Annotated in this window: 95 protein-coding genes and 7 pseudogenes (2 of these 102 running past the window's edge); 41 read left to right on the top strand and 61 right to left on the bottom strand. The window is 63.7% G+C overall.

Annotated features, from left to right (window positions below):
* From AU252_RS13420 to AU252_RS13375, 10 genes are all read left to right on the top strand, one after another.
* Window positions 1–1392, top strand: partial view of an aldehyde dehydrogenase (NADP(+)) gene (locus AU252_RS13420; protein WP_058931158.1) — the 3' portion only. Its footprint begins 108 nt before the window's first position; the window shows 1392 of its 1500 coding nt (coding positions 109–1500); the start codon falls outside the window, past its left edge; the stop codon is at window positions 1390–1392.
* On the top strand, window positions 1389–2594 hold the full coding sequence (locus AU252_RS13415) for a fumarylacetoacetate hydrolase family protein (protein ID WP_058931157.1): 1206 nt from the start codon (window positions 1389–1391) through the stop codon (window positions 2592–2594). The genes AU252_RS13420 and AU252_RS13415 overlap by 4 nt, the downstream gene beginning before the upstream one ends.
* Window positions 2591–3433, top strand: coding sequence for a fumarylacetoacetate hydrolase family protein (locus AU252_RS13410; RefSeq protein WP_058931156.1), 843 nt, complete (start codon window positions 2591–2593; stop codon window positions 3431–3433). The genes AU252_RS13415 and AU252_RS13410 overlap by 4 nt, the downstream gene beginning before the upstream one ends.
* A 14-nt stretch (window positions 3434–3447) precedes the next feature.
* Entirely contained in the window at window positions 3448–4197 is a 750-nt protein-coding gene (locus tag AU252_RS13405) for an SDR family NAD(P)-dependent oxidoreductase (RefSeq protein WP_058931155.1), read from the top strand.
* A gap of 294 nt (window positions 4198–4491) precedes the next feature.
* Window positions 4492–5331, top strand: coding sequence for a transporter substrate-binding domain-containing protein (locus tag AU252_RS13400; protein WP_058931154.1), 840 nt, complete (start codon window positions 4492–4494; stop codon window positions 5329–5331).
* 85 nt (window positions 5332–5416) lie between these two features.
* On the top strand, window positions 5417–6088 hold the full coding sequence (locus AU252_RS13395) for an amino acid ABC transporter permease (protein WP_058931153.1): 672 nt from the start codon (window positions 5417–5419) through the stop codon (window positions 6086–6088).
* The gene (locus tag AU252_RS13390) at window positions 6081–6770 is read left to right on the top strand and encodes an amino acid ABC transporter permease (protein WP_058931152.1); all 690 of its coding nucleotides are present in this window, start codon (window positions 6081–6083) and stop codon (window positions 6768–6770) included. The genes AU252_RS13395 and AU252_RS13390 overlap by 8 nt, the downstream gene beginning before the upstream one ends.
* 8 nt (window positions 6771–6778) lie before the next feature.
* On the top strand, window positions 6779–7507 hold the full coding sequence (locus AU252_RS13385; RefSeq protein ID WP_276203716.1) for an amino acid ABC transporter ATP-binding protein: 729 nt from the start codon (window positions 6779–6781) through the stop codon (window positions 7505–7507).
* A 165-nt stretch (window positions 7508–7672) separates the two neighbouring features.
* Window positions 7673–8278: a TetR/AcrR family transcriptional regulator gene (locus AU252_RS13380; RefSeq protein WP_058931151.1), complete on the top strand. Its 606-nt coding sequence runs from the start codon at window positions 7673–7675 to the stop codon at window positions 8276–8278.
* Window positions 8275–9291, top strand: coding sequence for a DMT family transporter (locus AU252_RS13375; RefSeq protein ID WP_240484177.1), 1017 nt, complete (start codon window positions 8275–8277; stop codon window positions 9289–9291). Before AU252_RS13380 ends, AU252_RS13375 begins: the two co-directional genes overlap by 4 nt.
* On the opposite strand, the gene AU252_RS13370 is transcribed toward AU252_RS13375, so the two are convergent.
* Together AU252_RS13370 and AU252_RS24805 are read right to left on the bottom strand one after the other, a co-directional pair.
* Complete coding sequence (locus AU252_RS13370; RefSeq protein ID WP_058931150.1) at window positions 9292–9636, bottom strand: DUF3846 domain-containing protein; 345 nt, start codon at window positions 9634–9636, stop codon at window positions 9292–9294.
* 109 nt (window positions 9637–9745) lie between these two features.
* Complete coding sequence (locus AU252_RS24805) at window positions 9746–9880, bottom strand: hypothetical protein (protein ID WP_276203715.1); 135 nt, start codon at window positions 9878–9880, stop codon at window positions 9746–9748.
* 220 nt (window positions 9881–10100) lie between these two features.
* Here AU252_RS24805 and AU252_RS13365 point away from each other — a divergent pair, with 220 nt between their 5' ends.
* Window positions 10101–11336, top strand: a complete 1236-nt coding sequence (locus AU252_RS13365; protein ID WP_058931149.1) for an NYN domain-containing protein — start codon at window positions 10101–10103, stop codon at window positions 11334–11336.
* Window positions 11337–11398: 62 nt separating this feature from the next.
* Here AU252_RS13365 and AU252_RS13360 read toward each other — a convergent pair whose 3' ends face one another.
* From AU252_RS13360 to AU252_RS13330, 7 genes are all read right to left on the bottom strand, one after another.
* Window positions 11399–12436: an amidohydrolase family protein gene (locus AU252_RS13360; protein WP_205630575.1), complete on the bottom strand. Its 1038-nt coding sequence runs from the start codon at window positions 12434–12436 to the stop codon at window positions 11399–11401.
* An 11-nt stretch (window positions 12437–12447) separates the two neighbouring features.
* The gene (locus AU252_RS13355) at window positions 12448–13374 is read right to left on the bottom strand and encodes a carbohydrate kinase family protein (protein ID WP_058931148.1); all 927 of its coding nucleotides are present in this window, start codon (window positions 13372–13374) and stop codon (window positions 12448–12450) included.
* The gene (locus tag AU252_RS13350; protein ID WP_205630574.1) at window positions 13371–14885 is read right to left on the bottom strand and encodes a lyase family protein; all 1515 of its coding nucleotides are present in this window, start codon (window positions 14883–14885) and stop codon (window positions 13371–13373) included. Before AU252_RS13350 ends, AU252_RS13355 begins: the two co-directional genes overlap by 4 nt.
* Window positions 14886–14906: 21 nt before the next feature.
* On the bottom strand, window positions 14907–16673 hold the full coding sequence (locus AU252_RS13345) for an ABC transporter permease (RefSeq protein ID WP_058931147.1): 1767 nt from the start codon (window positions 16671–16673) through the stop codon (window positions 14907–14909).
* Window positions 16655–17752 carry an ABC transporter ATP-binding protein gene (locus AU252_RS13340; RefSeq protein WP_058931146.1) on the bottom strand — a complete coding sequence of 366 codons (1098 nt, stop codon included), beginning with the start codon at window positions 17750–17752 and terminating at the stop codon, window positions 16655–16657. The genes AU252_RS13345 and AU252_RS13340 overlap by 19 nt, the downstream gene beginning before the upstream one ends.
* Window positions 17753–17837: 85 nt before the next feature.
* Window positions 17838–18914 carry a substrate-binding domain-containing protein gene (locus tag AU252_RS13335; protein WP_058931145.1) on the bottom strand — a complete coding sequence of 359 codons (1077 nt, stop codon included), beginning with the start codon at window positions 18912–18914 and terminating at the stop codon, window positions 17838–17840.
* Between the two features lie 59 nt (window positions 18915–18973).
* Entirely contained in the window at window positions 18974–20128 is a 1155-nt protein-coding gene (locus tag AU252_RS13330) for an ROK family transcriptional regulator (RefSeq protein WP_058931144.1), read from the bottom strand.
* 391 nt (window positions 20129–20519) lie between these two features.
* Between AU252_RS13330 and AU252_RS13325 the strand changes: the two genes are divergently transcribed.
* The 4 genes from AU252_RS13325 to AU252_RS13305 all read left to right on the top strand — a co-directional run bounded on the left by AU252_RS13325 (window position 20520) and on the right by AU252_RS13305 (window position 23923).
* Window positions 20520–21005: a DUF2127 domain-containing protein gene (locus AU252_RS13325; RefSeq protein WP_058931143.1), complete on the top strand. Its 486-nt coding sequence runs from the start codon at window positions 20520–20522 to the stop codon at window positions 21003–21005.
* 275 nt (window positions 21006–21280) lie between these two features.
* The gene (locus AU252_RS13315; RefSeq protein ID WP_058931141.1) at window positions 21281–21718 is read left to right on the top strand and encodes a DUF1003 domain-containing protein; all 438 of its coding nucleotides are present in this window, start codon (window positions 21281–21283) and stop codon (window positions 21716–21718) included.
* A gap of 177 nt (window positions 21719–21895) precedes the next feature.
* Entirely contained in the window at window positions 21896–22192 is a 297-nt protein-coding gene (locus tag AU252_RS13310; protein ID WP_058931140.1) for a hypothetical protein, read from the top strand.
* Window positions 22193–22492: 300 nt separating this feature from the next.
* A complete protein-coding gene (locus AU252_RS13305) occupies window positions 22493–23923 on the top strand; it encodes an MFS transporter (protein ID WP_058931139.1) in 1431 nt (476 codons plus the stop codon).
* A gap of 88 nt (window positions 23924–24011) precedes the next feature.
* Here AU252_RS13305 and AU252_RS13300 read toward each other — a convergent pair whose 3' ends face one another.
* From AU252_RS13300 to AU252_RS13280, 5 genes are all read right to left on the bottom strand, one after another.
* The gene (locus AU252_RS13300) at window positions 24012–24773 is read right to left on the bottom strand and encodes a GntR family transcriptional regulator (protein WP_058931138.1); all 762 of its coding nucleotides are present in this window, start codon (window positions 24771–24773) and stop codon (window positions 24012–24014) included.
* Between the two features lie 107 nt (window positions 24774–24880).
* The gene (locus AU252_RS13295; protein WP_099093392.1) at window positions 24881–25666 is read right to left on the bottom strand and encodes an ATP-binding cassette domain-containing protein; all 786 of its coding nucleotides are present in this window, start codon (window positions 25664–25666) and stop codon (window positions 24881–24883) included.
* Window positions 25663–26751 carry an ABC transporter permease gene (locus tag AU252_RS13290; RefSeq protein WP_058931137.1) on the bottom strand — a complete coding sequence of 363 codons (1089 nt, stop codon included), beginning with the start codon at window positions 26749–26751 and terminating at the stop codon, window positions 25663–25665. The genes AU252_RS13295 and AU252_RS13290 overlap by 4 nt, the downstream gene beginning before the upstream one ends.
* Window positions 26752–26868: 117 nt before the next feature.
* Window positions 26869–27891, bottom strand: coding sequence for a substrate-binding domain-containing protein (locus AU252_RS13285; RefSeq protein WP_157768982.1), 1023 nt, complete (start codon window positions 27889–27891; stop codon window positions 26869–26871).
* Window positions 27892–28135: 244 nt separating this feature from the next.
* The gene (locus AU252_RS13280) at window positions 28136–29158 is read right to left on the bottom strand and encodes a LacI family DNA-binding transcriptional regulator (RefSeq protein WP_205630573.1); all 1023 of its coding nucleotides are present in this window, start codon (window positions 29156–29158) and stop codon (window positions 28136–28138) included.
* Window positions 29159–29332: 174 nt separating this feature from the next.
* Between AU252_RS13280 and AU252_RS13275 the strand changes: the two genes are divergently transcribed.
* The 5 genes and pseudogenes from AU252_RS13275 to AU252_RS23225 all read left to right on the top strand — a co-directional run.
* A complete protein-coding gene (locus AU252_RS13275) occupies window positions 29333–30667 on the top strand; it encodes a cytochrome P450 (protein ID WP_058931134.1) in 1335 nt (444 codons plus the stop codon).
* Complete coding sequence (locus AU252_RS13270) at window positions 30660–31634, top strand: hypothetical protein (RefSeq protein ID WP_058931133.1); 975 nt, start codon at window positions 30660–30662, stop codon at window positions 31632–31634. Before AU252_RS13275 ends, AU252_RS13270 begins: the two co-directional genes overlap by 8 nt.
* A gap of 56 nt (window positions 31635–31690) precedes the next feature.
* Window positions 31691–32683, top strand: a complete 993-nt coding sequence (locus tag AU252_RS13265) for a PDR/VanB family oxidoreductase (protein ID WP_058931132.1) — start codon at window positions 31691–31693, stop codon at window positions 32681–32683.
* Window positions 32684–32868: 185 nt separating this feature from the next.
* Window positions 32869–33780 carry an alpha/beta fold hydrolase gene (locus AU252_RS13260; RefSeq protein WP_058931131.1) on the top strand — a complete coding sequence of 304 codons (912 nt, stop codon included), beginning with the start codon at window positions 32869–32871 and terminating at the stop codon, window positions 33778–33780.
* Window positions 33781–33939: 159 nt separating this feature from the next.
* Window positions 33940–34068 (top strand): annotated as a pseudogene (locus AU252_RS23225) (tryptophan-rich sensory protein); the annotation flags it as partial.
* Window positions 34069–34263: 195 nt separating this feature from the next.
* Here the strand turns inward: AU252_RS23225 and AU252_RS13250 are convergent.
* The 6 genes from AU252_RS13250 to AU252_RS13225 form a co-directional block, all read right to left on the bottom strand.
* Window positions 34264–35553 (bottom strand): MFS transporter, encoded by a 1290-nt coding sequence (locus AU252_RS13250; protein WP_058932928.1) that lies wholly within the window; start codon window positions 35551–35553, stop codon window positions 34264–34266.
* A 5-nt stretch (window positions 35554–35558) separates the two neighbouring features.
* Entirely contained in the window at window positions 35559–36644 is a 1086-nt protein-coding gene (locus tag AU252_RS13245; protein ID WP_058931129.1) for a sugar phosphate isomerase/epimerase family protein, read from the bottom strand.
* Window positions 36645–36755: 111 nt separating this feature from the next.
* On the bottom strand, window positions 36756–38252 hold the full coding sequence (locus AU252_RS13240; RefSeq protein ID WP_058931128.1) for a PLP-dependent aminotransferase family protein: 1497 nt from the start codon (window positions 38250–38252) through the stop codon (window positions 36756–36758).
* A 126-nt stretch (window positions 38253–38378) separates the two neighbouring features.
* On the bottom strand, window positions 38379–39161 hold the full coding sequence (locus tag AU252_RS13235) for a GOLPH3/VPS74 family protein (protein WP_058931127.1): 783 nt from the start codon (window positions 39159–39161) through the stop codon (window positions 38379–38381).
* A 135-nt stretch (window positions 39162–39296) separates the two neighbouring features.
* A complete protein-coding gene (locus AU252_RS13230) occupies window positions 39297–40943 on the bottom strand; it encodes a serine hydrolase (protein ID WP_058931126.1) in 1647 nt (548 codons plus the stop codon).
* 217 nt (window positions 40944–41160) lie between these two features.
* Window positions 41161–41922 (bottom strand): FadR/GntR family transcriptional regulator, encoded by a 762-nt coding sequence (locus AU252_RS13225; protein WP_058931125.1) that lies wholly within the window; start codon window positions 41920–41922, stop codon window positions 41161–41163.
* 208 nt (window positions 41923–42130) lie between these two features.
* On the opposite strand from AU252_RS13225, the gene eat reads away from it, so the two are divergent.
* The 5 genes from eat to AU252_RS13200 all read left to right on the top strand — a co-directional run bounded on the left by eat (window position 42131) and on the right by AU252_RS13200 (window position 47908).
* Window positions 42131–43567: an ethanolamine permease gene (gene eat, locus AU252_RS13220; RefSeq protein WP_058931124.1), complete on the top strand. Its 1437-nt coding sequence runs from the start codon at window positions 42131–42133 to the stop codon at window positions 43565–43567.
* A gap of 62 nt (window positions 43568–43629) precedes the next feature.
* The gene (locus tag AU252_RS13215) at window positions 43630–45012 is read left to right on the top strand and encodes a glutamine synthetase family protein (RefSeq protein WP_058931123.1); all 1383 of its coding nucleotides are present in this window, start codon (window positions 43630–43632) and stop codon (window positions 45010–45012) included.
* Window positions 44993–45754, top strand: coding sequence for a gamma-glutamyl-gamma-aminobutyrate hydrolase family protein (locus AU252_RS13210; RefSeq protein WP_240484176.1), 762 nt, complete (start codon window positions 44993–44995; stop codon window positions 45752–45754). Before AU252_RS13215 ends, AU252_RS13210 begins: the two co-directional genes overlap by 20 nt.
* On the top strand, window positions 45735–47102 hold the full coding sequence (locus AU252_RS13205) for an aldehyde dehydrogenase family protein (protein WP_058931122.1): 1368 nt from the start codon (window positions 45735–45737) through the stop codon (window positions 47100–47102). The genes AU252_RS13210 and AU252_RS13205 overlap by 20 nt, the downstream gene beginning before the upstream one ends.
* 26 nt (window positions 47103–47128) lie before the next feature.
* Window positions 47129–47908 (top strand): 3-oxoacyl-ACP reductase, encoded by a 780-nt coding sequence (locus AU252_RS13200; protein ID WP_058931121.1) that lies wholly within the window; start codon window positions 47129–47131, stop codon window positions 47906–47908.
* A 127-nt stretch (window positions 47909–48035) separates the two neighbouring features.
* On the opposite strand, the pseudogene AU252_RS25015 reads toward AU252_RS13200, so the two are convergent.
* Window positions 48036–48116, bottom strand: a pseudogene (locus AU252_RS25015) (short-chain dehydrogenase); the annotation flags it as partial.
* A 545-nt stretch (window positions 48117–48661) separates the two neighbouring features.
* Between AU252_RS25015 and AU252_RS23220 the strand changes: the two are divergent.
* Complete coding sequence (locus AU252_RS23220) at window positions 48662–49882, top strand: DUF7594 domain-containing protein (protein WP_083510586.1); 1221 nt, start codon at window positions 48662–48664, stop codon at window positions 49880–49882.
* A 36-nt stretch (window positions 49883–49918) separates the two neighbouring features.
* On the opposite strand, the pseudogene AU252_RS23215 reads toward AU252_RS23220, so the two are convergent.
* From AU252_RS23215 to AU252_RS13165, 7 genes and pseudogenes are all read right to left on the bottom strand, one after another.
* Window positions 49919–50093, bottom strand: a pseudogene (locus tag AU252_RS23215) (M18 family aminopeptidase); the annotation flags it as partial.
* 230 nt (window positions 50094–50323) lie between these two features.
* The gene (locus tag AU252_RS23620; protein WP_157768981.1) at window positions 50324–50587 is read right to left on the bottom strand and encodes a hypothetical protein; all 264 of its coding nucleotides are present in this window, start codon (window positions 50585–50587) and stop codon (window positions 50324–50326) included.
* A complete protein-coding gene (locus AU252_RS13185) occupies window positions 50584–51387 on the bottom strand; it encodes a putative hydro-lyase (RefSeq protein ID WP_205630572.1) in 804 nt (267 codons plus the stop codon). The genes AU252_RS23620 and AU252_RS13185 overlap by 4 nt, the downstream gene beginning before the upstream one ends.
* Window positions 51384–52748: an MFS transporter gene (locus tag AU252_RS13180; RefSeq protein WP_058931119.1), complete on the bottom strand. Its 1365-nt coding sequence runs from the start codon at window positions 52746–52748 to the stop codon at window positions 51384–51386. Before AU252_RS13180 ends, AU252_RS13185 begins: the two co-directional genes overlap by 4 nt.
* A 364-nt stretch (window positions 52749–53112) precedes the next feature.
* Entirely contained in the window at window positions 53113–54156 is a 1044-nt protein-coding gene (locus AU252_RS13175; protein ID WP_058931118.1) for a hypothetical protein, read from the bottom strand.
* Between the two features lie 34 nt (window positions 54157–54190).
* The gene (locus AU252_RS13170; protein WP_058931117.1) at window positions 54191–55048 is read right to left on the bottom strand and encodes a phosphatidylinositol-specific phospholipase C/glycerophosphodiester phosphodiesterase family protein; all 858 of its coding nucleotides are present in this window, start codon (window positions 55046–55048) and stop codon (window positions 54191–54193) included.
* 171 nt (window positions 55049–55219) lie between these two features.
* Complete coding sequence (locus AU252_RS13165) at window positions 55220–56395, bottom strand: sensor histidine kinase (protein WP_058931116.1); 1176 nt, start codon at window positions 56393–56395, stop codon at window positions 55220–55222.
* 163 nt (window positions 56396–56558) lie between these two features.
* Here AU252_RS13165 and AU252_RS13160 point away from each other — a divergent pair, with 163 nt between their 5' ends.
* From AU252_RS13160 to AU252_RS13150, 3 genes are all read left to right on the top strand, one after another.
* Window positions 56559–56918: a hypothetical protein gene (locus AU252_RS13160; RefSeq protein ID WP_240484175.1), complete on the top strand. Its 360-nt coding sequence runs from the start codon at window positions 56559–56561 to the stop codon at window positions 56916–56918.
* Between the two features lie 70 nt (window positions 56919–56988).
* A complete protein-coding gene (locus AU252_RS13155; protein WP_058931115.1) occupies window positions 56989–58353 on the top strand; it encodes a glutamine synthetase family protein in 1365 nt (454 codons plus the stop codon).
* Entirely contained in the window at window positions 58353–59495 is a 1143-nt protein-coding gene (locus AU252_RS13150; RefSeq protein ID WP_058931114.1) for an amidohydrolase family protein, read from the top strand. The genes AU252_RS13155 and AU252_RS13150 overlap by 1 nt, the downstream gene beginning before the upstream one ends.
* 90 nt (window positions 59496–59585) lie before the next feature.
* On the opposite strand, the gene AU252_RS13145 is transcribed toward AU252_RS13150, so the two are convergent.
* From AU252_RS13145 to AU252_RS13125, 5 genes are all read right to left on the bottom strand, one after another.
* The gene (locus tag AU252_RS13145; protein WP_058931113.1) at window positions 59586–61124 is read right to left on the bottom strand and encodes an alpha-N-arabinofuranosidase; all 1539 of its coding nucleotides are present in this window, start codon (window positions 61122–61124) and stop codon (window positions 59586–59588) included.
* Window positions 61125–61184: 60 nt separating this feature from the next.
* The gene (locus tag AU252_RS13140) at window positions 61185–62081 is read right to left on the bottom strand and encodes a carbohydrate ABC transporter permease (protein WP_058931112.1); all 897 of its coding nucleotides are present in this window, start codon (window positions 62079–62081) and stop codon (window positions 61185–61187) included.
* Window positions 62082–62083: 2 nt separating this feature from the next.
* Window positions 62084–63040 (bottom strand): carbohydrate ABC transporter permease, encoded by a 957-nt coding sequence (locus tag AU252_RS13135; protein ID WP_083510379.1) that lies wholly within the window; start codon window positions 63038–63040, stop codon window positions 62084–62086.
* Window positions 63041–63067: 27 nt separating this feature from the next.
* Complete coding sequence (locus tag AU252_RS13130) at window positions 63068–64399, bottom strand: extracellular solute-binding protein (protein ID WP_058931111.1); 1332 nt, start codon at window positions 64397–64399, stop codon at window positions 63068–63070.
* Window positions 64400–64582: 183 nt separating this feature from the next.
* A complete protein-coding gene (locus tag AU252_RS13125; RefSeq protein ID WP_058931110.1) occupies window positions 64583–65584 on the bottom strand; it encodes a LacI family DNA-binding transcriptional regulator in 1002 nt (333 codons plus the stop codon).
* 178 nt (window positions 65585–65762) lie between these two features.
* Here AU252_RS13125 and AU252_RS13120 point away from each other — a divergent pair, with 178 nt between their 5' ends.
* Complete coding sequence (locus AU252_RS13120; protein ID WP_058931109.1) at window positions 65763–67019, top strand: D-arabinono-1,4-lactone oxidase; 1257 nt, start codon at window positions 65763–65765, stop codon at window positions 67017–67019.
* Between the two features lie 393 nt (window positions 67020–67412).
* Here the strand turns inward: AU252_RS13120 and AU252_RS13115 are convergent, their stop codons facing one another.
* From AU252_RS13115 to AU252_RS13070, 10 genes are all read right to left on the bottom strand, one after another.
* Window positions 67413–68432, bottom strand: a complete 1020-nt coding sequence (locus AU252_RS13115; protein ID WP_058931108.1) for an agmatine deiminase family protein — start codon at window positions 68430–68432, stop codon at window positions 67413–67415.
* A complete protein-coding gene (locus AU252_RS13110) occupies window positions 68429–69418 on the bottom strand; it encodes a nitrilase-related carbon-nitrogen hydrolase (protein ID WP_058931107.1) in 990 nt (329 codons plus the stop codon). The genes AU252_RS13115 and AU252_RS13110 overlap by 4 nt, the downstream gene beginning before the upstream one ends.
* Before the next feature lie 99 nt (window positions 69419–69517).
* Window positions 69518–70129, bottom strand: a complete 612-nt coding sequence (locus AU252_RS13105; RefSeq protein ID WP_058931106.1) for a TetR/AcrR family transcriptional regulator — start codon at window positions 70127–70129, stop codon at window positions 69518–69520.
* Complete coding sequence (locus AU252_RS13100; protein WP_058931105.1) at window positions 70122–71636, bottom strand: purine-cytosine permease family protein; 1515 nt, start codon at window positions 71634–71636, stop codon at window positions 70122–70124. The genes AU252_RS13105 and AU252_RS13100 overlap by 8 nt, the downstream gene beginning before the upstream one ends.
* Before the next feature lie 287 nt (window positions 71637–71923).
* Entirely contained in the window at window positions 71924–72688 is a 765-nt protein-coding gene (locus AU252_RS13095; protein WP_058931104.1) for an SDR family NAD(P)-dependent oxidoreductase, read from the bottom strand.
* A 141-nt stretch (window positions 72689–72829) separates the two neighbouring features.
* On the bottom strand, window positions 72830–73711 hold the full coding sequence (locus AU252_RS13090; RefSeq protein ID WP_058931103.1) for an SDR family oxidoreductase: 882 nt from the start codon (window positions 73709–73711) through the stop codon (window positions 72830–72832).
* Complete coding sequence (locus AU252_RS13085) at window positions 73704–74693, bottom strand: helix-turn-helix transcriptional regulator (protein ID WP_058931102.1); 990 nt, start codon at window positions 74691–74693, stop codon at window positions 73704–73706. Before AU252_RS13085 ends, AU252_RS13090 begins: the two co-directional genes overlap by 8 nt.
* Before the next feature lie 150 nt (window positions 74694–74843).
* Window positions 74844–75149 carry a hypothetical protein gene (locus tag AU252_RS13080; RefSeq protein WP_058931101.1) on the bottom strand — a complete coding sequence of 102 codons (306 nt, stop codon included), beginning with the start codon at window positions 75147–75149 and terminating at the stop codon, window positions 74844–74846.
* A gap of 172 nt (window positions 75150–75321) precedes the next feature.
* Entirely contained in the window at window positions 75322–75840 is a 519-nt protein-coding gene (locus AU252_RS13075; RefSeq protein WP_083510378.1) for a homocysteine S-methyltransferase family protein, read from the bottom strand.
* Window positions 75841–75970: 130 nt separating this feature from the next.
* Window positions 75971–77548, bottom strand: a complete 1578-nt coding sequence (locus tag AU252_RS13070) for an ATP-dependent nuclease (protein ID WP_157768980.1) — start codon at window positions 77546–77548, stop codon at window positions 75971–75973.
* Window positions 77549–78225: 677 nt separating this feature from the next.
* Between AU252_RS13070 and AU252_RS13060 the strand changes: the two genes are divergently transcribed.
* Complete coding sequence (locus tag AU252_RS13060) at window positions 78226–78999, top strand: hypothetical protein (RefSeq protein WP_058931097.1); 774 nt, start codon at window positions 78226–78228, stop codon at window positions 78997–78999.
* On the top strand, window positions 78989–82537 hold the full coding sequence (locus AU252_RS13055) for a DEAD/DEAH box helicase (RefSeq protein WP_058931096.1): 3549 nt from the start codon (window positions 78989–78991) through the stop codon (window positions 82535–82537). Before AU252_RS13060 ends, AU252_RS13055 begins: the two co-directional genes overlap by 11 nt.
* Window positions 82538–82698: 161 nt before the next feature.
* Here AU252_RS13055 and AU252_RS13050 read toward each other — a convergent pair.
* The 5 genes and pseudogenes from AU252_RS13050 to AU252_RS13025 all read right to left on the bottom strand — a co-directional run.
* Window positions 82699–83745 (bottom strand): annotated as a pseudogene (locus AU252_RS13050) (ABC transporter ATP-binding protein); the annotation flags it as partial.
* Window positions 83746–83767: 22 nt separating this feature from the next.
* Window positions 83768–84088 (bottom strand): annotated as a pseudogene (locus AU252_RS23205) (homocysteine S-methyltransferase family protein); the annotation flags it as partial.
* A 131-nt stretch (window positions 84089–84219) separates the two neighbouring features.
* Entirely contained in the window at window positions 84220–84807 is a 588-nt protein-coding gene (locus tag AU252_RS13040) for a TetR/AcrR family transcriptional regulator (protein WP_083510376.1), read from the bottom strand.
* Between the two features lie 492 nt (window positions 84808–85299).
* Window positions 85300–86700: an NAD(P)-binding domain-containing protein gene (locus AU252_RS13030; RefSeq protein WP_058931093.1), complete on the bottom strand. Its 1401-nt coding sequence runs from the start codon at window positions 86698–86700 to the stop codon at window positions 85300–85302.
* A gap of 162 nt (window positions 86701–86862) precedes the next feature.
* On the bottom strand, window positions 86863–87243 hold the full coding sequence (locus AU252_RS13025) for a cupin domain-containing protein (protein ID WP_058931092.1): 381 nt from the start codon (window positions 87241–87243) through the stop codon (window positions 86863–86865).
* A gap of 456 nt (window positions 87244–87699) precedes the next feature.
* On the opposite strand from AU252_RS13025, the gene AU252_RS13020 reads away from it, so the two are divergent.
* Complete coding sequence (locus AU252_RS13020; RefSeq protein WP_240484173.1) at window positions 87700–88107, top strand: cupin domain-containing protein; 408 nt, start codon at window positions 87700–87702, stop codon at window positions 88105–88107.
* Between the two features lie 88 nt (window positions 88108–88195).
* Window positions 88196–89833: an APC family permease gene (locus AU252_RS13015; protein WP_240484172.1), complete on the top strand. Its 1638-nt coding sequence runs from the start codon at window positions 88196–88198 to the stop codon at window positions 89831–89833.
* Window positions 89834–89981: 148 nt separating this feature from the next.
* On the opposite strand, the pseudogene AU252_RS13010 reads toward AU252_RS13015, so the two are convergent.
* A pseudogene (locus AU252_RS13010) lies at window positions 89982–90310 on the bottom strand (ABC transporter ATP-binding protein); the annotation flags it as partial.
* A 487-nt stretch (window positions 90311–90797) separates the two neighbouring features.
* On the opposite strand from AU252_RS13010, the gene AU252_RS13005 reads away from it, so the two are divergent.
* Entirely contained in the window at window positions 90798–92201 is a 1404-nt protein-coding gene (locus AU252_RS13005; RefSeq protein WP_167349831.1) for a GntR family transcriptional regulator, read from the top strand.
* A 21-nt stretch (window positions 92202–92222) separates the two neighbouring features.
* On the opposite strand, the gene AU252_RS13000 is transcribed toward AU252_RS13005, so the two are convergent.
* The 5 genes from AU252_RS13000 to AU252_RS12980 all read right to left on the bottom strand — a co-directional run bounded on the left by AU252_RS13000 (window position 92223) and on the right by AU252_RS12980 (window position 100611).
* Window positions 92223–94043 (bottom strand): glycoside hydrolase family 15 protein, encoded by a 1821-nt coding sequence (locus AU252_RS13000; RefSeq protein WP_058932920.1) that lies wholly within the window; start codon window positions 94041–94043, stop codon window positions 92223–92225.
* A gap of 416 nt (window positions 94044–94459) precedes the next feature.
* Window positions 94460–96517 (bottom strand): ABC transporter ATP-binding protein, encoded by a 2058-nt coding sequence (locus AU252_RS12995; RefSeq protein WP_058931088.1) that lies wholly within the window; start codon window positions 96515–96517, stop codon window positions 94460–94462.
* Complete coding sequence (locus AU252_RS12990; protein WP_058931087.1) at window positions 96514–98262, bottom strand: ABC transporter ATP-binding protein; 1749 nt, start codon at window positions 98260–98262, stop codon at window positions 96514–96516. Before AU252_RS12990 ends, AU252_RS12995 begins: the two co-directional genes overlap by 4 nt.
* Before the next feature lie 136 nt (window positions 98263–98398).
* Window positions 98399–99142, bottom strand: a complete 744-nt coding sequence (locus AU252_RS12985; RefSeq protein WP_058931086.1) for an IclR family transcriptional regulator — start codon at window positions 99140–99142, stop codon at window positions 98399–98401.
* Window positions 99139–100611, bottom strand: coding sequence for an APC family permease (locus AU252_RS12980; protein ID WP_240484171.1), 1473 nt, complete (start codon window positions 100609–100611; stop codon window positions 99139–99141). The genes AU252_RS12985 and AU252_RS12980 overlap by 4 nt, the downstream gene beginning before the upstream one ends.
* 539 nt (window positions 100612–101150) lie before the next feature.
* Between AU252_RS12980 and AU252_RS25010 the strand changes: the two are divergent.
* The 4 genes and pseudogenes from AU252_RS25010 to AU252_RS12960 all read left to right on the top strand — a co-directional run bounded on the left by AU252_RS25010 (window position 101151) and on the right by AU252_RS12960 (window position 106838).
* A pseudogene (locus AU252_RS25010) lies at window positions 101151–103162 on the top strand (primary-amine oxidase).
* 200 nt (window positions 103163–103362) lie between these two features.
* Complete coding sequence (locus AU252_RS12970; protein WP_058931085.1) at window positions 103363–104844, top strand: APC family permease; 1482 nt, start codon at window positions 103363–103365, stop codon at window positions 104842–104844.
* A gap of 92 nt (window positions 104845–104936) precedes the next feature.
* Complete coding sequence (locus AU252_RS12965; RefSeq protein ID WP_157768979.1) at window positions 104937–105596, top strand: DUF5134 domain-containing protein; 660 nt, start codon at window positions 104937–104939, stop codon at window positions 105594–105596.
* Between the two features lie 60 nt (window positions 105597–105656).
* Entirely contained in the window at window positions 105657–106838 is a 1182-nt protein-coding gene (locus tag AU252_RS12960) for a cation:proton antiporter (RefSeq protein ID WP_058931083.1), read from the top strand.
* Window positions 106839–106948: 110 nt separating this feature from the next.
* Here the strand turns inward: AU252_RS12960 and AU252_RS12955 are convergent, their stop codons facing one another.
* From AU252_RS12955 to AU252_RS12945, 3 genes are all read right to left on the bottom strand, one after another.
* Window positions 106949–107980: a Gfo/Idh/MocA family protein gene (locus AU252_RS12955; protein WP_058931082.1), complete on the bottom strand. Its 1032-nt coding sequence runs from the start codon at window positions 107978–107980 to the stop codon at window positions 106949–106951.
* 80 nt (window positions 107981–108060) lie between these two features.
* Window positions 108061–109050: an HAD-IIA family hydrolase gene (locus tag AU252_RS12950; RefSeq protein WP_058931081.1), complete on the bottom strand. Its 990-nt coding sequence runs from the start codon at window positions 109048–109050 to the stop codon at window positions 108061–108063.
* A 196-nt stretch (window positions 109051–109246) separates the two neighbouring features.
* Complete coding sequence (locus tag AU252_RS12945) at window positions 109247–109609, bottom strand: cupin domain-containing protein (protein ID WP_058931080.1); 363 nt, start codon at window positions 109607–109609, stop codon at window positions 109247–109249.
* 250 nt (window positions 109610–109859) lie between these two features.
* Here AU252_RS12945 and AU252_RS12940 point away from each other — a divergent pair, with 250 nt between their 5' ends.
* Together AU252_RS12940 and AU252_RS12935 are read left to right on the top strand one after the other, a co-directional pair.
* Window positions 109860–111353, top strand: coding sequence for a glyceraldehyde-3-phosphate dehydrogenase (locus tag AU252_RS12940; RefSeq protein ID WP_083510375.1), 1494 nt, complete (start codon window positions 109860–109862; stop codon window positions 111351–111353).
* Between the two features lie 312 nt (window positions 111354–111665).
* Window positions 111666–112691: an ATP-dependent 6-phosphofructokinase gene (locus tag AU252_RS12935; RefSeq protein WP_058931078.1), complete on the top strand. Its 1026-nt coding sequence runs from the start codon at window positions 111666–111668 to the stop codon at window positions 112689–112691.
* Between the two features lie 6 nt (window positions 112692–112697).
* On the opposite strand, the gene fbaA is transcribed toward AU252_RS12935, so the two are convergent.
* The 4 genes from fbaA to tal all read right to left on the bottom strand — a co-directional run.
* Window positions 112698–113717: a class II fructose-bisphosphate aldolase gene (gene fbaA, locus AU252_RS12930; RefSeq protein ID WP_058931077.1), complete on the bottom strand. Its 1020-nt coding sequence runs from the start codon at window positions 113715–113717 to the stop codon at window positions 112698–112700.
* An 82-nt stretch (window positions 113718–113799) separates the two neighbouring features.
* On the bottom strand, window positions 113800–114273 hold the full coding sequence (locus AU252_RS12925; RefSeq protein WP_058931076.1) for a ribose-5-phosphate isomerase: 474 nt from the start codon (window positions 114271–114273) through the stop codon (window positions 113800–113802).
* A 10-nt stretch (window positions 114274–114283) separates the two neighbouring features.
* Complete coding sequence (gene rpe, locus AU252_RS12920) at window positions 114284–115003, bottom strand: ribulose-phosphate 3-epimerase (RefSeq protein ID WP_058931075.1); 720 nt, start codon at window positions 115001–115003, stop codon at window positions 114284–114286.
* A 34-nt stretch (window positions 115004–115037) separates the two neighbouring features.
* Window positions 115038–115343, bottom strand: partial view of a transaldolase gene (gene tal / locus AU252_RS12915; protein WP_058931074.1) — the 3' portion only. The gene runs 816 nt beyond the window's last position; 306 of the gene's 1122 nt are visible here — the last part of the coding sequence; its start codon lies off the right edge, out of view — the gene reads right to left on this strand; the stop codon is at window positions 115038–115040.

The following is a 115343-nucleotide window of genomic DNA, read 5'->3' as shown; positions in this document are numbered from 1 at the left end:
ATAGCCGCCGCACTGGAGAACGACGCCGATGCGCTGGTGGAGATCGCTGCCCAGGAAACCCATCTGGGCGAGCCGCGGCTCCGGGGCGAACTCAAGCGCACGGTCTTCCAGCTCAGGCTCTTCGCCACGGAAGTCCGCGACGGTGAGCACTTCGACGCCACCATCGATCACGTGGACGCGGACTGGGGCATGGGCCCGCGGCCGGACCTGCGCCGGCTCAACGTGCCCATCGGCGTTGTGGGCGTTTTCGGTGCCTCCAACTTCCCGTTCGCCTTCAGCGTGATGGGCGGCGACAGCGCTTCGGCGCTGGCCGCCGGGTGCGCCGTGGTGCACAAGGCCCACGACGGGCACCGGAACCTCGCGCTCCGCACCGCCGAGACCGTCATCGCCGCACTGGATGCCGCCGGGGCACCGTCCGGGCTGTTCTCGCTCGTCACCGGCCGGTCTGCCGCGGAGGCCCTGGTGGACCATCCTGCCGTGAAGGCCATCGGGTTCACGGGTTCGACGGCGGGCGGCCGGGCACTGTTCAACCGTGCCGCCGCCCGGCCCGAACCCATTCCCTTCTTCGGTGAACTGGGCGGCATCAACGCCGTGTTCGTCACCGAGAACGCCTGGGCGGTGCGGCGCGACGAAATCCTCAGCGGATACGCCGCCTCATTCACGATGGGAATGGGCCAGTTCTGCACCAAGCCGGGGCTGCTGTTTGTTCCGGCTGGACAGGCCGACGGCGTCCGGCAGGTTCTGAGCGGCGCGCTGGCGGACTTTGCCGCAGCACGGCTGCTGAGCCCGCGGTTGCACGAGGGCTACCGGCAGTCCGTGCAGGACTTGCGGGGCACCACCGGCGTGGAGGTTCTTGTGGAAGGAGACTTCGACGAGGCACCGGCGCCAACCGTGCTCCACACGACTTCCGCGGCTGTCCGCAGTGATCCGTCAATCCTGCGGCAGGAAATGTTCGGGCCCGCCAGCCTGGTGGTGGAGTACGGCGACGAATCGGAACTCCTGGAACTCACCGGACTGCTGGAGGGACAGCTGACCACCACGCTCCAGGCGGAGCCGGAGGATGACGTGTCAGAACTGGCCGCACGGCTGACGGACATCAGCGGCCGGGTCCTCTGGAACGGCTGGCCCACGGGGGTCACGGTCAGCTACGCCCAGCACCACGGCGGACCGTACCCCGCCACAACATCGGCCACCACCTCGGTAGGAACGGCCGCGATCCGGCGCTTCCTCCGGCCTGTCGCCTACCAGTCGTTCCCGGAAGGTCGCCTGCCCGAACCTCTGCAGGACGCCAATCCCTGGCGCGTTCCGCAGCGAGTGGATGGGGTGTGGCAGCGGCCCACCCGGCAGGGACAGACTGCAGTCCAGACTGCAGGAACCGAGGTCCGGCCATGAGCGCCGCACTGGACCTCGGCGGGGCCTCGGTACTCCCGGATGACGCGGCACGGGCACTCCTGATCGGCCGCGTCTGGGACGTCGAAACCGGCGGACCACGCGTGGTCGCCGTCCAGGAGCAGGACGTCTTCGACCTCCAGCATCTGGCCGAAACCGTCTCCGAGCTCCTGGAACGGCCGGATCTCGTGGCCGCCGTCCGCGCCGCCATGACGCTGCCCCGGTGGAAGACCAGCGAGATCATCCACGCGTCGCTGACGCAGGACGCGGCCCGTCCGCATTTCCTGGCTCCCGTGGATCTCCAGGTCATCAAGGCCTGCGGCGTGACGTTTGTGGACAGCATGATCGAACGGGTCATCGAGGAGCGCTGCGGCGGCGACGCCAGCCGCGCGGCCGAGATGCGGGAACTGGTGGGCCGTGCCCTCGGCGGCAGCATCAGCTCCATCCGACCCGGCTCCCCCGCGGCTGCCGAAGCCAAGAAGGTGCTCATCGCCGAAGGCCTCTGGTCGCAGTACCTGGAGGTCGGGATCGGGCCGGATCCCGAGGTCTTCACGAAGGCCCCGGTTCTCTCCTCGGTGGGGCTGGGCGCGGGGGTCGGGATCCCTGCGTTCTCCTCCTGGAACAACCCGGAACCGGAACTGGTGCTAATTGCCACCTCGGCCGGCACAGTTGTGGGGGCGACCCTGGGCAACGACGTGAACCTCCGCGACGTGGAGGGCCGGAGTGCCCTGTTGCTGGGGAAGGCGAAGGACAACAACGCCTCCAGCGCCCTAGGTCCATTGATCCGGTTGTTCGACGACGGCTTCACCCTGGAAACGCTGCGCCAGGAGGAAATCCTGCTCCGCGTCGAAGGCGAGGACGGCTACTCGCTGGAGGGACGCAATTCCGTGTCCCGGATCAGCCGTCCGTTCGAAGAGCTCGTCGCCGCGACGGTTGGGAAGCACCACCAGTACCCGGACGGCTTTGCACTGTTCACCGGCACGCTGTTCGCGCCGACCCAGGACAGGGACCATCCGGGACAGGGGTTCACGCACCACATGGGCGATACGGTGACCATTCGCAGCCGCCACCTCGGCGCCCTCGTGAACGTCGTCGGGGCAGCGGAGGAGCTGCCGGCATGGTCGTTTGGCCTGCGGCAGCTGTTCGGCTATCTTCAGGCCCAACGCGAAGTCCGCGCATCAAGCAGTAAGGAATATGCCTCATGAAGTTCGCCCAGATTGGCGCCCCGGGCGCCGAACAGCCCGTCCTGGTCCACGGGGACCGGCACTACTCGCTCCAGAGCATCACCCCGGCCATCAACGGTGACTTTCTGTCCAACGGTGGCCCCGCGGCTGCCGCCGCCGCACTGGCCGCAGGCACGCTGCCGGACGTCAGCTCCGACGCCGTACGGTACGGCGCCCCGGTGGTGCGCCCGTCCGCCGTCGTCTGCGTTGGCCTGAACTACGCTGCCCACGCAGCGGAATCAGGTGCCGAGCCGCCTGAGCATCCGGTCATCTTCCTCAAGACACCCAATACGGTGGGCGGGCCTGACGATGCCGTGGCCATCCCCCGGGGATCGACGAAGACTGATTGGGAGGTGGAGCTCGGGATCATCATCGGCAAACGCGCCTCCTACCTGGACTCCCCCGAGGCCGCCCGGGACCACATCGGCGGGTTTGTGGTGGTGGACGATCTCTCCGAGCGCGACTTCCAGCTGAACGTTTCCGGCGGCCAGTGGTCCAAGGGCAAGAGCTCACCGGGGTTCTGCCCCACGGGTCCCTACCTGGTCACCCCCGACGAGATCGACGCCGGCAAGCTGCGGCTGCGCAGCTGGGTCAACGGCGAAATCCGCCAGGATTCCTCCACGGCGGACATGATCTTCGACGTCGAGACCATCGTCTGGAACCTGAGCCAGTACATGGTCCTCGAGCCCGGCGATCTCATCTGCACGGGCACCCCCGAGGGCGTCGCGCTGTCCGGGCGGTTCCCGTACCTGAAGGCCGGCGACGTTGTGGAAATCGAAATTGACGGGCTGGGGCGGCAGCGCCATGAATTCATCGCATGAACGGAGACCCAGCAATGGAGTTTGAAGGCATCCGTGCCATCGTCACCGGCGGGGCTTCCGGCATCGGAGCGGCCACAACGGCGCATCTGACCCGGCGCGGGGCGAAGGTGGCGGTGCTGGATCTGAATCCCGAGGCAGCGTCCGAAGCGGCGCTGTCGATCCGATGCGACGTGGCCGATGACGCTTCGGTGCGTGCCGCCGTCGAACGCGTTGCCCGGGAATTCGGGGGGATCGACGTCGTGGTCAACAACGCAGGCATTGGAGCCCAGGGAACCGTTGCGGACAATGACGACGCCGAGTGGCAGCGCGTTCTGGACGTCAACGTGATCGGCGCGGTGCGGGTGAGCCGTGCCGCCTTGCCCCATCTCCGGCAGTCCCCCGCGGCCGCGATCGTCAACACGTCCTCCATCGCCGCCACGGCCGGGCTGCCCGCCCGCGCACTCTACGCGGCCACCAAGGGTGCCATCCGGGCGCTGACGCTCAGCATGGCGGCCGATCACGTCCGTGAAGGCATCCGGGTCAACTGCGTCAATCCGGGCACGGCTGACACGCCCTGGATCAACCGGCTGCTGAGCCAGGCGGATGATCCGGTCGCGGAACGCGCGGCGCTGGAGGCGCGGCAGCCGCACGGCCGGCTGGTGACGCCGGAGGAGGTTGCAGCGGCGGTGGCGTATCTGGCCAGTCCGCTGGCCGGTTCGACGACGGGAACTGAACTGGCGGTCGACGGCGGCATGCAGGCCGTGCGTCTGCGTCCCGTCGAGTAACGTCCCGGCGAGTAGCGTCCCGCCGGGGTAACTCCCCGTCGGAGTAGGAAGCTGCGAGGCGCCCTCGTGTCCTGATTTACCGGGGCACGGCGGCGCCTCTGGCGTTTCAGGAGGGAGGCGCGGTCCCCTTCCGGCGAGCGTAGGCAAGCGGTTTTGAGGAGGGGCTTGACCTGTGTCACATCCCCTATATGATAGTGCGTATTCCTATATGATCCCCGACGGTGAGCGACCGGGATCCCCGGACTCCGTCACCCCCGCATCCGATCCGCATCAACAATCTCCAGGAGAGCACCCATGTTCAAAGCAACACCGAAGTTGCTTCTTGTCCCGGCTATCGCGTTGGCCCTCACGCTGGGAGGCTGCTCCTCCGGCGGCGCCTCGGCCGGCGCTGCAAGCGCAACAGGAGCCGTGGCGGACAGCCACCTCACACAGATCCTCAAGACGAAAACGATCAAGATCGCCGTCAGTGCCGACTCTCCGGGATACGGCGTGATGACGTCATCCGGTGAGCACGAGGGCTTCGACATTGACGTCGCGAACGCGCTCGGCGCCTCGCTGGGCGCCAAGGTTGAGTTCGTCACGGCCACGAACGAAAGCCGCATCCCGCTGCTGCAGACCGACAAGGCGGACGCCGTCATTGCCACCTTCACGGCCTCGGACGCGCGCGCCCAGGTGGTGGACATGTCCGAGCCGTACGCCGCCAGCTCCACCGTCTTTATGGTGCCCGCGGGAAGCCCGATCGCCAGCTACTCGGATCTGGACGGGAAATCCGTGGCCACGTCCCGCGGAAGTGTGGGCGAGCAAATCCTCAAGGCCACCTTCCCGAACGCCAAGATCGCCGGCTTCAACACCACGGCCGATTCCATCCAGGCCCTCAAGAGCGGCAAGGTGGACGCGCTGATTGAAAACAACGCGATCATCGGTGGGCTCGTGAAGAGTGATCCGTCCGCATTCCAGGTGCTCAAGGGCGACCCGATCAAGCCGGCGCTGTTCTCCATCGGCGTCAAGCAGGGCGACCAGACGTGGGTTAACTACATCAACAACTTCATCCGGAACTACACCATCTCCGGACAGAACGAGGCCTCCCTGCAGAAGTGGTTCGGGCTGGAACTTCCGCCCTTCCTCGCCCACTAACAGTATTCGGACGCACTCTCCGGTGTGGGTGAAGGACAGGCAGTCATTCACCCACACCGCCGTTCAGGGATAGGACCCATTGCTCATGGCTTTATATTTCGGAGACCTTCTCCCGTTCAGCTCGCTATTGCTTGAGGGGCTCTGGACAGCTCTGTACATCACGCTCGTGGCCATGGTGGCGGGAAGCGCACTCGGCGTCTTCCTGTACCTGGGGAAGGTCGGGCCCGGAAAAGCAGTCAGCATCTTCTGCACGTGCTACATCGAGGCCATCCGCAACACGCCTCTGCTGGTGCAGCTGTACCTGATCTACTTTGCCCTTCCCGCGCTGGGCATCAACCTCGAACCCATCTGGGCCGCCGTCATTGGTCTGACCCTCAACAACGCGGCATACACTGCGGAAATTTACCGGGCCGGCTTCGAGTCGGTGCCACACGGCCTGCGTGAGGCCGGCAAGGCGCTGGGCATGAAGAACGCCCAGATCGTGCGCTACATCGTCCTGCTGCCGGCCACCCGGAACGTTTTCCCTGCACTGACCAACCAGCTGATTCTGCTGTTCCTGGCTTCGTCGATTGGATCCATCATCTCGCTTCCTGAACTGACCAACGCGATCATGAGCGTCAGCAACACCACGTACCGGACCATCGAGGTGCTCGCAGTGGGCGGGCTGCTCTACCTTTGCGTTTCCGCCCTGCTCTCCCTGGCCTCGAAACGGGCCGAAACGACGCTGTTCCGGTGGGCGGTGGGCGCACGTGTTTAGGGCCTTTGATTGGCAGGACCTCATTCCGCTGGCCAAGGGGGCCTGGCTGACCATTCAGCTCTGCGCCATGTCCGGCATTCTCGGCATCATTTTCGGACTGATCCTCGGCATCGCCAGAACGTCCCCCAGCAGGATCGCCCGGTGGATCAGCACCATCTACATCAGCTGCGTACGCGGCATCCCGATTCTGGTCATCATCTTCTTTATCTTCTTCGGGATCCCGCTGCTGTTCCCCGGCCTGGAACTGGACAAGTTCGCCTCGGCCGTCATCGCGCTGACCTGTTTCGCCGCCGCCTATGTGGCAGAAATTGTGCGGGGCAGCATCGAAGCAGTGCCCAGGGGACAAAGCGAAGCGGCGGACGCCCTCGGCCTCAACTACTGGGCGAAACTCCGGTATGTGGTCATGCCGCAGGCCAGGAAGATCATGGTTCCGCCCGGCGTCGGCTTCATCATTGGCCTGGTGAAGGATTCCTCCCTGGTAACGGTGACCGGGCTGGTGGAGCTGACGCACGCGGGCAACATTGTCACCAACCTCACCGGTGACCCCATCATGACGTTCCTGACGGTCGCCGCCATGTACTTCGTCATTTGCTACAGCATCTCCCTGCTGGGGCGCCTGTACGAGAAACGGACCGGCATCCAGGTGGACCCCCTCAAACTTCCCGAGCCCGCGAGCGTTTAGATCGGAATATGACTGTGATTTTTGTTGAGAATTTGAATAAGAAGTTCGGCCCGAACCATGTGCTCAAAGGCGTTGACTGCCACATCCGTGAGCGCGAGGTGGTGTGCGTCATCGGCCCCTCGGGTTCAGGCAAGAGCACGTTCCTGAGGTGCATGAACGGCCTGGAGTCGATCACGTCCGGCAGCATCGTGATCAACAAGCACCGGTTGGACGATTCGAAAACGAACATCAACCTGGTCCGGCAGGAAGCGGGAATGGTCTTCCAGCATTTCAACCTGTTCCCGCACCTGAAGGTCATCGACAACGTTATGCTGGCCCCGCTCAAGGTGGCCAAGGTCAACAGGGACGAAGCCCGCGCCAAAGCCGAAATGCTGCTGGCAAAGGTGGGTCTGGCCGAAAAGATGGAGGCCTTCCCGGGGAGCCTGTCCGGCGGTCAGATGCAGCGTGTGGCCATAGCCCGCGCGCTGGCCATGGATCCAAAGATCATGCTCTTCGACGAGCCCACCTCAGCCCTGGACCCGGAAATTGTCGGCGAGGTGCTCACCGTCATGAAGGACCTGGCCAATGAGGGCATGACCATGGTGGTGGTTACCCACGAAATGGGCTTCGCCCGGGAAGTGGCCGACCGGGTGCTGTTTATGGACCAGGGACTGATCGTCGAGGAAGGCTCCCCCGATGAGATCTTCTCCTCGCCGCGGAACGCCAGAACTCAGGGGTTCCTCAGCAAGGTTCTGTAACCGGGGCAGGCAGTGAGCGGACGACGGCGGGACTTCCCGCCGTCGTCCGCTTTGCGTCTGGGTGCCGTGCCCGGCTTGGTCAGGATGGATTCGACGTTTTCCTGTAACCGGAATTAGTAGGTAGACTGGTCTACCTACTAATGTTCCAGTGAGTGAGGACCGGCCATGACGGCGAAGCAGACTGCAGCGGTAACCCGACCCTCCCGGAGGCCTGCCCGGGAAGCGCTCCTCGAGGCGGCCGCCAGGCGTTTCTATGCCCATGGCCTGACCGGGACGGGCATTGACACCATCACGGCCGAGGCCGGCGTGGCCAAGAAGAGCCTCTACAACAATTTCGCGTCAAAGGCCGATCTGGTCACGGCCTACCTGTACGCCCGCCACGAGGAATGGCTCGCACTTTACCGAGCGCGGCTCGAGAAGGCGGCCACTCCACAGGACCGCGTGCTGGCCGTCTTCGATGCCTATGCCGACCACGCCGACCTGGCCTACGAGCATGGCTTCCGCGGCTGCGGGCTGCTCAATGCGGCAGCCGAACTGCCTGCCGGGGACCCCGGACGCGCAGTGGTCCGGCGGCACAAGGAAGAGGTGGAGGCGTTGCTGGCTGAGCACCTGGCCGAGCTTCTGCCGGACGCTGCCGGGCACACCGCTCCCCTTGCGCAGCACTTGGCATTCCTCCTCGAAGGATCCATGGTCCGCGCCGGCCTTGAGGGTGACCACCGCTGCGTCCTGGAGGCACGGCGGATCGCGGCCACTATGATCGGCACCCTGTGAAGACGCCGGGTTTTCGCGGGACCACGTGGGGTGCGCTGTTTGTGCTCACAGCGTCCGTCCTGTGGGGCACCACCGGGACGGCGGCCACGTTCGCCCCGGATGTGAGTCCGCTGGCGATCGGCGCAGCGGCCATGGGCTTCGGCGGCCTGCTGCAGGCGGCGATTGCGGCGCAGCCCATGATGGCGTTCGGCGCTGCCCTGCGCAGCCACTGGCGCTCGGTGGCCTTGGGTTCGCTGGCCGTCGCCACGTATCCCCTCGCCTTCTACTCGTCCATGCACCTGGCCGGCGTGGCGGTGGGGACGGTCGTGTCCATCGGCTCGGCTCCCTTGGCGTCCGCGGTTATTGAACGCATCGTGGACAAGCGGCCGTTCACGGGCCGTTGGATTGCCGGCGCGGTTCTCGGTGTCACCGGTGCCGTGCTCTTGTGTATCGCCGATGCCGGTCACGCGGATGCAGCTCCTGCATCCGGCACTGGGTGGTCCACACCTGCGGGCATCGGACTGGGGCTCATGGCCGGGCTGACGTACGCTCTCTACTCCTGGGCCGCGCACCGCCTCATTAGCACAGGCGTGCCGTCACGGGCGGTGATGGGCACGGTCTTCGGGACCGGCGGTCTGCTGCTGATGCCTGTACTTGTGGCCACGGGAGCTCCCTTGGTTGCGTCCTGGCAGAACCTTGCGGTGGGTGCGTACATGGCGCTCGTCCCCATGTTCGCCGGGTACGTTCTGTTTGGCTGGGGCCTGGCCCGCATCCGCGCCAGCACGGCCACCACACTGTCCCTCTCCGAGACAGTGGTTGCGGCTGTCCTCGCAGTGGTGGTAGTGGGCGAACGCCTGCCGGCACTCGGCTGGGCCGGCGCCGCGATGATCGCCGGCAGCCTGTTCGTGCTGACACTGCCAGCGCCGAGGAGTCGCGCCCAACCGGCTGTGGCTACCGAGGTGACGCACGACGGCGGCCCCACCTCCCAGCCTCAGCCCGCCTCTGTTGCGGCCCCGTCGGCGACGCCGGAGTAGTCAGGCCGCCAGCGGCAAGTCGAAAAGCTGCTCGGCAAGCCGGATGAGGTGCCCGGGTGCATCGGATTCATCTCCGCGGCTTCCATTCCCGAGGAACACTGCCGTCCCGTTGAGGGTGTCAACGAGATAGACGCCTGCTTCGCGGATGAGCACTTCGGCCCGGTCGTTCTGGGGCAGGCGGTAGCCCTCGTCGTTCAAGTACACATGCCAGTCCCTGCTGGTGATGGATTCAATGTTTCCAGCAACGAGTTTCTGCAGTGCCGGCATGCCCGTGTTCACGGTTGCGATGCGCACCGGTTGGGTGAGGTGCGCCGGGACGATCAGGGCGTTGTAGGTGGTGTTCATGGTCTTGTCCTTGTGACTCAAACGAATGGCGTGCGGTCCCAGCGGCGGCGGGAGTGGTGGCGGGCAGCCGAATGGGGCTAGGAGTCTCGCATTCGGCTGCCCGAGTTTATTAGCGCTGGTTTTTGCGCGGCTTTGCGAACAGAGTTTCGCTGGATTCGTTTTTAGCTCTTTTATCAGCTCTTTTTTCGAGAATTGATTTTCCCGTTTTTTTGGCGCTGACGCTCTTGGGCGATTTTCCTGACATTGGAATCACACCTTTCTATTCTTTGTGTCTACCCGATACCATACACACTTATATTTTTAATGCCAGTTTCCAGAAAAAGCACGACAAAGCGGAATATTAATCTCCGTTAGATAAATTGCACGCCGCATAAATGCGGCATGGACAGGGCATCGACAACAGCTCTTGGCGTCGCGCAGCAGGGCGTGTCGCCAGTTCGCGCCGTTGCTGCCAAACTGAGCCAATGAATGAGGCCCTCTCCCCCTCCCGCAGGCCAGGCATCCGAGCTGCGATGTTTGTTGATTTCGACAACGTATTCACCGGCCTGCAGGCACTGGATCCGTTGGCGGCGAAGCGCTTTGCCGAAGACCCGAAGCACTGGGCTGACGCGTTGTCAACAGGCGGTTCCGGGGAGGACACCCGCAGGTTCCTGATCCGCAACTGCTACCTGAATCCGGTGGTGTACTCCAAGTACCGGACATACTGGACCCGCGCCGGTTTCCGCGTGATCGACTGTCCGTCGCTGACGCAGCGGGGCAAGAGCAGCACGGACATCAATCTGGTGCTTGACGCCATGGACGCGCTGTCCGGCAACGTTGGCATCGAAGAGTTCTTCATCGCCTCGGCCGATGCCGATTTCACGTCCCTGATCCAGCGGTTCCGGGCCGCTGACCGGATGACCACAGTCATCGCGGCCGGCGCCGTGGCCTTCGCGTACCGGGAGATGGCGGACCATGTGGTGGAATCCCACGACTTCGTCGCCATCCTCAACGGCTCAATGGTGGAGCCGGTTCGTGCGGTGGCGGCCGGGAAGCAGCAGACTGTCCCCGCCGCAGCGAAGGCGAAGGCCAAGTCCGCCTCGCCCGCCATCCGTGAGGTCCTTGAGTTTGTCCGCGCCGCTCCGGGACCGGTAAACGGCGCGATGGTGGCCCACCGGGCACTCACGGCAGAGCCATCCCTGAAGACGGACTGGGGCGGCTGGGGAAAGTTTGGGACGTGGGTGTCCCAGATCGGCCAGGGCGTCGAATATTCCCCGGCACAAGGTGGCTGGGTCTGGGACGCGAAGCGCTTCTCGGGCGAGGACCTACCTGCGCCCGCGGACCTGCAGCCGGGCATCGAGGAACAGGTCACCAGGGTGACGGACGTGCCGGCCCTTTCCGCAGCACAGTTCCGCCAGATGTTCCAGTCCATGGAAGCCAGGCTTCGTGAGCATCCACTCAACCGCACCGAACTGTCCCGGCAGGTGAGGGACGACTGCGTAAACGCGGACCAGCCGGTCTCCCGCAACGCGGTGAGTTTTGTCCTGCAAGGCCTGGCCTACGTCAATTTCCCGCTCACCGACGAGGCGACGGCGGAAGGCCTGGCCGCAGCTTGGACCGCGAACGTGGAGGAACTGTGCCGGGTGGCGCTGTTGGAGTTCGACGCCGCCGAAAAGCTCGCCGTGCGCCGCTGGGCCAGCGGCGGATTGCTGGACGCCTGAACAACTGAACAACCGGAGTAGCGGACGACGGCGGGACCTCCCGCCGTCGTCCGCTTGCGTTATCAGGGCCCGGCTGAGGCGGGTCGCCAGCCGTCCAGCTTGAGGAGCCGCGCGGCATTTCCGCCGAAGATCTGCTGAAGCCCGGCGGCGGGCATTCCCATTTCCCAGCAGATCCTGAGCTGGTCCACGAGGTACCGCCGCGCGAAACCGCGCGGGAACCACGACGAGTCCGAGCCGAAGAGGATGCGTTCGGATCCCATGGTTTCGTAGAAGCGGCGGAAGAGGTCCTCCAGGGTCAGCCGATGCGCCATGTACCTGACCCACTGGTTGGAACCGGAAGTATCCACCACCACGTTGGGGCAGGCCCACATCAGGAAGAGCACCTCCTGGACGTGCTGGATTCCAAAATGCGGGATCACAAACGTGACTTCCGGGTACCTCTTGGCCGCACGCTCAAGGCTCGCAGGGTTGCTGTACGCATTCTGGGCGATGCCGCCCGCCGATCCGCAGTGGCCGAAGTGGATCAGAACGGGGACGTTGTTGCGGGACGCGACGTCCCACACGGGGTATGCCGCCGGATCGTCCATCCGCGACGAAGCAAGGGGCGCGAACAGTTTCAGCCCACGGAGTCCCCGGGCCACTGCGTTTTCGAACTCCTGGGCAGCTCCCGGCGCGAACGGGTCCGCCATAGCGGCCAGGCCCAGGAACGTTCCGGCGCCGCGGGCAACCAGGTCCACCATCGCGTCGTCACCGCCGGCGGTGACGAAGGCGGCATGTTCGATCCCGTTGTCGGCCAGCTCCCTGGTCCAGCGGTCCGCTTCCGCCTCCCAGCCGGCATCCGCCGACAACGGTTCGGGGTCGGCAAAGTCCCAGCTCCGGCGCCACTGGGCCGAGGTCCGGGCGACGGCGGCGGACCGGGCGGCCTGACCGGCGTCGTATTCCTCGCAGCCGTTTCTGGTGTCGGCGCCGCCGTCCGGCCCGAACTGGCCGCAGGCCAGGGAGCGGGTCAAGGGGTCGTGGGGCATCCGGAAATGCAGGTGGAAGTCGATGATGGAAAGCCCCTGGACGGTGGGGCGGCCATTGATGATGTCCGTTTGCACTGTGTTTCCCCTCAGCTCAGTGTCGCGGTTGGAAGTACGACGGCGGCCCGGCGTTCCGGTGCGGTGGCCACCATTTCGGTGGCGTAGCCGACCCCGGATGCCAGGGCGTCCGGCCAGACTGCGCCGCGTGCCGCTGACACGAGGAATGCCGCGTTGAACCCGTCCCCCGCCCCCGTTGAATCGACCACGTCAACGCGTGCCGCCGGCTGGGCGGACCATCCCCCGTCAGGGGAGGCCAGGCCAGCGCCGCGGGCGCCCATCTTGACCGCAACGAGCGTATTCGTGGTCACGGACAACCGGCGGGCGGCCCGCTCGGTGTTCCCGTCATCCATCAGGCCGTGCAGTTCGTCGTCGTTGGGCAGGAAGATGTCCACCAGGGCAAGGGCGCTGAGCACTTCCTGCCGCGTGGCCGGGGTCCATCCCTCCGGTGGCCAGCCGGTGTCCAACACCGTCCGCGCGCCCGAAAGTCCGGCCCGTCCGAACAGTTCCGCCGACGCGGGGCCGCGCATCCCGGGCAACAGGAAGTAGCCGGCCAGGGCGACGTACCTGCTGGAAAGCATGTCTTCCGTGATGTCGTCAGGAGTCATCGACGCCATGGCGCCCAGGGAGGAAATGAAGGCACGGTCGCGTCCAGGAGCCTCCACGGCAATGGTGATGCCGCTGGGTTCACCGGCAGTCCGAAGCAGCCGCGCCTGGAGCGACGGCAGCCGGAGTTCAGCTTCCAGGACCATCACCGACGTGTCGTCGCCAACGCGGCTGACCAGCGTGGTGGGGAAGTCCAGGCCGGCGCATCGGACAGCGAAGTTTCCCGCCGAGCCGCCCAGCCGGAGGGAGACCGAGGACACCACGCGCTCGGTTCCCGGCTCGGGAAGGTCCCGGGTGTCGGCCACCACAACATCGATATTCGTGTTCCCGATGATGGTGATTCCATCAGTCACCGATGGCCTCTTCCGGCGTCCGCGGCGGCCGCCATCAGCCGTTCCCTGGCCGAGTCAATCTGGCTCCGTCTGCGCTGGACGTCACGGCCGAAATCATCTGCGCGCTGCTGTGACTCGGCGGCGTTGCGGCGCACGGCCTCGCTGCCGGGACTTCCGTCCTGCATCCGAGCAAGGATCAGTTCCGGCTGCTGTCCGGCGCTCAACGTCGTGGCCACCAGCTCCTCTGCGGCGTCTATGCCGGCGTCCGCGAAGGCCTTCGCGACCCCGTCCGCGGTCCAGTCCGCCGGCGCGTCCGCGCGCACCAGCCTGCCGACGACGTCGTGGGCCGTCCGCCACGGGATGCCACGCGCGGCGAGCGCCTCCGCAACGGCGGTGGTGGTGGCCCCGGAGGCGACGATTTCCGCGTGGTCCGGCAACTGGAGCACCTTCAGGTCCAGCAGCAGCCCGTCCATCATCCGCATAAAACGGACCACGCGTTCCCCGGCGCGCCACAGGTGCTTTTGCACATCAGTGGTGGCGTTGTTGGAGTCCTCATACCAGGCCGAGCCGATGTTCGCGTAGGTGGCTGCCATGTCCGCCGCAGTGACACCGGCCATGGACACCATGTGCTCCAGCACCACCGGGTTCTTCTTCTGCGGCATGATCGACGAGCCCTGGGTGTAGGCCGTCGGCGTTTCCACCCATTTGAAGGTCATCCACTCAAGCAGCACCCGGGCGAAGCGGGCGCCAGTGGCGGTGATGCGGGCCTGGACCGCGGCCAGCCGCATGAAGTGCTCCGCTCCCGCCACGGCCTCGTAGCTGGAGGTGAAGCTGGAATCGAAGCCGGTCAGTTCGCCCACCATCAGCGGGTCGATCGGCAGGTCGGTGCCGGTGAACGCGGCCGATCCCAGCGGCGAAACGTTCAGTTCGTCGTAGATGCTGAGCATCTCCTTCGCCTGGCTGAGCATCGCTTCGGAGAGACCGGCGAGGACGTGGCCTATCGTCGTCGGCTGGGCCGGGCGGCGATGGGTGAACCCTATGATCAGGCTGTCCGCGTTCGCGGCGGCCTGCACAGCCGCGTCCTTGGCCGCCTGGACCACCAGGGCGGCCTGGTCCAGCAGTTGGCGCCGCAGCACCATCCGGAACACGCCGGCGTCGAGATCGTTCCGGCTTCTGGCCAGCTGGACGTCGAGTTCGGAAGTTGGGATCTGGCACTCGGCGGCGAGTTGCTGCTCCAGGAAGTAATACGGATCCTCGACGCTGCCATCGAAAACGTAAGCCTGTTCGCCCGATTCGGTCCTTGCCCACAGGGTCAGCAACCCCTTCAGCAGGAGTTCCCCCCGGCCACGCGGCAGGATGCCCTGCCGGGTCAGCATCAGGACGTGGGCCAGGCTTGCTTCGACCATGCCTGGGTAGATATGCGGTGCTGCTTCGTCGAAGGCGTCCCGCAGGTGGTTGTCCCAGTAGATGCTGAGGTTTTCCTGGTCCTTGAGGTCGGGGCGCGGCATGGACGGATCGGTTGCGGTGTTCATTCGTATCTCCGGTTCCATGGATCAGGTGGGTGTGGGGGCCATAACGGGAGTGAGGGGCGCGCCGGCGGGCCGCTCGCCCCGTGCCTTCCTGTCGCGGCGGGGTGTCTCCAGCCGTTGGGCGATGACCAGCACGATGAGGATCAGCGCCATCTGAAGCGTGCCGTAGGCCGCGGCCGTGCCGAACTCGTTGGAGTAGATGCGGTTGTAAATCTCTACGGACAACGGGGCGAAGCGGGCCGGGTAAACCACCACGGACGCCACGTACTCACCGAAGCCTTGGATGAACGCCATCAGCGCACCGGCCAGGATGCCTCGGGACATCAGGGGCACGGTCACGGTCCGCAGGGCACGCCAGGGACCCGCGCCAAGGTTCCGTGCTGCTTCCTCGACGCTGGGGTCGATCTGGGCCAGCGACGCGTTGGCGGAGCGGAACACCAGGGGCAGGAACCGAACGAAATAGGCCACCGGGAGGATCCACAGGGATCCGATAAGTACCTGGCCGAGATTGAACGGGCTCGGCGTGGCGAAGGCCGTGACAATGTTGACGCCGATGACGGTGCCGGGGAGCGCCCACGGGAGCATCACCATCACATCGAGCAAGCCCCCGCCCGGCCCTTTCCACCGGGTGACTACCCAGGCGGCGAGGACCCCGACCAGGATGCAGCCGATCATGGCCACGAAGGACATCTGGGCACTGACCAGGATGGGGCGCAGCGTGACGGGGTCCGTAAAGATCCGCGTGAAATTGTCCAGGGTGTAGTCCGGCGGAAGGATCTGCGTGGTCCACGACCCGTCCACGGTGAAGGACAGCAGGGCGATCGTGGCCGGCGGCGCCATCAGGAACAGGACCAGCAGCAACGATCCGACGCCGGCAAAAGTGCGGGGCAGCACACCATGAAGGACCTTCACGGCCTGGGGCGTCCCCTTGGAGGAACCACGGTGGAGGCGCCGGTTTTCGTACCAGCGCATGGCCAGCAGGAAGAAGATTGACACGACGGAGAGGACAACGGCCTGGGCCGCGGCGACATCGTACGCGCCGCTGGTCCGCGAGGCGACGATCTGCATGGTCAGGGTCTGCACGTTGTAGAACTGGGGCGCGGTGAAGGATGCCATCGAGACCATGAATGTCAGCAGCGTTCCGGAGACCAGCGCCGGGGTGAGCATGGGCAGGAGGACCGTGCGCCACATCCGGAAGCGGCTGGCGCCCAGGTTCAGCGCAGCCTCCTCCATGGAGGCATCGGATCCGGCCAGCGCGGAGGCGACGGCGAGGTAGAAATAGGGATACATGGTCATGGTGTGGACCAGGAGCACGCCCCAGACGCCGTTGGCGGAGACCGCCGCGGCGTCGGCGCCGAAGTAGCGCTCCAGGAAGCGCGGAACAATGCCGCTTTCGGCGTACAGGAAGTAGAAGGACACGGCGCCGATCAGCGGAGGCAGCGCCATGGGCAGCAGCGCAAAGAGCCGCAGGACCTTTCGGCCCGGAAAATCAAAGCGCGACAGCAGGACAGCGAGCGCCGTGCCGAGTACGCCCGTGGTCAGAACCGATCCCACGGAGATGCCCACCGAGAGGCCCAGCGCGTTTGCTGACGAGCCGCTGAGGAATCCCTTGTACGCGCTTCCGCCCCCCTCGGCACTGGTGGTGGCGGTGGCCAGCATCGGCACCACGATGTACACCAGGAGCACCAGAACCACCGGGGCGGCGAGGAAGTAGACGAACCGGTCCGACGACGTGAGGGAGGACCGGTTCCGCAGCCCCGGAACGGCGACCGTCACGGCTCCACCAGCCACACGCGGTCCTGGTGCGGTGCCATCGATACGAGGTCCCCGGGTTCGGCGCGGTCCACGGTGTCCGGCGCCGAGACGACAATCTGCTCGCCGTGCCAGTCGATCTCGTAGATGTTGACCGCGCCGGTGAACTCCGCGGTAAGGACCCTACCGGCGAGTTGGCCCGCCGTCTCCTTCCCCGGGCTGACGGTGAGGCCGATGGATTCCGGCCGGAGCGACACCGCGGCCTTGTCCCCGGCAGAGACCCGGGCCGAGATCGATCCTTCCACCCGGGGTGTTTTGAGGACTGTGCCGTCGGCCAGGCTGATGCTGACGGAGCCGCCGTCGGCGCCGCCGTCCACACCGAGCACGGTACAGGGCAGCACGTTGGAGCGGCCGATGAATCTTGCGACGAAGGCCGTGGCGGGGCGGTTGTAGACCTCGCGGGGAGACCCGACCTGGTGGAGCTCGCCTTCATTAAGCACCGCCACACGGTCGCTCATCGCCATTGCCTCGGCCTGGTCATGGGTGACGTAGAGGCACGTGGTGCCTGCCGCCTTCTGCGTGGACCTGATTTCGGTACGCGTTTCCTCGCGCAGCTTCGCGTCCAGGTTGGAGAGCGGCTCGTCCAGCAGCAGGGCCGCCGGGCGGATCACCAGGGCCCGGGCCAAAGCCACGCGCTGCTGCTGCCCGCCGGAAAGCATGTCGATCCGGCGGTCGCCGAACTCCTGGAGTCCCACCTGGGCGAGCGCCTCGTCGATCCGCCTGTTCTTGTCCTCCTTGGGCACGTTGCGCGCATTCAGGCCGTAGGCAACGTTTCCCCGGACGCTCATGTGCGGGAACAAGGCGTAGTTCTGGAAGACCATGCCGGTGTCCCGCTTGTTGGGTGCCGTGTTGGTGACGTCCTTGTCGCCGAAGTGGATGCTTCCGCTGGAAGGCTGGATGAATCCTGCCACCATCCGCAGCGTTGTTGACTTGCCACAGCCGGAAGGACCCAGCAGGGTGAAGAATTCGCCGTCCTCGATGGTGACCGTGAGGTTCGATACCGCCGGTTTGGCCCCCGGGTACTGCTTGCTGATGGCGTTGAGGAAGACGCGTGTCATGGTTGCTCCACAGGGGTGGTAGTTGTGTGCTGGCCGGGCGTCGTGTCCGGCGGGGCAGCCGGTGGCCGCCCCGCCGTGCGCGGTGCTATTTGTTGCCTTGGCCCTTGATGTTCGCGGCCCAGTAAGCGCTCCATTCTGGCTCGCTCTTGTTGACGCGTTCCCAGTTGACCTTCATTTCCTTCAGGTCCAGGTCGGCCAGCCAGGCCGGTTCCGTGGGCAGTGAGATCGTTGGGATCTGGAAGTACGTCTCGGACAGCTTCGTCTGTTCATCCTTGCTCATAAGGAAGGACAGGAAGGCGTCCGCTCCGGCCGGAGACGGTCCGTCCTTGATCTTTGCCACACCGTCAATGAGCATCGGCGCACCGGATGCAGGCACCACTGGAGTGAAGGGGGCCTTCTGGTTCTTGATCTGCAGCATGACATCCTGCAGGTTCCACGCAGTCACGGCAGCTTCCTGGCGTGTGATCCGCAGGTAGAGGTCCGTCGGGTTGGCGGCGTAGACCTTGGTATTGGCATCGAGTTTCTTGAGCCACTCGTAGCCTGCGTCGGGGCTGCCCGCGGCGTCGAACTGGCGGTCAATCATCGCCGCATAAATGCTGCGCATGGTGCCGGATGCCAGGACGTCGCGGATGGCGATCTTGTCCTTCATCGCGGGGCTGGTGAGGTCATCCCAGTCCTTGGGAGCCTGGTCGGCGGTGAGCATGTCCTTGTTGTAGAAGATGACCTCGGCCAGCTTCATCTCGCCTACCCAGAGACCGTCAGCGTCGCGCTGTTCGGCGGGGACGGCGTCGATAACGTCCTTCGGCGCAGGAGACAGGACCTGCTCGGCAGCGGCCTGCTGCATCTGCTGCTGGGTGCCGCCCCACCAGATGTCGCCCTGCGGGTTGGACTTTTCGGCCTTGACGCGTTCCAGGGCCTCCTGGGCGCCAAGTGTCAGCAGTTGGACTTTGCCCGCGTAATTCGGGTTGGCCTTTTCGAAATCTGCTATCACCTCGGTAGCGAGGGCTTTGTCCCGTGCCGTGTAAATGGTCAGGGTCCCGGTGTCCTGGGCACCGGCCGACGTTCCGGAGGGCTGGGGCGAGTCGAGTCCGCAGGCAGACATTCCAAGCGTGAGTGCGAGACCACCTGCTAGCAGCGCGGATCGCAATGGTCGTAACGTCATTGGTTTCTCCTAGTACTTTTGTGTGGCTGATGGCTGGAATTTGAAACTTCGTGGTTCGTTCATCCGGCGACCTCGGTGAAGAGGGTCGCGGGGCTCTTCACCACCTTCGCAATGGCGCCATGCAGGATGGCCGCCTGTCCGAGCTCGGCGAAGACCACTTCGGTCAGGGACGGCGCCGACCTCTGGACCGTGCCCCGGAGCTTTTCCCGCGCATCGCCGGTCAGGAGGACGGCGTCGCCGGAGAAAATCACACGTGCCGGGTTGACGACGCAAACGCAGATGATGGCGGCGAAGGCCCAGGCCTGGATAACGTCATCCAGCAGCCGGACAGCGGCCGGCGAATCGGCGCTGCAGAGGGACTCAACCACCGTCCCCGCAGGGAACGACAGACCGAGCAATGCTCCGGACTCGCGGATGCCGGCGGCGGTCCAGCGCCGTTCGTAGTCTCCGCGTTCCCCGCGCGGGCTAGCCGCCAGGCCCTGCGGAAGGAAGCCAATTTCGCCTGCGGAACGGCTTGACCCGTCCAGGACCTCTCCCCTGGCGATGATCGTCGCCCCGATGCCCTCAGCGACATGGATCAGGACCAGGTCCTCCACGCCGTTGCCCGCGCCGTCCACCCGCTCCCCCAGGGCGATGAGGTTGACGTCATTTTCCACTGTGGTGCGTAGCCCAGTTGTGGCTTCGAGTTCGTCCACGAGGCGGAGGTGGGCAACTGGTCCGAACGCGGGCGCCAGTGCCACGGACCCGTCGGAGGCGACGACGCCGGGCAGTGCCACAACCACGTGCACCGGCGGAATCACCGCCCGGCGGTGGAGTGACATCACAGTGGTCGCCGCGCTGCCCACGGGGTCCGCGGGATCGAAATCCTGTTCGGCAGCATCCAGGCGGTTGCCGTCCAGGTCCACCAGTGCGCACCAGATCCGGGTGCCCCGGAGCCCGACGACGGCGATGGTCACCGAGGAGCGGTTGAGCTCGATCAGGGTCCGCCGCCGGCCGCCGGTCGATTCCTGTTGCCCCACAACCCGCAGGTAGCCGGCGTCGCTGAGGTCCTGCACGATGCCAGTGACCGTGGAGGGGCTGTAGCCGGTCCGGTGCGCCAGGTCTGTCCGGGCCAGGGGGCCTGCCTCCAGCAGGGTGCTGAAGATGGCGCTGACCCGGATTCTGCGCAGCTCATCCCTCCCCGTCGGGGCGCTGCGCTGTGATCCAGATAACATACTTACTTTATACGGCGAAGAAAGTATGCGCGCAAGGGCGCAGGGGAGGACGACGGCGGGACTTCCCGCCGTCGTCCTCTTGCCCTGGGCGCCCGGCCGGTTGAACACCGCCGTCCCGTGGAGGCACATCGGTCCCGTACGCCCTACCTTCTGGGGCGTGCTCATCACTCGCCCTTCGACCAGATCCGCGGAGGGGCTGCATCACTCGGGAATCTTTAGCGGCCGGCGCGCACGGAGGGCCAGCGTGTTGAGGGTTGAATGCGCAGTGCGGCGCATCGGGTTACTGTGAGGCAGACTCCGCAGCGGGAGGAAGGCCCGTTCGGGCCCGGCGCCAGGGTGGACCCGCCCAGGCATCCCGTGAAAACTCGTTGACGGAAGAAGTGAGGGAACCGTGGGATACTCCAGGCCCCGCGACTGGTGGGACCGGTTCTTCGCCGCCGGTGTTGTCCTCAAGGGACTGGACGGCGTGGCGGAACTAACCGGCGGCTTGCTGCTGCTCTTGCTGGATCCTGCCCGGATTCACCGCTTCGTCTTGCGCCTCGCTCAGCCGGAGCTGTCCGCAGACCCGAAGGACTTCATTGCCGTCCACCTGTTACAAGCCGCCGGCACCCTGACTGGCAGCACCGTCTTCTACGCCGCGCTCTACCTTCTCGCTCACGGTGCGGTAAAGGTGGTGCTCGTGGTGGCCGTGCTAATGCATAGGCTCTGGGCCTACCCCTGGATGATCGGGGTGCTCCTGGCCTTCATCGCCTACCAGCTTTACCAGTTCGCGGTCGCGCCGACGGCAGGCCTGGCCGCCCTGACCATCTTCGACGCACTGGTCGTATTCCTGACCTCGCACGAATACGGCAGGCAGCGCCGGTACCAAGGAACCTAGCCAGCCGACCGGACAAGTGCTCCGGGGTGCCTACTGGGTTTCGCTGACAACACGCGATGAAGCTTTGATGCGACAAACGGGGCCCGGCGCAGGATCTCGTTCTCCTGCTCCAGCGGCCGGATCCGCTTCCTGGCATCCCTGCTGGCTCCGCCCGTCAGCTCCTTGTCGGGCTGGCCGACATGGGCTGTCGCTGACACCGGGTTGGGCAACCGGTTCCTGAGAGTGCCTGTCTCAGTCCCTCGTAGATTCCTGAACCGCCGGGACTACTCTGAGGCATGAATAATCGAGTACAGACCTGGCACGACAAGCACAAAGCATCCCTGACACGGGGCCAGCGGGCCGCCGATGTCATGCGCAACGGCATGGGAAGCTGGCCCTTCGTGGGAAGCTTCATCGGTTTTATGCTGATTTGGGCCGCCATCAACACCTTGGCGCTGGCGAACAACGCGTGGGACCCGTATCCCTATATTCTTTTGAACCTCTTGCTCTCCATGCTGGCCGGGCTCCAAGGCGCCATCCTGCTTATCGCCGCCAAGCGCCAGGATGCGATCGCCGCGGCGATGGCGCAGCACGACTACGACACCAACGTGAAAGCAAGAGAAGAGATCGAGCTTTTGCTGGCCATCAACAATCAGCAACTGGAAATCCTGCACGACCTAAGAAGGCTGGCGACCGCGGAAGGCCCTGACCGGGACCGCAGCCCGGGCACCTGACACGCCGTTACCCTCCCAATATCCGCGCCCTTCACCGTGGGCAGGCCACAACGCAGTGGTCAGTGGATCTCACCGCCGGTGTCTGGCACTGGATGAGCATCGGAGCGGACTGGCTTTCACAGCCTCCACATAGGCAAGCGATGCCCTGTTCCCATGTGGGGAGCCCATGATCAGGGTATGAGCGCATGGAGAAGAAAAATAGTTCCCGGGCTGGCAGCCGTCGCGGCGTTTCTCCTGGTCGCAGCCAGCGTGGCCGGAATCGATGAAATGGCCAACGCCAAAATACCGGGTCTGGCCACCGGAACCGTCCAGACAACGACCATGAACACCGAGCCGGGGCTTGAGCATGTCCTTCTGGCTGGCCTGAACCACGGCACACTTCCCGGTGGTTTCCCGAATGATGAACCCCGGGACGAAAAGTACGACGAAAACTACCTTGAAACACTCCACTTCCAGCCACGTCCCCCAGCCTGAGAACACCGGACCACAAGCAGGCCACCGATACCGGAACGGGCTGCTGCGCAAGCTACGACTCCCGATCGTGTCCCCAGTCTGGGGGGCGCTGCCCGGGCCCATGCGGATCCTCGACGGCATTGTAACGCTCTCATAAATAGCCGGGCCATCGCGAAGACTTCGCCGCCCGCAGATCCCCACGGATGTGGCCGGTAGGATCCGGCCCCGCGCCGGTTTCCGCGTGATCGACTGCCCGGCGCTGGGCCAGATACATCACTGTGACCGTGTCCACGACCGCCACCCGTCAGTAAACTGGGACCCATGACCGAGCACGAACCGGCACCGGCCGGAGTCGCCGAGTCTCCAGGCCTGGCCGACGCTATCAACACGTCCTTGCGCAGTCCGGCACAACGGTCCCGCACATTCGCCGGGATCCTAGTGAACACCGCCCTGGCCAACATCACCACCAGTTACCTGTGGTTCGCCCTGACGTTCTGGGTGTATCTGGAGACGCGGAACGTGATCGCCACCGGGGTGATCGGCGGCGCGTACATGCTGTTGATCGCCGTTTCCAGCATCAGCTTCGGCACCTTCGTGGACCGCTACCGCAAGCTGGCCGTGATGCGGTTCGCCGCCGGCTTCACCCTGGTGATGTTTGTGCTGTCCGGGGTCATGTTCCTGCTGACACCAGCCGCCAGCATGCTGGACCTGACACAGCCATGGTTCTGGATCTTCGCCGTGATCATCCTGGTCGGTGCGGTGGTGGAGAACATGCGCAACGTCGCCCTCGCCACCGTTGTCACCATCCTCATCGACCCGGACCGGCGAGCCAACGCCAACGGACTGGTGGGCATGGTGCAAGGGCTGGCATTCATCGTCACCTCCGTGCTCTCGGGGCTGTCGGTGGGATTGCTTGGCATGGGGTGGACGATCGTCGTCGCCCTGGTGCTGACGGCTCTGGCCTTCGCGCACCTGCTCACGCTGCGCATGCCCGAGGAAGTGCGGGTGGCCGCCACGGACGCCCACGGCACGTTCGACCTGCGCGGATCCCTCGCCGCAGTGCTGGCGATTGCCGGGCTTTTCGCGCTGATCCTGTTCTCCACGTTCAACAACTTCATCGGCGGCGTCTACATGGCGTTGATGGATCCCTACGGCCTGGAGATGTTCCCGGTGGAACTGTGGGGAACCGTCTTCGCAGTCGGCGCCACCGGGTTCATCCTGGGTGGCGCGGTGATCGGCAAGTTCGGGCTCGGGTCTAACCCGTTGCGCACCATGCTCATCGCGGTGGTCTTGATGGGGGTCCTCGGTGCGGTGTTCACGGTGCGGGAGTGGGCGTGGCTCTACATCGCCGGCATCTGGCTGTACATGGTCCTGATCCCCTTCGTGGAGGCCGCCGAACAGACGGTCATCCAGCGGGTGGTGCCGTTGCCGCGGCAAGGCCGGGTGTTCGGCTTCGCCATGGCGTTCGAGTCGGCGGCAGCGCCGATCACCGCGTTCCTCATCGCGCCGATCGCCCAGGTGTGGATCATCCCGTACGCGCGGTCCGCTGAGGGCGCTGCCCAGCTGGCCCCACTGCTGGGCGAGGGCGTCTCCCGCGGCATCGCCCTGGTGTTCCTGGTGGCCGGGATCATCATGATCGTGGCCGCGTTGCTGGCCTTCCTGACCCCGGTCTACCGCCGGGTCTCGGCGACGTATGCGCAGGCGGCTGCCGAAGCGCCGGAGACGGCGGAATCGTCCGCTGTGGATGAGTAGGGGCGGAGAGGGAGCGGACGACGGCGGGACCTCCCGCCGTCGTCCGCTTGCGTTGGTGCCGCTGACCTGCACAGCGCCGACCAGCCGCCTACTTGTCGACCAGCGTGATGTCGAATGAGTACAGGTCCGGACGGTAGCAATGGCGGCCGATCTCAACGGCTTTCCCCAGGCTGTCATAGACCCGGCGGTTGACCGTGAGTACGGGAGCTCCGGGAGGCATCTCAAGGAGCCGCTCCTCGTCCGGCTCGGCCGTGCGGGCGCCGATGTTCTGCTTGGCCACCCGCATGGTTGCACCGCGGGCTCGCATCAGCCGGTAGAGGCTGCCTTGCTCCAACTGTCCGCGCGACAAGGCGGCGAACCTTTCCGGCAGGTAGTTCTCGAGTATGGCGAACGGGACGCCGTCGGCGAGACGTATCCTGCGCAGGTGCAGGACCTTGGCGCCAGGTCCCGTGTCGAGGGCTTCGGCAACGTGCGGAGGGGCAGTTACGAGCTCCTGCGTCAGGACGCTTGAACTCGGGCGCTTGCCAATCCTGGACAGGTCTTCAAAGAGGCTGGACAGTGCCACATCCCGGGTGAGCTGGCCGTGGACAACCTGGGTGCCGATTCCCCGGCTTTTCACCAGGAGTCCTTTGTCGACGAGCTCCTGGATCGCGTGGCGGATGGTTGGCCGTGAGAGGCCCAGCCGTCGCCCCAGAACCATCTCGTTCTCCAGGCGTGCACCGGCGGGCAGGTGGCCGGTGAGAATTGCTTGCTCAATGCAGGACGAGACCTGGAAGTAGAGGGGAACGGGACCTGCGCGGTCGACATCCACGAAAAGGTCCTCGGGCAAGACGATGTGATCCTGCAGCATTGTGGTCCTCCGGAATGACGTTGCGAACGGGTAGGGGCAGGAGTCCTGCTCGACTCGACGGCCCTGCCGCCCCATGGGCAGGGCCGTCGCCGAGCCGGCTTGTCGGGTCAGGCCGCGGCGGCGTTCTCACGGTATCGGCGGATGCCGAGTTCACCTTCGACGACGGCGGCTGTCAGTTCCTCGACGCTCGTGTCCTCGCGGCGAACGTCGAGGATCTTGCGCCCGTGGTTCATAACGATGTGTCGATCGCAGACTTCGAAGGCGTGGTGGAGGTTGTGCGTGACCAGCACCGAGCTGATTCCGTCGGCCTTCAGTGCCCGCAGGTAGTCCAGCAACGCTTCTGTGGCGCGAACCGCAAGCGCGGAGGTGGGCTCGTCAAGGATCAGCAGACTCCGTTTGAAGTGGACGGCCCGGGCAATGGCCACCGCTTGCGCCTGACCTCCGGACAGCGACGAGACAAGCTGCTTGGAGCTCTTGATGCCTTCAATGGTCACCACCGAGTCCAGGATTTCGGAGGTGATGGCATCCATCTCCTTGATCTTCATCAGACCTAGGCGGTTCGTGATCTCACGGCCCATGAAGATGTTGCGGCTAATCGACATCTGCGGGACCAGGGCCGAGTCCTGGAAGATCGTTTCGATGCCCAGGCTCTCGGTCAGGGCCCTGTTAACGTGCGGGTGCTTGGTGCCGTCCCAGGAGAAGTCGCCTGCGGTGGCTGCGACCACACCTGACATGATCTTGACCAGGGTCGATTTGCCGGCACCGTTGTCGCCAAGCAGGCCCACAACCTCGCCTTTTCCGATGTCGAAGGACACGTCGTCCAGGACGGTGTTGACGCCGTACTTCTTGGTGATGCCCTCAATCCGGAGCAGGTAGTCCTCGTTGATGGTCATGATGCTTTGCCTTCCATGAGCTTGTTGAAGATGGCGGCGACCACGATGATCAGGCCGACGAAGAGCTGGATGTAAAAGCCGGGCGCCTTGCCCAGGATCAGGCCGTTTTCGATGATGCGGATCAGGGCTGCGCCGACGATCATGCCGATGATGGTGCCCCGTCCTCCGAGGAGAGAGGTTCCGCCCACCACGGCAGCGGCTATCGCCATCAGGGTGTAGTCCTCCGTGGAACCGGGCTGCATGGAGGAGGTCCGGACCGAGATCAGGATGCTGGCCAGGCCCACCATCGCCCCGAACAGGGCGTAGGAGAGGAGCTTGACCTTGAGCGGGTTGATGGAGATCGCCCTGGCGGCCGACGCGTTGCCGCCGACGGCGAAGATGTGGTTGCCGAGCTTGTGGCGGTGCAGGAAGAACCACGCCACGACTCCCACCACGATCATCCAGACCAGCTGCGAGCGGAAGAAACCGAAATCGCCGGCGAAGAGGGTGACGAGTGCTTCGTCTTTGCCCTTGCGCAGCAGCGCGGGCGCGGTGCCGTTGATGAAGATGCTGGCGCCGGTCCAGAAGAACGCCATGCCAAGGGTGGCGATGAAGGACGGGATGCCGGTGATTACCACGATCAGTCCGTTGATCAGGGCAATACCGGTGGCCGCGGCGATTGCGGCCAGGACCCCCCAGCCCCAGCCGAACGAGTTGGAGACGTGAATGAACGTGATGGAAGAGAACCCGATACTCGCGCCCAGGGAGAGGTCGAATTCTCCGGCGATCATCAGGATCCCGACTCCGATGGCAAGGATGGCCAATACCGGAATGCTCTGGGAGATTACGCCGGAGAGGTTGTTGGCCGAAAGGAAGGGGAAGGCGGGGCTGGCGATGCTGGCGATGACGAAGCCGATGATGACGACCGCCAGGATCGCGCCGATTTCGAGGGCTCCGCGGCCACGGGTGTAGCGGATGTAGTCCTTGAATTTCTCGGCTGTTGTGACGGGTTGGTTATCGGCAAGACGGCGGACTTTGGTGATGGCCCCTGTTTCCAACGGCGCCGTGAGGACGTGTTGGTCGGTGCCTGTGTCTTGTGGTGACATGACCTGATCTTTCGATGGCAGCGGCGTCGATGCCGCGGAATGGGAGAGGTGGGCGCTGGGGCCCGGATGGGGGATGGGGCGGAGGCGTGGCCGCCGCTCCATCCCCCTATGACGCAGTTACCAGCGGACGCCCTGGAGGTCCGGCGCTTCGAGGTTTTCCACGTTTGTCTTGTCGATGAGGGAGACGCCGCCGGAGTTGATGTTCGCCGGCGCCAGGCCGAAGTCGATGGCAAGGGCGCTCTGCATCAGCGACTGGAATCCCTGGACGAAGCCCTGCTGGTCAGCCGTGGCGATGATGTCCCCGGCCTTGATGCCGTCGATGACCTGCGGGGAGGTGTCGAAGCCGACGATAGGAACCTTCACGCCGGCTGCCTCCATGGCAGCCAGGATGTTGCGGTGCGGGGTGCCTCCCAGGGGCGCCACTGCCTTGACGTCCTTGTTGGCGATGAGCCATGAGGTGAGGGAGTTCAGCGCTTCCTCATCGGACGCGGAGGTCCGGAGGTACTCGCCCTTCGCACCCACCTTGTCGAGCGCTTTCTGCACGCCGCCGCCCCGCTGGATGGCGTAGTTCTGCTCGGGCTCTTCCGCCGGGAAGAGGACCTTGTCGCCGGCGCCCAGCTTGGCCTCCGCAGCGAGGCGCTCGCCAACGAGCGTGCCGACCTCGAAGAAGTCCTGGCCGACGAAGCCGCTGACGCAGTCGGCGGCACTCTCGGGTGCCGGCACGTTGTAGGCAACCACCTTGATGCCTGCCTTGGAGGCGTCACACGCCACCTTGACCCACTTCTCGCCTTCGTTGAACGGCATCACGATGACGGCGGGTTTGGACGCCGTGGCTGTTGCCACGAGGTCCACCATCTTGTCCGGATCGGCGTCGGCGGTCTGGTGCGTCAGCTGCAGGCCGCCGAGGGTGGAGGCGTCTTCCGCTCCCTTGAGGATCTGGGCCCAGAATGCGTCGCCGGCAGGGTTGTAGTAGGTCAGGAAGTACACACTGCGGTTTTCGGCGCGGCTGCCGAACTTGTCGGCCAGGCCGGTGGTTGATGATGCATTGGACGTTGCGGTGCAGCCTGCCAGCGCCAGCGTTGCCACGCCCGCCATGGCAATTACGCCGAGTCCTCGCTTGAACGTAGAAATAGGTTTCACTTCGTCGTGTCCCTCTCATAGGTGCCGAAGCCTGCCTCCATCCAGAACTGATGCTCCTGGGGAGTGCCGATCTTCGACTTATTGTCAGGACATTCTTACGCGCATTAACTGGCACGTGCAAGACCTTTCGAGAAAAAATCTGTCTCGTGCCAGTTTTGTGACGCAGGGCACAGTGTGGATTGCGGCTGAGGGCATACACCTCCCGCGAAAGACGCTGCGCCTGGACGTCGGCGTCAGCGCACGTTCACCTGGGGTGCAGCTGCGCCTCTGACCGGGGCCGGCCCGTACTTCCCCTGATGACCAGCGTGGGAACGATCATGCGTTCCTGGGGCGCCGACTCCTGGTCTGACATCATCTGAACTGCGGCCTCGACGGCCGCCGTGCTCATTTCCTCGGGATCCTGGCGGACGCTCGTCAGGTCAACAAACGACAGCCTGGCGATGCGGCTGTCGTCGTAGCCCGTGACCGAAACATCCTCGGGCACGCGCAAGCCGGCACGCAGAAGCCTATTGATGAGGCCCATGGCAGCATGGTCATTGGAGCAGACCACCGCGGTGGGCATGACTGGCTCGGCGAGAAGCGACTCGGCGGCACTGGCGCCGGATTCCTCGGTGAAGTCCCCGTCAACCTCCCGGACCCGCGAGGGCAGTCCATGCCTGTCCATGGCGGTCACGTATCCCTGGTGGCGGGCGGCGAATTCAGGAAGTGACCGCGTCAGGACGTAGGCAATGTCCCGGTGCCCGAGTTCCACCAAATGGTCCACGGCCGCCGCGATCCCCCGTTGCCCGTCTGACCGGACAGCACTGCAGACACCCTGCGGCAGCGGCCTGCCGATGCTGATCACCGGCAGTCTCTTGGCCAGTTTCCGCAGCTCGTTTACAGGCGTTTCGGGGGAAATCAGAATGACGGACTCAGTGCGGAACCCGAGCAGTTCCGTGATGGCATCCCGCTCGTCCCGCGTCGCCGTCAAGGCGCCGAGAATCAGGTTGTAGCCACGCGCGTGGGCCGCCGCATAGAGGGCTTCCACAATGTCGTCCGCGGATGAATGGGCGGGGTTGAAGAGCACGCCGATGTAGTTGCTGCTCCGCCGGCGAAGTGACCGCGCTGCGATGTCAGGGCTGTATCCGAGCTCGGAAGCCGCCTCAAAGATGCGTTCCCGCGTCGAGGAACTGACGCCGGCCTCATTGCGGAAGGCGAGCCCCACAAGCTGCCGTGAAACGCCGACGCGAGTGGCGACGTCCATCATGGTCGGCCGTTTAGAGATCACTTGGACATCCTATACGCGGAGGGTTGATGGCCCTCCGCCGGGTTTGTCAGGACATCCCTTGACGAAAAACTGGCACGTGCTAGTCTTTAGGAAATTCCGCTCAGATCCTCCTTCCCACACGGGCTGAGGTCTCGTTCTCCCATCCACGCAAACCCCCGAAAGCAGGGCCTACCAATGTCGCTAGCCACTGATCCGAACACCACCGACATCCAGCAATGCCCGTTCAGCGGCGCCGCCCTCGCCGGCGAAGAAGCACGTATGCCGGACCCTGTCGCGGCGCCCGGGATGGGCCCGAAGCCCGCTCTGGAGACAGATCCCGGCGTCTTCTACGATCCGCTCTCCTACGCCGCTTATGACCATCCCTATGAGCTGTACAAAATCCTGCGGGACAAGGCGCCGGTCTACTACAACGAGCGCCGCGATCTGTACGTCGTCTCGCGTTATACCGATGTCCAGGCAGGCCTGCGAAACCACGGGCAGCTTTCCAGCGCCCTGGGCAACGACATGGACGGTACCCATGCGTCCTACGGGGCGGGCAATCTGATCATGGTGGACGCTCCCCGGCACACGTCGCTGCGATCGGCCGTCCGCCGCGTCTTTGTCGGACGCGAGATCCTGGCAAAGGAAGATGGCATCAGGGCACTGGCCCGCCACCTGATCACGGAACTCCGCGAGAACGGCGGCGGAGATTTTGCCACTGAGGTGGCGCTTCCGTTGGCTATCGGTGCGGCGACGAAAATGATCGGCATGGCCGTTGAGGACAGCGGAATGCTGCAGGAACATCTCCTGCGCTCCATGGTGCGGACGGTGGGCGAGTTCGGCGTGCCGGACGATGCCGCCGTCTCCAACCAGGAAGCCGAAGAGCACCTCGCGGACGTGTTTGGGAAGCGGAGCGAGGAGGTCGAAGCCGGCGGCACCGCCACAGGGTCGGATGCCATCGCCCAGATCATCCTCGGCATGCACGCCGGGAAAGTGGAGCCGGATGAACAGGTGGGCCTCGCCCATCTGATCCTGTCGGCAGCCATCGACGCCCCCGCCGCCCTCCTCACCAACCTTGTGGCAACCCTCGACAAGTTCCCGGCCTTCCAGCGCTGCCTTGCGGAGGACCCGGCCGCCATTCCGGCCTTTGTGGAGGAGACACTCCGCTTCGACACCCCCGGCCAGAACCTCTGCCGGCAGACCACCGCCGAGATCACCATCGCCGGCGTGACCATACCGGCGGACTCCCGGGTGATGTTCCTGCTGGGCTCCGCCAACCGGGACGAAAGGGCCTTCCAGAACCCGGACTTCTTTGATATCAGCCGCGAGTTGACGCCGGAGAACCGCATCATGACCTTCGGCGACGGTATCCACGCCTGCCTGGGCGCACCCCTGGCCCGGCTTGCCGGGCGCGTCCTCGTGGAGACTCTCCTCGAAGGCCCTGAGATCCGCGTGGTCGGGCTGCCTGAGCGCTGGGCCAAGCAAATGGTCCGCGGCTTCGCAAAGCTTCCGGTGAAGTTCGTTGACTGAGGTCAGCGGCTGGGAGGACCTCTCCGGCCTCCTGCCGGAGTCACGCGGCTGGATGCACTCCGGTGTCGCCGTGCTCAGCGACGGCAGAGTCCTCTGCGCCCACCCGGAAGGCCGCGACCTGTTGGTTATCGACCCTTCAGGTCGCGCCGAAACCATACCAACGTCCCTGACCGAAATGCACAGCATTTTCACCTGCGAACGCGACGGCGAGGAAGTCATCGCGGTGGCCGATCCCGGGCACCGCTTCGTCGAGGATCCCGCCGACGCATCGGCCTACGCCGATCACTTCTCGCCCGGGCGGGCAGTGATCCTGAACAGGGACGGAAGCGTCCTCCTCGAACTGGAATGCCCTCCACTGTTGGACTATGCACTCGAGTCGTGGCGCCCGACGTCGATCGCCGTCGACGACTCCCGATACACCGGTAGCGGTGACATCTGGGTAGCCGACGGGTACGGCGCCAGCCTGGTGCACCGTTTCGACGCCTCGGGCCACTACCTCGGAACGCGGGACGGGGCAGAAACGGGCACCGCCTTCGCCTGCCCTCACGGGATAGTGCTGCGGACCCACCATGGGCGCCTCGAAATCTACGTGGCGGACCGCACCAATCGCCGGATCGTGGTCATGGACCGGAACGGAATGCAGTCGCGGATCCTGGGCGAAGGAGTCCTGGACAGCCCGTCCTCGCTCGTTCTCGTCGGAGACCGGATCTACGTCACCGAGCTCTTCGGCGGAGTCGCGAGGTTCGATGGCGATGCGTTCACCCGCGTCCTGGAACAGACGCGGCCCCGGTCGAACGAGGACGATGCCTGGCCCAACCGCCGCACTCCCGGGGGCCTGGACGGACCGGTTGTGGACCCGGGGTTCTTCAACAGCCCCCACGGAATCGCTGCTGACGGTCACTGGCTCTACGTCACCGAGTGGTTCATCGGCGGGCGGCTCAGCCGCCTGTCACTCACGCAGTACTAGAACACACTTCCCCTCACCGCATCCCACGCGACGACCTTCAGATTGAGAGCAGGACCATGAGCACAACAGAGACCATCTCCGGGCCGATTTCGGACCTCACCCTCGAAGAGGCCCATTTCGTTGCCCGCGTCGCAGCGAAGACACACGCAGCCGACGACGTCGTACTCCTCACGCTCCAGCACCAGGACGGCGAAGACCTTCCGCCGTGGCGACCCGGCGCCCATATCGACCTGGTTCTTTCGAACGGCCTGACGCGGCAATACTCCCTCTGCGGCAATTCGGAAGATCGGAGCAGCTACGTTGTGGGTGTCCTCAATGCACCCAACAGCCGCGGCGGCTCACAGTTCGTTCACGAGGCGCTGGCTGCCGGCGATTCGGTGACTGTCCGCGGTCCGCGGAACCACTTCCGGCTGGTCGATGCCCCCAACTACCTGTTCGTCGCCGGTGGTATCGGCATCACCCCTATTGCCGCGATGATCCGTGAAGTACAGGAGCAGGGAAAGCCTTGGACCCTCGTCTACGGCGGCCGGACACTTTCCTCCATGGCCTTCAGGGATGAGCTGACAGCCCACGGCACCCGAACCACGCTGTGGCCCCAGGACCAGAAGGGGATCATCGATCTGCCCACGGCCTTGGGCTCCCCGGACAGCCACACAGCCGTCTACACCTGCGGTCCGGAGCCGCTCCTGGCCGCCGTCGAGGCAATCTGTGCCGAGAAATGGCCCTCCGGGTCCCTGCACCTGGAACGGTTCACGGCAAAGAAGGTGGACACCGCGCACGATGTGGCGTTCGAAATCGAACTGGCAACGAGCGGCGTACGGCTGACCGTCCCGGCGGAAAAATCGGTCCTGCGCGTTCTCGAAGAAGCCGGCACACGCATCCTTTCCTCCTGCGGCGAAGGGACCTGCGGTACCTGCGAAACCACGGTCATCGAGGGAACTATCGACCACCGCGACTCCGTCCTCACCCACGAAGAAAAAACCGAAAACAGCTGCATGATGGTCTGCGTCTCCCGCGCCACATGCCCCGTCCTGGTGCTGGACCTCTAACCTTCCCGCGGCCCAGTTAAGCGGACGACGGCGGGACCTCCCGCCGTCGTCCGCTTCCGTTTGGTGCCTCACCAGGCAGCTGTGCTCCGCACATCCGGTCCGGTAACGCCGCGGCTCCGAATCCTTGGTAGAGATCACCAGTGTTAGAGATCAACAGCAGTAGAGATCACCAGAGGAAGGCGGGCATGAGCGTTCGGCAGGAATCCGCGACGTGGGCGGGCACGCTGCGGCGGCACACCATTCCAACCGGGCTGGGCCCGTGCACGGTGCGTGTCCAACAGGGCACCGGGTCTCCGGGGTCCGGCACAGTGGAGGTGTATCTTCACGGCGCCGCGGGATCCTGGACCACCTTCCAGCCGCTGCTGTCCGAAGCATCGCCCCGCGATCGTGTCCTGATTGATCTGCCGGGCTGGGGCGAATCCACCAAGGGCGCCCGGCTGGAACACTTCCGCATCGAGGCGATGGCACGCGCCGTCACCGAGGTGCTGACCTTGCTCGGCTACCCGCGATGGAACCTCGTGGGCCACTCCATGGGAGGCTTCCTGGCGTTGCATATTGCCGCGGCGTGGCCGGAGCGGACCGCCAGCGTTGCCGCCATTTCGGCCACGACATTCGGCGTGTCTGAGGCCGCCCACAAGCCACTGCGCAGCCTGTCTAGGTTCCCGGCGTTTGTCGGCATGAGGCTGCTGATGCGCTCACTGGCGGCCCTGGGTCCGGCAGGGCTGGCCCTGGTCCGTGCAGTCGGCGCCACCCCCGTGATGGGACCGTTGACGTCACCGCTGTTCGCCGATCCCGCAGGCATGTCCGCAGGGGTGATCCGCGGGCTCGGCCGCGACGCCCGTCCGGCCAGCTTCTCCGCGGCCGCCCGGGCAGTGGCGAACTACGACTTTGACCAGTGGCGCGGCATCCGCTGCCCCGTGCTGGCGACCCGCGGGGACGCTGACGTGTTCACGTCTCTCTCCGACCTGGACCGGCTGGCCGCGATGGTGCCGAACGCGCAGACTGTGACGATCCCGCGCTGCGGCCACTTCGCCAACGTCGAGCAGCCGGAACACGTGCGACTACTACTCGAGGACCTGTGGACGGACGCGCAGTAGTCCGCCTTCCCGGTGATCGCCGAGAGTTCCCGCCGTATTCCCGGCAGAAATTTATGGCCAGGCCGTCGCGGTTTGACGAACGGGCCCCTGACTGTCCACAGTGAGTCAGTGTTCGCCAACGTTGAACAAGCCCTCCCGCGCCGCGCGGGAGCCCACGCCGTGGTGGCGACGTTCACCGTGCTCTACTTCGGACCCATCAGCAGGACTGCCGGGTTGCTGATGCTGCCCTATGTTTCGTGGCTCATTTTCTCGGCAAGTCTGAACCTGTATGCGGCCCTGAATAACTAGGGGCATCACAGGCCGCACCAACGGACGACGGCGGGACGTCCCGCCGTCGTCCGCTTCCGTCTGGTCCCTACAGGCTGAAGGGCGCCGTTACGGCGGGTGAACCGGGTCGGTCCAATGCCCCTCGCCGAACGACCTCACGACGGAAACCCCCGGGAGATCCCGGGGGTTCCGTCGTCGTCCGCGTCGGGTAAACGATCAGACCTCGGCCACTGCCCGTCGGGCCCGGGCGGCCCGCACGAGCCCGCTGGACACGATCGCTCCCACGAGCGCGAGCGCCGCGAGCACGATGAACACGATGTGGTAGCCACCGGCTCCCGGATTCGCATCGAGGATTGCCCCGTAGACGATGAACGCGAACATCCCGGGGGCATAGCCGACCAGGCAGGCGATTCCGAAGGCGGTGCCGCTGGTCTCCTCCGGGATCCCCACTTCGTCCATCGGCGCCCAGAACACACCCCGCATGGTGAAGACGATCAGCGAGAACAGCAGGGTCACGATCATGGCCGGGATCTGGCTGCTCGGATCGGCCGGGAGGAGCAGCAGCACCGCCACCACCGGGATCAGGCACAGGAACGCCAGCCGGATGTACCGGCTCGCACCCTTGAACACCTTGTCCGCGAGAACTCCGCCGAGCGGGCCGCCGAGGATCTTCAGGCCGTACTGGTTGATGATGCCGTAGGCGCCCACCAGTGCGACGGGCAGCCCGTAGATGTAAGTCAGATAGGGGATGAAGTAGGTCAAACCGCAATACACGACGTACACCATGAACACGGTGAAGCTCACCCACCACAGCTGGGGCAACTTCGCCGCGCGCCAGATCTCGCCGAGGCCGGCCTTCTGCTTCGTCTGGGCGGGACGCTCGCTCGCCTGCTCGCTGGTCTGAGTGCGAAGCAGCAGGAACAGCAGCACGCCGACGACGACGTCGATGATGGCGTAGAAGGCGACGGCCGCGCGGAATCCGCCGGTCCCCGAACCGAGCAGGACGAAGATTCCCAGTGCGGAGAACGCCACGGCGGTGTCGACGACACCGCGACCGCCCTCGAGCAGGCCGAAGAGCCGCCCTTGTTCCTTCGAACCGCCAAGCTGCCGGATGCTCTTGAGCAACGCGGGCCAGACTAGGCAGTCCGAGCACACGGCGAGCAGCGCGAACACCAGGAGGAGCGTGCCGAAACCCGGGAAGGTGCTCAGGAACAGGCCCAGCGCTCCGGTGCCGACCAGGCCAAGAGGGATGAGGATCCGGGTGGAGAACCGATCGGCGAGGTAACCGCCGACGATGAAGAGCACCGTCGCGACGATCGAGTTGACGCTCAGGAGCGTACCGATCTCGGTGTGGCTGAGGCCCATGGCCTCCTGCATGGGGACGTAGAACGCGTCCTTGAGGTTGGCGAGCTTGTAGATCGTGCCGCCGGCCATAACGAGCAGAGCGAAGCGGATCCATTTGCTCCAGTCGACTGGTTTCGTGGCCTTCTCGGCGGTTTTAGCCATCGTGGTCATCGTGCACCTGCCATAGAGTTCGTTGTGTCGAGCTGCGATACGGCGATGTCGCGCAGCGAGGTGAGCAGATCCTTCACATAGGCCACCTGGTGGTCGGCCCAGCCTGGTTCTGCAGCGAGCAGTTCATCCCGGGTCCATCCGGCCGGGATGCCGGTGGTGCTCAGATCCCGGTACGGGATGAACGGGTCCTCGCCTTCGCCGGCGTGGCGGAAGGCGGGAGCGTAGTAGAGGTTTTCCTGTTCGAGAGCCAGGGCGATGACCTGGGGCTTGTCCTCACCGAGCATCAGGAGTTCGAAGAGCATCCGTGCACCGGGCAGGTCGTCCTCAGGACTTCCCTGCAGCACACCGCGGTGACCGTATCCGTCCCCCTCGGGGAGAACATCCACCCCTTTCAGGTGCGCCTGCAGGATGTGCGGGGCGAGCGAGGACAGGGCATCCATGGGGCGCTCACAGGCATTAATCATGTTCCCGAAATCGAACATGGCGTGCAGGCGCGGATGAGAGACCCGGCGCAGCAACTCGGCGACCTCGGTGGAGCGCAGTTCCTCGTGCTGCTCGAAGGAGAAGTGCAGATCGTGCTCATCTGCGAGCGCGGCGAGCCGGCGCAGGTCCTGCTCGATCAGTGTCATAACCTCGGAGAGCGTGCCCTCGAAACGCGAGTAGACGCGGATGTGCTGGACACCGAGGACGCCAGCGATCCGGACCACCTCGTCCACATCCGCGCGCAGGGTGGTGCTGATTTCGAGGTGGATGCTCAGACCCAGGCGGCGGGCGCGACCGGCGAAATCGCCCAGCCTGTCGTCGCTCATCCGGCCCAGGCTCCGCTCCTCGCCGTCGAGGAGGTGGATGCATGCGCCGGCCAGGCCGTGCCGGTGCGCGAAGTCGAGCACATCAGCGGGCCCGTACCCGCCGTAGGTCAGGTTGCCGAGGAGGGCGTAGGCGTGGGCGAACAGAGGGGCACGGTCGATCCGGTCGATCAGGGTCCGGGCGAGCTCGTCAGTGAGGCGGGGCAGGGACTCCATTTCCTCGTCGTTGAGGCGGGGTCTCAGGAGCGCCTGGAATCGGGCGTCGGCTGGGGGCATCGTGGGCTCCTCGGGAGGCATATCTGGAGTGTTGGCGAATGTCACTCCTCATTTGTACGCCGTTAATGGATTTCGAAAAAGATCCATTATGCACTCAGCCGTTAAGTCCATTCAGGAACCTGCGGTGGTGCGCTCCCATCGGTCCCACGCGGCGGCCATCCTGCCGACGGCCTGCGGCATGTGCTCCGCCGCGGTGCCGGCGAACCCGATCAGGAGTGCCGGGGGAAGCTGTCGGGTGAGCTTGTACTCGCCGAGGGGGTAGGTGTAAACCCCGCCCGCGGCCAGTCCCCGCGCTACCTCGATGTCGTCGACCGGTTCACGGAGCCAGCCCATGACGTGCAGGCCCGCGTCTACCGGGCCGGCTTGGACCCTGTGGCTCATCTGCTGATCGATCGCGTCGAGCAGGGCGTCCTGGCGTGCCGCATAGAGACGCCGGGTCCGGCGCAGATGGGAGTGTAAGTGTCCTTCCGCCAGGAAGTCCGTGAGTGCCAGCTGGAGCACCATCGCGGGCGGGCGTCCGATGACCGACGATGCGGATGCGAACGGCTCCACCAGGTCCTCCGGCAGCACGCAGTATCCGAGGCGGATCGATGGCGCGAGCACCTTGCTGAAGGAGCCCACGGTGATCACTTGCCTGCTCAGATCGAGCCCGAACAGCGTGGGAAGGAGTTTCCCGCGGTAGCGCAGCTCGCTGTCGCAGTCGTCCTCGACAATCCAGCTCCCGTTTCGCTGCGCCCAGGCGATCCACTCCGCCCTCCGCGCCGGGCTCATCGCGATGCCGAGCGGATGATGCCGCGCGGGAGTCAGACAGGCCAGACGGGCCGGGGGCGCGCCGTCGTGCTCGTCCGGGAGGACCGCTCCCTCGTTGTCGACCGGGACGCCTCGGACAGGACAGCCCTGGGACTGGAAGGCGAGCCGTCCGGAGATGTGCCCCGGGTCCTCAACGACGACGGGGTCGCCGGCGTCGAGCAGGAGAACCGCCAGCACGTTGAACGCCTGTTGCGCGCCGGAGGTGACGACGATCTGGTCCGCTGTGCACCCCAGGCCCCTTACATCGTTGACGTAGTCCGCGATCGCTTCCCGCAGTGGGCGATGGCCGTGCGGATCGCTGTACCCGATCGCAAGCGGATCGGTGCGTCCGGCATGGCGTCCCAGCAGGCGCTTCCACGTCGCCGCGGGGAAAGCCGAGGACGCAACCTGGCTGGCGACGAACGATTCCGTCTCGGCCGGCGCCCACACGTGCGGCGCCTCGCTGAACAGGTCGGTGCCCCGCGACGAGGTGGCGGCTCCGCGTTCGGACAGCGGCGGCCGGGACATCGGCCGCTGCGGGGCGGCATCGCTCCACAGGGTGTCGACGTACGTGCCGTCTCCCGCGCGTGAGCGCAGGAAACCCTCGGCGGTGAGTTGCTCGAACGCGGACACGACGGTGATCCGCGAGACTCCCAACTCGGTGACCAGTGTGCGGGTCGAGGGCAAGCGGGTTCCGGTCGGCAGCGTACCCGTCAGGATCTGTGTGCGCAGTTGCGCGTACAGCTGCTGGTGCAGGGGCTGCGCCGCGGCGCGGTCCAGCTCAAGTCCGGCCAGCAGACGCCCACCAGCGCTCTTCACTCCGCGAACCGCGGAACTGATTTCACCATGGCCCCATTTTACGGGCCCGGTTTCATCAACACAGCTGAGATAAATACGTCCGGTACAGCGCCATGTCCATCAGGTGTGCCGGCGCGGTTTCAGGCGCTACAGGTTTGCGGCTTCTTGCTCCGCCAGTCTGATCATACGAAGCTCGTCCTCCACCGCGCGGGACGGCCAATAGTCCTTCGACAGCTCAGTTGCCCGGGTCAGATCTGCCGCCGGGAAGAGCTTGCCAAGCATTCCGGCCGCCTGAAGCAGGGCGATCAGCACTATGGTCCTGGCATCTGGCGCCTTCGAATCAGGCTTGGCATCGGGCGCCCCGGCACCAACCTTCGTGGCCTCGGACACCCCCGCACCAGACGCGGCATCACTGGTCCCCGCATCAGAGCCGGCGTCGGTCGCCGTCGTATCCGGAGCCTCAAGTTCGGACGGCGGGCCGCTGAGGGCGGCCTGGATCTTTTCCAGGAGCGCCGCCTCCGGAGCGTGGTCCTTCTCCGGGTACCGCACGGCCCGGAACCGGCCCAGGTGCTTTTCGCCGACATGTTCCACGATGCCCAGCGACGCCATCGCCTCGTAGACACGCTGCACCACGGCGCGGCCCTCCAGCATGCCCACCCACCCCTTGGGAGTGTGGGGCCGGGATTTGCCACGGATGAGTTCCAGCTCGCGCTGGAAGTCTGTTTGCGGGGCGTCGCCGGTCGCCCTGATGCGCTTCCCCTGCAGCTCGATCGCACCGATCAGGTCCAGCTCGGCCAATATTGCCCCTGCCACAGTGGTCCTGAGTGCGAACACCGGCACTTCAGGTTTGCCGTTCATGTCGTTCGTTGCCAGAAGGAGGAAGGCCTGGGGAAGGTTCAGCTCCGCCGCCTTCGGTGTTTCAGCGTCCATACGAACATGGTGGCCCTGTTGGGCGCCCACCACAATGAGGATTTACTAGCGTCGACGGCGCCCTCTGCCCACGTCCTGGGGACGTAAGCGGACGACGGCGGGACGTCCCGCCGTCGTCCGCTGTCGTCCGCTGCCTTACGAGGCCCGCGTGAATGTCCCCAGCCCGGTTCTGTCGTAGAAGTCCAGGGTGACGGTTGGCGAGGAGCCGCTGCCTGCTCCTGCAAACAGCGCACCGGCCAGGCCGTTGGCGTTTTCTCCGATGGATTCGAAGCTGAACGTGTCGCCGTCAAAGTGGGTAAGCGGGAAAGTCGTGGGACTGCCAGATGGTCCCAGTCTCATGGCCAGTTTCCCGCCGTCTTCGAGGACCACAAGCTGGCCATAGTAGGAGTTGTCATAGGTGCCTGTGTAGGCACTGTTTGTCCGGGGAGGAGTGGGGGTAGCCGGGGTCTTGGTGTAGTCGACCTCAGGTTTCTCGGACTCATCGATTTGTTTGAAGACGCCGGCGGTGAATGCCAGCCAATCCACCGTGGGTGTTCCGTGCTGGGCTGCATCCAGAAAGCCAGCGTTGATTGCTTCAGGGATCCCCTGTGGTCGCCCGTTCGTCAGGACTACTATGGCCAGTTGTTCACCCGGAAGCATCGAGACGGCGGTGGCTGCGCCAAGATTAAATGCCCCGGAGTGTCCCAGCTGGACGCGGGCCTGGTCGTCGTAGGAGATGTTCCAGCCCAGGCCGTAGAAACGGGACCGGGCAGCCGGGGCCGATGCCGGGCCGGAGACTATATGGGGAACGTGGGTGGTTTGGAGGGCAGCCGGATCAATAACGGGTTTGCCCTCGTAACTGCCGTTTCCGAGCTGCAGCCGGAGCCATTGGGCAAGGTCCCGCACCGACGAGCTCGCGCCCCCGGCCGGAGCCTGGGGATCGGCGTTGCGGCGGTATTTCGCTGCCCACTCCTTGTTCCCGAGCGGCACGTGAAGGATGGCCTTGTTGGTGGCTTTCTCGTAGTCCGAATGGCGGTAACTGCTGGCGGTCATGCCCAGCTTCCGGAACAGGACCTCATCGGCCAGATCTTCCCAGGTCGTTTTCATCGCGTCGGCTGCTGCCTGGCCGGCTTCTGTGTAGCCGAAATTGCTGTAGTTGTAGCTGGACCGGAACGTATCAAGGGGCTCCTGATGGAGGTGGCCGAGGATGTACGCCCGATCGAATCCGAGGTCCTCCAGCAGATCACCCGAACTCGTTTTCAGCCCACTGCGGTGGGAGAGCAGATCAGCAAAGCTCGCATTCCGCGTGACGTAGTCATCCTTGAGCGCGAAGTTCTTATTGTGTTCAATGACGGCGTCGGTCCAGTTGATGACATGCTGCCCCACCAACCCTGCCACCACTGTGGACGCCAGCGGCTTGGACACAGAAGCCACCTGGAACACCGTGTCAGGACCGATCTCCTCCGGCTTACCGACTTCCCGGACCCCAAAGCCCTTGGAGTACACCACCTCGTCCCGATGCACCACGGCTACGGCCATCCCCGGCAGCCCGGTGCTCTCCATGGCATCCTGGATCAATTCGTCGAGCTTGGCCAAGGCGTTTGTAACTTTCGCCCGGTCCAGCAGTGGTTCGATCTGTCCCGGCGGGGCGGGGAGCAGTGCTGGCGACGCCGATGACGACAGCCGCGCGGGTTCGCCGGTGCAGGAGGACAGGAGGGGTATGGCGGCAATACTGGCCGCCCCAATCCCGGCCGCCTTCAGCAGCGAACGTCGGTTCGGGGAAACAAAACCGGTGCTGTCCATGGACTCTCCCTTGAGCCGTCAGGCGGTGAGCGCTCCGGACCGAGCCGGCCGTCCCGTTTCCATCCATAGTGAACCCGCGAACTGCAGCCAGGCAATGGATGCTGGGGAAATAGGGGGACGGTGTCCAAGGCCGGGCAGGCGGCCGCCTGGGGGGAGGGACGGAAGGCGACGTCGGCTTCGGCCAGCATCGGCCCGTCAGCGGGGAAGCCGTGTCAACTCAACGCTGTGGAGCAGTCGATTGCGGGGAAATCTCAGGCTGGGAATGTCCGAGGAATCCATGTAGCAGCGACGCTGTTCCCTGCAGATGATCTTGCGCCGCCTTGAAGGCTGCCTCATCGTCGCCCCGGAGTATGGCGTCCACGATTTCCTGGTGCTGCCGGTTGGAATGTTCCAGGTTGGGTTGGATAAGAGGTATCCGGTCCAGCAGGTCACTTACCTTTGAGCGGACATCCGCCACCGCGAGCGCAAGGCTTGGCGATCCTGCCACTTCTGCGATCGCCACATGGAATCTTGCGTCCTTCGGCCGGTACAGATTCGCAGGCGCACTGGCCACCTCGGCCAAAGTCCTCAGCAGGTGACCGCGCTGGGCAGGTGATAACGTCGCCCTGGCCGCTAAGGATGCGGCCGCCGGCTCGAGTACGCCGCGAAAGGTTAGGACGTCGTCTACCTCGGCCGGATCGAGTTCCGGGTAGGACCCCGAACCTGCAGGGGGCCGGCTGCACACGTACGTTCCTCCATAGCGGCCGCGCTGAACTTCAACGTATCCGGCCTTCTGCAGCTCGGCCAGGGCGTCCCGCAGGGTGGCGCGCGATACGCCCAGCGTCTCGGCAAGTTCCCGCTCGGCTGGCAGCTTGGTCCCTACACCGAACAGACCGAGTTTGATGTTCTGGAGCAAGCGTTCGATGGTCTCCTCGAAGGCGTTGCCGTGCCGGACCGGGCGGAGAATCGGGGCGGGGTTTCCGAGCAGTTCCTCTTCCATACGCTTATCCTAATCGGTCCAAAAACAGGCCTATGGCAGGGGGCCCGCTGAAGCGGGAAAACCGCCGCACCGGCCGGAAGCACGGTTGAACCGAGGAAAAGTTGCCCGAGATCAAGGAACCCCTTGACCATGCTCGTGATCTGCCACACACTGTAACGAGCTTATGGTCTTATTTCATACCAATAACCTTGGACGATGGGAACTAACAGTGGCATCCTCTGATTCAGCCCAGCTTACCGACGACAAGCGATATCTCCAGCACCGGCAACTGAAACGCGGGGCCGCGGGGTGGATCCTGCTTGCCGGACTCGGAGTTGCATATGTCATCTCCGGCGACTTCGCAGGGTGGAACCTCGGCCTCGCCCAAGGCGGCTGGGGCGGTCTCCTCATCGCCTTTATTCTCATGGGCGTCATGTACACCTGCATGGCTTTCGGACTCGCCGAGCTATCCTCGGCGCTTCCTGCCACAGGCGCCGGATATGGCTTCGCCCGTCGCGCACTGGGCCCCTTGGGCGGATTCGCCACCGGAATGGCCGTGCTCATTGAATACGCCGTTGCGCCGGCTGCGATAGCCATCTTCATTGGCGGCTATGTTGAAGCGCTGGGACTCTTCGGCCTGACCAACTCCTGGCCGGTGTATCTGGTGACCTACGCTGTTTTTGTGGGCATCCATCTCCGCGGAGTGGGAGAGGCTCTCAAGATGATCTTCGGCATCACCGCAGTCGCCGTCGTCGCCCTGGCCGCCGTCGTCGTGGGCCTGATCCCACATTTCAACGCCCAGAACCTCTTTGACATAGTCCCTGACGGCTCGCCCACCTCAAGCGCTTTTCTCCCGATGGGAATCAGCGGCGCCGTCGGTGCACTCGTGTACGGCATCTGGTTCTTCCTTGCAGTCGAAGGGGTTCCCCTGGCCGCTGAGGAGACGGCCAATCCGAAGAAGGACATGCCGCGGGGCATCATGGTCGCCGTTGTGATCCTGGTCGTCTTCGGGGCCCTGATGCTCGTACTCGTTCCGGGCGCCGCAGGGTCAGCCGCAATGAGTAAATCCGATAACCCCCTCCCGGAGGCCCTGCGCCTGGCGTACGGTGGCAACACTTTCCTGGCAGACTTCGTCAACTATGCTGGCCTCGCCGGGCTCGTAGCCAGCTTCTTCTCCATCATTTATGCCTATTCCCGCCAGCTCTTCGCACTGTCCCGGGCAGGGTATCTTCCCAAATGGCTGTCCCTGACAGGCAAACGGCGAACCCCTTATTGGGCACTGATCGTCCCTGGCTCAATCGGCTTTTTGCTGGCGGCAATAACCGGTGACGGCGCACTCCTGATCAACATCGCCGTCTTTGGTGCAACAGTCTCCTATGTCCTCCTGAACCTCTCGCACATTGTGCTGAGGAGGAAGGAACCGGACCTGCCCCGCGGTTACCGGACACCCGGAGGGGTCGCCACCACCTCAATCGCACTGGTCCTTGCTGCGGTCGCGGTCGTCGCAACATTCGTGGTCGACGTATTCGCCGCATCCATAACAGCTGCAATCTTCGGCGCAGCGCTCCTCTACTACTGGTTCTACAGCCGGCACCGCATCGTTGCAGGCGCTCCCGAAGAGGAATTCGCGCAGTTGGCTGCAGCCGAGGCCGAACTCAAGAGCTGACACGCGTCCCGTCACGGTCCATAAATTTCTCTCATAAATACGATCAAAGTTACGGAAATCAAATGACGAATCAAACAACCGGCACGTCCGCGCAAGGCCAACTCGGCGTCGATGAGCTGAGGGACCTGGTCGCTTCCGGTGACATCGACACCGTTGTCGTTGCCATCACCGATTCCATGGGACGCCTGCAAGGTAAACGCTGCGGGGCAAGGTCTTTCCTCGAAGACGTGCTGGGGCACGGGGCCGAAGGCTGCAACTACCTACTCAGCGTGGATGTGGAGATGAACACCATTGACGGGTACTCCATGTCCTCGTGGGCGAACGGCTATGGAGACATGGTGATGCGGCCCGACGTCTCCACCTTGCGCCGGGTGCCGTGGCTGGAAGGCACTGCCATGATCCAGTGCGATATCTTCTGGCTGGACGGCCGCCCCGTCTCCCAGTCCCCACGCCAGATCCTGCGCGCGCAGATCGAACGCCTGGAGGCCTTGGGATACCGCGCCCATATTGGCACCGAGCTCGAATTCATCATGTTTGACGACACCTACGAAGAAGCCTGGGACAAGAAGTACGAGGGACTCACGCCCTCGACCCGCTACAACGTGGACTACTCCCTCCTGGCCACGGCAAGACTGGAACCGGTCATCCGAAGCATTCGAACGGGCATGGAAAAGGCAGGCCTGGTCGTTGAATCTTCCAAGGGCGAGTGCAACCTGGGCCAGCAGGAAATCACGTTCCGATACGCAGAAGCGCTTACTGCGTGCGACAACCACGTTTTCTACAAGAACGGGGCCAAGGAAATCGCCGCGCAGCAGGGCAAGAGCATTACTTTCATGGCGAAGTACAACGAACGTGAAGGCAGTTCCTGCCATATCCACTTCAGCTTGACCGACCTGGACGGCAATCCGGTCCTGGCCGGGGATGGCGAGCATGGCTTCAGCCCTGTCATGGAGCACTTCATCGCAGGCCAACTCGCCGGACTGAAGGAGCTGGCCTACTTCGTCGCCCCGAACATCAATTCCTACAAACGCTTCGTAGAAGGCAGCTTCGCACCCACAGCCATCGCCTGGGGGCTGGACAACCGCAGTTGTGCACTGCGCATCGTCGGCCGCGGTCCCGGCCTTCGGGTGGAAAACCGCGTTGGAGGCGGGGACGTCAACCCTTATCTCGCAGCCGCCGCGCTTATCGCCGCCGCCATCCACGGTATCGAGAATGAGCTCCCCCTCGAACCGATCATGACCGGTAACGCCTACCAGTCCGACGCAGATCGCATACCCACCAACCTGCGGGACTCCCGCGCCCTGCTGACCAACAGCGAGATTGCACGCAAATCCTTCGGCGATGAAGTTGTGGACCACTACGTCTTCGCAGCAGATGTCGAGCTGAAGGCTTTTGACAGCGCCGTAACGGACTGGGAGCGCAAGCGTGTCTTTGAACGGCTCTGATAGCTACCGCCCACGGATCGGGCTGACAACCTACTTTCAGAAGGCTTCCTGGGGCGTTTGGACAGCGGATGCGGCAGTACTGCCGGGAACCTACGTCCAGGCGGTCGTCGCTGCCGGCGGCACTCCTGTCCTGTTGCCGCCTGTCGGCACTGACCCATCGATCGTGGAGGTGCTGGACGGACTGATCATCTCCGGAGGCAGCGATGTGGACCCGGAACAGTACGGGGCGCAGCCCCACCGGCTCACCCGCGCCCAACCGGCCAGGGACGTGCACGATATCGCCCTGACCAAGGCAGCTTTGGACGCCGAAGTCCCCCTTTTCGCCATCTGCCGGGGAGCCCAGATCCTCAATGTCGCCATGGGCGGGTCGCTGATTCAGCACATCCCCGATGTGAACCCGGAGGCGGACTACCAACCGGCGCCCGGTGTATTCGGCAACGTGGAGTTCACGACGGCGCCGGGCAGCATCAGCCGGCATCTGCTGGGACCATCGGCCAGCGCACCTTGTTACCACCATCAGGCCATGGACCGGATCGCTGACGGCCTTTCCGTCACGGCGGCGGCGGCCGACGGCACGGTGGAAGCCCTCGAAACGGCAACGGGCGGATGGGCACTAGGGGTCCAATTCCACCCGGAACAGAATCCCAACGATCTTCGGCTTTTCAATGGGTTCATTGAGGCTGCAACCAACTACCGCAAAAATCGAACGGAGAGCCCAGGCAATGTCCACCAGCACGTTTGACGTCCTGAATCCGGCAACGGAAGAGGTAATCGAGACCATAGCCCTTGCAACACTCGAGGACACTGACAGGGCAATCGAAAAAGCCGTCCAGGCATTCGAGACCTGGCGCCATGTTGCCCCTGCAGACCGGGCTCTCCTGCTGCGCAGGTTTGCTGCGGCAGTAGACGTCGACCTGGAAAATCTTGCCCAGCTGGAGGTACGCAACGCCGGGCACACCATCGGTAACGCCCGATGGGAAGCAGGGAATGTCCGCGATGTCCTGACGTACTACTCAGCAGCCCCCGAGCGGCACCTTGGCCAGCAGATTCCAGTTGCCGGAGGGGTCAACATCACCTTCAACGAACCCCTCGGGGTCGTTGGGGTAATCGTCCCGTGGAACTTCCCCATGCCCATTGCCGCTTGGGGCTTCGCCCCCGCCCTTGCCGCTGGCAACACTGTCGTTCTGAAACCGGCGGAGCTGACTCCCATGACTGCCATCCGGCTTGGACAGCTGGCAAGGGAGGCAGGCCTGCCCGAAGGAGTCCTGCAGATCATACCGGGCAAGGGCTCAGTCGTCGGGGAACGATTCGTGACCCATCCTGCTGTGCGGAAGGTTGTCTTCACCGGTTCAACCGGCGTCGGTAAGCGGATCATGGCCGGCTGCGCTGAGCAGGTCAAGCCCGTGACCCTGGAGCTGGGCGGCAAGAGCGCCAACATCATCTTCGCGGATTCGGACCTCCAAGCCGCTGCTGCAGCAGCACCCGGAGGCGCTTTTGACAACGCCGGGCAGGACTGCTGCTCCCGCTCCAGAATCCTGGTCCAGGACAGCGTCTATGAAAAATTCCTCGAGCTCCTGGAACCCGTAGTGAAAGCCCTGCGGGTCGGCGACCCCAGCGACGAGGCTTCGTTCATGGGGCCGCTGATTTCCGCAGCCCAACACCGCACAGTCTCCGGCTTCGTCCCGGACGGCTCATCTGTGGCTTTCCGGGGATCCGCGCCGGACGGCAAGGGATTTTGGTTCCCCCCCACCGTTCTTACGCCCGCCCGCGAGGACAGGGTAATGCATGAGGAGATCTTCGGCCCCGTCGTGGCAGTCGTTCCCTTCAACGACGAAGCCGACGCACTCCGCCTGGCGAATGACTCGATCTACGGTCTGTCCGGATCCATCTGGACACGGGACATCGGTCAGGCGCTGAGAATGGCCCGGGGACTCGAGTCGGGAAACCTCTCAGTCAACTCCCACTCCTCGGTGCGCTACTCCACACCCTTTGGCGGATTCAAGCAGTCAGGACTCGGACGGGAACTCGGCCCCGACGCCCTGAACGCGTTCACCGAAACAAAAAACGTCTTCATCTCCACAAACCCATAACGTCCTCACCACAAAAGGAAGAAAAAATGATTGAAGTAATTTCCAACCGCCTCAAGGGACGCAGCGCTGTCATCACCGGCGGCGCCAGCGGGATCGGGCTCGCCACAGCTCGCCGCTTCGCCGCAGAAGGGGCTCATGTAGTCATCGCAGATCTGGACCCAACCGCTGGGCAGCGGGCTGCCGACGAGGTCGGCGGCCTCTATGTGAAGGTGGACGTCACCAGCGAAGAGGAAGTGAAGAACCTCTACGCCGTGACCCACGAAACCTATGGAAGCGTTGACATCACCTTTAACAACGCGGGAATCTCGCCGGCGGACGATGCCTCAATCATCGATACAGGAATCGATGCGTGGCGCAGGGTCCAGGAAGTGAACCTGACCTCCGTTTTCTACTGCTGCAAATACGCCCTCCCTTACATGCAGGCGCAGGGGAAGGGCTCAATCATCAATACTGCGTCGTTCGTTGCGGTCATGGGTGCTGCCACTTCTCAGATCTCCTACAGCGCATCCAAGGGCGGAGTGCTGGCCATGAGCCGGGAACTCGGCGTCGAATTCGCCCGGCAGGGAATCCGGGTCAACGCACTCTGCCCGGGACCCGTCAACACGCCCCTGCTGAAGGAACTCTTCGCCAAGGATCCCGAGAAGGCAGCCCGCCGCCTCGTTCACGTTCCCCTGGGCAGGTTCGCTGAACCGGAAGAACTGGCAGCAGCAGTCGCCTTCCTCGCCAGCGACGATTCATCCTTCATCACCGCCTCGACCTTCCTGGTTGACGGCGGCATTTCAGGCGCTTACGTAACACCCGAGTGACGGCCAGGTCTTCCGCGTGGACCATATCCCCAAGGCACGTGCGCGGCAGATCGGGGGCGTCGCAGATTACTTAGCGGACGACGGCGGCACTTCCCGCCGTCGTCCGCTCGCGTTGGGTGCCACTCCCCTACAGCGCCGACCAGCCGCCGTCGGACGCCAGGATGGCGCCGTTGACGTTGGTGCCGTCGTCGCTGAGCAGGAAGGTGTTAGTGCGGGAGTTTTGGGTGGTGGATGGCATCGAGGATGGCTTGCTGTTCGGTGGCGATGTCGGGGCGAATCTCTGGTGGTGCCGTTCACTACTTATGTATAGGGGTTTTCGCACATTCCTTGGACATAGGTATAGGGGATTTATTGCGCATTCTTTCGCTTCTGGTCTACGCTTTGGCATATCTGGCATTTACATTTAGCCGTCGTTGTTTCTGGGTCGACGCTTGCTTAACCCAATCGGATACTTTAAATCCCCAGTAGAAACAGCGATGAATATGAAAGCTACGTCCGCTGACTTAGTAAAGCCCTCGTCCTCGCCACAAGCGTCCCTACAAGTCTGCTCGGTAATTCCAGCGGTGCTTGGGCCGCCGGCAATTACGGCTATCAGAGCATCAGTCATTCAGGCGTTGCCAATCCGCCGAGGTCGGACAAGTCGCAGAGCAAGCTGTGGTGGAACGACGGGTCCTAGTGGGCCGACATGTGGAAGTCCGGCAGCGGGTGGCACAGGGTCCAAGAATATTTTTAGGCTTGATAAGGGGCGGGCTGATGTTCTGGCGTAAATGCGTAGCTGTTGCATCATCCATTCTGGTTGGGTTCGCAATCATTACTCCGACAACTGCAAGCGCCGCAACGACGATCTCGCCGACCGTAGACACCTACGTACAGGCGGACAAGGCGACTACCAACTTTGGGGCTAGCGTCCGTTTGTCTACAGAGGGCCGTGCGAACATCTGGCGGAACACACTCCTACGGTTCAATGTTCCAGTTCCCGCTGGCGAACATGTTGTTTCGGCTAAACTGCGGGCATATTCGGAGGCATCCACAACTTCCACTGAGTTCGTGGATGTTTTCACTACGTCTGGCGGCTGGACCGAGAGGGGAGTTACCTGGAATAATGCACCAGCACGCGGGACGTGGCTGGGGAAGGCTGGCGGGTTCGCTACCGGCTCTTGGGTTGAATGGGATGTTACTAAGGGCGTTAGCGCAAAGGGTGGCGAGCAGAACTTCAAGCTGGAAAGCAACGCGCAGAAGTGGATCGGATTCAAGTCGAAGGAATCTTCTTCCGCCCTGCGTCCAAGGCTGGTCGTGACGACCGCGCCTGACACGGTAACACCTACCGAGGCGGCCGTAGTCCATGGTTGGGGCACGCGTGTAACTGGCGACGAGTTCAATTACACAGGTGCGCCGGATGCCACGAAGTGGATTGTTTACAACAGCGCCGGGCACGCGGGCAACGGTGTCCGGAGTCCGGAGCAGGTTACCGTGGACGGTTCCAAAATGGTCATGACTGGAACTCCGGACGGCACGACCGCTGGAATGGGCGCGAAGTTCGCAAACCAGAAGTACGGGCGGTGGGAAGTCCGTGCGGCCGGGTCCGGTGATAATGAGTACCATATGGTGTCCATCATGTGGCCGGATAGTGAGAATTGGCCCTGTGACGGCGAAGTTGACTACGCGGAGACGACTGGTGACTGGAACCTCATCACGTTCTTCCACCACTATGGATGTTCGAACTCGCAGACGTCGGCGTCCAGGGCTCTGGACGTTACTCAGTTCCACAACTACGCGGTTGACTGGTCTCCGAATGGGATCGTCGGCTACGTCGATGGCGTGAAGTGGTTTGAGGACAACAACTCCGCGCACCAGCCTCCCGGTTCGATGCACCAGACGCTACAACTGGACTGGTTCCCAGACAGCACCGCTAACGGCGCTGGCGAGATGCGAGTGGATTGGGTTCGCGTGTATGCGGCGGCTGGAACGGCCTAGACCTACACCCTGACCCGACTGCCGGGCGAGACCCGGTTACGCAGACCCAGTGGCCGCGGTCCGGAAGAACAACTCCGTGACCGTGGCCAGCCGGTGCGGATCTTCCCGCGCCACAGAGTTCCCGGGAGGAGTGCATGGACAGCAGCGGCACGCCTACGTCCACGGTCCGAATTCCAAGCCTCGTTGAGGTGAGCGGTCCGATGGTGGGTCCTTCCAGACGTTGCTGAGGGTGATGCGCTCCACGGGGCGCCCGGTGACGATTGATCCCGATGCCGTGGCCGCCATCGCGCTGCGCGTGTTCGCCGAGCGCGGCTACGAGTCCGGGTCCCGCGCCCTATCTGGTGGCGGCCGCCGGGGTGCTGCGACTGCCGTAGCACCCCGATTAAACGCAGGCGGACGACGGCGGGAGGTCCCGCCGTCGTCCGCTTGCGTGTGCGGCATTTACTGTCTGTGGTGTTCAGCAGTGGCCACGCGGGCCTCGCGCGAATCCGTCTTGTTTGCCGGGAGGCCTGCGTAGGTCCAGACGCAGGGCCGGCCGGAATCGCTCGGAATGAGCTGGCCCTCGTAGAGCTGAATGCTCGCTCCCGTGGGGCTCCGCCAGACGCCGGTCAGCTCGCAGTGTGTGCCGGTGGCCTGCTGGCGTGGCACCGACAGGTTGATGACGCGGCGGGCCCGCTTCTCGGCCACGGGAAGTCTCCGCTTCACGATGGCTCTCCCGCCGGTTCCCGGTAGGTGCTTTCGGGAATATCAGTGATGAACATGTGCCCGGGAGCGTGGCTGATGGCGAAGGAGGGCCTGGATGCCATCACTGCGCTCTGCGGTGTCACGCCGCAGGCCCAGAAAACCGGCACCTCCCCTGGCCGGATCTCCACCGCATCCCCGAAGTCGGGGCGGTTGATGTCGGCGATGCCGAGGTCCTCCGGTGACCCGATGTGGACCGGGCTGCCGTGGACCTTCGGCACTTCCGACGTGACCCTGATGGCGGTTTCAACCAGCTCGGGCAGCATCGGGCGCATGGAGACCACCATGGGGCCGTGGATCCGTCCGGCAGGGGTGCACTCGACGTTCGTGCGGTACATGGGGACGTTGCGGCCGGTTTCGGTGTGCCGCAGCGGGATCCCTTCGCTGGCCAGCGCGGCCTCGAAGGTGAAGCTGCAGCCGATGAGGACACCCACCATGTCGTCACGCCACACAGCGGCGACGTCGGGGACTTCGGCGGTGAGCACGCCGTCCTGCCAGACGCGGTAGGCGGGGATATCGGTGCGGATATCGGAGCCGGGCGCCAGGGCGCTTTCATACTGTCCGGCCGGAATGATGTCGATGACGGGGCAGGCTTTGGGGTTCAGCCTGCAGAATTCGATGAATTCATCGGCGTAGTCGGCCGTCACCGCGATCAGGTTCGCCTGGGTGTAGCCATCGCTCCAGCCGGAGGTGGGGGTGACCAGGCCGTTGCGGAACTTCAGGCGTGCGTCGGCGGGGGCCAGGAGGGCGTGTGGCTGGCTCACTTGGATTCCACAAGTTCAGCCGCTGCCTGCCCGGTCTGCAGGTATTCCTTATCCTCGGCAACGTTGGAGTCGCGGCCCAGGGCGAGGCCCACCAGGGTCAGCAGGCAGGCGACGCTGAGGTAGACGGCCACCGGGACCCAGCTGTCATACGTGCTCAGCAGGAGGGTGAACATAAACGGGGCGATGGCGCCGCCGATGATGCCGGCGAACGTGTAGGCCAGTGAGCTGCCGGTGGAGCGGAGCCGCGGCGAGAACTGCTCGACGACGAACGCTGCCTGGGGTCCGTACATAAACGAGTGGCAGAGCAGGCCCAGCACGATGCCCACGACCAGCATGACCGGGGACCGTCCCTCAAGAACGATGAAGAACAGGTAGGCCCAGACGGCCGCGCCAACTGCGGCGACTCCGTAGACCAGGCGGCGGTTGATGCGGTCGGAGATGGCTCCGGCGAGCGGCATGGTGAAGATCTGGAGTGCTGATCCGATCAGGACGGCGACGAGAACCTGGCCGCGGTCGAAGCCGAGCTCCTGGATGCCGTAAGTGAGCGTGAAGACGGTGCACATGGCGTACAGAACGTCCGGGCCGATGCGGCTGAGCATGGCGGCGATGAGGGGCCGGCGCTGGGTGGCAAGCACCTCGCGGATGGGGGCCTTGGGCTTGTCGCCCCGGGCCTCCATGGCCTTGAAGATGGGGGTGTCCTCGAGCTTGAGCCGGATCCAGAGGCCGAAGGCCACCAGCAGCGCCGAGATCAGGAACGCGATGCGCCAGCCGAAGCTCAGGAAGTCTTCTTCGGACAGGGTCAGGGTGAGGACGGCGAGTGCACCGTTGGCCATGAGGTTGCCGGCGGGCGGGCCGATCTGTGCGGCAGAGGCCCAGAATCCGCGCTTGTTCGGGTCGCCGAATTCACTGGAGAGCAGGACCGCGCCGCCCCATTCGCCGCCGACGCCAACGCCCTGGGCGAAGCGGAGGAACACGAGGATGGCGGGGGCGATGACGCCGATGTTGTCATACGTGGGCAGCAGGCCGATGAGGAACGTGGCCACGCCGATCAGCATCAGTGTAATGACCAGGATCTTCTTGCGGCCGATCTCGTCCCCGAGCCGTCCGAAGATGATGCCGCCAACAGGACGGGAAATGTAACCGACGGCGTAGGTGGAGAAGGCCAGCAGGGTGCCCGTGACCGGGTCCGAGGCCGGGAAGAAGATAAGCGGGAAAACGATCGCAGCCGCGGCGGAGTAGACGGCGAAGTCGTAGAACTCCAGCGCGGTTCCGGTCAGGCTGGCCGCGAATGCCTTGTACATGTCCTTGCGCCCCACCGGGGGCTTTGCGTCAACGGGGGCCATTGCTTGGGGAGTGGCCATGTTAATCCTCCATGAAGAGAGTTGATGTCATCCGAGTGCGGGATGGATGGTGCTGGTGCCCGCTTCTGTCCTCGCCTGCGGCGTTGCAGGGTGGGACATTTGGCGGCTGGGCGGCTTGCCGTCAGGATGGCTGCGGAAGTCGGAATTGCGGCGATCGTTGGATTGTTGAACAATCCTCTTGTTGAACAAGCTACGCGACGCAGATCACACCGTCAAGGGGTTCATGGGATTCAGACGCCGCCGGCAGTTCCGGAGTTGAGGGCGCGGGGCATCGCAGGAGGAGCCGGGCGTTGGGCTACTTCGAGGGCAGAGTAAAGCGGACGACGGCGGGAGGCTCCCGCCGTCGTCCGCTTCCGTTTGGTGCCTACTGGCTGAAGGGGACCTTCTCCCAGCTCAGGACATCATCGCCGTCGCTGCTGTTGCCGACAACCGTGAACCTGACGTAGTTGGTGGCGTTGGCCGATCCGTCCACGGTGATGCGCTGCAGGTCATCCGCGGCGGGCTGGCCGTAGACCTCCAGCCATGGTGAGCCTTCCGCCAGCGGCTGGTTCTCGGCAAAGACGTGGCTGTCGCCGTTGATGAGATAGACAGGGCGGTCAAAGCGGCTGGTCTCTTCAATGATGGCCGCAACGATCTCCCGGAACCCGGAGACCGTTTCCGGGTTGGCAGTGGCCGCGGCGAGCAGCGACGGATCAAACATGTCGGCCTGCGTCATCAGCACCACGGCGCGGTCGTTGCGGCGCTCGGCGTCAGTGAACGTGTCACGTATCTGGTCCAGGACGGCATCCGTCCGGTGCTCAACTTCGGCCAGCTGCTCGGGCGTGGGTGTGGTTTCGCCCAGGCCGCTCCATGGAAGCAGCGAGTTGTTGCTGCCCTGGACGTTCACCACGGAGAAGGCCACGCGGTTCTGGGTGAAGCGGACATTTTCCGGAAGCCCAAGGTTCTCCTGGGTCTTGACCGGCATGGTTGCGCCCAGGGTCTTGCCGGGCTCGTCGAAGAAGACCTCCCGCAGCCTGTCCAGCCGTTCCAGCGGGTTGTAGGCGCCGTTATTGGTGCGGTGGCAGTCCACCCACTCGTTGTCGCCCGGGGTGAAGACCAGCGGGTGCTCGAAGGTGTCGAACTGCGAGCGGATGCTGGCGAAGTACTCGTCGGAGCACACCGAGGAGCCGTTCTTGATGTCGCCCACATGGGTGACGAACTTCAGTGCGCTGTCGCCGTTGATGTCCTGGATGCGGGACGGGAATTTGGCGATTTCGGCGTCGCCGTAGGGGATGTCGCCGATGACGCCAAAGGTGAAAGCCTGGCTGTCAGAGGTGTTATTGGCTGCGATGGCGGGCTGGGACGCAAGGAGGCCGAGCGCCAGGACGGCCGCCGCCGCCGTCGTCGTTTTCACGGTCTTTGAAGGCATGGTGGTGTTCCTGTGTCTGCTGGGTGGGGCGGCTTTAGAGCGTGCGGGCGGCGAGGAACTGTTCCAGCGCCTCAAGGTCGTCGGTGTTGATGTGGTCCACGCCGGCGTCGAAGAGTTCGTTCCAGACAGCTTCGCGTGCGGCGCCGGGCTGGTCAGGGGTGGCCCAGAAGCGGACCCGGTAGCCCTTGGCGTGGGCGTCAGTCACGTATGCCTGGAGCTTGGTGCGTTCGGCCTCGGGCATGGGGCCCACGCCCTGCCAGGTGAAGAGCTTGGTCCAGTTGTCGCTGATCAGCGGCATCAGCCCGGCAGGCATGCCGGAGGTGAGGTTGGCGGAGCGTCCGTCATAGAAGCCGAACCGCTTTTCCTGCGCCTGCATGGTGGCCAAGGGGCGGTTTCCGCTGATGACGGCGGTGACGGGCCCGGTTTTGGTGGTGCCGTTGGTGTAGCGGCTCATGATGTCCCGGTGCTCGGCCAGTTCCTGCTCGATGGCGGCGTAGGTGGCCTCGCCTTCACTCTTGATGTCGATCAGGAGCTGCAGGCTGCCGTCCCAATGGGGGTAAACGCTGTGGCCCTGGTTCCGCACCAGCTCGTCCAGCGGGTCAAGGTAGAGGCTCTCGAGAGTTACCCCGGGCTGGGCGTCCTTGAGGTCGTGGGCCACCAGAAGTTCGCCGTCCACCAGCCACACGTCGGCTTCGACGCTGGTGAAGCCGTGCTCCAGAGCGTCGAACAGGGGACGGTCGTGCTCATAGTCGTTGTGGGCATGGGCTGCGGCCAGCGGCTGTCCGAGGACGACGGACGCGGGCTTAGGTGCCTCTGTTGGGGCCGGGGCGGCGGCTGTCCCGGCCAGGGAGGCTAGGACGGCGAGGGCGGCAATGGTGCTTTTCACGAACACGGAGTACTCCTACGCGTACAGGGGATTCTCCGCCCGGCCGGTTGGGGGGCCGGGCAAAAGAGGGCGTGAAAAGACTGCCGGTCGCGGAAAAACGGCGAAGGACCTCCCGGTTGCCGGACGGTGAACTGGGAGGGACCAATGCCCGTGCCGTGCCAGCACGGCCAGCCTGCGTTACGGCGCCCCCAAGTAAACGCTGACGGTGGTCCCGCCGATGGGGCTGGGCGAGATCTCCAGCCGTCCCCCGTGGGCGGTTGCGATCCTGGCACACGTGGCCAGGCCCAGCCCCGTGCCGGCAGGATCGCCTTCCCGGCGCAGGCGGACCAGCGGTTCAACCACCCGGCGCCGGTCCCCCGCGCCGATTCCCTTGCCGTTGTCCTCCACCCGCACCACGACGCCGGCTCCGGCTTCCTGCCCGCTGACGCTGATGACCGGGGGAACGTCCGGACGGCGGTAGGCCACCGCGTTCTGGATCAGGTTCTGCAGCGCTACCCGCATCTGGCTTTCGTCAGCGTCGAAATCAAAGTCCTCACACTGCACCACCGCTCCGGCTTCCCGCAGGCCCAGGCTGAGGTCATCGGCGACTTCCTTCACCAGGGCAGCCAGCGACAGCCGGGACCTGGACAGCGAACCGCCGATGGACGCGAACGCAAGCAGCTCCTCCACCATGGACAGCATCCTCCGCGCACTGCTGCCCACGATTTCCAGGTACTCTGTGGCCTCCCCTGTCTGGCCCGATTCCGCGTCCGTGGCACCCAGCTCGACGTAACCCAGGATGGAGGCCAGCGGATTGCGGAGGTCATGGCTGACCCGGCCGGTGAATTCAGCAAGCCGTTCATTGCTGCCCTTGGCTTCATCCAGGGCGTCGGCCAGGGCACCGTGGAGTGCCGTGACCCGCCGGGCAGCCAGCAGGCGGGTGTGCAGGACGAAGGGGTCCAACGGCTTGGTCACGTAGTCGTCCGCCCCGGCCCGCATGCCTTCCAGCACGTCCTCTTGGGCGCCGTGCGAGGTCAGCAGTACAACGTACGTATAGGAGCTTGTCTCCGCGGCCCGGATCGCCCGGCACAGGTCAAACCCGTCGAGCCCGGGCATCATCAGGTCGCTGACCACCACCTGGGGACGCCGCTCCAGGTAAAGCTGCCACGCCGTGTCGCCGTCCGCGGCCACAATGCATTTATGCCCGGATTTCTCGACGGCGGCTTTCGCCACGAGCAGGGACCCTTCGTCGTCGTCGACAACCAGCACCGTCATGGCGGCCCCGGAGTTGCCCAGTAGTCCGGAAATCTTCGCGGCGTCCACGTCGGGGCGGCCCAGCCCGCCCGGCGCACTCCACTTCGAATCAACAGTCATGAGGCCCCCAGGCCATTTATCGTCACGAAGCCAGCCCACAATCGGTCCGCTGGACCTAATCGTCCCACGGACCACGCTGGCGGGGATCGAACCAGCCGCCGTCGGACGCGAGGATGGCGCTCCAATTCCAGGGCGCCCGCACGGATCAGCAGGCATAAGCTAATTGAAAGAACGTCTCTTCCAGCGCCGGGAGGTCATCGTGGACACTGAAACCGCCGATGTTATCGGTCATGATGTCACCACCATCACCTGCGTGTGCGGCAACACCGTCAGCAAGGACGGGTTGATTCAGGCGAACTCAGAAGGCGTCCCGGTCTTCATCGGAGAGAGCAGCCCGGCCCCTGCGGAACTGGCGGAATGGCCGGCGGATGGGGAGCTCTACACGCTGTGTCCGTCATGCGGCCGCGTGTACCGTGACTCGGTCATCGAGGAGACGGGGACCGCGCCCGTTGCTTTCCGCGTCGACGTCGCCACTGACCCAATGGCCGAGGCTATCCGGGTCCACTGGAACCTCAGCACCTAGGCCAGAATCTGGCGGAGCGGCAGACCTTCCGAACCTTTCATTGGACGGGGAGGGGCCGCATGATAGGCGCATGACTGAAATCGCATCAGCCGACGAATCCGCTGTTGCCAAGGCTCAGCGCGAGCTCGAAGCGGCCGGCGTCCGCACCGTGATCGGCACGGTGGTGAACGCTTCGGGCATCACGCTTGCCAAGAGCGTTCCGTTAGCCCGGCTCAAAGCCTTCCACCAATCCGGGATGGGCGCTGCCCCCGTCTGGCATGTCTTCACCATCGACGGCGGGATAGCGTTTACGGACAGCATCACCCCCGTTGGCGATATGCGCCTCAAGATCGATATCGGGGGACTCCGTGTCCTGCAGGGCGGCCGGGCATGGGCACCGGGCAGCCTTTTCGAACAAGACGGGGCCGCGTCTCCGGCCTGTGCCCGCGGCCTTCTGGCCGATGTCGACGGCAGCCTCGACGAGGCCGGATACCAGGCACTCGTGGGCCACGAACTTGAATTCTTCCTCGTCGCCCCGGACGGTTCAGCCCTGGAAACCGCACCCTGGGTTCCCTACGGGGCAACCGGCCTCCTGGACCGATCGGAATTCCTCGATGATCTGCTATCTGTGCTGAACCATACCGGCATTCCGATGGAGCAGATCCACGCCGAGTACGGCAGGAACCAGTTCGAGTTTTCGCTTCCCCCTGCTTCGCCGGTTCAAGCAGCGGACACCGTGGTCGTTGCCAAGATCATCGTTGGCATCGTCGCCCGGGCCCACAGCATGCAGGCCTCGTTCTCCCCGCTGCCCTTTCCCGGCACCGTCGGAAGCGGCGCCCACCAGCACTTTTCGCTCCACAAGAACGGCCTGCCGCTGTTCTCCGGCGGCAGCGGACCGCACGGCATCCGCCCCGAGGGAGGCGCGGCCATTGGCGGAATCATCGCAGGACTCCCCGATATCCAGGGTTTCCTCACGGGATCGATCTTATCCGGAAGCCGGTTGGCACCCGGCACGTGGTCGGGTGCCTACTTATGCTGGGGCCTGGAAAACCGGGAGGCCTCTGTGCGCTTTCTGAACGAGGGCAACAGCAATCCGCACGGAGCCAACGTCGAGGTGAAAATCGTCGACCCGTCGGCAAACGTGTATCTGGCCTCCGCATCCATCCTTGCGCTCGCCCTTGACGGCATGCGTACCGGGCGCAGCCTGCCGGCAGAAGTCCCGGGTGACCCCGGACGGCTTTCGGAAGACGAGCGGGACCGGGCCAACGTCCGGCTGCTCTCAGGCTCCCCCACCGCCATCATCGACACGCTGGACAAGTCACGCCTTGCCCGCGGGCTTCTCGGAGACGCCATCGTCGATGCCACGGTGGCCGTCCGGCGCTACGAACAGCGAATCTCGGCGGACCTCTCGCCGGGCGAGCTTGCTGAACGCTTTCGACTCTCCTGGTCGATCTAATGGCGGGCGGTTCTTTCCCGGACTTCGTCGAACAAGTCAGCCTGATTGATCACCACGTGCATGGCGCGTTTCACGCTGACGGTGATGAGGCACGCTTTCAGAACTCGCTCAACGAGGGAAACACCGAACCACTGGCCAAGCCCGAGGACACCTACAACACCCAAATCGGGCTCGCCATCCGGCGCTGGTGCAGCGGCATTCTTGATTTGCCACGGCACGCCTCGCCGGCGGACTACTGGAGCCGGCGCTCCGAACTTTCAGAACTCGAGGTGTGCCGCCGCATGACCCGCGCTGCTGGCGTGAGCGACTGGCTGATCGATACAGGCTTGGATGCCGCTGACTACCTCGGCAAGGCCGGCATGGCCGGCGTCTCCGGTGGGCGGACCCACGAGATCGTTCGGCTGGAACTGGTCGCCGAGTCGCTGATCCAGGAGATCGCCAATCCGGCAGATTACGTCGACGAGTTCGGTCAGCGGCTTCACGAGCTCACCCGCAGCGCCGTGGGCGTCAAAACAGTTCTCGCCTACCGCGCCGGATTCGACCAGGATCTCAGCCGGCCGGCACCGGCTGCGGTTGTTGAAGCAGCCCGCCGATGGCAGGAGAACCCGGGCGCCGGCACCAACGCGAAGCTCACCGATGTGACGCTCATTGCCCACGGGATCCACACGGCGGTGTCGATGAAGCTTCCGTTGCAATTCCATGTTGGATTCGGTGACCGCGACCTGGACCTCCACAAAACCAATCCCCTGTACCTCCTGGATTTTCTGCGGTCCCCCAAAGTCCGGGACACACCAATCATGCTGCTCCACTGCTATCCATTCGAGCGCGAAGCCGGCTATTTGGCCCACGCCTTTGAAAACGTCTACATCGATGTGGGCCTTGCCGTGAACTTCACTGGGTCACGGAGCCGGGATCTGGTGGCCCGCTCATTCGAACTGGCTCCCTTCACGAAAATCCTTTACTCCTCCGACGCGTTGGGCCCGGCCGAACTTCACTACCTCGGCGCCAGACTGTGGCGCAACGCAATCACCAAGGTAGTGGGCGGATGGATCGACGACGACGACTGTTCCGAGGCGGACGCCCGCAAGATCGTGCAACTCGTCGCACACGACAACGCCCGCCGCGTGTACGCGCTCCCCTGAGCGCCGGTGGCGTCCCCAGCCCCAGAAACTGCAGAGCGGACGACGGCGGGACCTCCCGCCGTCGTCCGCTCAGCACTGGTGCGGCAGGAGTCAGTTCTTGACGACGTCCAGCTCGATAACGGCCCAGGACAGCGCCGGCAGCGTTAGCCGGAGCTCGGAGCCGCTCGCCTTGGCACCTTCCAGCGGCTTGAGCCCCACCTGGTCCGGACGGCTTTGGGTGTTGGCCGTGAAACGGTCCCCGCCTTCCGGAATTTCCAGGACCTCGGCACGGACCACCCGGCTGGCGTCGAACCCGCGCAGGGCGACCTCGACGTCGGCAGCCTCCTCCAGGCCGCGGTTCGCGAAGAACAGTGCCACACGGCCCGTTTCCTCGTTCCACGTTGCGCTGACGTCCACCAGGTCGGTGCCGCCGAAGCGGGCATTCTCGTACTTGTCCGAGTCCACGGACAGCCGCAGGATCTGGCCCTTGGCCAGCTCCGCCATGCGGGCGAACGGGTGGAAGATGGTCTGCTTCCAGGCAGGTCCGTTCTCCTCTGACAGGATCGGTGCAATGACGTTGACCAGCTGCGCCTGGTTGGCGATCTTGACGCGGTCGCCGTGGCGGAGCAGCGAGTTCAGCAGGGTTCCCACCACCACGGCGTCCGTCACGTTGTACTTGTCCTCGATGACGCGGGGGTGCTCGCGCCAGCCCGCCTTGGCGACGTTGTGCGGCTGGTCCTCGGTGTCCAGGCCGCGCTGGTACCAAACGTTCCACTCGTCGAAGGACAGGTTGATGTGCTTTTTGTGTTTGCCCTTGGCACGCACGGCGTCGGCGGTGGCGATCACGGACTCGATGAAGTAGTCAGTGTCCACTGCGCTGGCGAGGAAGCTGCCGACGTCGCCCTCGTTCTCCTGGTAGTAGGCGTGGAGGGAGACGTAGTCCACCTCGTCATAGGTGTGCGTCAGGACCGTCTGCTCCCAGTCGCCGAACGTCGGCATGTTGGAGCTGGAGCTTCCGCAGGCCACGAGTTCGATGTCCGGGTCCACGAAGCGCATGGCCTTGGCGGCTTCCTGCGCCAGGCGGCCGTATTCCTCAGCGGTCTTGTGGCCGATCTGCCACGGCCCGTCCATCTCGTTGCCCAGGCACCAGAGCTTGATGTCGAACGGATCCTTGTGGCCGTTCTTGGCGCGGAGGTCTGACCAGTAAGTGCCGCCGGGGTGGTTGGCGTATTCCACGATCTCGCGGGCCGCGTCCACTCCCCTGGTGCCCAGGTTGATGGCTTCCATGATTTCTGTGCCGGCCTGGCGTGACCAGTCCACGAATTCGTGCAGCCCGAACGCGTTGGTTTCCACGGTGTGCCAGGCGCCGTCCAGCCGGCGGGGACGGTTCTCCCGCGGGCCGATGCCGTCTTCCCAGTTGTAGCCGGAGACGAAGTTGCCGCCGGGGTACCGGATGACGGTGGCACCGAGTTCCTTGACGAGCTTGAGCACGTCCTGGCGGAAGCCGTTCTCGTCAGCCTCCGGGTGGCCCGGCTCGTAGATGCCGGTGTAGACGCAGCGGCCCATGTGCTCCACGAAGGAGCCGAACAGGCGGCGGGGGACTTCGCCGATGGTGAAGTCGCGGTCGAGGGTGATCCGTGCGCGGGACATGTGCGGTATCTCCTTGGTTGTGGTTCAGGTCTTTTGGGGAGTGGTAAGTAAGGTGCCGGATCAGGTTCCGGCGAGTCCCGTCGTCGCGACGCCCTTGATGATCTGGCGCTGGAAGAACAGGAAGACGAGGATCAGGGGCAGTGCCGCGAGGAGCGCGGAGGCCATGTTCTGCGCGTACTGGATGCCGTACGCGCTCTTGATGGTCTGCAGCCCCACCGGAAGGGTGAGGAGCGCGCCGTCGTTCGTGGCAATGAACGGCCACAGGAAGTTGTTCCAGGCACCGATGAACACAAAGATCGCGACGGCGGCCAGGATGGGCCGGGACAACGGCAGGATGATCTGGGTGAAGATCCGCAGGCGGCTGGCACCGTCCATCACCGCGGCTTCCTCGAGTTCGCGGGGAATCTGGTCGAAGAACTTCTTGAGCACGAACACCATGGCCGGGTGGATGACCTGCGGCAGGATGATGGCCCACGAGGTATCGATCAGGTGCAGCGCCAGCATTTGGTAGAAGAGCGGGATGATGAGGACCGGCGGCGGGATGATGATCGAGGCAATGATCACCGTCATCAGCACCTTTTTGCCTTTGAAGTCGATCCGGGACAGGGCGTAGGCCACCAGCGCCGAGATCACCAGCGTGATCGCCGTGATGGCCGCCGAGGTGTAGAACGAGTTCCAGGTCCAGAGCGGGATGTTGCCGTCCTGGAATACCTTGACGAACGCTTCAGCGGTAAAGCCCGACGGCGGCATCCAGCTGACCTTCGGAGCGGCGGCATCCGTCTCGGTCTTGAAAGCGGTGGCCGTGGCCCAGGCAAACGGAATCAGCCACAGCACGGCGATGAACGCCGCAACAACGAGCGCGGCGATCTTGCCCGCAGTCATCTTCTTGCGGAGGCGGCGGAGCCCTTCGCTGGTGCTTGTGCGTGGTGCGGGGCGGGTGAGGGTAGGGGTTGCCATGGTTATGCACTCCTGCGGCGGGTGACGGCGAACTGCATGACCGAAACGAGCACGATCAGTCCGAAGAAAATGTAGGAGATGGCTGCGGAGTACCCCAGCCGGTAGCCGGTGAAGCCGGTTTCAAAGATGTACTGCACCACCGGGCGGGTTGATCCTCCGGGCCCGCCGGCGGTCATCTGGTACACCTGATCGAAGATCTTCATCGACGCGAGGATCTGGAGGAGCACGATCATCACCGTGGTGGGGGTCAGCTGCGGCAGGGTGATCGAGAAGAACTGCCGCCAGGCTCCGGCGCCGTCCAGGGACGCTGCCTCGTAGTGCTGTACGGGGATGTTCTGCATCGCGGCCAGGTACAGCAGGAAATTGAACCCCACCGTCCACCACAGCGTGGCGATGACGATCGCCCACATGGCCACGTTGGGATCGTTGAGCCAGGCGACTTTGGGGAGGCCGATCTTGGAGAGGGAGTCATTGATCAGGCCAAGCTGCGGGTTGTACATCCAGGTGAAGAACAGCGAGACCACGGTGGAGGCCAGCAGGTACGGGGCGAAGTAGGAAAGCCGCCACAGCCACTGGGCAGGCAGCCCGACGTTCAGCAGGGCAGCCATCACCAGGGCCACGAGGACCAGCGGGACGGTGCTGATGACGGTGAAGTAGAACGTGTTTCCCAGGGAGCGCCACATGTCGGCGTCGGCCAGTGCCTCGGCGTAGTTCGCGAAGCCGATCAGGCTGTCATTGGCGCCGGTCAGGGACTTGCCCGTCAGGCTCATGTAGATGCCGTAGAGAATGGGCCACACCAGGAAGACCAGGAAAAAGACCAGGAACGGGGTGGCGAATCCCCAGCCGCTCAGGTTGCTCCTGGTCCGGCTCTGCGAGGGGCGGCGTGTTGGTTGGGGTGGGGTCGCTGTGGCGATGTCCGGCTGGCCGGTGCTGCGCCGGGACGCTAGTGAAGAACTCATGAAGGACTCCTTTGTCGCTCGGTGCGGTTAGACCGGGTTGGGCCGGGAAAGAAGGGTGTTGGTGCGGCGTTCAAAGGCGTCCCAACCTGCGGCCGCCTTGTCGCGGCCCAGGAACACGTTCTGGACGTTCTCCGCAAAGTAGGTCTGCCAGTCAGAGCCCGAGCCGCTGAACCAGGCTTCGGGATCGTAGGCGATGATGTCCGCTGCGTTGGCGTAGTGGATCTGCGGCGTGAGGTCGCGGTATGCCTGCGACTGGACCACGGGCTGGTAGGCCGGAATGTGCCCGGCTTCCGCCCAGGAGATTGATCCTTTGAGGACATCGCTCACGAACTTGTAGACGTCCCGCCGCTTCGCGTCATCCACATTCAGCTGCCGCGGCAGGACGAACGAGTGCGAGTCTGCGTAGGATGCCGGCGTTCCGTACAGCGTGGGAATGGTGGCAGCGTCCACCGGAAGCCCGGCTTTCTTGAGCGTGGGCAATTCCCACACTCCGCTGAACAGCATTCCCGAGTCGCCGCGGGCGAACTCCGCGATGCCCGTGCTGATGTCGCCGGCCTTGGCAGCGACGGTGTCATCAAAGAGCGACGCCATGAATTCCAAGGACTCAATCGCGGCGTCGCGGTCCACTTTCATTGGCTGGCCGGGGATCAGTTCCATGTCCGCGCCGTGCTGCTTGTAGAGCGTGTAGAAGAGCCGCCACATCTGGGAGCCGCTGCCGAGGTAACCGAAGGACAGACCGTGGGCCTGGGTGACCTTCTGCATTTCCCTGGCCATGGCCATGAACGCCTGCGGAGACGTTACCTCCTGCAGTTGTCCGTTGCTCCCGAGGACGCCGGCCTTGCTGGCGATGTCCGTGTTGTAGAACATGACAAACGGGTGCGAATCCAGGGCGATGGAGAACACCTTGCCGTTCTGCTGGCTCTTCTCCCAGATGCGTGGCGCAAAGTTGTCCCCGGTGACGCCGTGCTCGGCCAGCAGGTCCAGGTCCCAGGGGTCAATGAGCCCGCCGGGGGCGTAACCGGGAACCCGGCTGGCATGCATGATGGCCACTTCGGGCGGCCGCCCGCCGGCCGATGCCATGGCCAGTTTGGTGTAGTACGGCGGGCCCCAGGCCAGGACCGTGGGGTGCACCTTGAAGCCGGGGTTGGCCTGGTTGGCGCTGGTGATCATGGCCTGCATCTTGATGCCGTCACCGCCGGACAGCAGGTGCCAGAACCCGATGTCCCGCAGGCCGGAGGCTTGGGCGTTTCCGCCGCAGCCCGTCAGGCCGCCTGCTACCAGGACACTGCCTAAGGCTGCCGTTCCTGTCAATAACTGCCGTCGGGACACTTGCTTCCCGAAAAATTCAAACTGCTTCACCCGTCACTCCTTTGGATGGGTCCGCGGAAAGGTCACTTCTTGTTGCTCAAAACTCCGGTTCCGGTGCGTCCCTGTTCCCGGGCCGATGCCTTCAGGGGTGACGCACGCCTCACATTACATCGATGTAATGGACAGGGCAAGAGAAAATTGTTAGCGCCCACAATTTGGTGGGCCGCTCTCGTTTCAGGTGCGGGTGCTGTCCCGCTCCACGATGTTGTAATCCACGGAAACCACGCGCTGCTCGTGGCCCCTGTCGACCATCCGCTCCGTGAGCAGGCGCAGGGCTTCGCTGGCAATGGCACGCTTGTCGAAGGAGACCGTGGTCAGTGATGGAACCGCGTAGCGGCCGTCGGCGATGTCATCAAAGCCCGCCACCGCAATGTCCTCCGGGATGCGCAAGCCTCTCTTCCACAGCACACTCAGGGCGCCGATGGCCATGGAATCCGTGAAACAGAACAGCGCCTCGGGAAGGGGGTGGGAGTCCAGGTAGGCAGTGAGCGCATCGGCAGCAGTCTGCGGCGTCCACTTTTCGCAAGGAATCAGCAGTGACTCGTCCCGTTCGATGCCGAGGATCTCCAACGCCTCTTCATAGCCCCGGGTTCTCTGGATCGCCGCAGCCGATCCCCTGCCTTGGGTGGTTCCCAGGACGGCGATCCGTCGGCGCCCGGACTGCGCCAAGGCGAGCGTCATGTCGCGGGCGGCACCGAAGCTGTCCACGAAGACGCGGTCGGCGAGCCTTTGTGTGACCTCGCCGAGCAGGACCACGGGCGGAAGGGCAACGCCCACCTGGACGGCGCTCTCGTCCAGCACCACAGGGTTGAGGATCAGCCCGTCGATCAGGTTGGAGCGGGCGCGCACCATGAGTTCGTGCTCGCGCTGGGGATCGGAGCCGGTTTCCTCGATCTGCACGATCCAGCCCTGCTCGTGCGCCACCTCCACAATGTGGTGGGCAATTTCTGCCGAGTACGGCGTGCCGAGATCAGGCAGGGCCAGTGCGATCACACCGGACCTCCCGTTGCGCAGTCCGCGGGCGGAGAGGTTGGGCACATAATCTAGCTCGAGAATCGCCTGCTCCACCTTGGTCCTGGTGGCTCCGCTCACCGGAATGATCCCATTCATCACGTTCGAGACCGTCTTGGGTGAAACACCGGCACGACGCGCGACATCCTTGACCGTTGCGCGCACTTCTCCCCTTTCAAAGCCTTTTGGGCCAGAGCCGGCGGCCAGTGAATGCCGCCGCGGATGACCTGCTGACGATGTTACCGCCCTCCTCGGCGGCAGGCGGCCGAAGCGTCTTGACAGGGAAATTGTTAGCGCTCACAGTTGGTGGAGCGAAACTTACCTTCACCCGAAAGCCGAGCACATGAAGAACTGGGCAGGAAATCTCAACTACTCATCAGCGGACGTCCTGCGCCCGGAGTCGGTGGCTGAGCTCGCCCAGGTGGTGGCGCGCTCCGGCCGGGTCAAGGCCCTGGGATCGCGGCACTCTTTCAACCGCATCGGGGACACGGACGGCGTGCACGTGCTGCTGGATGCACTGCCGCAGCACATCGAACTGGACTCGGACCGGCAGAGCGTCCGCGTCAGCGGCGGAGTGAGCTACGGTGCCCTGTGCCGTACGCTGCAGCAGTCCGGCGTGGCCATCCACAATCTGGCGTCGCTCCCCCACATTTCCGTGGCCGGGGCAGTCCAGACGGGCACCCATGGATCCGGTGTAAACAACCTCTCCCTGGCCGGAGCGGTGGAGGGCATTGATCTGGTCCGGCCCTCCGGCGAGCAGGTATCGCTGTCCCGCGCGGACGGCGAGGAATTCCTGGGCAGCGTGGTGGGCCTGGGCGCTTTTGGCATCGTCACCGGCCTCCAGCTTGCCGTCCGGCCGAGCTTCAGCATGCGCCAGCGTGTATTGGAAAACCTGCCGTGGGAACGGGCACTGGCGGATTTCACGCGGCTTGTGTCCAGCGCCTACAGCGTGAGTCTTTTCACCGATTATGTGGGCGATAGCATCAGCCAGGTCTGGCTCAAGGCGTTGGACTCGGAGCCTCCCCTCGGTGAACTGTTCGGCGCCACGGCAGCCACCGGCCCGCGGCACCCGTTGCCGGGGATGTCGGCCGAGAACTGCACCGTCCAGATGGATGAGCCCGGGCTATGGCTGGACCGGCTACCGCATTTCCGCCACGAGTTCACGCCCAGCAACGGTGAGGAACTGCAGAGCGAATTCATCCTGCCGCTGGAGCAGGCACCTGCTGCGATCCAGGCAGTGCGGAACCTGGCGGACAAACTTGCACCCCTGCTGTTTGTCTCCGAAATCCGGACCGGCGCCGCGGACGAATTCTGGCTCAGCCCCTTCTACCGGCAGCAGAGCGTTGCGCTGCACTTCACCTGGAAGCCTCTGCAGCCGCAGGTGGAAGCCGTTCTTCCGCAGCTCGAGGACCTGCTGCGGCCGTTCGGGGCTAGGCCGCACTGGGGCAAGCTTTTCACGCCCGGCGGTCACGACTGGGACTCCCTGTACCCCCGCTTAACGGACTTCCGCTCGCTGGCATCGGCGCACGATCCGGAGGGAAAGTTCCGCAACGGGCTGCTGGACAGCATTCTCGGCGTCCCGGCGGTGAGCTCACGGTAAGCGGTTGGCGAGTAAGGGGAGACGTCGCGGCAACCGCCAGCTGGTCGCTGCCACGGCTTAGGCGCTCCCGCACACACCACCAGTCCTCAAACGGACGACGGCGGGACACCCCGCCGTCGTCCGTTTGCGTTGGGTGCGGCTCCCCTACAGCGCCGACCAGCCGCCGTCGGACGCAAGGATGGCCACGATGTTGGTGATCGTGGGGCCGGGGGCGACGGCGTTGAAGCGCAGGCCCTTGGGCCCGTACACGGCGGTCGGAAACATACGTCAGTTGCCGAGTGCAACTGAGCGTCCAACGGCTGAGGCGAGACTACCGGTGGTATTGCCGTGGAAAGCCTCTGCTGTGGGCGGCGGGCACGTCGCCCACAGCAGGGGTCTTCATGGCTGCCGCGGTCAGACGGCCGGCTGATGCTGGGTGATGCAATGGATGCCGCCGCCCCGGGCGAAGATGGCGCGGGCATCGACCGTCACCACTTCCCGGCCCGGATACGCCTGCTCCAGGATCCGGCGGGCTCCCGCGTCCGCGGGGTCGTCGAATCTGCAGGCGATGACGCCTCCGTTCACCACCAGATGGTTGATGTAGCTGTAGTCGACCCAGTCGAGCTCGTCGCGCAGCGTGTCCGGGGCCGGTACCTCCACGATGTCCCAGACACGGCCCTGCGCGTCCCGGGTCCCGGCGAGCATCGCGATGATATCGGCGGTGATCTGGAAGTCCGGGTGTGATGGGTTGCGCTGGGAGTGGACCAGCAGCACACCGGGCGACGGGATAGCGGCCACGATGTCCACGTGTCCGCGGGTTCCGAGTTCCTGCGAATCACGGGTCAGCCCACGTGGCAGCCAGATGACATGCGTGGCGCCGATAGTGCGGGCCAGCTCGGCTTCGACGTCAGCCTTGGTCAGGTGCGGGTTCCGGAACTTATCCAGCTGCACCGTCTCGGTGACCAGCACGGTGCCCAGACCGTCCACCTGGATCCCGCCGCCTTCATTGACCAGCGGGCTGTCCAGCAGCTCCGCACCGGCCTCCCTCACCACTTCCGCACCGACCCCGGAATCCTTGCCCCAGCTGGCCCATTCCTGCTGCCCCCAGCCGTTGAAGACCCAGTCCACCCCGCCCAGCCGGCCGTCGTCGCCGGTCACGAATGTGGGCCCGATGTCCCGCATCCAGGCATCGTCGAGGGGCGCTTCCACCAGGTCAATGCCAGCCGAAAGATAAGTCCGCGCGGCTGTCATGTCTGGCGGGTCCACGACCATGGTGACAGGCTCGAAATCCGCCACAGCATGCGCCACCGCTGCCCACGCCGTGCGGGCCTCATGGGTTTCCTCCGCGGTGTGCCCTATCGAGGATCGCTCCGGCGGAAATGCCATCCAGACCCTTTCCTGGGGTGCCGTTTCGCTCGGCATCATCCAGGTCATGGCTGGGCCGCAGTCTGCTGTGCGGATACCGCCCCGTACGGACGGTCGAAATCGACGTCCCGGGTGAGCTCGGCATAGGTGTCGGGGCGGCGCGTGGTCAGGAACGGGAACAGGTCCAGCCAGTCCTTGCGCTGGTCCAGGTCAAGGTCGGCCACCAGGACGGCTTCCCGGTCCCGCGGCGCTTGGACCAGGACGCGGCCGTAGGGATCGGAAATGAACGAGGAACCGTAGAACTTGATGTCGCCTTCGTCGCCCGTCCGGTTGGGGACCACCATGAACGTGCCGTTCGTGATGCCGTGGCCTGTGATCACGTGCTGCCACAGCGGCTGGTGGTCGAACTCCGGGAAGGTCGGCTCCGAGCCGATAGCCGTGGGGTAGACCAGGATTTCCGCGCCGGCCAGCGAATACAGCCGGGCGACCTCCGGGAACCATTCGTCCCAGCAGGTGGGGAGTCCGACGGCGGCCCCGCCCAGTTCCGCGGGGCGGTGCACGGGGTAGGCGTCGACGGCCGGCCCGGCACGGAAGTACGTGTCCTCGTAGTAGCCGGCGCTGACGGGAATGTGGGTCTTGCGCGTGCGTGCCAGCAGCTCCCCCTGGGGCGAGACGAGGATGGCGGTGTTGAAGCCCAGCCCGTCGTTTCCGTCTGAGCGCTCGTAGAGCGAGGCGTGGACGGTGACGCAGTGCTTCCGGGCCGCGTTGGCGGCGAACTCGAAGGTGGGGCCGCTGAGCAGGTCCTCGGCATTCCGGGCAGGGTTACTGCCGGCCCGGACGTTGGCAGGATATTTGGACAGCGTAAGTTCCGGCAGGAACACGGCCCTGGCTCCGGCGTCGGCGGCTTTGCCGATGGCCCCGGTCAGCACCGGCCTGAGCTCGGCGGCGTTTTCGCGCCAGCGGTGCTGGACCAGGGCCACTCGGAGCGGCCGGCGGGTGCTTTCCTGGCTCCGGGCGAAAGAGGCGGGCGGTTCGGTGTTGGCGATGATGTCCAAGGTGGTGCTTCCTAACGGGACCCTAGGGGTCCTTGCATAATCGCGGGATTCCGCTGGAATCGCGTCGTTTGATAAGTGGTTGAGGGTTGGGTCGGTGGTTCATTTGCCCAGACCCTGTCCGGAAGGTTCATGCAGGGTCGTCGGGCGTGCTGTGGTGAGTGAGTCGATGGCCGTCGTCAACAGGGAACGCGCGTGGTCTGTGGTGATGAAACCGTTGAGCCAGCGGCCGGAGATCCCTTCCACCAAACTGGTGAGGATCTCCGCAGTGACTGCGGCCTCGTCCTCGCTGGTGCCTTCGCTGGCGGCCACGATGGCCTGGGCGATCTCGCGGTTCCATTCCGCCGTTGTCCGTGAAAGCGGTTCCGCCAGCTCCTGTTCGAAGATGGAGCACGCCCGGAGCTCGTTCCAGGCCACCGAATTCCGGCGGACATCAGCGTCGTCCTTGATTTCGTCAAGGAGCAGGTGCCTGAAGTGCCGGGCGCGGTCTTCCGCGTCAGGGGAGGAGGGGGCGGCGTCGTCCTTGCTGACCTGCTTGTTGATGTGTTCAAGCGTTGCGGCAAGCAGGCCGGCCCGGTCGGTGAAGTGGTAGTACAGGAGGCCCGGCGAAACACCGGCTTCTGCAGCCACATCGTTGACCCGCATTCCCCGGACGCCGTTCCTGGCGATGCAGGTGGTGGCGGCGGTGAGGATCTTGGCTAGTTTGTCAGTCATGGTTTGACAGTAATACGTGCTCACCTTCCTCCCGTGCGGACTCCCTCGTTGCGGCGGGTTCGGGCCAGAACCGCAAGGCCAGCAGATAGCCTGCCGCTCCGATGATCGTGGACCCGATGAAACTGAGATCGATTCCCCCGGCGAGCTGCGAGAACGGCCCGGTGTACAGGGACGTGTCCGTCGCGAGCAGGCCGAAGACTGAACCGATGGCCCAGGGAATTACCGCGCGCAGGTTCCAGCCGTTGCTGAACCAGTAGCGTCCGCGCGGTCCGCTGGCCCGGAAGAGCTGGAGGTCGGCGGCGTGGTACTTGCCGCGGCGGGCGATCAGGAATCCCAGGACGTTGATGGCAACCCAGGGTCCGGCGAAGCCGTTGAGGACCAGTGTCATGGCCGTAATGGAGTCCACCGCGTTGAAGACGAAGACACCGACGTAGAGAAGACCGACTGCGATCACCGAGGTGATGAGGGTGGTGTGGATCCGCCGGAGCCTCGGGAAGAGGGCTTCGAGGTCCAGTCCGCTGGCGTAGAGGTTGAGCACGCCCTGGCCGAGTCCGCCCGCCAACGCGATGATGAGGATCGGCAGCAGATACCAGGCCGGGGATGATTTCACGAGATCGGCGACGTACGAGCCGCCAAGCTCCGGCAACGCCGAGGCCGTGAAGGCACCGAAAAGGGCAGTGACGAAGAGCCCGAGGAAGACGCCGAGGCATGCCGAGGTCACCACCGAACGGTCCGAGTGCCTGGTCCGCGAGATGCGCCGGCTGTAGTCGCCCAGTGTGGGTGCATAGGAGAGGGGGCCGCCGACGGAAATGACGGCCGAGAGGATCCACGTGGGCCAGAAGTCGCCCAGGAGGTAGTCGGCATGGACTGTTGTGGGGCTGAACGTCGGTGCGAAGGCGACGACGCCGATGAGGAGCAGAACGCCGACGACGGGTGCGACGAACTTCTGCATCGCCACCACGGTGCCGTGGCCGAAGAGCGCCACGAGAACAATTTCCACGGAGATCACGGCGTAGCCGATGGCGAGCGTGACGCCGTCGACGGGTATCCCGAGCAGCCGTTCGGCGGCGGCAACCAGCGCGTCGCCCGAAGTCCAGACCGCGATGGCGGCGTACGCAAGGGCGAACACCAGGGTCAGGGCGGAACCGATCAACCTCCCGCGGGTGCCGAAGTGTGCGGCGCTGGAAACGGTGTTGTTCGTGCCGGTCCGTGGCCCCAGGAGGGCCATCGGGGCGATCAGGGCTGTACCAACGAGGAGACCGGTGAGGCTGGCCGTGGCGGCGCCGACGAAGTCCAGGCCGAAGGTGATGGGAAGCCAGCCGAAAACGATGACCGAGAAGGCGAAGTTGCCGCCGAAGAACACGGTGAACAGGTTCCGGGGGCGGGAGGTGCGTTGTTCGTCGGGAATGAACTCAATGCCGGCCGACTCAATGCGGCCGAAGCGGTCCTTGTGCGCGGATGCGGCACCGACGGAATCCGCGTCTTTGCGGAAGCGCGTGCTGATCATGGCAAGCCTTTCGTGAGCTACATCACGTTGATGTATTGCATCAACCATAAGGCCTGACTGAATTTTCAGTCAATAGCTGATCTACAACACGCATCTCCGCCACCATGCAGCACCGGACGGGTCGGAGCGGCCGGCGTCCGGCTGAACTGTGGTGGGGCCTTACGGTGGTGGGTGATGAACGACGGCGGGACCTCCCGCCGTCGTCCGTTTCCGTTTTGTCAGGCGTCGCTGTGGGCGAGGTTGCTGGAGAGCCCGCGGTGGGCGCCGGCCTGGTCCCGGGCCTCCGTTCAGGCCTGGTCGGTGGGCATGATCCAGAGCTCTCCGATGGAGGCGTGCCGGGGCCGGGTGACCATGTAGCCAACGCCGTCGGCAATGTCCTCCGGGGCCAGGACTTCTGTCTGCTCGTAGAAGGGGTCGATCATTTCGCCGCGGACCTCGGCGGTGTTGTGTGAGCCCAGCTCGGTATCGACGCCGCCGGGTTCCAGGACGCCGACGCGGACGTGGCGCTGGGTGACTTCCTGGCGGAGGGATTCGGTGAAGCCGTTGACGCCGAACTTAGTGAGGTTGTAGACGCCGTACCCGTTCCAGGCGACGCGCCCGGCGATCGAGCTGATGTTGACGATGTCCGCGACCCGGCGGGGACTGTCCTCGGCGGCTTTGAGCAGGTGCGGCAGGGCGGCGTGGGTGGTGTGGAGCAGGCCCTGGATGTTGACGGCGATCATGCGTTCCCAGTCCTCGGGGTCGGCGCCGACCACCGGGCCGAGGAGCATCAGGCCGGCGTTGTTGACCAGGATGTCCAGTTGCCCGAAGCGCTCCACGGTCTGGTCGACGGCGGCCTGGGCCTGGGCGCGGTGGGTGATGTCCGCTTCGATGACCAGGGCGGTGCCGCCGGCTTGTTCGATTTCGGCGGCGAGGGCTTCCAAGCGGTCACGGCGTCGGGCGACGAGTGCCACGGAGGCGCCGAGTGCGGCGAGCTGCCGTGCGGTCGCGGCTCCGATGCCGCTGCTGGCGCCGGTGACGAGGGCGGTGGTTCCGGTCAGGTTCGATGTCATGGGGTGTTCTCCTCCGGGGTTGGTGCCGGGTTTTGGGCAGCCGGAAGCTGCTGGCGTCCGGCTGGACTGTGGTGGTGGGGCCTTGCGGTGGTGGGTGATGGACGACGGCGGGACCTCCCGCCGTCGTCCGTTTCCGTTTTGTTAGGCGTCGGTGTGGGCGAGGTTGCTGGAGAGTTCGCGGTGGGCGTCGGCCTGGACCTGGAGGGCCTTGCCACGGGTCTCAAAGACACCCACGGCGTCGGCTCCGGCGGCGAACCGCAGCGGGGGTTCGTCCAGTTCGGCGAGCTGGATCAGCGCGTCGGCGAGTTTGGCCGGGTCCCCGCCCTGCAGGCCGTTCATGCTTTGCCAGCCGGCGACGGTCTGCGCGGTGCGTTCGGCGTAGTCCTCAATGGTGGACTCCGCGTAGCTGGTGGATTCCGGCGTGAGTAGCTCGGTGCGGAAGAACCCCGGTTCCACGATCATGGAGCGGATGCCGAACGGTGCGACCTCGGGGGCGAGAGATTCCGCCCAGCCCTCCACGCCGAACTTCGACGCGGCGTAGGCGGACAGGAACTCGCCGCCTGCGAGGCCAGCGGTGGAGGAGATGGTGACCACCAGGCCGGAGCGCTGGGCGCGCAGGACCGGCAGGGCGGCGCGGGTGACGTTCATGGGTCCGAACATGGTGGTTTCGATCTGTGCCCGGAAGTCCGCCGGGGTGATTTCCTCGAAGAACCCGGCGTAGAAGTTGCCGGCGTTGTTCACCAGGACATCGATCCGGCCGAACCGGTCCACGGCTGCCTGGATGGCGGCGGCCGCGTCGGCGGGATCGGTGACGTCGAGCTTGACCGCGAGGAGGTGCTCGTTGTCGCCGACGGCCTGGGTGACCTTTTCGGGGTTGCGGCCGGTGGCGACCACGGCGTGGCCGGCGGCGAGGGCTGCCTTCGCGATGTCGGTGCCCATGCCGCGGCCGGCGCCGGTGATGAACCAGACCTTCTTGCCAGTGGTGTTTTTGGCCTTTTCAGTGGTGGTGTTTTGTTCAGTCATGGGAGGGTTCTGTCTTTCCTGTGGTGCGCCCTGGCTGCGCCTGGGAGCGCACGGGGGCGGTGGATCCGCCGGCAGGATCGCCGGCGGTGGCTGTTTGGGTGGTTTCTTCGGGTGGCGATGCCGCCCAGCTGGCGAGGAATGCCAGCGCGTTTTCGGATGCGGAGCCGGGCTCGGCGGTGAAGGTGAACACGGCCTGTCCTTCGTCGCCGGGGAGGTCCAGCGTTTCGTACTGCAGGGACAGGTCGCCGGCCACCGGGTGATGGAAGCGCTTGGTTCCCTTGGTGTGGATCCGCACGTCGTGCCCGGCCCAGAGCGCGGCGAACAGGCCGCTGCGCGTGGTGAGCTCGCCGACCAGCTCGTTCAGGGCGCGGTCGTGGGGATTCCGGCCCGATTCCAGGCGCAGCATCGCGACCATGATGGCCGCGATCGCGTTCCAGTCGGGGTAAAAGTCACCTGCGCGCGGATCGAGGAAGATGTAGCGGGCCTGATTCGGCAGCCGGCCCGGAGTATCCCGCCCAAATGACACAGCTGAGTTAAATACCTCGGAGTACAGGGCCCGTCCCAGCAAGTTGCCGGCGAGCACGTCACCACGGCCGTTCTGCACCATGCCGGCCACTCCGGTCATCCCGTCCAGCAGACGCAGCACCCCGGGACGGACCCGTTGCTGCGATGGCCGCCGGGGCGTCCGGCTCGACGGCGCGTTGGCCGTCCGCGCCAGGTCCATCAGGTGTGCGCGTTCGGCTACATCCAGCTGAAGGGCCGAGGCCACGGCCTCGAGCACCGAGTCGGAGACGCCGCGGATGCTGCCGCGTTCCAGCCGCGTGTAGTAGTCCGTACTGACTCCGGCGAGCTGCGCCACTTCCTCTCGGCGCAGACCCGGCACACGCCGCAGTTCCCCATAGCTGGGGATCCCGGCCTGCCCCGGGCTGACCTTCGCACGACGCGAAATCAGGAACTCACGGATGTCATCTTTTCTGTCCACAAGTTCCACGGTACGCAGGCTGTTTGGCTGGCGGCAGTGTCTATCAGACACCCCCAATCGGTGGGATAGAAGCAGTCAGGAGGAAAGGAAACGGACGACGGCGGGGCCTCCCGCCGTCGACCGCTTGAATTAGTGCCGAATACTCAGTGGTCAGCCCGCACCCTCACCCTCGCGGGCCACTTCCTCCAGGATCCTTGCAGTGGGCGCTGCCGTCATCAGCTGCCCTATCACCTCGGGCTTGTCCCATACCTCGCTGCGGAGCCGGTCCAGAAAGACGGTCGCAGCATCCTTGGTGTCGAAGTCAAGGAGCACGGCCACGCTGTTCTGGTCGTCCGTATCCCGGAACAGCCGGACAGACCTGGCGCCCGAGGCGGCGCGGCCTGCAGGATCGCTATCGAATACCTTCTTGAAAGCCTCGTAGTCCCGGACTGGATAGCTGATTTGCAAGGTGAACATCGTTGTTCCTTTCCCTGGGTCTGTATCAGACCAAGATAGGCCGTACATCGTCATTCCGATAGGGCCGGAGGGCCGGCCTTAAACCGGTGATGCGTTGGCCTCCTCGCGCGGGTATTGGGGCCCCTACAGTGCCGACCAGCCGCCGTCGGATGCGAGTATGGCGCCATTGATGTTAGTAGGCATCCGCTCCCCCGTCGATGAGGCCCTCGGCCTGCAGCGCGAAGGTCTGCTTGAGGTAGTCGTAGCTGGTGTGCCCGAGGCTGGGGAGCTTGGTGCCCGGCCCCATCGAACCCAGGACCCACCGCATCCGTCCGTCCACGGCTTCCGCAGCCTCAGGCGCGTTCGCGGGCGATCTCCGCACCCTTCCGGGCGAGCTCTTCAGTCCGGTCGTCGATGCCGCAGTCGGAGAGGTTGACCAGTAGGCCCCGCAGGTGTTGGTTTCGACCGCGTCGACTCCCACCGCGAAGTACGCGTCATGAATGTCCGCGAGGACATCGGGTCGCGTGGCGTTGAGGATCTCGTTGCAGCCTTCCAGCCCGAGGAAGTCGTCCTCGAGCGACAGTTCCCGCCCCTGCAGCATGGTGCATACCGCCCCATCGGCAATGACAACCCGTTGGTTTACTGCATCCAGCAGCTCTTGGGAGCGAACGGGACGGGGGACGGACTCAATATCACGCGCAAAACGAGGCATCTAACAGACGACAGGCGGGCCGGAACATTGCGCCGTGTTTCTGTGTACTACGGCGGGGTGGTCGGGGCCCAAACATTCTGCCGAGCCCCAGGACAAACGGAAATTTTTCGGCTTTGAGCGGGTGCAACGGTTAAGTGTGGCTATTGGCGGCGTCGATAACCGAAATGACCTCCAGCACTTTCTTCTTCAAGTCTAGGGGCCACTCGTTTCCCCAGTTCTTAGTCGCAACTTTTGAGATGGCGACTTTGCTTGGCTGCTTAATACCAAGCCGATCGGCCGCCAGGGGATTCGACCAACGATTCTGAGTGGGCAGGCTCCGCTTCTTCGTGGAGGGGTGTGCGGTATATATCGCGCTGGTGAGAACCTGTTCCGGTACGTAGTTCTCGACTGTATAGCCTGCGGTTACCCATGCCATGCCCGTTGATGGGTCGTCATTGAGATCATCTATGACCCGTCGCTTACTGCTATTGAGACCCGCGCCGCTGCTCTTCTTGTCAGAGTCAATAAAGACCACCATGTACCGATTTAGGCTCCGAAGGGAGATGAACTCCTCAACTTCTTCGGCGTCGAGCGGCGATAGTGCACTGAGCAAGGAGCCGCCATAGAACATGATGGAATAGTGCGTTCCTTCAACGAATTTGCCGGGAGCGAGGTGCTCGATCCAGTGTTTGAGATATATGCGGTCGGAGGGTCCTTCAACCCACAGGACTGCATTTGTCTGGACTAGGTCCGAGGGACGGTATCCGAGGTCTGCACACACCGCGGCCCTCTCTCGCGCGGCACCGGCGTACCTGAGGCTAGAAGCACCATCCTCGCGGGTAACATGAAAAATGCTACCGATCTCTGAGTCGAGCATGTGGGCAGAGTGAGTCGCGATGAAGTACTGGTTCGTTGTGTTCAATGCAAGATATCGAAGCAGCTTGCGTTGGAGGATCGGGTGCAGGTGGACCTCGGGTTCCTCGACGCACAAAATTGAGTTCTGAGTGACCGTCGCCGCCGCCGCAATGATAACTACTTCATGAACGCCCGTTCCAACGTTTTCAATGGGAAGAGTGCGCCCTCCTTGGGTGACGTGGATTGTCGACAGATCATGAGGTACGTCTATAGTGATGGTGGCGTCGTCTAGAACAGCGCGGACGAAGTCCTGCACTTTCAGAAAGACTTCCTTGTCTTTCAAGTGATCGGTCGATGGATTCTGCAACTCCAAGAGGCGGCGCTTGATGCTCCGCCCGTTCAGGTCGGGATCCGCTTCACTGTCGTCAGAAATTGACCTTATGCCGCCCACAGTAAATGCTGCTGGAGGAAGCGCGCGTTGCCTGGCAATCCAGTCAAGAACCCGGTAGGCATCGTCTCCTGCGCCTCCGCCCCTGGTCCCGGTCAGTTCACCAGACAGTTCGCGTGCCAGTTCGCCGCCGCCTGCTTCGCGAGCCATTTGTTTCAAGGCTTCACCCTCTATGAAGCCCTTATCTGAGACTCCGAAAGCCACGAGGTCGGCACCCAAGGTTGAAGCTATCCCCGGAAGACGAAGGAAACTCCGCAGACTCTCCAACCGCTCAGCGGACTGGCTTCCCATCTCTCCCCAGGTGAGGACCTGGGCAATGTCATGCAGTTCCAGCCGAGCGAAGGTGTGCTCGGCATCTCCAAGCGGGCGATCCCACTTTGAAACGGGCCTTTTCCCCTCCTCCTCGGTGAACGTGTCAGCAATCACCCGCAAGATGTTGGATTTGCCGGTGTTGTTCTGGCCCGCGAAGAGATTGACCCTGCGTAGAGGGAAGAGCACTGCCGGTTGATCCGATGGGAAGCTTCTGTACCCGCGAAAGATGAATCCTTTGATTAGCACGTCTCAATCATCACCTAGCCCACGATCGATACCGATTATTGAAGACCAGACCGCTGTAACACCTGTTCCAGCGGCGTGGCCACGCAGTCCTCGACCTCGACGATTCTCTGGGCGTCCGCAGGGTCGACGACCAGCGAGTCGTCAATACTCATCATGAGATCGACGGCGTATTTCGCTCGCTTGTTCCGTCGGCCCAGTTCATCTGAGGGCGCCTTGTGCACCATGCGAGAGGACCGACCCTTTGGCCAGGTTCAGGGGTGGCTGGCCCGCTCCTGCGTGGTGAGGTAGACGAAGCCGAAGTCCTCATGCAGCCCTTTGTGGATGTCCTTAAACTCGTGCGTCACCAGCGTAGAAGAGCAATTTGTAGCATGTGAACTACTTCGCTAATCTGCCTCAGAAATGAGGCTTAGCTGCCGGTAGTAGGAGAGGGTAGGGGCCTGTGAGTCGGTGCAGACCAGTAGCGGCACGCATTCCTGCGCCGGGTCGTGTATGAATGGAGAGGGTTGTTGGGTGCTGGCTGCGGGCCGGCCTGATTTTGGGGGCGGATGAACGTCGTGACCATGTTTGATAGTTGGTGCTCGAAGGGGGTGCTCACTTCGATCGCAGGCCAAGCATCTAGCCAAATTGACTCTCATGACGACGCCACGGGCGTTGCGGTCCTAGCTGCCAAGCTTCCCGATGCCTACGCCGAAACGACGGCTCTAGCGTTGATCGCAGAACGGCATGGAAAGCCCGGGGTGGCGGCTTTTCTCCGCCACCGACTGCCAACAAAGAAGAGCGCTCGATCCGGCGACATGGGTGAGATCCTGGCGACCGCGTATCTCGCCGAGGAGCGCGGCTACGTCGTCGGACCAAGTCGGCTCATCGACCGTGACCACCAAGAGTGGGCGATGAGGGGTGACGACGTGCTCGCTGCCAGGATTGACGCCGGCTCAGAGCTGCGCATCGTCAAAGCCGAAGCCAAGAGTCGCGTCACCGTCGGTGGAGCAACAGTCAAGGAAGCCCGAGAGGGGCTCGCCCGAAACGCCGAAATGCCCTCCCCACATTCGCTGTCCCAGTTCGCTACCCGACTCCTGAAGACATCTGATCGCGAGATTGGTGAGGCCGTACTCGACTTGCAGCTGACCGACGGGGTGAGGCCGGATCGCGTACGTCATTTGATGTTTCTGCTGACGGCTGGCGACCCAAGCGCTCATGTTGGCGCAGATCTCAAAGCATACGCTGGCACGGTCCCCCAACTGACCGTTACGCTCCGAGTCCAGCAACACCAAAAGTTCATCAATGACGCCTACGACAAGGTGGTCGCCAGTGTCCCGTGACGCACAAGCTCTGGTCGCTGGCCTCAGCGCCGCCACAGACGCGCGCTTCCGCAGTCGCCTATTGGCCCGCGGACAGGCCCAGTCAATGATTCGCCGGGACGGCGTGCTTCCGAACGGCTCGCCGGAGTTCAGCCCCTTCCTCGACGCCGACCTCCTCAACTACGGCTACGCGCTACTCGCCGACGGAATGGACCTACTCGAGGAGCTAGAAGCAGACGACGACGGTGACGGCGACGGCGACGCGACCAGCCAAATTGAGGTCGCCCGGCTAGCGTTCATTCAGAGCTCATACGCTTTGGAAGCTGCCACTCGCAACGCCGCGGATACTCCCGACAAGCTGTTTCATCGACTCATCGCGGGTGCGGCTAGCCATCTCGGTGGTTACGCCGCCCGTGCGTTCTCGCTGATGGAACGGAGCCGGGAATCCGGCCAGTTGACGCCCATGGAGCTCACCCTGGCGGACCTGACAATGCGCAATCTCGACGCCATCGAGGAACGAACACGGCTGTTGCGCTCTTCCGAAAATGTCTCGGACGACGTCCTGCTCGCTTCCCTCTCGGGCGGCGACAACGATGCCGACAACGACGCAGTCAATCCGCTTGGCCCCGTGGCTCTGCTGCTCGGCGAGAACTACCTCTCGGCCGTGTCCAGGGGACTCTTTGGGATCGAGGTCGGCGAACGCGAACTTCTAGCCGAGGCACTGGAGGATCTGACTCTCGGCGAGCGTGCCTCGATGGACGTAAGCGCTCCCGGACCTTGGTGGGTCTACCGGCTCACTCGTCGGATGCTCGGCGACCTCTTCAACACCAGCATCGACGCCAACGTTCCAGTCGACCCGCCAACCGGCGGCGACGACGTAGTCCCTCGTTGGCGCTACCTGCGCCGTACCTTCATTGAAAACCTCCTGGCACGAGGGCGGTCCGAGATCGACCTGTGGCCCTCACAGCTCCACGTCGTGGATCGGATTTTCGCCGACGTGCGCGACCTCGTCGTTGCCCTTCCCACCAGCGCTGGCAAAACCCGGATCGCCGAACTAGCGATCCTGGCATGTCTGGCACAGGGGCGGCGTACTGTCTACGTCACCCCGCTCCGTGCGCTCTCTGCCCAAACCGAGCAGGTCCTGACCCGGACGTTCGCTCCCCTCGGAGTGCGAGTGTCGTCACTGTACGGCAGCATGGGGATCAGCGATGTCGACGACGACACGTTGCGTTCAAGTGAGATCGTGGTCGCCACCCCGGAGAAACTGGACTTCGCGCTCCGATCCGATCCCTCGGTATTGGACGACGTCGGGCTGGTCGTTCTCGACGAAGGTCACATGATCGGGGCGTCTGAGCGTGAGGTGCGATACGAGGCCCAGATTCAGCGGCTCCTGCGCCGCCCGGACGCCTCAACCCGTCGGATCGTCTGCCTGTCAGCCGTGTTTCCCTCCGGTACAGAGTTGGAGGACTTCGTCGCTTGGATCACCGACGACGAACCCGAAGGCCTGCACCAGGAGACCTGGCGCCCAACCCTGCAACGGTTCGGCCTCGTTGAATGGCTTGGCGATCACGCTCGGCTGGCAATTACCCTGGGGTCTGACCAGCCGTTCATCCCTAGATACTTCGAGGCTAAACAGCCGATCGGTAAGCGCACGAGGCCGTTTCCCGCGGACCAGCGCGAGTTGGTGATTGCGACAGCGTGGCGATTGGTCGACGAAGGTCAAACGGTTCTTGTCTTCTGCCCCCAGCGCAACTCCGTCGAGCCGTATGCGCGCGAAATCATCAAAATGCACAGGCAAGGCCTCATCACCGCCGTTCTACCTGACCACGTCGACCTGAGCGGGGCGCTCGTTGTCGGAGCCGAGTGGTTCGGTGCCGATCATCCGATTCTGAGGTGCCTCGAGCTCGGAGTCGCCATTCATCACGGAGCCTTGCCGGGTCCGTTCCGTAGAGAGGTTGAAAAGCTTCTCCACGAGGGCACGTTGAAGATCACTATCGCCTCGCCGACCCTTGCACAGGGACTCAACCTCTCAGCGTCTGCGGTGCTATTCCACGGTCTCAAACGCGGCCGCGAACTGCTGAAGGGCTCCGATTTCTCCAACGTCATCGGCCGAGCTGGGCGTGCCTTCGTCGACACCGAGGGGCTGGTGCTCTACCCGATCTTCGAGCCGCGAGCGTACCAGCGACAGCGACTACGGCAGGACTGGCTCCAGCTGACCCAAGGCGATGGGGGCAAGGCGCTGGACTCAGGCCTCATCGCGGTCGGCTTAGCACTGCTCGGCCGGATGCACATCTCCCGCGGGGCTGGGCCTATCGAGCCTTTTCTGGACTACCTCACAGGTGGTCCGGACTGGGCCCTTCCTGTCCTGCAGCAAGAGTCGGCGGCAGACCACGCGACAGCCGCTGCCGCATGGAGCTCCAACCTCTCTTTGCTCGATATCGGCATTCTCAGCATCATGGGAGACGGCGCTTACGACGCCGACCCGGATGCTGCCACGCAGGTGATCACTGATGCTCTCGTTGACTCACTTTGGGAGCGTCAGCTACGCCGCCGAGACACCGGCGTAGCTACGGCCGTCCGCGAATTGGTGACGGGCCGGGTCCGACATCTTTGGCGAACGTCGACGCCTTCACAGCGTCGCGGCTGGTATCTAGCTGGGCTGGGCGCCGACGCCGGGTCGAGCTTGTCTGCGATTTCAGGGCAGGTGGTCGACCTAATGGAGCAAGTCGAAGTCGGCCTGGTCTACGAGGACTACATCGCCGCGTCCGACCGACTCGTCGAGATCGCTGCTGTCGTCTTTGGTCTGGACACCTTCGCCCCCGAAGTCTCAATTGATAACTGGAGCGAAGTTCTTCGCCAATGGGTTCATGGGCTGCGCCTTGCAGACCTTACCGGGGACCGCGTTGCTATCGCGCAGTTCATCGAAACCGACCTGGTCTATCGCTTGGTCTGGGGCATGGAGGCCGCCCGGGTCTTCGAAGCTGCCCAGGGCAACGCACTCGCCGAGACGCTGAGTGGCACCGCCGTGACCGCGGTCGAGACGGGGACCTTCAACTGGTCTGCATCGGTGCTCATCCGCTCCGGCTTCGACCATCGCCTCGCCGCGCAGAAGGCCGTCGTCAGCACTGGCGCCGAGTTCGACTCGGTAGCGGACATGCGCCAGTGGGTCAATAATCTCGACCCTTGGTTCGCTCACGACGAAGCGTGGCCAAGCCCCGAATCTCGGCAAGCGTGGGAGATGTTCGCGTCGCACGCCCGCCGCCCGCGCCTCCGGCAATGGGGGCGCAGCACCAAGGACATCGACGATGTTACGTGGTACGGAGTTGTGCCTGGCCCAAAGACCTGGCTCCGCATCACCGAACTTGACGCAAAGACTGTCCAAATCTGGACGACTGGCTTTGACCTCCTCGGCGAGGCTAGTATCCAACTGAATCCCGAGCGACTCGGGATTCTTCGCGCGCAACGCATGTCTAGCTCCCAAGGGATCCGTTTGCTGTATCGCGGCCCCCGAGACCTCTTCGCTTCCACAGGCTCAAGGAGTTCGACCCAGCCCCCGTAGCACGCTCCTACTAGATAAGACACCTTGCTTCGGCGTCATCGTGAATCACTTGCTGTCCTGTTGGTTGCGGATACGAGAACTCGTTGATTCATATCCAAGGGGTCACCATCTGAATAGGACACACCGGACCGCCCCGGCCTCCTCGCGAGCAGGCTGCCCCCTTAAACCTCCGCCACAGGAGCCGCGAACTGAGCCTCGTACAGCCGGGCATAAGCCCCGCCCTCAGCCAGCAAGGAAGTGTGGGTCCCCTGCTCCACAATCTGGCCGGCCTCCATCACCAGGATGAGGTCGGCGTCGCGGATGGTGGACAAACGGTGCGCGATCACGAAGCTCGTCCGGTCGGACCGGAGGGCACGCATCGCCTTCTGCACCAGCACCTCGGTCCGGGTGTCCACCGAGCTCGTGGCCTCGTCCAGGATCAGGACCGACGGCCGCGCCAGAAAAGCCCGCGCAATCGTCAGCAGCTGCTTCTCACCAGCGGACACGTTGGAGCCTTCATCCTCCAAAACCGTGTCGTACCCCTCCGGCAGCGAGTGCACGAACCGGTCCACATACGTCGCCCGCGCCGCCTCCAGGATCTCGTCCTCTGAAGCAGATGGCCGCCCGTATGCGATGTTGTCCCGGATGGTCCCGCCGAACAGCCACGTATCCTGCAGCACCATGCCCAGCCGCGAGCGCAGCTCGCGCCGGGGCACTGAGGTGACGTCCACGCCGTCGAGCGTTATCCGTCCCGCATCCAGCTCGTAGAACCGCATCATCAGGTTCACCAGCGTGGTCTTGCCCGCTCCCGTCGGCCCAACGATCGCCACCGTCTGCCCCGGCTCCGCCACCAAAGAAAGCGAAGAAATCAGCGGCTTGTCCGGCGAATACGAGAAGGAAACAGATTCAAACACCAGCCGCCCCCGCCCAAACGCAGGACCCGAAGAAGCAACAGGCTCCGCAGACTCCTCGTCCTCATCCAACAACGAGAACACCCGCTCGGCGGACGCCACCCCGGACTGCAGCAGGTTGGCCATGGACCCCAGCTGCGCCAGCGGCATGGTGAACTGCCGCGAGTACTGGATGAACGCCTGCACGTCGCCCAGCTGCATCGCCCCGGACGCCACCTGCAGGCCGCCCACCACCGCGATCCCCACGTACACCAGGTTCCCGATGAACGTCATGGCCGGCATGATCAGCCCGGAAATGAACTGCGCACCGAAGCTCGATGCCGCCCCGGCGGGTTTCTTCCTCGCTCATCTCGTCCGGTCCGGTGGCGCAGTTCAGGCCGATGGCGTCGACGCCGAGCGGCTCGAGCGCGGTGAGTGCCGCGCCGATCTCGGATCCCATCAGCATGGTTCCGGTGGTCTCGACGGTCACCTCGACGAAGATGGGGAGCCGGACGCCGCGGGTCACGATGGCCTGCTTGCAGCCGTTGACCGCGGCTTTGGTCTGCAGGAGGTCCTGGCTCGTTTCGATGAGGAAGGGGTCCGTTCCCCCGTCGACGAGGCCCTCGGCCTGCAGGGCGAAGGTCTGCTTGAGGTAGTCGTAGCCGGTGTTCCCTAGGCGGGGTGGCCCCCAAGGACTAGCCCCGCGCCCTGTGGCAGGCGACAAGAATGGCGCTGCAGCATCGTGGGACGAGGCGCCTCCTGGGCCTCATAATCTCTTGGTTGATACCCACATCATGGGCAGGGCGGTGATGTTTAGGCGCCGGCTTTGATCAGAAGTGCATCCACCAGCATGAAGAACATTGATCGGTGATCGGTAGCCTTCGGGTCGGTCATGTATTGAATGGCCGCTCCGTCGTAAATCATGAGGAAAGATCGCACAAGCGTAGGAAAGCCGATCAGGCACTTTTCACCGCTGTGGTTGGCAGCGGACGAGAATATGCTTCCTAACTCTTTTTCGTAAGCGGGATAAATTTTTGCGGCCAGCGGGCTGACGGGGGCGTTGCGTGTTGCCCACAGAATGAGTTCGATCTCAGCGAGGAGGCTGGCTGGCTCTTCTTCTAGTGCACGCCAGTAGCCTTCCGCTACTTGTTCCACAGCCTTACGAAGTCCCAAGTGGACCGGGACGTCGCCGGAAAAGCTGCTGAGGTTCTTCAGCCATGCCTCGGCGGCCGCGTCCATGAGTTCGTCTTTTCCGCTGAAGCAATAATGTGCCGTGGCCAAGGGGGCATTAGCCTCCTTGGCTATAGCCCGGATGGTCACCGACTGAACGCCCTCACGACGCATCAGTTCAACCGTCGCTGCAATTAGCTGTTCTTTCCGTTCCTCTGCGGGTACCCGCATAGCCCACTCTCTAGTCTCCAGGTTGCGGCCCGACAGGGGCCCGTTCCCTAAGACTAATGGCTACACCTTTGTCCTGAACCATTGACTGGAACAAACGTCTCCGTCCCGACGCGTGCCCCGCGTAATGATGGTCGATCTCGGCGGCGTGTGGCTCCGGCAACGACCGGCCGCAGCCAGCCTCAGGGGTCAGGCGATGGGATTGGCCTGGGACGTAGCGGTGGATCACCGTAGCTGCATTGATGGTGCTGCCTGGGAGGTCCAGTGGGTCGAAGTGGATCAGCCTGTCGTGTGCCCCGCCCCACGGTTCAACCAGTGTTGGTCCCGTGGGGTGGGGCACATCTTCGTGCTGCTGGACAAACCGGCACTCTAACTACCAGCAGCCCTCCCATGGGGCCAAGCATGAACTTGTCCAGACCCCCGGGTCGCGATGAATCTGGCTCACTCAGCAGGAACGACCGATGCGAGGGTTCAGCCTGGGCCGGTGGCCCGGAATTATCTGGCGGCCAGGCTGTCGGTGACGTCGGCAGGGGTTTCGGTGTCTATATCCTGCGAGGGACCATACAGGTACCGCTCCAAGGAGTCATCCATGGCGTTCAGCCAGCGGGTGTGGTGCCTGATCGCCATGGTGCCGGTGACCACGGAGCGGTGGACCATGTCGCGGTACCCCAGGATGTCCGTCTCCTTGTGATGCATCCAGTCTTTGAAGAGCTGGGAAACGGCGTCCAAGTCAAAGGGCGGGTAATCAGTGGCGTCAATGAGTTCCCGCAGGTAGTCCGTCTGGAAATCGGCTTCCGAGTCATGATCCGGCAGCGCGGCTTGGCGCTCGAGCCAGAGCTGGATGTCCGCCTCGCGCTCGGCAAGGGACGGCAGGTCAATCGCTCCGGTCATGACGTCGCGGGCAAACCACGCTTGCGCGTCAAACATGTTGAACGTGTAGTACTGGTCCTGTGCGCCAAGGTAGAACAGGTTGGTGTTCTGCTGCCACACCACCCCCTTGTAAAGGTTGCCGGGGTACAGCACGTTTGGCGACATCAGCGACAGCTCGCTGGGCAGGAACGGGTATTTGTGCTGGTATCCGGTGCCGAGTACGACGGCGTCAAAGTCATCTTGGGTGCCGTCGCTAAAGTGCGCGGTGTGGCCCTGGAAGTGGGTGACGAGCGGGCGTTCAACCGTGTTCTCCGGCCAGTGATAATCCATCGGGGATGTGCGGTAGCTGATGGTGATCGACGCGGCGCCCATCTTGTGGGCCTGCATGCCGATGTCCTCGGCGGAATAGCTGCTGCCGATCATGAGCAGGTTCTTGCCGTAGAAGCGCTCTGCTCCGCGGAAATCGTGGGCGTGCAAGACCTCGCCCGGGAAGGTTTTGATGCCTTTGAACTCGGGGACGGAGGGGACGGAGAAGTGTCCGGTAGCGACCACGAGCTTGTCGAATACGTGGGTTTCAGTGAGGTTGGTTTTGAGGTCCTCTACCGTCAGGGTAAATTCCTGCGTTGCCTCGTTGTAGCTGGTGTGGCGGGCGACGGTGTTGAACTTGACGTACTTGCGGACGTCGGACTTTTCCACGCGGCCCTTGATGTAGTCGAAGAGAACCTCTCGGGGCGGGAAGGAGGAAATGGGGCGGCCAAAGTGCTCGTCAAAGGAATAGTCCGAGAACTCGAGGCATTCCTTGGGCCCATTGGACCATAGGTGGCGGTACATGCTGGAGTGGACCGGCTCGCCGTGAGCGTCCAGGCCGATCCGCCAACTGTTGTTCCACTGGCCGCCCCAGTCGTCCTGCTTCTCAAAGCATAGGATCTCGGGAATGGGGGCGCCTTTTTGGCGGGCTGATTCAAACGCCCGCAGTTGTGCCAGGCCGCTGGGGCCGGCACCAATGATTCCGACTCGTAGTGTCATGTTGCTCTCCTCTACAAAAGGACTTTCTTGGATCGCGGATGTGCGATGGTGTGAGTTGCGCTAAGGGTCAGGCCGGCAGCTAGCCAGGTGCCGTTTGCGGTAGCGGGTGATGCCTAGGTATTCGGCCATCTCCGGCGTTGCAGATTCGCAACGCCCGGGGGCCTAGGGCGCGAAGGAGCGGTGGCCGGCGAAGAACCCCAGACCGTACTCAGGGGTCTCGAACTTGACTGTTGTGCCCTTGGGGAAGAACAGAATGTCGCGCTCTTTCGCGTGGGTGACTTCCCCGCTGGTCTGGTCGGTGAGGATGAATTCACCCTGCACGACTACCTTCATTTCGTCGTAGGTGTACGTGTATACCAAGGGTTCGGAGGCCTTCAATTCGAAGAAACCGGCGCTCATGACCGAGCCCTCGGGGTTGTGGAGGGAGTCACCGATTGCAGCGACCGTCCCAGGCTCGTTCATCGGCGGCAGACCGACATAACCGCCTTCTACCTTATGGATGGATCCGGCCTTGCTGAGTGTTCCTACGAGGTTGGTTTCCATGGTGTCTCCTGTGTAAATGGTGCTCGGCAGGACTGTTCATCTTTGACAGAACTGTCATTCTTGGGGCGAGGCTGCTCTGAAAAGCAGCTGAGTAGGCCCGATCGGGGCTCTCGTGGGATCGATTGCAAACCGGAGATTTTCGGATTTGCAGGGCTAACGGAACAGTACTGGTGTGATGCCAGTCACGTTAGCCCGTGCCAGAAACTTTGACATGAACAGCTGTATAAGTCAACCGTCCAAGATGACATTTCTGAGGCTGGCCCCCTCACTAAAATTTCCAGGACCGGCCCCACGCGAAAAGCTTCCACCGCCTCGTCCTGAACCATTGACTGGAACAAGTGTCCGTGTCACAGTGTTGGACAGCGCCGTGACCTAGATCACGAAGACGCTACTGATGAGATTCACCGAAGCATCCCGCAAAAGCAGATTTCCCATTCAAGAAACGGGTAAAAGACAATGACCACAACGCCTCAGCTCCCGACACCTACGACGGGCAAAGCGATCGATTTCTGGCCGGCGACGTCCATGAAGGCCATGAAGGACGAATGGCCACGATTGCGCTGCAGGTTCATAAACTCGAATCCCGTAGGCCCATGGGACGAGCTCATCCTGTCGGAGTGGGAGCTGGAAGCCTGTGGCTGGGAAGACTTCCACCCCCACAGCGAGACGAACTTCGTCCTGGAAGGCGAACTCCACATCGAGAGCGAAGGCAAGACTGTCATCCTGAGGCCGGGCGACGCGGCACGCGTAAATCCCGGACAGCTCGGCAGATACTGGGCGCCGGTCTACGCGCGCATGGTAACCACTTACGGCCCCAACCCCGAGGGTACAGAGTCGCACTCCTTCCGATACTTCGAAATCTGAGCCTGATTTTCCTGCCCGGCACCTTCGTCCAGGTCCGCTGCTAGTTCGACCCGGACCGACGACCCCCAACGACTCAATCGTCCAAAAGATGGCACAATCACGCCCCGGGTTTTCTACATCCTCACATTGCGGTAATAAAGCCGCTGCGATGCCATGTAGTTCTTTCCACTGCCATTCAAATTTTGAATTCCTAAATTGTTCAGTAAAAAAACAGACGGCCCTAGGTCGTCCTAGGGAGACTGTTATGAGTAAAAACCATTCAGACGGCGTCGGCCATTTGGAAAGGTCGATCGACTGGAAACAGGGTCTGGCCATTGCGCTGGGAGTGCCCTTGCTGATTCTGCCCTCGCTGGGCTACCTTCCGATGTATTTATCGGCTGCAGCCATCCTTGTCTGGGGATTATCAGTCCTCCAGGGCTTCTTTCAGAACACCGCCTACGCCGAATTGGCCACCACCTTTCCCAAGGCCTCCGGCCTGCCAGGTTTTGCGCAGCATGTATTTCGTACCGAGAACTACAAGGGCAAGTACGACAAGGGCAAGCTGATCGGCGGCTTCAGCGCCTGGAGCTACTGGTTTGCCTGGAATCCGGTACTGGCGATCTTCGCCATTCTGGTCGGCGGATACCTGCACGGGCTGTTCCCGGTGCTGGGCGAGACCTTTACCGAGTATCAGCTCGCACTGCTCTCAGGCTTGGTGATCTTCACCGGGTTGTCCGTGGTCAACTGGTTCGGCCTCAAGGATGGCGCCCTTCTGGGCTACGTCCTGGCTGCCATATCGCTGATCCCGCTGGTTGTCCTGGCCGTCGCGCCTTTTGCGACCGGGCACGTTGAGCTCGCGAACATCACCGGCAACTGGCTGCCGGCTGACTGGTCCTGGGACATGCATCACATCCTGATCCTCTTCGGCATCTTTGCGATCGCTCAGTGGAGTGCCTGTGGCTGGGAGACGGCAGCCATCTACGGCCCTGAATACAAAAAACCCGGCAAGGACGTCCCCAAAGCGCTGTTTGCCTGCGGCATTATCTGCTTCTTCTCGTATGTACTGGTGCAGGCAGCGGTGATCGGTGTCCTTGGTGTCGAGGGTGTTCAGGCTGAGCCCATCTCACCCCTGATCCCAGTCGCACTGGCCGTCTTCGGCGAAGCCGGTACCGTCATCACCATCATCATGTTGATCGCCGCCATGATCCTGATCATTCAGACGGCTTATCTGGGTTCCTCCCGCGCCATGCACTCCATGGCGACGGAAGGCAACCTTCCCAGGGTCTTCGGCAAAACAAACCGGCAAGGAACCCCGTTCGTTGCCATGCTCGTCACCGCAGCATTCAACATGGCACTGATTTCCATGGGATCCATATCGGCGATTCTTGCAGCCGCAGCCATCGGCTACACCTGTGCCAACGGCATCAGCCTGTTCGCCTACGTCAAAGCCAAGAAGCACCCCGCCTTCGCGAACCTGGAACGACCGTTCAAGGCACCCAAGGGCTGGAAACATGTCGCCATGGCCTTTGGCTTGTTCAATCTGCCCCTGTGCCTGGTGGGCGTGGTCTACCTGAACAGCCTGGAGATCGGCTGGACCTCAACCTGGCTCGGCTTCCTCGTGTTGGCACTCTACATACCCCTCTGGTTCTATTCCCAGCACGAATCGGGTCGCTCCAAAAATGCAGCCGCTGCTCGCTCTTCAGATCACGATGCCGCAGATCTGGCAAAGCTTCCAGCTTCCAGGTGATGTCGCCGGCGCGTGAAAGCTGACCGCCGCGACGCCAGACGCAACACCGACGTTGTTTCAGATGGCATAGCCGCTTCCTGCCGGGCCGAACGACCCGTTTGTCCCGGCAGGATCGACTACACGGTGATCCCGGCGGTCCCACGCGGCCTTAGACTTCTGCCACAGGGGCCGCGAACTGCGCCTCATGCAGCCGCGCGTAAGCCCAGCCCGCAGCCAGCAAGGAGGCGTGCGTCCCCTGCTCCGCGATCTGCCCTGCCTCCATCACCAGGATGAGGTCGGCGTCGCGGATCGTGGAGAGCCGGTGCGCGATCACAAAGCTCGTCCGGTCGGACCGCAAAGCCCGCATCGCCTTCTGCACCAGCACCTCGGTCCGGGTGTCCACCGAGCTCGTCGCCTCGTCCAGAATCAGCACCGACGTGCCAGGAACGCCCGCGCGATCGTCCGGAGCTGTTTCTCGCCGGCCGATACGTTGGAGCCTGCCGCGAGTACTGGATGAACGCCTGCACGTCGCCCAGCTGCATGGTCATAGCCGTTCCAGAAGTATCTGTGTGACGGCTGGACAGGCCTGCGCTGGCTGCTGACAGGTGGCGCTAGACGGTAGACAGACGCCCAATTTAGTAACGGGCGCCCCGCCTGCTCCGAGGCAAACAGGTGAAAAAGGAGGGCTGCTCAACTGGCGCAAATGGGACGACAAGCCACTGGCCTCCGTAGAACTCCACGTACGAGTCCGAAGGGCAACCGGCATAGGCTTCTTCTCGCGTCATGCTGATCATTTCCTTTCAAAACCCGGGTGCTGGAGGTGGTGCAGATCTTTCATCTCCCTCTAAGTCTTAGACCTTTAACGTTACATGTCAATAGACATTTAACTTTAAAGGTTAGATAATGAAGATGGCGGAGCCAAGCATGCCTGACAAAGGAGCACCGGTCCATGACCACATGGAGAGAGCAGCTCGCATTCGCCCCCTTGGCCACCTTTGATCGAGGGGAAGAGGTCGGGAGGCGGCTCAAGTATGCCATCGAGCTCGGAGTCCTTGAAGACGGATCCCAGTTGCCCAGCGAAAGCGAGCTTGCAGCCAAGATGGGTGTGTCGACACTAACTCTTCGCGCCGCGTTGGCTGAGCTGCGGGGGCGCGGCCTGCTCGAGACGCGGCGCGGCAAGGGCGGCGGAAGCTTCGTCAAGGCCAGTACTGGCGACATCATCAAGGCGGAGCGTGAGTCGCTCATGGCCTATTCTCTTGATGACCTGCGCGACATCCGTGAGTACTGGGCCTTCTTGGCGGGCTCGGCAGCTGCTTCCGCTGCGGAGCGGAGTGGGCGGCTTTCCCTGGGGCGCCTGGCATCCATGGCGGTGAAGATTGCATCGTCGGAGGATTCCGCGCAGGCGATTCGCGACGACAGCAGGTTTCACATCGAGCTTGCCGCAAGCTCGGGTTCTGTGCGGCTCACCCGCGAGGAAATGGCGATGCAAGCCGAGGTGGGGCCGCTGATCTGGGCAGCCCCTGCCGAAAACGGGAACGCGGCAGCAGAACATGTCGCTATCGTGGAAGCGATTCGGTCCGGAGACGGGATGCTTGCCCGGGCTCTAGCCGAGGAGCATGTCCGTTCGGATATGAACCGGGTGCTCGACCTACGAATGAGCGTCGATGCATCACGCGAAGAATCTTTTCCTGGCCCCCGCAAAGAGGAACGCGAAGTAGCATCGATAGAATCCTTTACCGAGCTGCTGGCAGATACGGCCTCATCTTCGATCCGTTCGATTGAGCACGCGGTGCACGTTCAACTCGGCTCCCAGCGTCAGGGAGATAGCTCTGACCTGGACGCAATCTACGACGCTTCGCGACGGACTCTCGCAGGGGCCGTTCCACTTTTATACGGAGCGGGCTTCCTGCCTGACGTCTCATTCGGCCCTGCGGGTGCGGCGTGGTGCCATGCCCCCGCGGGACCCCAGTCACTTCAGCGGCTCGTGATCGACTGGGACTTGTATGAGGGCGGTACCGCAACATGGCGCCCCGAAGACTACGGCGACCGAGCCGTCCACATCAGCCATGCTTACCTGGATGCCAACGGAAGCAACGAAAACATCGTCACCTTCAGCAAAGCCGTTTTCTCGGGGGAGCAGATGGTCGGGATAGCAGCTGCAGATGTACTTGTCCGGGGAATCCAAGGCCAGCTCGAACCGCACCTCCGCGCCTTACCCCCGAATACGTGCCTCGTCGACCAGAACGATGTGATCATCGCAACCAACACCGGCCGCTTCATGGGGGGAATCTACTCACCCGCACAATACGCCGGGAAGCAGCTTGACCTCCACGCCATGCCCTGGCGGCTCTTCGTGGGCATCCCTACCGCCGGCACCACTGGAGAATGAGGCACCTCCCACAACGTGCCATTAAACGGGAGCTTCGACCGCCAGACTGAGTCGGTCCACCCCGTGCATTGCATCTGCCGCCCTGACCAGGGTCAAGTGCGAGAATGCTTGCGGAAAGTTCCCAGCCATCCGATCTTCGTCTGTTGCGTACTCTTCGCTCAGCAGACCAAGCTCGTTGGCAAGCCCCACGAGCTTGTCCATCAAGACCTTTGCCTCGGCCTGGCGACCTGTGCGCGCATACTGCTCCACAAGCCAGAAAGAGCATGCGAGGAACGGATGTTCACCCGGCTCCAGGCCATCAACGCCGCTCTCTGTCCGATAGCGCAGCAAAAGGCCGTCGTCGGTAAGGAGTTCCTGTTCCAGCCGTGTGACGGTGCTGAGCATGTGCTTGTCGTTGTAGGGGAGAAAACCGACCTGGGGCATAACGAGTAGCGCCGCGTCTGTTTGCGTTCCACCATAGGTCTGCGTAAAGGAGTCAATGCTCCGGTTGAATCCCTCGCGCATGATCTCTTCACGTAACCGGTCACGGAGTTGCTCCCACTTTTCAGCGTCTCCAGGAAGTCCATGGATCCGTACCGCCCGGATCCCACTGTTAAAGGCGGCCCACATCATCACGCGGGAGTGGGTGAAGTACTGTGCGGCACCGCGCATCTCCCATAGGCCGAAGTCCTTGTCATCGATGTGTTTTTCGACGAATCCCAGGAGTACCTTCTGAAGGGCCCAGGAGAAATGGTCTTCCTTACCTCCGGCCATACGAAGTCTTTCCAATGCAACCATCACTTCGCCGACAACATCAGCTTGGAACTGCGATACTGCGGCATTTCCAATGCGTACAGGCTTGGAGTTTGCGTAGCCAGGGAGGTGGGGGAGCTCGCGTTCAGGGAGCTCCCGTTCTCCGCCTATCCCGTACATGATCTGCATCTGCTCGGGATCCCCGGCGAGGGCCCGAAGGAGCCAGTTGCGCCACTGAAGTGCCTCCGTTTCGTAGCCATGGGTCAGCATCGATTCCAGGGTCAGGGCCGCATCGCGCAACCAGCAGTACCGATAGTCCCAGTTCCGCGGCCCGCCGAAATCCTCGGGGAGGGACGTGGTGGGCGCTGCGACTATGCCGCCGGTTTCAAAATGTGTGAGCGCCCGCAGTACCAACAATGAACGTTTTACCGCATCCCCATAGGCGCCGTCCTGCCGGCAGTGACTTCCCCAGCGGCTCCAATAGTCAGTGGCTTCTTCGAGGGCCACATCAACGTCAGTCGCTGCCGGCAACGGGCGGTGCGAGGGGAACCACGTCAGTTCGAAATCAAGCTGCTCGCCCTCCGAAACGAGGAATTCTCCTTCGTGCCCGTGCGCGTGGGCATGCGGAAGATGAGGTCCCCTCAGTGCGAGAGCATCCGGACCGGCCATGGCCAACAGGACCGGCGCCGCCGTATGCGCATTGTCGCGGACACGGCTCATCCAAGGCAAAACCGTCGAATACCCTGGGCGGATCCGAAGTTCCTGGTGCATTTCTACACTGCCTTCCAAACCGGTCACCCGGCGGACAAGGGATGATCCGTTGTCCCCCAGCGGCATGAAATCGGTTACCAAGACGGTTCCGCCACCGGTCTTCCAGATGGTTTGGAGCACAAATGTCGAGTCAATATAGTGCCGGTCGACAACGGCAGCACCGGCGTCGCTGGGGGCCAAGAGCCAGTGACCGTGCTCATCGGTGCCTAGGATTCTGCTAAACACCGACGGTGAGTCGAAGCGTGGGAAACAGAGCCAGTCCACGCTGCCATCCCGGGATATGAGGGGACCGGTCTGAAGATCCGACAGCAACGCATAGTCCTCTATGGGTGAAGCCATGCTCCACTCAACCATAATTTTTTCATCCGGGTGAGGCCCGTTGAGGAATGCTCTGGGCTCACCGTTTAGCCGTTGTGCGCGGCCGATCGATGGAGCTACCTATCAAAAGGGGTGGTTTAAACCATCCCGAACTAGCGTTTCGCCTACCTGCAGATGACAGGACGATAGATGACAAGCCCACCTCCGGCGAAAGAGGAGAAGCAGTTCCCTACCCAACAGTGCGTTACCTAGCGAGAAAGCCTGAGCGACATGACACGAGAAGAAGCCTACGCAAGGTGCCCCTCGGATTCGTACGTGGAATTTTATGGCGGCCAATGGCTGGTAGTCCCACTTGCGCCCGTCCAGCAGCCTTCCTTTTTCACGTGTCTGCCTGGTGAACGCCGGATCATCCGCCATTGATCGTAAGAGCAGAAGCCCTAAATCTCCGCCACGGGAGCCGCAAACTGGGCCTCATACAACCGCGCATAAGCCCCGCCTGCAGCCAGCAACGAGGCGTGCGTCCCCTGCTCCACGATCTGGCCGGCCTCCATCACCAGGATGAGGTCGGCGTCGCGGATGGTGGACAGACGGTGTGCAATCACGAAGCTCGTCCGGTCGGACCGGAGGGCACGCATCGCCTTCTGCACCAGCACCTCAGTCCGCGTATCCACTGAGGAAGTCGCCTCGTCCAGGATCAGAACAGAAGGCCGCGCCAGGAACGCCCGCGCAATCGTCAGCAGCTGCTTCTCGCCAGCGGACACGTTGGAGCCTTCATCCTCCAGCACGGTGTCGTACCCTTCCGGCAGCGAGTGCACGAACCGGTCCACGTACGTGGCCCGGGCGGCCTCCAGGATCTCGTCCTCGGTGGCTGAGGGCCGGCCGTACGCGATGTTGTCCCGGATGGTCCCGCCGAACAGCCACGTATCCTGCAGCACCATGCCCAGCCGCGAGCGCAGCTCCCGCCGGGGCACTGAGGTGACGTCCACGCCGTCGAGCGTTATCCGGCCCGCATCCAGCTCGTAGAACCGCATCATCAGGTTCACCAGCGTGGTCTTGCCGGCCCCGGTGGGCCCGACGATCGCCACCGTCTGCCCCGGCTCCGCCACTAAGGAAAGCGAAGAGATCAGCGGCTTGTCCGGCGAGTAGGAGAACGAGACGTCATCGAACACCAGGCGCCCCCGCCCCGCCCCATTAGGCGGAACGCCGGAAGCAGGATCCGCAGACTGCTCGTCCTCATCCAACAACGAGAACACCCGCTCGGCGGACGCCACCCCGGACTGCAGCAGGTTGGCCATGGACCCCAGCTGCGCCAGCGGCATGGTGAACTGCCGCGAGTACTGGATGAACGCCTGCACATCGCCCAGCTGCATGGCCCCGGACGCCACCTGCAGGCCGCCCACCACCGCGATCCCCACGTACACCAGGTTCCCGATGAACGTCATGGCCGGCATGATCAGACCCGAAATGAACTGCGCACCGAAGCTCGCGTCGTACAGCTCCACGTTCTTCTGCCGGAACCGCTCCTCCACCTCGCGCTGCCGGCCGAACACCTTCACCAGCGCATGCCCGGTGTACGTCTCCTCGATCTGCCCGTTCAGCTCCCCCGTGTGCTTCCACTGCGCCACAAACAACTTCTGCGAGCGCTTGGCGATCAGTGCCGTGATCCCCAGCGTCAGCGGCACGGTCACCAGCGCGATCAGCGCCAGCGTGGGCGAGAGGATGAACATCATCACCAGCACGCCCACCACGGTCAGCACCGACGTGACCGCCTGGCTGATGGACTGCTGCAGGCTCTGGGAGATGTTGTCCACGTCGTTGGTCACCCGGCTCAGCAGCTCACCGCGCTGGATCGAATCGAAATACCGCAGCGGCAGCCGGTGGATCTTCGCCTCGATCTCCTCGCGCAGCCCGAACACCGTCCGCTGCACCACCCCGTTCAGCACATACGCCTGCACCCACATAAACGCCGACGCCAGCACGTACAGCGCCAGCGCCCACAGCAGCACGCCGGACAGCGCCGCGAAATCGATCCCCTCGCCGGGCGTCAGCGCCATGGGCGTCAGCATGTCCGCCCGCTGGTTCTCCCCCGCGGCCCGCAGCTGCGCGATCAGCTCCGCTTTGCTCACCCCGGCGGGCAGCTCCCGCGACACCACCCCGGCGAAAATCAGGTTGGTGCCCTCCCCCAGCAGCCGCGGCCCGATCACCGAGAGCGTCACGCTGGCCACCCCCATGACCAGCACCAACAGCAGCCACGCCCGCTCCGGCCGCAGCGTGCCCACCAGCCGCCTGGCCGACGGCCCGAAGTTCATCGCCTTCTCCGCCGGGACGTTCATCCCCGCGAACGGTCCGCCGCGTCCCGGTCCGCCCGCCGGACGGGGAATGCGTACGACGTCGGCCGTCCCGGTTTTCGAGGCCGCTGCGGTTCCGCCGGGGGCGGCAGAGTTGGGTCCGGCACTGCGGGGAGCGCCCGGCGTCGGCCGGTTCGGCGTGCTCATACCGTCTCCTCCGCTGCCAGCTGGGAGGAGACAATCTCCCGGTACGTCTCGGATGTCTCCAGCAGTTCACGGTTCGTTCCGCGCCCCACGATCCTGCCGTCGTCGAGCACCAATATCTGGTCCGTGTCCACGATGCTGGAGACGCGCTGGGCGATGATCACCAGCGTGGCGCCGGAGGTGCTGCGCTTGAGGGCCTGGCGGAGCCGGGCGTCGGTGCCGGTGTCCAGGGAGGAGAACGAGTCGTCGAAGATGTACAGCTCGGGCCGTTTCACCAGTGCCCGGGCAATGGCCAGCCGCTGCCGCTGCCCGCCCGAGACGTTGGTGCCGCCCTGGGAGATGGGCGCATCCAGCCCGCCCTCCATCTCCTCCACAAAGTCGCGGGCCTGGGCGATTTCAAGGGCGGTCCAGAGCTCGTCCTCGGTGGCGTCCGGCTTGCCGTACTGCAGGTTGCTGCGGACGGTACCGCTGAACAGGTAGGGCCGCTGCGGGACCAGGCCGATGTGCCCCCAGAGCAGGTCCGGGTGCAGCTCGCGCACGTCCACGCCGTCCATCCGCACCGAGCCGGTGGTGGCGTCGAACAGCCGCGGCATGAGGTTCACCAGGGTGGTCTTGCCCGCTCCGGTGCTGCCGATGATCGCCGTCGTCTGCCCTGCTTTGGCGGTGAAGCTGAGCCCGGAGAGGACGGGCTGGTCGGCACCCGGGTAGGCGAATCCGACGTCGCGCATTTCCAGCTCCCCGCGGCGCCGCCCGCCGTACGGAACCACGCTGGTCACGGGCTTCAGCGGCGGCCGGACGCTCGACTCGGTGTCCAGCACTTCGCCGATCCGGTCCGCGGAGACGGCGGCGCGCGGGATCATCACCGCCATGAAGGTGGCCATCATGACGGACATCAGGATCTGCATCAGGTAGCTCAGGAACGCGATGAGGGTACCCACCTGCATGGAGCCGTCCTCGATCCGGAACGAGCCGAACCAGATCACCGCCACGCTGGAGACGTTCAGCACCAGCATCACCACGGGGAACGCGAGCGCCATCAGCCGGCCGGCACGCAGCGCGGTGTCCGTGACGTCCTCGTTGGCCTGGGCGAAGCGGGCGGTCTCGATGTCCTCGCGGACGAACGCGCGCACCACGCGGATGCCGGTGAGCTGCTCGCGGAGCACCCGGTTGACGGTGTCGATCCGCTTCTGCATCTTCCGGAACAGCGGCACCATCCGGGTGATGATCAGCCCTACGCCGATCATGAGGACGGGCACGGCGACGGCGATCAGCCAGGACAGCTGCACGTCCTGCCGGACGGCCATGATCACACCGCCGATGGCGAGCATGGGCGCGGCCACCATCATGGTGGCGGCCATCAGCACCAGCTGCTGGACCTGCTGGACGTCGTTGGTGGACCTGGTGATCAGGCTGGGCGCGCCGAACTTGGTGACTTCCTGCTCGGAGAACTCCCCCACCCGCGTGAAAATGGCCCCGCGCAGGTCCCGGCCCGCCCCCATGGCGGCCTTAGCCCCGAAGTACACGGCAATCACGGCGCAGATGATCTGCAGCAGCGTGATCGCCAGCATCAGGCCACCCAGGCTGAGGATGACGCCGGTGTCCCCCTTGGCCACGCCCTCATCGATGATGTCCGCATTGAGCGTGGGCAGGTACAGCGACGCGATGGACTGCGCTAGCTGGAAAATCACGACGGCGATCAGCAGCTGCCGGTGCGGCCGCAGGTATTCAACAAGCAGTTTCCAGAGCATGGCGGCTCCAAAGGTTCTGTCCCGCGATAAATGGTGCGGAGGTCAGTTTACGTCCGGCGGCTGGGAATGGGGACGGGTTTTTCGGGGGGACAGCTGTGAGGAACCGAGGACAGTTGCGTGGCGGAGCATCCGCTCATCAGAACAGGAGAGGCGATAGCCGTGTGGTCAGTTCACGTGCCGCCTCCGCGTGTTCGGAGATTGTGGTGAATCGTTCCGCGGGGCCAGTGAGACACAGCGCCGCGCCCACTGAGCCGTCGGGCTGCCGCACGGGAAGTGCCAGGCTGGCGGATCCCGATTCGAGTTCGTTGATTTCCGAGGCCTGGCCGTTGAGCCTAATTTCCGCGAGTTGCTTGTACAGCTGGCCGCTGTCGGTAATGGTGTCCTCGGTCAGCTTCACCAGCTGGCCGCTCGGAAGCGGGAAGACCGAATTACCAAGTTCAGCGAGCATCAGCTTCCCCGGGGCGGAGGTGTGCGGGTACCGGAGCATCTCGTAGACCGAGTGGAGCGGATAATCAGGATCTTCATCGGCGATCCGGAGGGACGCGCTCCTGAACATAAAGAGGTGCACGGCGAAACGGTTTCCCTGCCGGAACTCCTCCAGGACGGTGCGGGCCGCGGTGGGAACAGTTGGCGGGTTCGCCGCTGTCACCAGTCCTGAAATTGCGTGGCCGAGCGCGAATCCGCGGAGATCTGAGGTGCGGACCAGATATTCGTCCCCGACAAGCGCATTCAAAAGCCTGTAGGCGGTCGCCGGAGGCATGCGCAGGGCGTCGGTGATCTCTTTCGCCGTTGTCCCGGTGCCGAACCGTGCCACGATCTCCAAGAGCCTGAGCGAATTTGACGCTGGGCCGGAACCGGAGTGTGAAGGTCTGTAGTTCATTTGATCGGCCCGCCATGAAACAGGTCTGATTCGCGGGTCTCGTCGTAGATGCCCACTGACGCCAGGCGCATGGGTAACCGGCGGTGAAGGTACATGGCGTAAATGACGCTGGCGAGAAGGACACCGGCGTAGATGAGAGTCTGCAGGTTGCCTGTTCCAATCGATGTTGTCGCAGCCATCCATAGCACCGCACCGAGGACCATGGAGGTTGCTGCTCCAAGTACCCAGCTGGCGTACGTGTTCTCCCCGATCCTGCGCAGGAAGAAAGGCAGGGACGCGCTGGCAAGGATGTAGGACCCCAGGTATCCGTAGGCGCCCAGCGTGAAGAGGTTGGCGAGGCCCTCCTCAGGACTTGCTCCGAAGATGATGATCGCGATGGGGACGATGGCCACAACCGGCATGACGGCCAGGATCGCCGTCGAAGGTGTCCGAAAAGCGGGGTGTGTCCGGCCGACTGCCCGTGGGGCAACGCCTTCCCTGCCCATGCAGAAGAATATCCGGGCCAGGGCGTTCACAGATGCGATGGCGCACGCAAACCACGATGCGGCGATTCCCAGGTCAAGGACTGCGGCGAACACCGGGGAAGTCTGGGAAAACAGGTCAGACAACGGTGTGGAGCTTGCTGTTATGTCTGACGGTGCATCTCTGAGGGCTACGTCCTGGGCGGTCGCGGCGAGGAGATAGAGCACGCCCGCCAAGATGGGGGTCCAGGTAATGGCCCTTGGCACGCTGACGAAGGGTTTCTGCGCCTCTCCTCCGAGTGTGGTTGGGCTTTCGAATCCGACAAAGGCACTGACGGCCACGACGATTGCGATCGATAACGAATCAAAATGTCCGTTCCACGCAAACACAGTCCCGAGATTGACCTTCGGCTCGTTGAAGGCGAAGTAAACGACCATGAGGACGGCGAGGATTCCAATTGAAATGGATTCCATTAACAGCGTGGACCACGCGGATAACTGGATCCCCCTGATCATGAGGAAACAGGCGGCGCCTGCAGCGGCAAGAATGACCAGCACCGCTAAAACCTCAGGATCGGCGACGGGGATGCCCAGGTTGATGAACAGCTCAACGACATACATGCCAACAGCCAACAGACTGGCCATGGCCACAAGGCCGTACCCGAAGATGGCCGACCAGCCGGCGGTAATTGCCGTCCGTTGGCCAAGTCCCTTGGCTGTGTAGCTGTAGAGCCCGCTGACGGCAGCCATGCGCTTTGCCATCGGTCTCAGACATAAGGCAACCAGGATCATGACTGCCATGGCTGCGCCGAATGTCAGCACAAGGTTCGGTCCATCGGATCCAAAGACAAGACCCGGAAAAATCAGGGCCGGGATGACGGTCATGGCGCCCGCGGGCGCCACGTTGGCTACTGACTGCGCGAAGACCGGCAGGAAGGAAAGCTTCCGGCGGCTCAGGCCCTCCACGGGAGAGCGGGGCGTGATGAAGCGATCACCGCGGGCAGACACTGGGACCAACTTTCCCTCCGGCATGCAGGCTCGTCTTTGATTTCGCGTGACACACGTCACCGGCCAGAGGTGCCAAACATTAGCATTCCCGGCCCTCGATGACGGCGGCGAACGCGTTTGTGAATGTTTCCAGCATGTTAACTGCGGTGGGAAGATTCAGCCTCAAATTTCTCACGGACCGACCCGCCCAGCCCGCTCCCGAATGTTTCCAACATGTTAACTGCGATGGGAAAATACCGCCGTGAATTTCTCACGTAAATATCCACAAAAGGCTCGCCTGGCCGAGTTGAATGACGTAGTTTTCTTACACAGACCGAACGCAAGTGATCTGCATAACGCCAGAAGGGGCCGGAGTAAGTGCTCGGCTGACACTCTGGAAACAGAGGATGCCAATTACAAGCGATCCCTTCTCCAGCCTCAACCGGGTTCGGGGAGGGTCTTTTAGCGCAGCATCGTATGTACGAAAGAATTAGCAGTTCTGGGAAATCCAAAGATTAACAGTTCTGAAATTCCGTGGATCTTTTATCCTTTATCCCGCGATGGCAATAAAACCATGCTGGCTGCCAGCTATAAGCGCCGTTATTTTGATTAGAAACCAAGGAGAAACCATGACTCTCAACACTGAAATCCACACCGAGGTGGGGGTTGCGCACCCTCTCGACCCGTTGTCCCGCGCCGAGATTTCCCGGGCGGCGTCAATCCTGAAGGACGGCCCGGCCGCGGCAGAGTCGTTCCGCTTCATCAGCATTGAGCTGCGCGAGCCTGAGAAGGAACTGCTGCGCAGCGGCGCTAAGACGGTGCGCGAGGCAGATGCAGTCCTCGTGGACCGTGCCGAGGGGCGTTCCTACGAAGCGATTGTCGACCTTGATGCGGGCATCGTCTCGAAGTGGACGCAGCTGGCTGCCAACATCCACCCGCCCTTCATGCTCGACGAGTTCGCCGAGGGTGAAGAGAGCTGCCGGAAGAACCCCGAGGTCCAGGCCGCCCTCGCCAAACGCGGCATCACCGACATGGGCCTGGTCTGCTTCGAACCGTGGTCCGTGGGCTACTTCGGCGAGGATAACGAGGGCCGGCGCCTGATGCGTGCCCTGGTCTTCGTCCGTCAGGAGGCCGACGACAGCCCGTACGCGCACCCGATCGAGAACTTCATCGTCATCGTTGACCTCAACTCCGGCGAGGTCGTCAAGGTCGAAGACGACCAGGCCATCCCCGTCCCCAGCGCCAGCGGCAACTACCTGCCCAAATACGTCGGCCCCGCCCGCACCGACCTCAAACCCATCTCCATCACCCAGCCCGAAGGCGCTTCCTTCAACGTCACCGGAAACCACGTCCAGTGGGCCGACTGGTCCTTCCGCGTCGGATTCACCCCCGCGAAGGCCTGGTCCTCCACCAGCTGAAGTTCCGCGACAAAGACACCGAACGCCCCGTCATCAACCGCGCCTCACTCTCCGAAATGGTCGTCCCCTACGGCGACACCGCCCCCGTCCAGGCCAAAAAGAACGCCTTCGACTCCGGCGAATACAACATCGGCAACATGGCCAACTCCCTCACCCTGGGCTGCGACTGCCTCGGCGAAATCAAATACTTCGACGGCATCACCGCCGACAGCCACGGCAACCCGCTGACCATCGAAAACGCCATCTGCATGCACGAGGAAGACGACTCCATCCTCTGGAAGCACTTCGACTTCCGCGAAGGCACCACCGAAACCCGCCGCAGCCGCAAACTCGTCATCTCCTTCATCGCCACCGTCGCCAACTACGAATACGCCTTCTACTGGCACCTCTTCCTCGACGGCAGCATCGAATTCCTCGTCAAAGCCACCGGCATCCTCTCCACCGCCGGCCAGAAACCCGGCGAGAAAAGCCCCTACGGCCAGACCCTGAACAACGACGGACTCTACGCCCCGATCCACCAACACATGTTCAACGTCCGCATGGACTTCGAAATCGACGGCCCGAACAACGCCGTCTACGAAGTAGACATGGAAATCCCCGAAGACAACCCCACCCACACCGCCTTCATGGCAGTGGACCGGCTACTCGAAACCGAACAAGCCGCCATCCGGAAAACCGACTCCTCCAAACACCGCTTCTGGAAAATCGCCAACCGCGACAGCAAGAACATCGTGGACGAACCCGTCGCCTACCGCCTCATCCCCACCGACGGTATCCAACTGGCCGCCGGCGACGAATCCTACGTCAGCAAACGAGCCCAATTCGCCCGCAACAACCTCTGGGTCACCGCCTACGACCGCACCGAACGCTTCGCCGCCGGCGAATTCCCCAACCAAGCCACCGGCGCCGACGACGGCCTGCACATCTGGACCCAAAAAGACCGGAACATCGTCGACCAAGACCTCGTAGTCTGGTACACCTTCGGCATGCACCACGTCGTCCGCCTCGAAGACTGGCCCATCATGCCCCGCCAAAACATCGGCTTCATGCTCGAACCCCACGGCTTCTTCGACCAAAACCCCACCCTCAACCTCCCCAGCAACGAAAACCGAACCGAAACAACCACCACCGAAACATGCTGCACCACGGACTGACAGTCCCTAACTGAGTCCGCGGGAGCGCGATGATTCGTCGCGGCGCTCCCGCGGACTCGCCTCGCCACAAGGGCGAATCCTCTCGGACCTTCCTATGTGCCTGGACGTTCGCGCATCGGGGTCCGTCCCATACTTGCTGGCCGCCAGAGGCGTCAAGGCAGTAAAGATCACATGACGTTCAGTTCATCAAAGGAGATGTTATGAGTGAAAATCGTTTGGATGAAGGCGATGACCTGAAAAGGTCGATTAACTGGAAGCAGGGTGCGGCCATCGCGCTGGGTGTTCCCATGCTGATCCTGCCCTCGTTGGGCTACCTGCCGATGTATGTATCCGCCGCAGCAATTCTTATCTGGGGAATATCCGTCCTTCAGGGCTTTTTGCAGAACGCCGCGTATGCCGAGATGGCCACCACCTTTCCCAAGGCCTCCGGCCTGCCAGGCTTTGCGCAGCATTTGTTCCGCACCGAAAACTACAAGGGCAAGTACGACAAGGGCAAGCTGATCGGCGGCTTCACCGCCTGGAGCTACTGGTTTGGCTGGAACCCGATCCTGGCGATCTTCGCCATCACGGCCGGTGGATACCTGCATGGGCTGTTTCCGGCGCTGGGCGACACCTTTACCGAATATCAGCTCGCTTTGATTTCGGGTCTGGTGATCTTCGGCGGGTTGTTCATAGTGAACTGGTTCGGCCTCAAGGATGGTGCCCTCCTGGGCTACATCCTGGCAGCCATCTCCCTGATCCCGCTGGTTATCCTGGCGGTGGCGCCTTTTGCTACCGGACACGTTGACCTGGCCAACATCACCGGCAACTGGTGGCCCACTGACTGGGCCTGGGACATGCACCATATCCTGATGCTCTTTGGCATCTTTGCCATCGCACAGTGGAGTGCCTGCGCCTGGGAAACGGCGGCCATCTACGGCCCCGAATACAAAAACCCGTCCAAGGATGTCCCCAAGGCGCTGCTCGCCTGCGGGATCATCTGCCTCGTCCTTTATGTACTGCTGCAGGCGGCAGTCATCGGCGTGCTCGGTGTCGAGGGTGTTCAGGAACAGTCTGTATCGCCCCTGATTCCGGTGGCTCAGGCCGCCTTTGGCCAGGCCGGGTCAATAATCACCATCATCATGCTGATCGCCGCCATGGTGCTGATCATCCAAACGGCTTACCTGGGTTCCTCCCGCGCCATGCACTCCATGGCGGTGGAAGGCAACATCCCCAGGGTCTTCGGCAGAACCAACCGCCACGGAACCCCCTTTGTTGCCCTGCTGGTGATCGGAGCCTTCAACCTGGTGCTCATTTCCATGGGAAACGCCGCGGCAATTCTTGCGGCCTCGGCGATTGGCTACACGTGCGCCAACGGCATCAGCCTCTTCGCCTATGTCAAAGCCAAGAAGCACCCCGCTTTCGCGAACCTGGAAAGGCCCTTCAACGCACCCAAGGGCTGGACGAACGTCTCCATGATCTTTGGCCTGTTCAATGTGCCGCTGTGCCTGATTGGCGTGGTCTACCTGAATAGCCTGGAAATCGGCTGGACTTCAACCTGGGTCGGCTTCCTCGTACTGGCGCTCTACCTGCCCATCTGGTTGTATTCCCAGCACGAATCGCGACGCACGAAGCCTGAAGCAGCTGCTCCCCCTGCAGTTCACGCCGCCGACGAGCGGGAAAAGGTCCTGGACCTTACCTAAGGAAATCTGCACCTACCGGTCCCCGGCGCTAGCGAACAGTCGCGCCGGGGACCGCCCCACCTCACCTACATCGTTCTTAGGGCGTGATCCGCGTGTTCAATTCCCCCGCAATTACCTGGGCTCTGACGGCCGTCCTGCTGCTCGGAGGCAGCCACTACGTGCTTCAGGCGGCAAAGTCCCGCCATCTCACAAACCGGGTGAACAACAGCCTCCATGCCCTCATGATGGTTCTGATGGCCGCCATGCTGTGGAACCTCGCCCCGTCGACCGTGCTGGCTCAGATCGCCATCCTCGCCGGTGCTGCCCTGTGGTTTGTGATCCAGGCGGTCGCCCGGCCGGAATTCAAACTGCTCTGCGCCGGCAGCCAGGGCCGGCTGAAATGCGTTTATCACAGCTTCACCATGGGTGCTGCTGCACTCATGATCGCGATGATGGGTCATGCCGCCACCGCCGGCCATGACATCGCCCCCGCAACTGCAATGCCGGCGTCGAACGCCCATCACGGAACAGCTTCTGCAGTCCACAGCACGGCAGCACCAGGATTGGATCACTCAGCTGACCTGGCGATCCCGCTGACGGTATTCTTCGCAGCTGCGGCGGTTGTTTTCATTGTCCTTTTGCTGCGCTACCGGGCCACAATACCCGCTCACCACAGCGCTTACATTCCCAAGCCCTCCCGCCGCGCGGAACACGGACTCGAAGCACTCGGCGCCGCTGTCATGGCCCTGATGTTTGCCACGATGTCGGCATAACGGACCTTTTGCGCTGATGAAAGCTTTGGCGAGGAAGCCGTCCAATCTCGGGAAGAGGCCATGAACCCGCTTGCCTTGAGCCTCATAGAACTCGGGGCAGTGGTGTTCTCCCTCGGCCTGTTGGCCAGACTGGCCGAACGGATCGGAATGTCGCCCATCCCCCTCTATCTCCTTGGCGGCCTCGCCTTTGGCACAGGCGGGATTGTTGAGCTTGAAGGCATGAAGCAATCCGCGCACCTTTTTGGGGAGATCGGCGTCATTCTGCTGTTGCTTGTGCTCGGGCTGGAATATACGGCGTCCGAGCTTTTCACCGGACTGCGAAGATCGTGGCGGGCCGGTCTCCTTGACCTCGTCCTGAACTTCCTGCCGGGGGCAGCACTTGCCCTGTTCCTGAACTGTGGGTTCGTGGGTGCCATGGTGATGGGCGGCGCAACCTACATCTCGTCATCAGGCATCGCGGCGAAGGTGATCACTGATTTGGGCTGGCTGGGCAACCGCGAAACCCGGGTGGTGATCTCCATCCTTGTGTTTGAAGACCTGACCATGGTCATCTACCTTCCCGTCCTCACCAGCATTCTTGCCGGCGTCAGTTTCGTCAGCGGACTCACCACGGTGGGCATTGCGCTGGCGGTGGTGAGTGTGGTCCTGCTGGTTGCGCTGCGCCACGGACACCGGGTCTCCAAGGCTGTCCAAAGCGAGAACTCAGAGGTGTTCCTCCTGAACGTCCTGGGCGCGGCGCTGCTCGTAGCCGGCGTGGCATCAGCCATGCTCGTGTCAGCGGCAGTTGGAGCCTTTTTGCTCGGCATCGCGATCTCCGGTGCCACATCGCACAATGCCGCGCGTATTCTGGCACCGCTCCGGGACCTTTTCGCCGCGATCTTCTTTGTGGCGTTCGGCCTGAACACCGACCCTGCCTCCATTCCACCGGTCCTTGGCTGGGCACTCGCCCTCGCTGTTGTCACCACGGCCAGCAAAATGGCGACCGGCATCTGGGCTGCGAAGCGTGAGGGCATTGCCCGGCCCGGCCGTCTGCGTGCCGGAGCGGCGCTTGTGGCCCGCGGGGAATTCTCGATCGTTATTGCCGGACTGGCAGTGGCATCCGGTGCCGTCACCCAAGAACTGGCGGCCATGGCTACTGCCTATGTGCTGATCATGGCCGTGGTTGGCCCATTGGCCGCGCGCTACGTCGAACCGCTGGTGGAAATCGTGCTGTCCGCAGAGGGCGTCGTTACGAAAGTCTAGCTGTGGTGCGTTCGACGGCGCGCGCGAACCAGAGGGAGTGTCTGTGGCAGCCAACGGGAAGGCCGAAAACCGGTTTTGCCGTCGGCGTCTCCGGCTCGGGCGTCAAATTGTCAGCTGACGCCTGCGCCAGCGCCAGAATGCGGTTTCGGTTCGGACGCCTCGTGTTTCCGCGCCGCCTGGTCGAGAGCTTCCAACACCCGCGCGTTGGCTCCCGCGTCCGTGAGATCGTAGCGGAGCGGCCTACCGTTTAGGACGCTGTCGGCGAAATGTTCGCCCATCCGGACGAAATGGTTTTCGCCTTTGAACTCGTGATGGATAGTGTCCTGCCCGAAGTGATGCTCCTCCAGGACCGAATCCTCCTCCAACAGCCCAAAAGGATTGTCGAGGTAGAGTCGGCCCTCGGTGCCCGTGATTTCCAGGAAATTGCGGCGCTCGAGGTTCACTCCGGTATCAAAAAGCGCGGTGGCGCTGCCGGGAAAGCGCAGCATGCCAGCAATGCTGGCATCAATGAGACCTCCGTCGTTGGCGTCGCGGTAGTTGCCAAAGGCGGTGACCCGGGCCGGCTCCTGCCCCACGACCATCCGACTCACATTGACGCAGTAACACCCTGTGTCGAAAAGTGCGCCGCCGCCGAGGCCGGCATACCAGCGGATATTGTCGTCGCCGCCCGCATCGAAGGAGTGACCGACGTGGAGAAATGTCAATTTGCCCACCGTACCGGCCGCGAGCAGCTCTTGCAGCTTTTCGAAACGCGGGTGAAAACGGTACATGAATCCTTCTAAGACTTTGAGCCCGGTCTCGTCGGCCTTGCGCGAAATCTCCTCGCACTCGGCGGCGCTCATTGCCAAGGGTTTTTCACAGAGGACGTGCTTGCCTGCGTCTAAGGATTTCAGAATCCATTCGAGGTGAAGTGAGTTCGGCAGCGGAATGTAGACAGCGTCGATGTCCGGCGAAGCGAGCAGCGCCTCGTAAGAGCCGAACGCCTGTGGGACGCCGTGCTTGTTGGCGTACTCCCTTGCCTTTTCCTCGGTGCGGGAAGCAATACCTACTACCTCACCGTTTTTCGTTTTCTGCAACGCCGTAATTGTCTTGCGGACGATGTGGGCGGTGCCGAGGACGCCCCAACGCAGCTTCTCGCTCATTGAACTCTCCTTTTCTAGTACCTGCCCCGTTTGAGGAGGGTTCTGCACACCTACTGCGGTTCATTCCTGACCGAACGCCCCTATCCAGCCGTCGTAAACACGATTTCCGGCGCAGAATGCGGTGTCATAAGCGGGTGGGCTGCCCACCAGGCGGCGCACGCTGCGCGCCAGCTGTTGAGGTCGTTTTCACGGCCGTTGATGCTTACCGTCGATCCCGATGCCCGGGCCACTGCCGCGCCACAGGAGTAGGCCCCGTCGTCGGCCGTGATCGCGGGGTACTCCACGTAGAGTTCGCCCAGAGAACGAATCACGTAGTTCGGACGCTCGTCCAAGCGTGCAGCCAGCGCCGTTTGGACCGAGTCCACGCCCGTGAGGACGAGAACCGTGGCCATGCCTGCGCGGTTTCCGCCGAGGATGTCGGTGTCCAGGCGGTCGCCGACCACGAGAGCGCGCTCGACGCCGGAGTGGCGCGCCGCCGTCTCGAAGAGGGCTGCTTCTGGTTTTCCCGCTACTAGGGGCGACTTGCCGGTGGCAGCGGCAACCGCGGCCACCAATGACCCGTTACCCGGAGCGAACCCCCGCTCCTGGGGAAGGGTCATGTCCATGTTTGTCGCTACCCAAGTGGCACCTGCTGTGACCGCGTAGGCGGCTTCTGCCAGGTCCTTCCAGCCGAGGGCAGGGGAAAATCCCTGGATGACTGCGTCTGGCCGATCATCCGAGCTTGACACGACGACGAGCCCTTGCGCCCTGACGGAGTCTGCGAGGATCTGACTGCCCACGACGAGCACAGCCGCGCCTGCGGCCATCTTGGCGGCCAGCAGCTGTGCACCGGCCAGCGCGGATCCGAAGACCTGCTCGGCGGTGGCAGGTGCTCCTAATTCCCGGAGGTGGGTGGCAACCTCCTCTGGTGAGCGCGACGCGTTGTTAGTCACGTATGCCAGGCTCTTGCCCTCACCTTCGAGCTTATCGAGTGCGTTGGTAGCGCCGTCGATCGCCCTCGGCCCGGTATACACGACGCCGTCGAGGTCCGCCAGCACTCCATCAAAGCCGTCAATTAACCGCATGCTCATTGATACCTCATCTTCCGCTGGTGTTGATGACCGGCTTGCACTCTTGTGCGGCGCCAGTAACGAAGGCTAATAAACCGGCTGCGCCGGCCCGATGCGTGCAAGGCACAGACTCCGCCACGCTCAGGAATGAAAATCGGATCGCGAACGGCCGAGCCAGGCCGCGCAATATCCTGACCTGGCTCGGCAGCGGTCCGTGTCAGGCCGAGAAAATCACAAAGAATTTCCTGATCCGTTCCTGGATCTCCCATGTCCCCTGCCAACCGATGGGGAAGACGGCGGCGGTTCCGGCCTCCAACGTGATCGGTCCAGCGCCATCCTGGGTGACCACCATGCGGCCTTCAAGGACATGAATCGCTTCGCCGCGCTCCAGGAATTCCCACCGAGAGAGGCCTGGGTCGGCTTCCCAGACTCCAGAGAGGATGCGGGAGTCGTCGCTGGTAAAGGGAACGGCAATTCGCGTTGGTATCTCGTCGCCGAGCACTTCGGCCAACGGGGGGCCGAGCAGGGATTTGTCTAGGTCCCCAGCGAAGAGCTCGCTGGGCTGGAAAGTTACGCTCATTTGATTTTGCCTTTCTGCTGCTACTCGCCGGCAATGTCTCCGGCGGGCTGGCGGGTGACCAGATAGAGGCACTGTAGCCCAGCCCGTTCGGGTAGGGAAGTGACCGCCTTCCGCCCCGGCGCGCCGCCCAGACTACCCAATAGGGTAGTCAGAACCATCCCGAAATAGCGTTTCCCCTATCCGCAAATGACAGGACGATGGAGGCTAGGCCAAGCTCCAACAGATCCGACCCATTGCGAAAGGAAGCCCGATGCAACAACTCCCAGATTCCTGCCTTGATACGTGGATGGGCCGGGAGGCCCTTGCCGAGGCCATGATTCCGGTGATCGGCCGGCTGTACCGCGAAAACAACGTGGTGACCAGCATCCACGGCCGCAGCCTGATCAACAAGTCCACCATGGGCATCCTCAAGGCGCACCGCTTCGCGCGTCGGATCAGCAATGACGAGCTGCTCCCGGGGGAAACCGCCCCGCTGCTGAACACCCTCGCCGGCCTGGACCTGGGCGCCGCAGCCATCGACATCGCCCGCCTCAACCAGAAGTTCAAGGAAGAGGGCGGCGGGGCAACCCTGGAAGAGTTCCTCCGCGCCGAACTCGCCGACGTCGTCGGCCGGCGCGGCGCTGATGACCGCGCCAGCACCGACGTCGTGCTCTACGGCTTTGGCCGCATCGGCCGCCTGCTGGCGCGCCTCCTCATCGAAAAGGCAGGCGGCGGCCACGGCCTGCGCCTGCGCGCCATCGTGGTGCGCCGCGGCTCCGACAACGACCTCACCAAGCGCGCCAGCCTCCTGCGCCGCGACTCGGTCCACGGCTCCTTCGAGGGCACCATCCGCGTCAATGAGGAAGCCGGCACCATTACCGCCAACGGCGTGCAGGTCCAGGTCATCTACTCGGACAACCCCGCCACGATCGACTACACCGCCTACGGCATCCACAACGCTCTCGTGGTGGACAACACGGGCCGCTGGCGCGACGTTGAAGGGCTGTCCCAGCACCTGTTGAGCAAGGGCGTGGCCCGCGTGCTCCTGACCGCTCCGGGCAAGGGCGAGCTGAAGAACATCGTGCATGGGATTAACCACGGCACCATCCTGGACTCGGACAAGATCGTGTCCGCGGCGTCCTGCACCACCAACGCCATCACGCCGGTCCTGAAAGCCATCAACGACAGGTTCGGCGTGGTCCACGGGCACGTGGAGACCGTGCACTCGTTCACCAATGACCAGAACCTGATCGACAACTTTCACAAGGGCGACCGCCGCGGCCGCTCCGCCGCGCTGAACATGGTGATCACCGAAACCGGAGCGGCCACTGCTGTGGCGAAGGCACTGCCGGAACTGCTGGGCAAGCTCACCGGCAGCTCAATCCGCGTTCCTACCCCGGACGTCAGCCTGGCCATCCTCAACCTGAGCCTGGAGAACGGCACCACCAAGGATGAGGTCAACAGCTTCCTCCGCGATATGTCGCTGCACTCGGACCTGCGCAAGCAGATCGACTACATGGACTCGCCCGACGTGGTCTCGACGGACTTCGTCGGCTCCCGCCATGCCGGCATTGTTGATAGCCTCGCGACCATCTCCAATGACAAAAACCTCGTCCTCTACGTCTGGTACGACAACGAGTTCGGCTACAGCTGCCAGGTGGTCCGCGTCATGGAAGAGATGGCCGGCGTCAACCGGCCGTCCTTCCCCGCGCGGGATGTCGTTCAGGAGGCCATGTCGGTGCTTGCCGCGCTGAAATCGGCCTAGCGCGATCCTCCCCCACCAGCAGCATTCGAGGGGAAGGAGCGGACGAACCTCACTCGCCTTGACGACGGAATTTAGGGAGACTCAATGTGCATTGTTGATCCCCCTACGGCTGAGAAGCCGCCTTTCACGGCACCGTCGCAGTCCCCAGCAGGAGTTTCGCCATGAAACGGCACGTGACCCTCAGGCTTGTACCGTGTGGCGCACCTCGAATCTGCAACAGGTTTATGCCGTACCACGTACCACCCACAACACTTCCAGGTGCGTCAGTGTGGCGCACTGCCTGTAAATCCTCTCGCAGAATTTGAGCCGAACATGAAAATTGGAATCCTCACCAGCGGTGGCGACTGCCCCGGACTGAACGCTGTCATCCGCGGCGCCGTACTTAAAGGCATCACCGTCCATGGCCACGAGTTTGTCGGGTTCCTGGACGGCTGGCGGGGCGTGGTTGAGGGCGACATCATCGATATCCCCCGCACCATGGTCCGCGGCATCGCCAAGCAGGGTGGCACGATCCTGGGCACGTCCCGCACCAATCCCTTCGAAAACGGCGGCGGCCCCGCAGTCATCAAGGACCATATGGATCGCCTGGGCATCGACGCCATCATTGCCATCGGCGGCGAAGGGACCCTTGCCGCCGCAAAGCGGCTGACCGACGCAGGGCTGAAGATCGTGGGCGTCCCCAAGACCGTGGACAACGACCTCGACGCCACGGACTACACCTTCGGCTTCGACACCGCCGTGCAGATCGCCACCGAAGCAATCGACAGGCTGCGCACCACGGCAGAATCCCACCACCGGTGCATGATCGCCGAGGTCATGGGCCGGCACGTGGGCTGGATTGCCCTGCACGCGGGCATGGCCGCAGGCGCCCACGCCATCCTGATCCCGGAGCAGAAGATCAGCATCGAACAGATCGCCCAGTGGGTGAAGGAAGCCCACGCCCGCGGGCGCGCACCGCTGGTAGTGGTGGCCGAGGGCTTTGTTCCGGACTACATGGAATCCCCGCACTCCGAGCGCGGCCTGGACACCTTCGGCCGGCCCCGCCTGGGCGGCATCGCGGACCAGTTGGTCCCGGAACTGGAAGCCCGGACCGGCATCGAGACCCGTGCAACGATCCTGGGGCACATCCAGCGCGGCGGCGTCCCGTCCGCCTTCGACCGTGTCCTTGCAACGCGCCTGGGCATGGCCGCGATCGACTCGGTAGTGGAGGGCTGCTGGGGCACCATGGTGGCGCTCAAGGGCACCGATATCGAGCACGTTGGCTTCGCGGAAGCGCTGGGCAAGCTGAAGACCGTGCCACAGGACCGCTACGAGGAAGCAGCGGTCCTGTTCGGCTGACCTTCTTTAGATCGTCTTTCCGGCGGAACCGAGCTGCTTGGTGGCCTCGACGATCCGGGCGGACAGGCCTGCCTCGGCGGAGGCGCCCCAGACACGGGGATCGTAGAGCTTCTTGTTGCCCATTTCGCCGTCGATCTTCAGGACGCCGTCGTAGTTGGCGAGCATGTGGCCGGCCACCGGACGGGTGAACGCGTACTGCGTGTCGGTGTCGATGTTCATCTTGATCACGCCGTAGGAAACGGCGTCAGCGATCTCCTGGTCCGAGGAACCCGAACCGCCGTGGAACACCAGATCAAACGGGCTGTCCTTGCCCAGCTTCGCGCCCACCTGCGCCTGGATGTCCTTCAGGATCTCCGGGCGCAGCTTCACCCCGCCCGGCTTGTACACGCCGTGCACGTTGCCGAACGTCAGGGCCGTCAGGTAGCGGCCGTTCTCGCCGGCACCGAGGGCTTCGATCGTGGCCAACGCGTCCTCGACCGTCGTGTAGAGCTTGTCGTTGATGGCGTTTTCCACGCCGTCTTCCTCGCCGCCGACAATGCCGATTTCAACTTCGAGGATCATCTTCGCGGCGGCGGTGCGCTCCAGCAGCTCGCGGGCGATGCGCAGGTTGTCTTCAAGAGTCTCGTGCGAGCCGTCCCACATGTGGGAGTTGAAGATCGGGTTGCGGCCGGCCTTGACCTCGGCCTCGGACGCTGCGAGCAGCGGCAGGACAAAGCCGTCCAGCTTGTCCTTGGGGCAGTGGTCGGTGTGGAGGGCGATGTTGACGTTGTAGTTCTTGGCCACTTCGCGGGCGAACGCCGCGAAGCCGAGGGAACCGGCAACCATGTCCTTCGTGGCAGCACCGGACCAGTACGCGGCACCGCCGGTGGAAACCTGGACGATGCCGTCGGACTCGGCCTCGGCGAAGCCGCGCAGGGCGGCGTTCAGCGTCTGCGAGGAGGTGACGTTGACGGCCGGAAACGCGAAGCCGCCGGCCTTCGCGCGGTCGATCATCTCGGAGTAGATCTCTGGGGTTGCAATGGGCATGCTGACTCCTATGCTGAGTTTTCGTCTGTGAACGCGTCATAGCCCCGCCGCATGGGACGGAGCTATGACGTAGCCGGGGTTTTTACTCGGCCACCTCGCCGGTGGTTTCGTAGGTGGCGATCTTGCCGATGCGGCGTTCATGGCGCTCGGCATTACTAAACGGTTCTGCCAGGAATGCCTCGATCAGTTCGGTGGCCTCCTGCACGGTGTGCTGCCGCCCGCCCACTGCCACCACGTTGGCGTTGTTGTGTTCGCGGGCCAGCTTGGCCGTATCGAGGTTCCAGGCCAAGGCCGCGCGGACGCCCTTGACCTTGTTCGCGGCGATCTGCTCGCCGTTGCCCGAACCGCCCAGCACAATCCCGAGGGCGTCAATGCCTGCGGCCTGATCGGCCACGACGGCGGAGGCTGCCTTGATGCAGAACGACGGGTAGTCGTCCTCGGCATCATAGGCCGCCGGCCCGTGGTCCACCATCTCGTAGCCGTTGGCAGACAGTGCATTGATGAGGTGGGAGCTTAGCTCCATACCGGCGTGGTCGGTTCCGATGTGAACGCGCATGAGTGGTCCTTCAGACTGGTTGGGGTGCGATGTTGTTGAGGTGGAGAGCCGTTCGGCCGAAGGCGAGCTGGCCGTTCGCGCGCAGTGACTCGATGGCGTCCGCAGGAGACGGCTTGCCGTACACGGCTGACCCGGCCACAAAGACGTTGGCACCGGCCTCCGCGGCCCGAGTGATGGTTTCCTCCGTGATGCCGCCGTCCACCTGGATGGCCACGTTCACTCCTGAACCGTCAACCGCCGCGCGGGCACGGCGGATCTTGGGCAGCATGACATCCAGGAACGCCTGGCCGCCAAAGCCCGGCTCCACCGTCATGATCAACAGCATGTCCAGTTCGGGGAGCATGTCCAGGTACGGTTCCACCGGAGTGGCCGGACGCAGGGCCATGCCCGCCTTGGCCCCGCGTGCGCGAAGTTCGCGAGCGAGTTTGATGGGGGCGTCGGATGCCTCGACGTGGAATGTCACAGAGCTCACGCCGGCGTCGGCGTACAGCGGAGCCCAGCGGTCCACGTTGGCAATCATCAGGTGGGCGTCCAACGGGACGGGGCTGACCTTCTGCAGGCGTTCCACAACAGGCAGGCCGATGGTCAGATTTGGCACAAAGTGGTTGTCCATAACATCCACGTGCACGGCATCGGCGTTGCTGATGCGGGCGAGTTCGGCCTCGAGATTGACGAAGTCGGCCGAGAGGATGCTGGGGTTGATGCAGCAGTTCAGAGGTGATGCGGACATGATGTCTGCCTTTCGGTAGCGGTCAGAGCTCGGGTCAGGATGCCTTCCGTGCGGTGGCGAGGGCGCCTTCGACGTCGGCCAGCAGTTCCTTCCAGCTGGCCACAAACTTGTCCAGGCCCTCCGATTCGAGGAGGGCAACCACCTCGTTGTAGGAGATGCCGAGGGCGTCCAGTGCGTACAGCACGCCCTTGGACTCGGCATAGGTGCCGGTGATGGTGTCACCGGTGACCACGCCGTGGTCGAACGTCGCGTCAAGCGTCTTCTCCGGCATGGTGTTGACGACGTCGGCGGCAGCCAGTCCGGTGACGTACAGGGTGTCGGGGTAGGCAGGGTCCTTCAC

This window comes from Pseudarthrobacter sulfonivorans (genome assembly GCF_001484605.1).
GTDB classification, from domain to species: domain Bacteria; phylum Actinomycetota; class Actinomycetes; order Actinomycetales; family Micrococcaceae; genus Arthrobacter; species Arthrobacter sulfonivorans_A.
This window is presented reverse-complemented; position numbering and strand designations above follow the sequence as displayed.

Coding starts and splice junctions, on each gene's coding strand:
- AU252_RS13305 (WP_058931139.1), top strand. CDS start 22,493: ATGACCGAGCACGAACCGGCACCGGCCGGAGTCGCCGAGTCTCCAGGC.
- AU252_RS13235 (WP_058931127.1), bottom strand. CDS start 39,161: ATGGACGCTGAAACACCGAAGGCGGCGGAGCTGAACCTTCCCCAGGCC.
- AU252_RS12955 (WP_058931082.1), bottom strand. CDS start 107,980: ATGAGCGAGAAGCTGCGTTGGGGCGTCCTCGGCACCGCCCACATCGTC.
- AU252_RS13075 (WP_083510378.1), bottom strand. CDS start 75,840: ATGCCTCGTTTTGCGCGTGATATTGAGTCCGTCCCCCGTCCCGTTCGC.
- AU252_RS12945 (WP_058931080.1), bottom strand. CDS start 109,609: ATGAGCGTAACTTTCCAGCCCAGCGAGCTCTTCGCTGGGGACCTAGAC.
- AU252_RS13080 (WP_058931101.1), bottom strand. CDS start 75,149: ATGTTCACCTTGCAAATCAGCTATCCAGTCCGGGACTACGAGGCTTTC.
- AU252_RS13025 (WP_058931092.1), bottom strand. CDS start 87,243: ATGGAAACCAACCTCGTAGGAACACTCAGCAAGGCCGGATCCATCCAT.
- AU252_RS12940 (WP_083510375.1), top strand. CDS start 109,860: ATGCAACAACTCCCAGATTCCTGCCTTGATACGTGGATGGGCCGGGAG.
- AU252_RS13120 (WP_058931109.1), top strand. CDS start 65,763: ATGAAGAACTGGGCAGGAAATCTCAACTACTCATCAGCGGACGTCCTG.
- AU252_RS12990 (WP_058931087.1), bottom strand. CDS start 98,262: ATGCTCTGGAAACTGCTTGTTGAATACCTGCGGCCGCACCGGCAGCTG.
- AU252_RS13415 (WP_058931157.1), top strand. CDS start 1,389: ATGAGCGCCGCACTGGACCTCGGCGGGGCCTCGGTACTCCCGGATGAC.
- AU252_RS13290 (WP_058931137.1), bottom strand. CDS start 26,751: ATGTCACCACAAGACACAGGCACCGACCAACACGTCCTCACGGCGCCG.
- AU252_RS13410 (WP_058931156.1), top strand. CDS start 2,591: ATGAAGTTCGCCCAGATTGGCGCCCCGGGCGCCGAACAGCCCGTCCTG.
- AU252_RS13020 (WP_240484173.1), top strand. CDS start 87,700: ATGACCACAACGCCTCAGCTCCCGACACCTACGACGGGCAAAGCGATC.
- AU252_RS13295 (WP_099093392.1), bottom strand. CDS start 25,666: ATGACCATCAACGAGGACTACCTGCTCCGGATTGAGGGCATCACCAAG.
- fbaA (WP_058931077.1), bottom strand. CDS start 113,717: ATGCCCATTGCAACCCCAGAGATCTACTCCGAGATGATCGACCGCGCG.
- AU252_RS13060 (WP_058931097.1), top strand. CDS start 78,226: ATGAACGTCGTGACCATGTTTGATAGTTGGTGCTCGAAGGGGGTGCTC.
- AU252_RS12925 (WP_058931076.1), bottom strand. CDS start 114,273: ATGCGCGTTCACATCGGAACCGACCACGCCGGTATGGAGCTAAGCTCC.
- AU252_RS13245 (WP_058931129.1), bottom strand. CDS start 36,644: ATGCCCCCAGCCGACGCCCGATTCCAGGCGCTCCTGAGACCCCGCCTC.
- AU252_RS13365 (WP_058931149.1), top strand. CDS start 10,101: ATGAATGAGGCCCTCTCCCCCTCCCGCAGGCCAGGCATCCGAGCTGCG.
- AU252_RS13380 (WP_058931151.1), top strand. CDS start 7,673: ATGACGGCGAAGCAGACTGCAGCGGTAACCCGACCCTCCCGGAGGCCT.
- AU252_RS12960 (WP_058931083.1), top strand. CDS start 105,657: ATGAACCCGCTTGCCTTGAGCCTCATAGAACTCGGGGCAGTGGTGTTC.
- AU252_RS13140 (WP_058931112.1), bottom strand. CDS start 62,081: ATGGCAACCCCTACCCTCACCCGCCCCGCACCACGCACAAGCACCAGC.
- AU252_RS13150 (WP_058931114.1), top strand. CDS start 58,353: ATGGCGGGCGGTTCTTTCCCGGACTTCGTCGAACAAGTCAGCCTGATT.
- AU252_RS13230 (WP_058931126.1), bottom strand. CDS start 40,943: ATGGACAGCACCGGTTTTGTTTCCCCGAACCGACGTTCGCTGCTGAAG.
- AU252_RS24805 (WP_276203715.1), bottom strand. CDS start 9,880: ATGTCAGGAAAATCGCCCAAGAGCGTCAGCGCCAAAAAAACGGGAAAA.
- AU252_RS12995 (WP_058931088.1), bottom strand. CDS start 96,517: ATGAGCACGCCGAACCGGCCGACGCCGGGCGCTCCCCGCAGTGCCGGA.
- rpe (WP_058931075.1), bottom strand. CDS start 115,003: ATGTCCGCATCACCTCTGAACTGCTGCATCAACCCCAGCATCCTCTCG.
- AU252_RS13310 (WP_058931140.1), top strand. CDS start 21,896: ATGAGCGCATGGAGAAGAAAAATAGTTCCCGGGCTGGCAGCCGTCGCG.
- AU252_RS13395 (WP_058931153.1), top strand. CDS start 5,417: ATGGCTTTATATTTCGGAGACCTTCTCCCGTTCAGCTCGCTATTGCTT.
- AU252_RS13090 (WP_058931103.1), bottom strand. CDS start 73,711: ATGACTGAACAAAACACCACCACTGAAAAGGCCAAAAACACCACTGGC.
- AU252_RS13265 (WP_058931132.1), top strand. CDS start 31,691: ATGAGCACAACAGAGACCATCTCCGGGCCGATTTCGGACCTCACCCTC.
- AU252_RS13165 (WP_058931116.1), bottom strand. CDS start 56,395: ATGACTGTTGATTCGAAGTGGAGTGCGCCGGGCGGGCTGGGCCGCCCC.
- AU252_RS12985 (WP_058931086.1), bottom strand. CDS start 99,142: ATGAACTACAGACCTTCACACTCCGGTTCCGGCCCAGCGTCAAATTCG.
- AU252_RS13040 (WP_083510376.1), bottom strand. CDS start 84,807: ATGCGGGTACCCGCAGAGGAACGGAAAGAACAGCTAATTGCAGCGACG.
- AU252_RS13335 (WP_058931145.1), bottom strand. CDS start 18,914: ATGACGTTACGACCATTGCGATCCGCGCTGCTAGCAGGTGGTCTCGCA.
- AU252_RS13400 (WP_058931154.1), top strand. CDS start 4,492: ATGTTCAAAGCAACACCGAAGTTGCTTCTTGTCCCGGCTATCGCGTTG.
- AU252_RS13340 (WP_058931146.1), bottom strand. CDS start 17,752: ATGACACGCGTCTTCCTCAACGCCATCAGCAAGCAGTACCCGGGGGCC.
- AU252_RS13315 (WP_058931141.1), top strand. CDS start 21,281: ATGAATAATCGAGTACAGACCTGGCACGACAAGCACAAAGCATCCCTG.
- AU252_RS13275 (WP_058931134.1), top strand. CDS start 29,333: ATGTCGCTAGCCACTGATCCGAACACCACCGACATCCAGCAATGCCCG.
- AU252_RS13385 (WP_276203716.1), top strand. CDS start 6,779: ATGACTGTGATTTTTGTTGAGAATTTGAATAAGAAGTTCGGCCCGAAC.
- AU252_RS13370 (WP_058931150.1), bottom strand. CDS start 9,636: ATGAACACCACCTACAACGCCCTGATCGTCCCGGCGCACCTCACCCAA.
- AU252_RS13100 (WP_058931105.1), bottom strand. CDS start 71,636: ATGATCAGCACGCGCTTCCGCAAAGACGCGGATTCCGTCGGTGCCGCA.
- AU252_RS13405 (WP_058931155.1), top strand. CDS start 3,448: ATGGAGTTTGAAGGCATCCGTGCCATCGTCACCGGCGGGGCTTCCGGC.
- AU252_RS13330 (WP_058931144.1), bottom strand. CDS start 20,128: ATGTTATCTGGATCACAGCGCAGCGCCCCGACGGGGAGGGATGAGCTG.
- AU252_RS13135 (WP_083510379.1), bottom strand. CDS start 63,040: ATGAGTTCTTCACTAGCGTCCCGGCGCAGCACCGGCCAGCCGGACATC.
- AU252_RS13250 (WP_058932928.1), bottom strand. CDS start 35,553: ATGGCTAAAACCGCCGAGAAGGCCACGAAACCAGTCGACTGGAGCAAA.
- AU252_RS12970 (WP_058931085.1), top strand. CDS start 103,363: ATGAGTGAAAATCGTTTGGATGAAGGCGATGACCTGAAAAGGTCGATT.
- AU252_RS13180 (WP_058931119.1), bottom strand. CDS start 52,748: ATGGCCACTCCCCAAGCAATGGCCCCCGTTGACGCAAAGCCCCCGGTG.
- AU252_RS13350 (WP_205630574.1), bottom strand. CDS start 14,885: ATGAACACCGCAACCGATCCGTCCATGCCGCGCCCCGACCTCAAGGAC.
- AU252_RS13030 (WP_058931093.1), bottom strand. CDS start 86,700: ATGACACTACGAGTCGGAATCATTGGTGCCGGCCCCAGCGGCCTGGCA.
- AU252_RS13015 (WP_240484172.1), top strand. CDS start 88,196: ATGGCACAATCACGCCCCGGGTTTTCTACATCCTCACATTGCGGTAAT.
- AU252_RS13095 (WP_058931104.1), bottom strand. CDS start 72,688: ATGACATCGAACCTGACCGGAACCACCGCCCTCGTCACCGGCGCCAGC.
- AU252_RS23220 (WP_083510586.1), top strand. CDS start 48,662: ATGTTCTGGCGTAAATGCGTAGCTGTTGCATCATCCATTCTGGTTGGG.
- AU252_RS13300 (WP_058931138.1), bottom strand. CDS start 24,773: ATGCTGCAGGATCACATCGTCTTGCCCGAGGACCTTTTCGTGGATGTC.
- AU252_RS13225 (WP_058931125.1), bottom strand. CDS start 41,922: ATGGAAGAGGAACTGCTCGGAAACCCCGCCCCGATTCTCCGCCCGGTC.
- AU252_RS12950 (WP_058931081.1), bottom strand. CDS start 109,050: ATGAGCATGCGGTTAATTGACGGCTTTGATGGAGTGCTGGCGGACCTC.
- AU252_RS13115 (WP_058931108.1), bottom strand. CDS start 68,432: ATGACCTGGATGATGCCGAGCGAAACGGCACCCCAGGAAAGGGTCTGG.
- AU252_RS13000 (WP_058932920.1), bottom strand. CDS start 94,043: ATGGCTTCACCCATAGAGGACTATGCGTTGCTGTCGGATCTTCAGACC.
- AU252_RS13260 (WP_058931131.1), top strand. CDS start 32,869: ATGAGCGTTCGGCAGGAATCCGCGACGTGGGCGGGCACGCTGCGGCGG.
- AU252_RS13105 (WP_058931106.1), bottom strand. CDS start 70,129: ATGACTGACAAACTAGCCAAGATCCTCACCGCCGCCACCACCTGCATC.
- AU252_RS13155 (WP_058931115.1), top strand. CDS start 56,989: ATGACTGAAATCGCATCAGCCGACGAATCCGCTGTTGCCAAGGCTCAG.
- AU252_RS12935 (WP_058931078.1), top strand. CDS start 111,666: ATGAAAATTGGAATCCTCACCAGCGGTGGCGACTGCCCCGGACTGAAC.
- AU252_RS13205 (WP_058931122.1), top strand. CDS start 45,735: ATGTCCACCAGCACGTTTGACGTCCTGAATCCGGCAACGGAAGAGGTA.
- AU252_RS13175 (WP_058931118.1), bottom strand. CDS start 54,156: ATGCCTTCAAAGACCGTGAAAACGACGACGGCGGCGGCGGCCGTCCTG.
- AU252_RS13145 (WP_058931113.1), bottom strand. CDS start 61,124: ATGTCCCGCGCACGGATCACCCTCGACCGCGACTTCACCATCGGCGAA.
- AU252_RS13200 (WP_058931121.1), top strand. CDS start 47,129: ATGATTGAAGTAATTTCCAACCGCCTCAAGGGACGCAGCGCTGTCATC.
- AU252_RS13215 (WP_058931123.1), top strand. CDS start 43,630: ATGACGAATCAAACAACCGGCACGTCCGCGCAAGGCCAACTCGGCGTC.